This is a genomic window from Nocardia terrae (assembly GCF_009760405.1).
GTDB classification, from domain to species: domain Bacteria; phylum Actinomycetota; class Actinomycetes; order Mycobacteriales; family Mycobacteriaceae; genus Nocardia; species Nocardia terrae.
The window spans coordinates 286,538-401,574 of sequence record NZ_WRPP01000004.1; the positions used below are offsets into that span (position 1 = coordinate 286,538).

The following is a 115,037-nucleotide window of genomic DNA, read 5'->3' on the forward strand; positions in this document are numbered from 1 at the left end:
ATGTCATGCGCCTGGCCGCCGACGCGATCGCCAAGACCGAGCCGGTCGACGAGTACGGCCAGCGCGGCGTCATCATCAACACCGCGTCGGTCGCGGCGTTCGAGGGCCAGATCGGCCAGATCGCCTACTCCGCCTCCAAGGGCGGCGTCACGGGCATGACCGTTCCGGCCGCGCGCGACCTGGCGCAGTTCGGCATTCGCGTGAACACCATCGCCCCCGGCACCGTCGACACCCCGATGCTCGCCCACGTCACGGAGGAGTACCGCAAGAGCCTCGAAGCCGGAATCCCGTTCCCGTCGCGCCTGGGCCGCCCGGACGAGTACGCGCAGCTGGCCCAGTACATCACCGAGCACGACTACCTGAACGGCGAGACCATCCGCATGGACGGCGCTCTCCGCATGGCTCCGCGCTGACGCTGGGTCTTGGGGTTTCACCCCCCAAACCCCCACAAGGGAAGCCGGGGGCGTTGCCCCCGGACCCCCGATAGACGACGGGACCCGCACCTCAGGGGTCCCGGGACGCCTTCGGACCCCCAAAAGACAACAGGGCCCGCACCTTTCGGTGCGGGCCCTGTTACTTAGGCTTTGACGGCGCGAGAGCCGCTACAAGACCTCAGTGAGGACGGACGGCCGCGGCCTGCGGGCCCTTCTTGCCCTCGGTGATCTCGAAGGAGACCGACTGGCCCTCTTCGAGCTGCTTGTAGCCGTTGCCCTCGATCTCCGAGTAGTGGACGAAAACGTCGGGGCCGTCTTCGCGGGCGATGAAGCCGTAGCCCTTCTCCGCGTTGAACCACTTGACGGTGCCCTGAACCATTACCTTCTCCTGACGAGGTGTTTCTTTTGTTGCGTGGGCGTCACGGTCGCGACACCCGGGGTCGATCAGAAGGCGGCTTACAACTTGCTCAGCAAGGTGAAGCGACGCCCGCACAATGTTCCGCGCGAGCATGTTGAACACGAACACGAAAAACTTACGACCAAGACGTACAACGTACGCGTCCGCGAGGAGTTCCCGAAATCGCCGCGAGATGTGGATCGTCACATTTGCGACAAAACGCTATGACCGATTCCCGCTTGCTATAGGTCGGGCTCCTGCGGTTTTGCCGCAGGAGCCCGATCGGAGCCCGAATCTCAGAGCGTGCGGGTCAGGCGGTCGGCCAGGATTCGCGCGAAGTGCGCGGGATCCTTCAGCTCGCCGCCCTCGGCCAGAACGGCCGTGCCGTAGAGCAATTCGGCGGTCTCGGTCAGCGCCTCGGGCTTCTCGGCGTCGTCCTTGACCGCCGCGTACGCGTCGCGCAGACCGGTGACGAGCGCGTGCGTCGGGTTCAGTTCGAGGATGCGCTTGCTGTGCGGCAGCTCCTGACCGGAGGCGCGGTACATGCGCTCGAGCATCGGAGTGAAATCGAACACATCACCCACGATGCAAGCCGGGGAGGTGGTGAGCCGGTTGGTCAGGCGCACCTCCTTCACGTCCGCGTCGAGCACGCCCTGCAGCCAGCCCAGGACATCGGAGAAGTCCTTGGTCTGCTGCTCGCGCAGCGCCTCGGACTCCTTCTTCTCGTCCTCGGACTCCAGGTCCACCTCGCCCTTGGCGATGGAGACGATGGGCTTGCCCTCGAACTCGGTGACCGCGCCGACCCACATCTCGTCGACCGGGTCGGTCAGCACCAGCACCTCGAGGCCCTTGGCCTTGAACGCCTCGATGTGCGGGGAGTTCTCGATCTGCTGACGGGTCTCGCCGGTCATGTAGTAGATGGCCGACTGGGACTCCGGCATCCGCTCGACGTACTCGGCCAGCGAGGTCTGCTCGGTCTCCGAATGCGTGGACGCGAAAGCCGAGACGCCCAGGATGGTTTCGCGGTTGTCCGGGTCGGACAGCAGGCCCTCCTTGAGGACCCGGCCGAATTCCTTCCAGAACTCCCAGTACTTGGTCTTGTCCTCGGCGTTGCGCAGGTCCTTGACCGTGGACAGCACCTTGCGCACCAGGCGCTTGCGGATCATCTGGATCTGGCGGTCCTGCTGCAGGATCTCGCGAGAGACATTGAGCGACAGGTCCTGCGCGTCCACCACGCCCTTGACGAAGCGCAGATACTCGGGCATCAGCTCTTCGCAGTTGTCCATGATGAACACCCGGCGCACGTACAGCTGGACGCCGCGCTTGTGCTCACGGGTGAACAGGTCGAACGGCGCGTGCGACGGAATGAACAGCAGCGCCTGGTATTCGAAGGTGCCCTCGGCCTTCATGGGGATGATCTCGAGCGGATCGTCCCAGGCGTGCGAGACGTGCTTGTAGAACTCGGTGTACTCCTCGTCGGAGACCTCCGAGCGCGGGCGGGTCCACAGCGCCTTCTGCGAATTCAGCGTCTGGGTCTCGACCAGGGTCTTCTCGGTCTTGTCCTCGCCCTCGCCGTCCATGACGGTGCGCTCGACATCCATGCGGATGGGCCAGGCGATGAAATCCGAGTACTTCTTGACGATTTCGCGGAGCTTCCACTCCTGCGTGTAGTCGAAGAGGTGGTCCTCGTCGTCGGAAGGCTTGAGGTGCAGCGACACCGAGGTGCCCTGCGGGGCGTCGTCGAGTTCCTCGATCGAATAGGTGGGACTGCCCGCCTCGGATTCCCAGCGGGTGCCGGTGGGCTCGCCCGCCTTACGGGTGGTCAGGGTGACCTTGTCGGCCACCATGAACGTCGAGTAGAAGCCGATGCCGAACTGGCCGATCAGCTCCTCGGCCTGCTGGTCGTCCGGTTTGGCCTCCAGCAGCTGCTTGCGCAGCGCGGCGGTACCCGACTTGGCCAGCGTGCCGATCAGGTCCACGACCTCGGCCCGCGACATGCCGATGCCGTTGTCCCGCACGGTGAGCACGCGGTTGTCGCGGTCGACCTCGAGCTCGATGTGCAGATCGGAGGTGTCGGCTTGCAGGTCCTTGTCGCGGTAGGTCTCCAGACGCAGCTTGTCCAGCGCGTCGGAGGCATTGGAGACCAACTCCCGCAGGAAGGTGTCCTTGTTCGAATACACCGAGTGAATCATCAGCTCCAGCAGCTGATGGGTCTCGGCCTGAAACTCCAGGTGTTCGATGTGTTCGGTCACGACGCGATATTACGACGGGCGAAGTCGGCGATGCCCGGAACCTCGGCGTCGGCCCGATCGGTCATCCAGTCCCGCAAGACCTTCGTGGCCTGCACGTCGTCCTCGTTGTATTCCAGGATGCGGGTGCGCTGGGACAGGTCCGGCTCGCCGCCGTCGTAGGCGACGGCCAGGCGGTACCAGGCCATGGACGCCTCGCCGCCCGCTTCCGCGTCACGCCAATGGAATCCGGCGACCGGCGCGATCTTCTTGAGGCCCTTGCCGTTCGGGCAGATGAACTGCTCCGACACCGCCTGGAACATGTCCACCCACTGTGGGCCGTCCACGAACTGCTGCACCTGGCGCTCGGTGGGGATGCCGGGGCGGCCCGCGAAACGGCGGGCCGACTCGTAGAGCCACTTGTCCTCGGCGGTGCGGGAATAGCAATAGGCGGCAAAGGATTTGCCGTCGGCGGCGGCCTGGGCGCGGATCTCCATGAGCCAGGTCCAGAACTCGGCGAAGGAACGGCCCTCGTCCTCGGTGGGCAGCGGATCCCAGGTGACGAAGGGGCGGTAGACGCCGTCGAGCAGGGTGCCCCACAGGTAGGCGCCGTGCTCCTGGAAGCTCTCCAGGTCCACGTCCACCTCGACATCCGCGCGGGTGACGCGCACCCGGTCGACCCGGCGGACCAGGGGCGCGCCGGTGGCCCACGCGCGGGCGGTGACCACGGTCTCGGTGAAGGGCTCGTACTGCCAGTCGTCGGGTTCGTCGCCGCTCCAGGCGGCCAGATCGTCGATGGTCTCGACACCGTGGCGGCGCAAGGTCTCCGCGCGCGAACCCGGGGCCACCAGGCTCACGTCGCGATGCTCGGCCAGCCACTGCTCACAGCTGCGGCCGCCCTCCTCGGGCGCCCGGCTCCACCACGGGCACTGCCGGCACTCGGGGACTTTCGAAGGGACCGTGGGGAGTTCACCGCGCACCACCGCGATACGGTCGGCGTAGCGGACGTCGTAGTCGTCCAGGATCGGACCGAGATCGTGCACCAGGACGCGGTCGAAGTGGTAGCCGATCGCGCCGCCCACCAGCGCCGGGCCGGCCAGGCCGTGCCGCTGCAACATGCGGTAGAGATGCGCCAGGCGCTGCTGGTCGCGCGGCTGCGGGCGGGTCCGGACGTGCTTGTCCGGCTTCGGATTCCAGTCGAAGAGGTCGCTGGTCGTCGGGTGGTAGTCGGCCGGGTCGGGCTGGCGCGGATCGGTCACCTTGTGGTTCACCACGATGACCGGGATGTACCCGCCGCGATCGGTGTCGCGCCAAAGGATTTCGCACCCGCCGCGGCGGCCGGTGTCGGCCTCCTGCGGAAGCAGCCCGCCCCAGATGCGTTCGGCCCCGGCCTCCATGGCGGCCACGGTGGCCGCGGCCCGCTGGGTCGCGGGCTGTTTCGGATCGATGACCGTCCAGCGTTCGGGCGCGGCCCCAACCAGCGTGTCCCGCACATGCAATCGATGCGCCGCCGCGGCTTCCCGCCGCTGCTGCACGCCGGCGTCCTCGGCTACACCGGTCAACACGCCCGGATGGGTGGCGTCCAGATGAAGCCGGTGCCGACATCCGATCAGCGAACGCGCGTCGAGAAACGCAGCCCGCTCGCCATGGTCACCGATGCCCGAATACACGCCAGTCAGTATGGCCCGAACCTCTGACAGGGGCGTCGGCCCGCCCCGTCTCATCACTTGGGCGCGCCACGATGTGGCACCAAAACCGCCGGGCGCTCACTGCTCCGCGAGCCCACCCGTTAGGGTGATTCGCAAACTGTGTTTCATGGGCGGACAGGCAAACCCCCGGCCCTGTGCTGCCATGGCGAACCAGCATGACGGAGGCCATTTATGGGGTTGTTCGGCAAGCGCAAGAAGAAGGTGAGCCGCCGCGCCGAGGCGAAAGCCCTCAAGCACAAGGCCGGTATGGAGGCCAAGCTCGGCGCGCGCAACGAGCGCAAGAAGAACCGCGCCGAGGTGCGCACGCAGAAGCAGGTCGCCAAGGCCGAGATCGCCAAGCTGCAGGCCGAGGAGAAGGCGGCGAACAAGATCGCCGCCCGCGCCGAGCGGGATGTGTTCAGCACGGCCTCGGTCAAGAAGTACCTGGGCGTGGCGCGCATCCTGGTGCCGGTGCTGGCGCCGCTGGCCTACCGCGGCGCGACCTTCGTGCGCGGGCAGCTCGACACCCGCCGCGCGCAGCAACTGGGTGTCGGACTCGATCAGCTCGGCGAGTTCTCCGGTCCGGGCGCGAAGCTGCAGGCGCGCATCGCCAGCGCCGAGACCACGCTCTCGGAGATCGAGAAGAAGAACTCCGACGCCGAGACCGGGAAGTTCGTGGCCGCGAGCCGCGACCGCCTCGACAGCCTGTCCGCGGCCACCCGCACCGCGGCCCAGATGCCGGTGCAGCGCCGCCGCGCCGTGCACGCCTCCATCTCGAACGAGCTCTCCGGTCTCGAGGCCGACGTGCTCGCCCGTCTCGGCGTGAACTGAGTACCCCATGAGCTCGGTGCGCGGCGGACTGGCAGGTGTCGCCATGGCGACCCTGGCGGTCGGCGCGCACGGGTTCGCGGGCGGCGGCTATCCCGAGTCCTCGGGCGTGATGCTGCTGGTACTGGTGACGGCCGCGCTCGGCGCGCTGGCCGCCGCCCTCCGCCCGCGCGCCACGCTGCCCGCTCTCATGCTGCTGGGCCAGCCGCTGTGCCACATCGCGCTGAGCGGGCTGGTGCAGCACGGACATCCCGCGCACGCAATGGAATTCGCCGGTCACGGCCCGATGGCGATCGCGCACGCGGTGGCCGCCCTGGGCTGTGCCGGGCTGATCCTGATCGTCGAGCGGCTCTACGAACTGATCTCGCACGCGGTCCGGGTGGTGCTCACCCGACCGGCGGGACTTCCGGTCTGCGGCGCGCTCCCGCGCCGGCCGCGCTCGACCTCGACCCCGAAAACCCTTCTCGCACTGGGCGCGATCGGACCGCGCGCGCCACCGGTTACGGCGTAACCCCTGCCCCTAACTCCCCCGTAACCATTGTCAGAGAAGGCAATCCCCTTTCATGAACACCTCTCTTTCGCGTGCCCTCGTCACGTCCGCGGCCGCGTCCGGGCTGCTGCTGGTCGGCACCGGCGTCGCCTCCGCACACGTCGCCGTGGACGCCCCCGGCGCGAGCCAGGGCGGCTACACCGTCGCCACCTTCCGGGTGCCGGACGAGTCCGACGCCGCCTCGACCACCAAAGTCTCGGTGGCGCTGCCGAATCTGAAGAGCGCCCGCACCGAGGCGATGGCGGGCTGGACCTCCAGCGTCGAGAAGAACGCCCAGGGCGACATCGTCTCGGTCACCTGGACCGCCAACCCGGGTAACCCCGGTGTGGCCCCCGGCCAGTTCCAGCGCTTCGCGGTCTCGGTGGGCCCGCTGCCCAAGCAGGAGAAGGTCAGCTTCAACGCGACCCAGACCTACAGCGACGGCAAGGTCGTCGAATGGAACCAGCCGATGAACGCGGACGGCAGCGAACCCGAGCACCCCGCGCCCGAGCTCACCCTGGCCAAGAGCAACGGCGGCGATGACGACGCCCCCGCCGCCGCGGACGCCAAGAGCGACAAGGGCGGCACCGACAACACCGCCCGCTGGCTCGGCGGCGTCGGCCTGGCGCTGGGCGCACTCGGTGCGGCCCTGGGCCTGGGCAGTGTCCTCCGAGGACGTCGGTCGTGATCCGCAAACTGCTGACCGCCCTGGTGACCGGCCTGCTGGTCGCCGGATTCGCGCTGCTGAGCGGCGGTGTCGCCGACGCGCACTCCGCACCCATCGGTTCCAGCCCGGAGAACGGCTCGTCGATCGACGCCTCGCCGGCGTCGGTGAGCATCACCTTCAACGAGAACCTGCAGCCCGCCTACCCGTCCATGACGGTCACCGGGCCGGACGGCAACCTGTGGTCCAAGGGGCAGCCCAAGGTGGAGGGGCCGACGATCAGCGTCGAGGTCGGTGAGCTCGGCCCGGTCGGCGAGTACACCATCGCCTACCGCGTGACCTCCGCGGACGGGCACCCGGTCAGCGGCAAGCGCACCTTCACCCTGACCAAGGCGGGCAATGGAACTCCCGGCCCCAAGGCCGACGCCAATGCCAAGTCCGGCGGCTCCGACGGCGGCGGCGTGCCGCTGTGGGTGTTCGTCGTGGGCGCGATCGTCCTGTTCGGCGGCGGCCTGGCCTTCGCCCTGTTCGGTGGAAGAGGCAAGCAGCGCAAGTGAATCGGCCCGACCGCACCGATCGTCGCCGAGAGCGCGGGACGACCGGCGGTAGCAGCTCACCCAGATGGCTACTGCTGCTGGTCATCCCGGTCGCGCTCGACGGTGCGGCGCTGGCCTGGATATTGGCGGGCAATGATCCGGTGCAGGCCGAGGCGCCGATCCGGGTCATGGCCGACTGCGCGGGCGCGAGCGTGCTCGGGCTGGCCGCGCTGCCCCGGCTGTCGGACCGGCTGACACCGCGCTGGCGGCTGCTCACCCTGCTGGCCGCCGTCTGGGCGGCAATGGAATTCGGCATGCTGGTGCTGGAGGCCGCCGAGGTGCAAGGGGTCGCGGAGCAGCGGATGAGCGCCGCCCAGTTCGGCGACTTCCTCACCCAGGTGAGTGGCGGGCAGATCGGCATCGCGATCCTCATCGGGTGCGGTGCGGTCGCGATCTACAGCGCCTTCGGTTTTCGCAATCCGGATCGCGCCGCCGCCGACCTGGTGCTGGTGTTCACCGCGGTCACGCTGGCCCTGCGGCCGATCACCGGGCACATGTCGCAGCAGACGCTGGGCTCGGTGCTGGCGGCGGTGCACGCGCTGGCGGCCGCGGCCTGGTTCGGGCTGCTGCTGGCGCTGGCGCTGACCGTGCGCACCCGGGGCGAATGGGCGACGCTGCTGCCCCGGTACTCGAATTGGGCGCTGCCGCTGGTGGTTACGGTGCTGGTGACCGGGGTGATCAACGGGCTGGTCCGGATCGGTGGGGTGGCTCCGCTGGTCGAGACCGGCTACGGGCGCATCCTGCTGGCGAAGACGATCCTGCTCTGTGTCCTGGTCGCCTTGGGCTGGTGGTGGCGGCGCAGCTGGGTGCCCAAGGTCGCCGATCATCGCATGAACGCGGACGCCTCGCTGCGCCGTGCGATTGTGGAAGTGCTGGTGATGGCGCTAGTCTTCGGGCTGGCCGGAACGCTGGCCATCACCGCGTGAGTCGATCGGGTCGTCCCGAATCCGCGTGTGCCGCCTCATAGATGGCATGCATCACAAGATCTGCAGGCAAAACTAGAACCCGTTACAGTTGCGCGCATGACCGAAGTCAAGATCGTCGCGGACTGCGCCGCCTCGGCCGAATCGGCCTTCGCCTACGTCAACGACTACCAGCACCTGCCCAAGTTCATCAATGAGATCAGCGCCTTCACCCCGCTGACCGACCAGGTCGAGGGCGTGGGCGCCACCTTCGACGGCACCATCCAGCTGGGCCCGATCACCCTGCACTCCACCATCGAGATCGTCCGGCACGAGCCCGGCTACGCCATCGGCGTGAAGTCCATCAAGGGCTTCGAGATCGAATCCACCTTCCTGTTCCACGACAAGGGCGACGAGTCCTGCACCATCGACGCCATCGTGGACTACCGGGTCCCCGGCGGCCTCGCGGGCAAGATCCTCGGCAAGACCATCGAGCCGTTCGTGAAGCTCGCCGTGAAGAGCTCGACCCATCACCTGGTCACCCAGGTCTCGGCCTTCCACACCACCCGCACCAACGCGTAGCCCGACTCTCGGGGACTCACGCCTCCACCTCCCAGCGGCTGGGGCTTCGCCCCCGAACCCCCAGGAGCATTGGAAGGCTGATGCGTCCGGGGTCGTCAGTGCCGCCGACCCCCCGCGGTTGATCCGCACTCCCCCACCCGGGATCCTTGGGCACATGCCCGAACGCACCTCACCGACTCCGCTGCAGCGACTCGGCTATATCTGCGGCCGGACGCTCCCGGCGTCGATGTCGGACTGGGTGCTGAACGATCTGACCGGTCCCGGCGCGACCCGCCGCTATCTGCTGCGGATCCTGATCCCGATCATTCCGGTGCTGTGCCTGTTCCTGCTGATCCCGGGCCCGCTCTGGATGGGCGCGGCGATGATGGCGCTGTTGTACCTGCCGCTCATCTACTTCACCGCGGCACTCACCTACGTGTTCCGGCGCAACCGGCTCATCAAGCACGGCCTCGATCCCGCGCTCGCCGACGCCGACCGCCGCGCCCGCGAAGCCGCCGACCGCGCCGCCTACGAACAGCGCCACGGACGCGGCTGAGCTCTCCGGAAGGGCCCCGGCTATTTCGAGACCGCGCGCTCGAAAGCCCGCAGGTCCGCTTCGGTTTGGCGGAACAGCCAGTAGTCACCGAGGAATCCCAGCACGCCCAGCACGCAGAGTCCGTAGATGGGAACCAGGACGAGAGAGACCTCCTCGGCGTTCAGGAATACCAGGCTGGAGATGACGCCGACGAGCGGAATCGCCACGGCCACCGCGAGATAGCGGGTGCAGCGGCGGCTCAACGCTCGCAGCGCGTCGCGGTCGCGGGCCGTCTCACCGTGGGTGAGCAGGCGCGGATAGAAGCAGCGGACGACGAAGAAGGTCACCACGAAGAACGGGTAGGCGACCGAGATCGCACCCGAAACCAGCATCGTCGCTATCAGATTCACGATGTGGCCGGGCGGCAGACCGGTGTACACGACCAGCCCGATGGCCGAGATCGCGGCGGCGAACACCCACCACGCGAAGGCCAGCAGAGCCACCCGGTCGCCGTCGACGAGGGTGTCGCGGCGGGCCCGGGACAGGGTCACCGGATCGTAGGTCCGGCCGCGCCGCACTCCGCGCCACACGATGAAGGCACGGCGGCACAGGTAGTTGGTGACCGCGATGGCCGTCGGAGTCGTGATCAGCGCAAGCACATTCCCGAGCACGCGTAAGCGGAACAGCTCCCCCTCCGAGAACCACAGCGCCCACAGCCCGTGATTGTGCAGGTTGACGTAGGCCATGCCGAGCAGGTCGCCGAGCAGGCTCGCCATGGTGATCAAGGCCAGCAGCGACCACGGTCCGACCCTTGCGCGCCAGCTGTTCTCGGGCGGATCGACCAGATCGCGGGCGCGCTGATCCAGGCACAGCTCCAGCTGCTGCGCCAGCGCCGCACCCGTGGGCCAGCGGTCCTCGCGGTCGGGGGCAAGGCATTTCAGCAGTACCCGGCGCAAGGTGGGCGGGCAGTCGGGCGGCAGTTCCTCGAAGTAGCGCGGTTCGATCGCGTGGCTGCGCAAGCGCAGCATGCGCTCGAGCGAGGACTCCGAATCGCCCGCGCGGCTCTCGTCGTCGAAGGGCCGGGAGCCGGTGAGCAGCTCCCACAGCACCACCCCGAGCGCGTAGATGTCGCTGCGACCGTCGAGATTCTCGGCGGTTTCCGACATTTGGGGATGACAGGCCGCCAGCTGCTCGGGCGACATGTAGGCCAGCGACCCGCCGAAGTAGGCGAGCGGACTGGTGCCCGCGACGTGCAGGCTGAAAGAGATGTTGAAATCGGCCAGCTTCGGGCTGCCGTCGGCGGTGAGCAGCACATTGGCGGGCTTGATATCGCGGTGCAGCACCCCGTTGTCGGCCGCGTAGTCGAGCGCGCGGGCCAGCCGGCTGCCCAGCCAGGCAACGGTTTCGGGCCAGCTGCGCTCCGGCATGGCGGTGCGGGTGGCCGATTCGCCGGGAATCAGGCCGCCCTTGTCGCGCATGGCCGCGTCCACCGCCTCCAGCAGCAGCCCGCCGTCCCGCCGCTCCGGCGGCCGGGATCGCACCAGCGCCAGCACCTTCGACAGCGTGCCGCCCGGAAGGTACTGCATGTACAGCAGTTTCAGCTCCCGCTCGGCCAGCAGCCGCTGATCGAAGACGCGCACGATGTGCTCGTGGTCGAGCTGGGCCAGGGTCTCGGATTCGGTGCCGTGGTTCTGCGAGATCTTCACCGCCACCAGCCGCTGCATGGACCGCTGCCGGGCCAGGAACACCCGCGCGAACGCGCCGCTGCCCAGCTCGACCAGCAGGTCGAAATCGTCGACCCGGTCGCCGACCTCGATGCCCTCCAACGCGTGCTGGGCCTGCGGCCGGGCGATGAGGGTGCTGCGGTAGTCGCGCTCGGCCCATTCGGTGGCGGCGGCCTCGGTCGGATAGCAGCTCACGTCGAGGGCGAAGCCGGACCGGCGCAACGCGTGGAACTCCTCGTAGGCCAGGTCCGGAGGCAGTGGGCCGGACCGCAATTCGTCGAATTCGGCGCGATAGTCGGCCAGGCGCTTGGGGAAGTCGTAGCGGATCCAGCGGTATTCCAGGTCCACCTTGATCAGCTCGATGAGGGCCAGGCGCCGTACTTCGGCTGTGCGCGGCAGGAATTCGGCCAGGCGCGGCGGTGCGCCCGCGGCGTCCCAGGCGGCGGTGAAGCGTGCGATGGAGGAGGCCAGCACGGAGCGGGTCTCGTCGACCGCACCCGAGTCGATCGCCGGTTCCACACTCATGTCCCCTCCCGATCCGGACTCATCGGGTGTGGCCAGTATGCGCCCACGAATCCGACTACACAGTTGATTAGTTCCTGTGTATAGATCGCTGGGCAAGGCCCGAGCGCATCGCCGACCCCCACACGGCCGGTCGCGGCCACTACAGTCGCGGTATGAGTGAGCAGTTTCCGGAACGGATCTGGGGTTCCCGCACCAACTTCCTGTCGCGACTGGCGAGTCCGTTCGCCGCCACCAAGCTCGGCTCCCTGGTCATTCGCAAGCTGACCCCGCTCGATCGCAAGGTGCTCGAACGCACCGACGGCAAGTACACCGTGCTCGGCCCGATCGGCGCGCCCGTCATCCTGGTCACCACCGTCGGCCGCAAGTCCGGCCAGCCGCGCACCACCCCGCTGCTCTACGTCCACGACGGCGACACGCTCTACATCATCGGCTCCAACTTCGGCCAGGCCCACCACCCCGCGTGGACGGGGAACCTGCTCGCCAACCCGGCCGCCGAGGTCGCCATCGCCGGAGAGCGCATTCCGGTCACCGCCACCCTCGTCACCGACGAGGACCGCAAGCAGGCGATCTTCGAACGCTTCGAGGAGACCACCGAGGCGTACACCGCCTACCGCAACCGCACCGCCCGCGACTTGCGGATTTTCGCCCTGACAAGATAGATCGCGTGACCGAATCCACCAACGCCATCGCGACTGCCGACCTAGCCGACGAAATCGGTCCCGAGATCCGCAGCTGCGACACCCAGTTCATCCAGTTCGGCGGCCACGAGGTCTTCTCCGGCCGCATCGTGACCATCAAGACCTTCCAGGACAACCTGCTGGTCAAGCTGACCCTGGGCACGCCCGGCGAGGGCCGTGTGCTGGTCGTCGACGGCGGCGCGAGCGTGCACACCGCGCTGGTCGGCGACATCATCGCCGGCCGCGGCGTCGACAACGGCTGGGCCGGGGTCATCGTCAACGGCGCGGTCCGCGACTCGGCGATGCTGCGGACCATGCCCATCGGCATCAAGGCGCTGGGCACCAACCCGCGCAAGAGCACCCAGAAGGAAGGGAACGCCGAGAAGGACGTGGTCGTCGAATTCGGCGGCGTCACCTTCGTTCCCGGCGACATGCTCTACAGCGACCACGATGGCGTGGTCGTGCGCAGCGAGGACTGAGCCAACTCTCGGGAAGCTCTCAGGGGCTACCGGCCCCCGAACCCCGAGAATGGGGAGCCGGGGGCCGAGCCCCCGGACCCCGAAAGGTACGTGGGTCACTGCTCCGAAGACCTACGGAACCCGGGAGAACGGTGCCCGAGCAATGCCCTCAGCCGCTGGTGACGCGCGCCTTGTGGCCCGCCAGCGCGACAACGTCGCCTGTGTGTAGCTGCCGCCCGCGGCGCAGCTCCACCTCGTCGTTGACACGTACCAGGCCCTGGGCGATAACCGTCTTGGCTTCCGAACCGGAATCGATGAGGTTCGCCAGCTTCAGGAACTGGCCGAGTCGAATGACATCGTCCTCGATCGGGACATCGACTGGATCCGACATGGGGTACATCCTCACCCGCGGCCGCCGCGAGACCAAACCCCGCCCCCACATGCCGCGCCGACCGGGCGGCCACAACCATCGGGCGCACCGCGCCGACGAGACACGAACCGGGTTCTGAGTGCACATGGGCAATGGCAACATTCACACTGGTGCGGTGACTTCCACGCAGGACCGGCCGCGCCACGACTCCGACCAGAGACCGGAGCCGCGGTCGCCGGAGGTGCCGCATCGCGGGCACGGCCGGTTGCGCGAGGTCCCGCACATCGCGGGCACCGCGCTCGGGGTGTTCTCCGTCCTGTGCTTCGCCTGGAGCATCTCCCCCGGCCTACGGTTCCTGACCTCGCACCTACGCCACTTCGTCGACACCTACTACTTCGACGCCCCCGACACCTCGCTGGTGTGGGCGCTGGTCGTGGGTCTGCTCGCGGGCGCCACCGCCAGCCGCAAACGCATCGCCTGGTGGCTGCTGGTCGGCTACATGACCGCCTACGCCGTCGCCAATGCCCTGGAATTCGCGGACGCGGGCGATATCAACGCCCTGGTGGCGTTGATCATTCACATCGTGGTCATCGGCGTGCTCATCGCCGCGTGGTCCGAGTTCTACACCAACGTCCAGAGCGGCGCGGTCTGGCGGGCGTTCGGCGTGCTGGCGGGCGGGCTCGCGCTGGGCTGCCTGGTCGGCTGGGGACTGGTGGAACTGTTCCCGGGCAGCCTGCCCGACCACACCGAACGGGCGCTGTGGACGGTGTCGCGGGTGACCGGCGCCATCCTGGTGTCCAACGACGACTTCGACGGGCACGCGCCGCATCCGGTGAACCTGCTGCTCGGCCTGTTCGGCGCGATCGCGCTGCTGGCCGCGGTGATCACGCTGTTCCGGTCACAGCGCTCCTCCAACGCGCTCACCGGACTCGACGAGTCGGCCATTCGCGGGCTGCTCGAACGCTCCGACGTCGAGGACTCGCTCGGCTACTTCGCCACCCGCCGCGACAAGGCCGTCGTCTTCGCGCCCAACGGCAAGGCGGCGCTGACCTATCGCGTCGAGCTGGGCGTGTGCCTGGCCTCCGGAGATCCCATCGGGCAGAAGGAATCCTGGCCGCACGCCATCGACGCCTGGCTGCGGCTGGCCGACCAATACGGTTGGGCCCCGGCCGTCATGGGCGCGAGCGAGCTCGGCGCGACCGCCTACCGCCGGGCCGGACTGTCGGCGCTGCGCCTGGGTGACGAGGCCATCCTCGAGACCCGCAACTTCTCCCTCGCGGGCGCGGACATGAAGCAGGTCCGCCAGGCCGCCAACCGACTCTCCAAGCAGGGCATCACCGTTCGGGTGCGCCGGCACAAGGAAATCTCCCCCGAGGAGATGCAGGACGTCATGCGCCGCGCCAACGCCTGGCGCGACACCGAGACCGAACGCGGCTTCTCCATGGCCCTGGACCGGCTCGGCGACCCGCTCGACGGCGACTGCCTGCTGGTCGAGGCCGTGGACCCCGGCGGGCACGTGCTCGGCATGCTGTCGCTGGTGCCGTGGGGACGCACCGGCGTCTCGCTGGACCTGATGCGCCGCGACCGCACCGGCCCCAACGGGCTCATGGAACTCATGATCTCGCGGCTGGCCCTGAACTCCGAGCAGTACGGCATCACCCGAATCTCGTTGAACTTCGCGGTCTTCCGCGCGGTCTTCGAGGAGGGCGGCCGCATCGGCGCGGGCCCGGTGCTGCGGTTGTGGCGCGGCGTGCTCATGTTCTTCTCCCGCTGGTACCAGCTCGAGGCGCTCTACCGCTCGAACGTGAAATACCAGCCCGAATGGGTGCCGCGGTTCTCGCTGTTCGAGGAACGCCGGCACCTGCTGCGGGTGGCCACCGCCTCCGCGCTGGCCGAGGGCTTCCTGCCGCGCTTCGGCCGCGAGCACGACGCCTCCACCCACACCGGTCTGCGACCGTCGGTGCCGCCCACCATCTCCGGGCTGCACGCCGACGGCAGCCTGCCCGACCTGCCGCCCGAGGAACTCGCCGAAACCGGCCCGCGCCGCCCCGAACAGGTGCGGGTGCGCATGGACAAGCTCGACAAGCTCCAGGAATCCGGTGTCGAGGCCTACCCGGTCGCCTACCCGCCCACCCACACGGTGGCCGCCGCACGGCACTCCCCGCAGGGCACCACGGTGCGGGTCTGCGGACGGCTCCTGCGGATTCGCGACTACGGCGGCGTCATCTTCGCCGTGCTGCGCGACTGGTCCGGCGACATCCAGCTGCTCATCGACCGCGGCCGGGTCGGCGCCGAGCGCAGCGAGGAGTTCACCGAATACTTCGACCTCGGCGACCTCATCGAGGTGAGCGGCCAGATCGGCCGCAGCCGCCGCGGCGAGCTGTCGCTGCTGGCCCAGGACTGGCGGATGATCGGCAAATGCCTGCACCCGCTGCCGGACAAGTGGAAGGGCCTGTCCGACCCGGAAGCCCGTGTGCGGCAACGCTATGTCGACATGGCCATCAACACCGACATGCGCGAGGTGATGACCAAACGCAGCGCCGTGGTGCGGTCGCTGCGGGACACCTTGCACGGCTGGGGATTCCTCGAAGTGGAGACCCCCGTGCTGCAGCAGGTGCACGGCGGCGCCAACGCCACCCCGTTCACCACCCACATCAACGCCTACGACCTCGACCTGTACCTGCGCATCGCCCCCGAGCTGTACCTCAAGAAACTGTGCGTGGGCGGCATGGAGAAGGTCTTCGAACTCGGGCGCGTCTTCCGCAACGAGGGCGTCGACTACAGCCACAACCCCGAGTTCACCATTCTGGAAGCCTATGAGGCGCACAGCGATTACGAACGCATGATGCACGCCTGCCGCCAGCTCATCCAGGAGGCGGCGCTCGCGGCCAACGGCAAGATGGTGGCGCTGCGGCCCGGACCCGACGGCGCCCTCACCGAGGTCGACATCTCCGGCGACTGGCCGGTCAAGACCGTGCACGGGGCCGTCTCCGACGCCATCGGCGAGACCATCACCCCCGAGACCGATGCCGAACGGCTGCGGCTGCTGTGCGAGAAGGCGGGCGTGCCGTTCCAATTGGGCTGGGACGAAGGGCAACTCGTGCTCGAGATGTACGAGCACCTGGTGGAATCCGAAACCAAGGAACCCACCTTCTACATCGACTTCCCCACCTCCGTCTCCCCGCTCACCCGTGCCCACCGCTCCGTCGCGGGCGTCACCGAGCGCTGGGACCTGGTGGCCTGGGGCGTCGAATTGGCCACCGCCTACAGCGAATTGACCGATCCGGTGGAGCAGCGCCGCCGCCTCACCGAACAGTCCATGCTGGCCGCGGGCGGCGACCCGGAGGCCATGGAACTCGACGAGGACTTCCTGCAGGCCCTCGAACACGCCATGCCGCCCACCGGCGGTCTGGGCGTGGGAGTGGACCGGGTGGTCATGCTGCTGATCGGCCGCAGCATCCGCGAAACCCTGCCCTTCCCGCTGGTGAAACCCCGCAACGCGCCCGCCTGATTCACGGGTGAGACCCGGGGAAAACCCTGATTGCCCGGGCCGAATCGCCAGCTAGTCTGAGATTCGGCCCGGCTACGGGCACACCGGACCGATTGGGGTTTCCATGCACTACCTAGATCTCATGACCCAGGCCACCCTGCTGGACCACCACGTCTGGACTCATCCGGACACCTGGAACGCCGCCCTCGAGAACACCGCGGCCCGGCGCACCAGCAGCCGGCGCGGTATGGGCTTCTGGGGCTTCCTCGGGGTCTGCTGCATCGGCATCGTGGTGCTGGTGCTGGGCATCGTCTACCTGATGCGCCGCCGCAACAACTGACCCCCGGGGCGCGGCACGGGCGAGGTACGGCACAGTGGGGATGTGCAGTTGATCCTCGTCCGCCATGCCCAGCCCGAACGCCTGCTGGGATCCACCGGCCCGGCCGACCCGGATCTCACCGCCGTCGGCGCCGAACAGGCGGGCCGGGTCCCGGCCGCACTCGCCCACCACCGGATCGCGCGGGTGGTGAGCAGCCCCCAGCTGCGGGCGCGCGAGACCGCCCGGCCCACCGCGGAGAAGCTCGGGCTGGAGGTCGAAATCCTCGACGGGCTGGCCGAATACGATCGCGATCTGCCGATGTACATCCCCATCGAGGACGCCCAGCAGGAATTCCGCGAAACCTACGAGCGCATCAAGTCGGGGTACCTGCCCGAGCAGATCGACGGCGCGGCCTTCGTCCGGCGCGTGCACGACGCGATCGACGGCATTGTCGCGGCCGCCGATCACACCGACACCGTGGTCGTCTTCGCGCACGGCGGCGTGATCAACGTGCTGCTGCAGGACGTGCTGGGTCTGGCCCGGCCGCTCACCTTCCCGATCGACTACTGCTCGATCACCCGAATCCTGTACTCGCGCAGCGGCGGGCGCACCGCGGCCACCGTCAACGAGAACGCGCACGTCTGGGATCTGCTGCCGCGCATGCGACGCCCGCGCGCCTGAGTCGCGCAACCTCGGAAATCCGACGCTCAGCCGACTCCCAGCGCGATCCAACACCCCTCCAAGCCCCGGGCCTTTCGATGGGAACTCGTGAGCCGCTCCCCCTCGCGGCGCACGATCCGACAGAAAGGCACCACGATGTCCGCCATCACGAAGCCCCGTCGCCGCCTCGCTCTGCGCCTGGCCGCGGCAGGCGCCCTGGCCGCCATCCCGCTCGCCGTGGTCGCGCTCCCCGCGAACGCCGCGACCCCCGACGACTCCGGTTCCCCCGTCGTGGCCCAGCAGGTCGACGACCACGGTCCCTGGGACAACGACCGCGACCACCACGACCGTGATCGCCATCGCCACGACAACGACAACGACTGGAACGGAAACAACGGCTGGGACAACAACAATCCGCCCCCGGCCCCCGCACCGTGGCTGCCGCCGACCGGTTCGTTCGGCAGCTAGCCCGGACCCCGCCGCATCGGCTCGGACACGAAAAAGGCCGCTCCCCAAGGGGAGCGGCCTTTCACCGTTCGAGATCCCTACGCGTTGGTCGCGATCCAGTTGTGCATCCAGGTGATGGCGGTCTGGCCGCCGCCGACGCCGTAGCTGCCGTAGCTGGTGTGCGTGCCGCTGCGGTAGAACTGCTCGAGCTGCTTCGCGTACTCGGAGTCCGGGCCGTCGGCCAGCTGGGCCTGCAGCGTCGGCAGACCGCCCTGGGCCATCAGGTCGTTGATGATCGAGCCGAGCTGCAGCTGGGTCTGCCAGGGGTTGAAGTTGTTCGGGTTGCTCGCCTGCGCGAGGAAGCCCGCGAACCGGGTGACGAAGTCGGTCTGCTCGGTGGAGCAGTACAGGTCGCCGATGGCGCACACGGTGCGCACCTTGTCGCTGATCCAGCCGAAGCCGCCGACGCGCGGACCGCCCGCACCCGCACCGGGCGCGATCGGACCCACCTGAATGTCGCTGGGCGAGCGGCTCGGGTCGGAGATCAGTGCGACGGCCGCGATGCGATCCGGCGGCACCACACCGTGGCCCGTGCCGATCTCGGCGGCGAGATCGCCTGCCGCGTCGGCACCTTGGCTGTAGCCGGTGATGGCGATCTTGGTTCCCGGGCACCGCGCACCCATGGCCTGAACGAAGCCGCGGGCATTGTCGACGGCTTCCTTCTTGGACTGGGCGTAGACGTCGCCCTCCCAGGGAAAGGCGGTGGCCGCGTAGGTGACATAGTCGACCTCACCAGGCAAACCATTGGTTACCCCGGCTAGCATGCCGGGCTTGGGGTCCTTGTCATGACCGGTCTCCCAGGTGCCGGGAACGGCGACCGTGTAGAGAGTCGGGCATCCAGCTCCCGGGTCGGCTGTAACAGGGCCGCTGCCCAGCACGATTCCCGACATGAGCACGCTCGCCGCTGCCCCCGCAGCCGCGACAACATTCTTCAACCGCATACTGCTCCAGTTCACGCTTGTGCCGGGACTACTCGCATGTCCCGATTCCCGATCATGGTGCGATCGCCGGATGACCGCCCGGTGCACTCCCGGTTAACCCAGGTAACCACCCCGTATGACTTGTCCGAAACAGACCGCATGACGAGATCAGCGACACACCGCCGACAAGCATAAAGGGGGGTATTCAGCTATGCCAGGCGAGTCCGAAAACACGTCCGTTTTCCGACTCCGAAGATCAATCACCGGTTGCTTTCGGTCAGCTCAGCAATGCCGCCTCGAGCATCGGCCACGACCGGTGCAGCGCCTCCTGCCAATACCGCCACGAATGGGTTCCGGCGGGACGGAATTCGACCTGAGCAGGGATTCCCAGCTCACCGAGGCGATCCGCGAGCCGATGCGTGCATCCGTTGGTGGCTGCCTCGATCAGCCCGCCGAGCACGATCTGATTGGCCAGCACGAGCGGACGGCCGCCGATCGAGGGTGAGTCCAGCGTGTCCAGATCACCGGGCAGGCCGGTCGAGCTCGAGATGAACAGCGCCTTGCCGCGCAGCGCCTCGGCATTGAGCACCGCGTCGTGCTCCTGCCAGGCCGGGTCGTCGGGCGGACCCCACATATTGCTCATGTCGGCCGGGGCCCGGTCCAGGACCAGCTTGATGTACTGGCGGCCGGTCGAATCGGCGCTGGAAGCGCATCCGCTGTAGGACGCGACGGCTCGATACAGATCCGGGGCGTGAACGGCCAGATCCAGCGCGGAACTCGCGGACATCGAAACACCCGCGATGGCATTCACGCCGGAGGTGTGCAGCACCGAATCGATGATCGGGGGCAGTTCGGAGGTGAGGAAAGTCTGCCATTTATAGCGACCGAGTTTGGGGTCGTCCCGTTCCCAATCGGTGTAATAGGAGAATTTACCTCCTACCGGCAGTACCACATTCACGTTCTTGTCGGAAAAGAATTGCACGATATCGGTCTGGCGATACCAGGTGGCCGCATCCTCGCCGCCACCCGCGCCATTGAGCAGATAGAGCGTGGGGCGCGGCGCGCTGTTGTCGAGCGGGGTGATGACCTGAAGCGGAATCACCCGATCCATGGCCGCCGAATAGACCGAGATCGTCTCTTCCCGCTGCCCGGGCCGATCGATCGAAACCAGGTGTGCGCCCGCGGGATCCGCGGCGGCCGTACCGATGCTCCCGGGCGCACAGGACAGCGCCAGTGAGAGCGCGCAGGCCGGAATCGCCAGCAGCGCAGACAGTTTGCGGGTGCGCATCGGTACGGATGTTCCTATCGATCGAATCGGCCCGGAGGGGGATCAGCTGCCGAGGTACTGGTGCAGGGCGTCGGCGATGATCGTGCTGATCGATCCGGTCGAGCTGAGTTGGCCGTCGGCGGAACCGAGGCCGTTGTTGCCGAGGCTGCCCAGCAGGTCCTCACCCACGGTGTTGGCGCGAGCGGTGAAGCACGCGGTCAGGTTCGGGAGCTCGTTGCTGACGCCGACCGTGCCCGCAACCCCGATGCCACCGCTGGTGACCTGCTGGCCGGGCGAAAGGCTGGTGGGGACCGGGTAGGTGATGGTGTAGGTCAGCGGGTTGCCGGAGTTCACGAACCAGCCCGAGTTGGTGACCTTCCAGCCGCCGGCGTTCGGCTCCGGGGTGACGTCCTCGGTGCGCTCGCCGCCCACCGCGTGGAAGGCGGTGATGGTGGCCTTGGTCGGCGCGGCGAAACCCGACGGCGGGAAGTCGGTGATGGTGTTGACGTACGGGTTGCCGATGCCGGTGGTGCCGATGACGATCTTGTAGGTCACCGTGGTGCCGACGCCGATGGAGTCCAGATTGGCGGACTTGTCGTAGGTCATCGTGATGCCGAGGGTGCTGATGTCGTTCTTGGTCGCATGCGAGCTGATGGCACAAGTCGAATCCGCCGACGCCGCACCGGTTTCCAGAGTGGTGACGCTGAGACCCGCGCAAACCAACGCGGCCGACGAGATGATCGCGGCCGCACGGCGATTACGGAACATTATTTCTCCTCCAAGTGTCCCGGCAGGTTCGCGGGACCGTTCCAGACTTACCGAGCGCTGCGGACGACTCGGAGGTTCTGACTCCACACGGGGACTAAGTAAACAGGTGTAACTGGTCTCGTGTCCAGGGTTTCGGAAAATCGCCCACAGCAACTGACTAGCACACGTTTCAGACCCTACTGGCGGGTTTTCCAGAAAAAACAAAAGACGCCCCCGGACCGAAGTCCGGGAGCGTCCTGTCGTTTTCAGCTCAGCGCTGGGCGACCATGGTCGGGGTGATCGGGGACGGCAGCGCCGTCTCACCCTCCAGGTACTTGTCCACCGCGGCGGCCGCGGCGCGGCCCTCGGCGATGGCCCACACGATCAGCGACTGACCGCGACCCATGTCACCGGCGACGAAGACACCGGGAACCGTAGTGGCCCAGTCCTTGTCGCGCATGACATTGCCGCGCTGGTCGTAGCCCACGCCCAGGCCCTCGAGCAGACCGTTCTTCTGCGGTCCGACGAAGCCCATGGCCAGCAGCACCAGATCGGCCTCGAGGGTGAAGTCGGTGCCCTCGACCTTCTCGAAGCGGCCGTTGACCATCGTCACCTCGTGCGCCTGCAGGCCGGTGACCTTGCCGTCCGCACCGATGAAACGCTCGGTGTTGACAGAGAACACGCGCTCGCCGCCCTCCTCGTGAGCCGAGGAGACGCGGTACATGAGCGGGTAGGTCGGCCACGGGGTCGACGCGGCACGCTCCTCCGGCGGACGCGGCATGATCTCGAACTGGTGGACCGACTCCGCGCCCTGACGGTGCGAGGTGCCCAGGCAGTCCGCGCCGGTGTCACCGCCACCGATGATGACGACCTTCTTGCCGCGCGCGTTGATGCGCGGCAGGCCGTTCTCGTCGGCGATCGGGTCGCCCAACTGCACCCGGTTGGCCAGCGGCAGGAACTCCATGGCCTGGTGGATGCCGTCCAGGTCGCGACCCGGGATCGGCAGGTCACGGGCGATGGTGGCACCGCCCGCCAGCACGACCGCGTCGAACTGCTCGCGCAGCTGCGCGGCGGTGATGTCCACGCCCACGTTCACGCCGGTCTTGAAGATGGTGCCCTCGGCCTCCATCTGCGCCAGACGGCGGTCGATGACCCGCTTCTCCATCTTGAATTCCGGGATGCCGTAGCGCAGCAGGCCGCCGATGCGGTCGTCACGCTCGAACACGGTCACGGTGTGGCCCGCGCGGGTCAGCTGCTGGGCAGCGGCCAGGCCGGCGGGGCCGGAACCGACGACGGCAATGCGCTTGCCGGTCAGGCGGGTCGGGTAGACCGGGGTCACCCAGCCCTCGTCGAAACCGTTCTCGATGATCTCGACCTCGACCTGCTTGATGGTCACCGGATCCTGGTTGATGCCCAGGACGCAGGACGCCTCGCACGGAGCCGGGCACAGGCGGCCGGTGAACTCCGGGAAGTTGTTGGTCGCGTGCAGGCGGTCGAAGCCTTCCTTCCACGCGCCCTTGTAGACCTGGTCGTTCCACTCGGGAATCAGGTTCCCCAGCGGGCAGCCGTTGTGGCAGAACGGAATACCGCAGTCCATACAACGGCTGGCCTGGGTCTGGAGAGTCTCGTGGGAGAACTTCTCCTCGTAGACCTCTTTCCAGTCGAGCAGGCGAAGCGGAACCGGACGGCGCTTCGGCAGTTCCCGGCTGGTGTGCTTCAGGAAGCCTTGTGCGTCACCCATTTACGAACTCCTGACTAATGCGCTGCGCGCACGGAACATCAAAGGTGCCGCATTGCACCGAGTAGGTGAGGTCAGCCACGAGCCGCCTCCATGATCGCTTCATCCACGTTCCGACCGGCCTTCTCGGCCTCGGAGATGGCGAGCAGGACCTTCTTGTAGTCGCGCGGCATGACCTTCACGAACTTGGTCACCTGCTGCGCCCAGTCGCCCAGGATGCGTTCCGCCACAGCCGAACCGGTCTCGGCGCGGTGCTGCTCGACGATGTCCTTCAGCGTCTGCGCGTCCTCGGCCGACAGCTGCTCGAGATCGACCAGCTCGGTGTTGAGGTTGGCCTCGAAGGTGCCGTTCGGGTTGTAGACGTAGGCGATACCGCCCGACATACCGGCGCCGAAGTTGCGGCCGGTCTCGCCGAGCACGACCACACGACCACCGGTCATGTACTCGCAGGCGTGGTCGCCCACACCCTCGACGACCGCGGTGGCGCCCGAGTTGCGGACACCGAAGCGCTCGCCCGCGACACCGCGGATGAAGGCCTGGCCCGAGGTCGCGCCGAACAGGATCACGTTGCCCGCGATGATGTTCTGCTCCGCCACGTACGCCGCGGGCGCGTCGGCCGACGGGCGCACGATGATGCGACCGCCCGAAAGGCCCTTGCCCACATAGTCGTTGGCGTCGCCGGAGACCCGCAGGGTGATACCGGCCGGGACGAACGCACCGAACGAGTTACCGGCGGAACCGGTGAACGTGATGTCGATGGTGTTGTCCGGCAGGCCGACTCCGCCGTACAGCTTGGTGACCTCGTGGCCGAGCATGGTGCCGACCGTGCGGTTCACGTTGGTGATCTTGGTTTCGATCTTGACCGGCTTGCCCCGCTCCAGCGCGTCCGCGGCCTCGGCGATGAGCTTGTTGTCCAGCGCCTTGTCCAGGCCGTGGTCCTGGTCCTTGGTGCGACGGCGGTCCTGGAACATGAACGCGGTCTCGACGTCGTCCAGGATGGGCGACAGGTCGAGCTTGGCGGCCTTCCAGTGCGACTTGGCGGCGGTGGTGTCGAGCAGGTCGACGCGGCCGATGGCCTCGTCGAGCGTGCGCAGACCCAGCGACGCCAGCAGCTCGCGGACCTCCTCGGCGATGTAGAGCATGAAGTTCTCGACGAACTCCGGCTTACCCGTGAACCGCTCGCGCAGCACCGGGTTCTGCGTCGCGACGCCGACCGGACAGGTGTCGAGGTGGCACACGCGCATCATGATGCAGCCCGAGACCACCAGCGGAGCGGTCGCGAAACCGTACTCCTCGGCGCCCAGCAGCGCGGCGATCATGACGTCGCGGCCGGTCTTCATCTGGCCGTCGACCTGCACCACGATGCGGTCGCGCAGACCGTTGAGCAGCAGGGTCTGCTGGGTCTCGGCCAGGCCGAGCTCCCAGGGGCCACCCGCGTGCTTCAACGAGGTCAGCGGCGAAGCGCCGGTGCCACCGTCGTGACCGGAGATCAGCACCACGTCGGCGTGCGCCTTGGAGACGCCCGCGGCGACGGTGCCGACGCCCGGCTCCGCGACCAGTTTCACGTGAATCCGCGCCTGCGGGTTCGCGTTCTTCAGGTCGTGGATCAGCTGCGCCAGATCCTCGATCGAGTAGATGTCGTGGTGCGGCGGCGGGGAGATCAGGCCGACGCCGGGCGTCGAGTGCCGGACCTCGGCGACCCACGGGTACACCTTGTGCGCCGGAAGCTGGCCGCCCTCACCGGGCTTCGCGCCCTGCGCCATCTTGATCTGGATGTCGGTGCAGTTGGTCAGGTAGTGCGCGGTCACACCGAAGCGACCCGAGGCCACCTGCTTGATCGCGGACCGACGCCAGTCGCCGTTCTCCTCCGGTTCGAAGCGCGCCGGGTGCTCGCCGCCCTCACCGGAGTTCGAGCGACCGCCCAGGCGGTTCATCGCGATGGCCAGGGTCTCGTGCGCCTCGGCCGAGATCGAGCCGTAAGACATCGCGCCGGTGGAGAAGCGCTTCACGATCTCCGACGCGGGCTCGACCTCGTCGATCGGGATCGGGTTGCGGCCCTGCGACTTGAACTTGAACAGACCACGCAGCGAGGCCAAGCGCTCCGACTGGTCGTCGACCAGCTTGGTGTACTCCTTGAAGACCTTGTACTGGCCCGAGCGGGTGGCGTGCTGCAGCTTGAACACCGTGTCCGGGTTGAACAGGTGGTACTCGCCCTCACGCCGCCACTGGTACTCGCCGCCGATCTCGAGCTCGCGGTGCGCGCGCTCGTTGCGGTTCTCCAGGAACGCGATCCGGTGCCGCTGCGCGACCTCGTCGGCGATGTCGTCGAGGCCGATGCCGTCCAGCGGCGAGCGCAGACCGGTGAAGTACTCGTCGACGAGCTCCTGCGCCAGGCCGACGACCTGGAACAGCTGCGCGCCACGGTAGGAGGCGATGGTGGAGATGCCCATCTTGGACATCACCTTCAGCACGCCCTTGCCGGCCGCCTTGTTGTAGTTGTAGACGGCCTTCTTGAAGTCGGCCGCGTGATCGCCGGTGCTGCCCGGGATCTGCAGCGTGCCGCGCTCGAGCATGTCCTCGATGGACTCGAAGGCCATGTACGGGTTGATGGCCGCCGCGCCGAAGCCGACCAGCATGGCCATGTGGTGCACCTCGCGGGCGTCACCGGCCTCCACGACCAGGCCGACCTTGGTGCGGGTCCGCTCGCGCACCAGGTGGTGGTGCACCGCGGCGGTCAGCAGCAGCGACGGGATCGGGGCCAGCTTCTCGTTCGACTCGCGGTCGGACAGCACGATGATGCGCGCGCCGCCGTCGATGGCAGCGGAAACTTGCCGCTGAACCGCTTCAATGGCCTTGCGAAGTCCCTTGCCGCCCTTCTTGACCGGGTACAGGCCGTGGACGACCACCGAGCGCAAGTGCGGACGCGAACCGTCGTCGTTGATGTGGACCAGCTTGGACAGCTCGTCGTTGTCCAGGATCGGCTGGGTCAGGGTGATCTGACCGCAGGACTCCGGTCCCGGGTTCAGCAGGTCGGCCTCCGGGCCCACCATGCTGCGCAGCGAGGTGACGACCTCTTCGCGGATGGCGTCCAGCGGCGGGTTGGTGACCTGCGCGAACAGCTGCGAGAAGTAGTCGAACAGCAGGCGCGGACGGGACGACAGCACCGCGATCGGGGTGTCGGTGCCCATCGAGCCGAGCGCCTCGCCACCGGTCTGCGCCATCGGCGAGACCAGCAGGTTCAGCTCCTCGGTGGTGTATCCGAAGATCTGCTGGCGGATCAGCACGCGGTCGTGCGACATGTGCACGTGCGGGCGGTCGGGCAGGTCGCTCAGCTTGGTCGGGCCCTCGTCCAGCCACTGCTGGTACGGGAACTCGGTGGCCAGCGACTGCTTGACCTCGTCGTCGGAGATGATGCGGCCCTGCGAGGTGTCGACCAGGAACATGTGGCCGGGCTGCAGGCGCTTCTTGTAGACGACCTTGGCCGGGTCGATGTCGAGCACGCCGACCTCGGAGGCCAGCACGACCAGACCGTCGTCGGTGACCCAGATGCGGCCGGGGCGCAGACCGTTGCGGTCCAGCACCGCGCCGACGACCGTGCCGTCGGTGAAGCACACCGAGGCCGGGCCGTCCCAGGGCTCCATGAGGAAGGAGTGGTAGCGGTAGAACGCGCGCTGCTCCGGGGTCATGGACTCGTGGCGCTCCCACGCCTCCGGAATCATCATGAGCACGGCGTGCGGCAGGCTGCGGCCACCCAGGTGCAGCAGCTCGAGCACCTCGTCGAAGCGAGCGGTGTCGGACGCGCCGGGGGTGCAGACCGGGAAGATCTTCTCCAGGCGGTTGTTGCCCTCGTGGTCGGTGCCGAACACGTTGGAGTTCAGCAGCGCCTCGCGAGCGCGCATCCAGTTCTCGTTACCGGAGACCGTGTTGATCTCACCGTTGTGGGCGACGCGCCGGAAGGGGTGCGCCAGCGGCCACGACGGGAAGGTGTTGGTGGAGAAGCGCGAGTGCACGATGCCCAGCGCGGACTCGACCCGGTCGTCCTGCAGGTCCAGGTAGAACGCCCGCAACTGCGGGGTCGTGAACATGCCCTTGTAGACGAAGGTCTCGCCGGACAGCGACGGGAAGTAGACCGACTCCTTGCCGGTCGCGCCCTCACCGGCGCCCGCCTTGCCGAGTTCGTGCTCGATGCGCTTGCGGATGACGTAGGCGCGACGCTCCAGGTCCAGGCCGGAGAGCTGCTCGGCACCGTCCTTCGGGGAGGCGATGAAGATCTGCCGGAACGTCGGCATCGCGTCGCGCGACAGCGCGCCCAGCGACGACTCGTCGATCGGGACCTCGCGCCAGCCGAGGACCTCGAGGCCCTCCTCGCGCACGATCTTCTCCACGCCGTACCCCGCGCGGGCGGCCTCGCGGCGGGCCTGCGGGAGGAACGCGATACCGGTGGCGTACGAACCTTCGGCGGGGAGCTCGAAGTCGACCACGGCACGGAAGAACTTGTCCGGGAGCTGGATCAGGATGCCCGCGCCGTCACCCGAGTTGGGTTCGGCGCCGGCCGCACCACGGTGCTCCAGGTTCAGCAATGCCGTAATAGCCTTGTCGACGATGTCGCGGCTGCGGCGGCCGTGCATGTCGACGACGAATGCGACACCACAGGCGTCGTGTTCGTTCGCCGGGTCATAGAGCCCGATGGAACGGTGACCGTAGCCGGCACCGCCGGCGGGGGACCCGTGGCCAGGAAGTTGCGTCATGCCTCTGCCTTCACAAAAAACAGGCCTTCGAAGAAAAGGGCCTTCGTCGAACGCCTCCGGTAGGGACTGCGCCCGGACGTTTCGGAGACCAGCGGCGCTGATGGTCACTCCGTGCAGTCAACTTTGCAGTTGTCGACCCGCTTCGATTACCTAGTCGGGTGCTCGGTGGTAACGGAACTCTTACGCGTTCGCCACACACCGCGCCGTTCTCGCCCGCTAGGCTGAGCACCGATCGGGCCTCTGACCGTATGGGGAGTTGTGCCGAATTTGTGTAGTTCGGCGTAAGAGCAAACGATAAGTCAGGACTGGAGCCCAACCAACTTAGGTTGCACTAATTCCAGCTTCTAGCTGGGCTTCTACATTCGTCCTCCAACACACGCGCGTTCTCCAGTGTAAGGCAGGGATGCACGGGCGTTTCAGTTGAGTTCACCACTGCATTGCACGCGCGCGAGGGTTGGCGCCGGGCCGTCCAGCGCAGCTCCAGACCGCCCCTCACCTGCAATGAATCAGATTTCCCCACAATGGGATCCGGCAAACCGGGCGTTAGGCGGCTAACTTTCCGGACAAGTTCCGTCGCCGTGGTGGCCGCCCGGGCGACATGGCCAGGCAACCTGCCGACCGTACGGAATTTTTCCTGAATGTGGGATTCAGCACACACCCAGCAAACCGTAAATCTGCCTTCCATCACCCATTTCGGCCATATTCGAGCCGGTCCGAGCGTGATCAACACCACGTCACACGCCCGAAACACGCCATTGTGAGCCTGGCCACATCCCAGCCGCCGCGGTCGATGGAACAGCTGTACGCCTGTCACGCTGAGACAACGAATCAGTGACGGTTCAGCTCGACAACACGGCGCCAAGCCAGTTCACTTGGGACCTGCCGAATCACTTGGGACTTAAAGGGATGTGAGTTCCCATGACGGAGAAAGCCGCCGGCCTCGGCGCGCTGTCGGTCTGGCTGGGCGGGGCACAGCCGCGGCTCACCGATCAGCACGAACGCGGGGGATACACGATCACCGGAGCGGTGGTGGCGCTGTTCGCCGCCACCTCGGGGGTGGTCACGGCCGTGGCCACGGGCGCCGCGAAATGGCCCATCATCGCCGTGGTGGCGGTCGCACTCATCGCCACCCTGCTGGTGGGAGCCATCGGCCGGGCACTGGCCACCGCCGCCACTCCGGATCGGCGGGAAGATCGCCGCGCCGTAGCCGAATTCGGCGGGCGCATCGCGGTGGCCGCGCTGACCGGTGTGGTGATCGCCGAATTGGCTTGCACCGTACTGTTCTCCGGCACCGTGAACCGGTCGCTCGACGAAACCGCCCAGCGGGCCGTGGAATCCGCGCCCGCCGTGGTCATCGCGCGCACCGACTTCGATCGGGCCAAGGCCGACCGCACCGCCCTCGACCAGCAGATCACCAAGGCGCAGAACGACGTCACCACCGCGCTGAAAATCGCGCGCTGCGAATACAACCCGAGCCAGGACTGCGCCGGCATCCCGACCACGGGCGTGCCCGGGCGCGGACCCGAGGAGCGCACCGCCAATCAGATGCTCGACGACGCGCGGACCCAATTGGCCACCGCGCAGGGCAAGGTGGACGGCCTCGACGCCAAGGTCACCGAGAAGGACAAGGCCCTCGCCGCCGCCCGCAAGGACGCCTACACCGAGGGCGATCGCGGGCTCGGGGCGCGCTGGGTGGCCATGAACGACTACACCACCGCGCATTTCGGGCCGTTGACGCTGCGCCTCGCGGTCGCCGTGCTCATGATCGTGCTGGCCCTGCTGCCGCTGCTGCTGCGCTGGTGGCGGGGCGAGACGTCCTTCGACCGCACCGTCGCGGTCCGCACCACCACCGACCGCATCGACCAGGCCGCCACCACCGCCATCGCCGTCCAACAGGCCGAGGTGCGGGTGGAGACCGAAAAGCTGCGCGCCGAACAACAACTCACCGCCGCGCGGCTGGCCGCGCACGCCGACACCGCCATCGACCGGGAACGGCAGCGCACCCGCATCATCGCCGCCATCGGCAATTTCGAGATCGGCATCACCGAGCCCGCGCAACGGGCCGTCGCCGAGTTCGACCAAGCCACCAGACCTGAACTTCCGGAGGGGATAGTGACCCAGTCGCCCAATCTGCCCGCCCAGCTCACCTCCGGGGCGCTGGCCCCGTTGCCGTCCGGCGGCGCGCTGGCGCCCATCGCCCCGGACGCCGCTCCGGTCCCCGTGCCCGCCCCGGCCGACAAGGGTGGCGGCCTGGAGCTTCCGATCATCGGCACCGTGCCGTTCACCGATACCGCCGCGCGCTGGATCCGGCCGCTGGTCCCGTCCTTCGTGGCCAATGCCATCGACACCGCCACCCACCCGCTGCGCACCGTGCGCCAGGCGTTCGAGGAGGCGGAGGAGATCACCTTCACGCTGCGCCGCACGCGCAAGGTGACCGTGGACTCGCACGACTCCGCGCAGCAACCGCAGCACCAGGCGTTCGCGCAGCCGCAGTACGGCTATCAGCTGCCGCCGGGTTCACCGCAGCACGTGCACGCCCAGCGGGTCGCGCACACCGTGGTGGATCAGCCCTATGCGCAGTACCCGTACACCGCACTCCCGCACGGACAGGCGGTCGAGCCGGGCTACCCGTTGCCTCCGGCCGCGCAGCAGGACGCCCTTGCCGCACGTCGCGCCTACGAGCTCGACCATCGCGCTCAGCGGGAGCTGCCCCCGGGCTCGGGATCGGAATAGTCCGCCCCGAAATGCATTACGGCCCGGGATGTTCCGTCGAACACCCGGGCCGTCGTCATTCTTTATCGATAGTGATGTGAGCCGCCGCTTCCAGCCGCGGCCAGCAGGCCGAGGTCGAGGATCCAGAACAGCGCCCATCCGGCGACGGTGAGGTAGCCCAGGATCAGGCCCGCCACCGCCTGGCCGCCGCCGCCCTCACCGGTGCGCTGAATCTGGCCCCGCGCCACATGCCCCAGCGGAATCGCCACCAGCGCGGTGATCCCACAGGTGATGAAGCTCAGAATCCCCAGCACCATGGAGGCCGTCGCCATGCCGTTGGTGCGTGGCTGCTGCACCATGAACATCGGGCCGGGCATCGGCGAATAGCCTTGCGGCGGCGCCCCATACGGTGCCGGATTGAATTGCGGAGCCGGGTACATCGCGGGCTGGAACCCCTGGTCGTATCCCGGCTGCTGCGATGGGTCGCCGGGCCCGTACTGGCCGTACGGGCCGAATTGAGGCTGTCCCACTGAATCCCCCTCTGAAGTTCGCTGGTCGACGGTTACGAATCGTATAGCCAATCGATCTTCGAAGGTCCGGTCGAGCAGCAGCTCAACGGCTTTCGGGTGTTCCGTTGTTCCTTCTCCACGGCTGTGCCTTCGCCACGGCAGCCGGCCGACGGGCGGCCCGGTAGGCGATGACCGCGGTCAGCAGCAGAATGGCCGCCGTGGAGGTGGCCGCCAGGTGGATGCCGCTGACGAAGGCGGAGTGCGCCGAGTTCAGCAGCTCACCGGCCGCGGGTTGCGGTAGGGCACGGGCGGTTTCGATGGCGCCGCCCAGCGATTCCCGCGCCGCGTCCGCGTGGGCGGACGGAACGTGCGACAGGTCCAGGCCGCCGCGGAAGGCCGCCATGACGGCACTGCCCAGGATCGCCACACCCAGGGCGACGCCCATTTCCATGGCCGTCTCCGAGATGGCGGCGGCATTGCCCGCGCGGGCCTCGGGCGCGGTGCTCACGATCATGTCCGACGACACCGTCAACGCCACGCCCTCGCCCAGTCCGATCAGCAGGAAGCCGACGATGAACGGGGTCACCGAACCCTGCGGGTCGGTGGGCAGCAGCCAGTAGAGGGTCGCGCCGATCGCGACCGTCACCAGTGAGCCCGCCAATACCGTTGCCGGACGCCGGAATCGGACCAGCCAGGCCGCGGCCAGCGCGCCCAGCATGGAGCCGACGGTGCCCGGAATCAGCAGCAGACCGGCCTCCAGCGGCGACTTGCCCAGCACCAGCTGCAGGTACTGCGAGCCGAAGAACAGCACGCCGGCCAGCGCGAACACCGACAGCAGGTTGGTGAACACCGCGGCCCGGAAGGCGGGCAGCCGGAACAGGTCCAGATCGATCAGCGGGGACGCGAGTCCGCGCTGGCGACGCACGAAGACCACACCCGAGGTCACGCCGACCGCGGCGATGAACACCAGGTTCAGGCTCGCGCCGTGGGCCGCGAACTCCTTGACCGCGTACACGATCGGGATCAGGGCCAGCATCGACAGCCCGGCGCTGATCAGGTCGAAGCGACCCGGGTTCGGGTCCCGCGACTCGGGCACCAGCACCGGGGCCAGCACCAGCAGCAGCGCCATGACCGGCAGGTTCACCAGGAATACCGAGCCCCACCAGAAGTGCTCGAGCATCCAGCCGCCCAGCAGCGGGCCGAAGGCCGCGCCCGAGGCGGCCATGGCGCCCCAGACCGAGATGGCGAGGGTGCGCTGGCGGGCGTCGGCGAACATGGACCGGATCAGGCCCAGGGTCGCGGGCATCAGGGTCGCACCGGCGACGCCCTGCAGAACCCGTGCGGCGATGAGCATTTCGGGGTTGATCGCCCAGGCGGCCAGCGCCGAGGCGGCGGCGAATCCGGCCGCGCCGATGAGCAGCAGGCGGCGGCGGCCGATGCGGTCGCCGAGGGTGCCCATGGTGACCAGCAGGCCGGCGAGCACGAACGAGTAGACGTCGATGATCCACAGCAGCTGCGGCGTGGTCGGCGCGAGGTCCGCGGTGATGGAGGGGACCGCCAGGTCGAGCACGGTGGCGTCGACCGCGATCAGCAGCAGCGCCAGCGCCAGCACGCCGAGCCCGGCCCAGTCGCGGGGCCGGGCCTTGGGTGCGCGGGTCGCGGCGGGCCGGTCGGTGAACGAAGTTCCGGAACGTGCGGTCGGTTGGGTGGCCATGAGCTTTCTCTCTCGAAGTTTTGAACCGTCCAGACGGTACAGTAGTAGTCTGAACCGTCCAGACGGTACAGTCAAGCCTCGTGACTCCCCGTGACCCCGCCGGCACCCGCGACCGGATCCTCGACGCGCTCGAGGCCCTGCTGCTCGACAAGGGCCTGTCCCAGGTGACCCTGGAGAACGTGGCCGCCACCGCGGGCGTCTCCAAGGGCGGGCTGCTCTATCACTTCAAGAGCAAGGACGCGCTGCTGGCCGGACTGCTCCGGCGGGTCGGCGAGCGGGCCGACCAGCAGGTGAGAACCGCGGTCGAGCAGGGCCGCTCGGTGGCCGAGTGGTATCTGCAGGCCCCGCATCCCGAGGACGACACCGACGCCGTCGAACTCGCGCTCTACCGCTCCATGCTGGCCGCCATGCGGACCATCGACGCACCCCGGGACACGGCGCAGGCCGAGACCGACCGCGCCCTGTCGGAGGTGCTGGGAGCGTGGAAGGTGGCTCTCGACAACGAGATCGACGATCCCGTGCGGGCCGAGATCGTGCGGCTGGTCGGCGACGGCGTCTACCTGCGCGCACTGCTGGGCATGCCGCCGATCGACCCCGAGCTCTATCGCCGGGTCGTGGCCCGACTGCTGGAAACCGACACACCGCGCGAATGACACCCGCCGCCCGGGGTGCGAAGTTCTCCGGCCCGGCGCACATCGGGCGACCGAACACGCTGGTCCGGATAGACTCGGGCGCGTGTTGCCGACCGCCGCCGACTCTGTCGGTTCGCCGACCGGCTCGGTGGGGGGACCGACTTCTACCGAACCGGTGGTCGTTCCGATTCGCCCGATGCAGTTCCGGGAACTGCTGGATCTGCCGTTCGCGCTGATCCAGGCCCGGATCAAGACCCTGGCGATGCTGCTCGGCGCGGCGGCCGCGGTGGCGTGCGGGGTGGCCGTCGCCGGAACCGCGCTGGCGGAGCTGGCCACGAACGCGTCCGACAGCGGAACCTTCTGGGGCGCAGTGCTGGTGACGCTGTGCTGCGTCTGGGCACTGCGCCTGTTCATTCGCGGCGTGACCGTGCCGATCGGGTTGTCCGTCGTGTACCGGCAACCGCTGAGCGGGCGAGGCGCGCTGCGGCGGTTGCGGTCCCATGCCGGTCCGCTGCTGGCGTATCAGGCGATGTACACGCTCATCGGGGTCGGAATCCTGGCCCTGGGCGCTCCCCTGATCATCACCGTCCCGTTCGCGGTGATCTGGCTGGCGTGGCTGCGCGGGCGGCGAAGCACGCTGGTGCCCCTCGTGTTCGACCAGTCCGCCGGCTACGGCGCGGTGGCGCGACGCGCGAAACTGCTTGCGGGCGGCACGGAATGGCAGCTGGTCGGGCTGTGGCTCTACCTGCGCGGGCTGCTGCTGGTGCTGTTCGTGCCGGTGGTGGCGCTGCCCTGGTTCATCTCCGATTTCTCCGGCACCCACCGCTGGGCGGTGACGGTGCTGATCATCACCGCGGTCCTGCTCATGGTGACCCTCGGCGAGCTGGTGGAATCCGCCACCCAGGTCGTGGTCTACGTCGACCGGCGCTGCCGTCGCGAAGCCTGGGACATTCCGGTGCCGACCGGGGGCGGGCGATGACCGAGACCGGCCGGATGCCCGGACCCGGCAGCACCGGCGCGGTCCCGCCCGAGCCCGCGCTGGGCCCCGCGGCCGCCCACCTGGCGGCGGCCGAGGACGCCGCCCGGCGCGGCGATTTCGGTGCGGCGCTGCGCGAGCGGTATCGCGCGGTCACCCGCGGGCTGGAACAACGCGGCATCCTCGAGGAGGAGCGGGCCCGGACCGCGCGGGAAACCGCGCGGGCCGCCACCGACGCCGTACCCGACGCGGTCGAACTCCCCTCGGCGGCACACAGTTTCGACGAGGTCGTCTACGGCGGCCGGTACGGGACCGAGGCCGAGTACCGGCAGCTCGAACAGGCGGACCGCTATTCGATCGCGCCGCCGCCCAAGGCCGGGCCGGTCGAGATCACCGAGCGGCGCAAGAGCAAGACGCGCAAGAGCGGGAACGCCGAGCGGAAGACCAGCCGGGAGCGGCCGGAACTGCCGGAGCTACTGCGGGATTGGCGGTTCTGGGCCGCGGTCGCGGCCATCCTGGTGATCGGGCTGCTGGTCTACGCGCTGACCCAGCTCGGACCCGCACCGTCGGTCCCGCATTCGCCGGATCTGCCGCCGCCACCGTCACACGCCCCGAACCCACCGCGGGATCGCCCGAACTTCGGTGCGGGCAGCGATTCCATCTTCCAGCGGCTGCCGCACTGGCTGGCCTTCGGCGGCCTGCAGTTCCTGATCGCCTGGGTCGCGGTGCTGTGGTGGCGGGGCCGGCGGCGGGGCGCGATCGTGCGTGAGCCGTTGCCGGTGGAGGCGCCGGCGCACGAACTCCTGGCCGGACAGGCCGGGCTGTACCGGAAATCCCGCGACCACGGACACGTGGCGGCCAAGCTGCGCGCGGCGGCGCTGCGACGGCTGCGGCCCGCGCTCGGCGTCACCGCCGACACCCCGGCGGAGCTGGTGACCGCGGCCGTGAGCGCCCGGACCGGCTCGGATCCGGCTGTCATTCGCGCCGCCCTCTACGACCCGGTCACCGATCGGGGCACCTTGGAACTCGTGGCCGCACAACTCGAATGGATCGAAGCGGAGGTCTTGTGACCGATCTGACCCAGAAGACCGATCTGGCGAAGGGCGTGGAGGACGCGATCCCCGCGCCCACCGCGCAGGACGCGCAACAGGCGCTGCTGGCCCTGCGCGCCGAGATCGGCAAGGCGGTCGTCGGCAACGACCACGCCGTCATGTTCCTGGTGCTCGCCCTGCTCTGCCGCGGCCATGTGCTGCTGGAAGGCGTTCCGGGCGTGGCCAAGACGCTGCTGGTGCGGGCGCTGGCCACGGCCCTGGATCTGGAGCACGCCCGCATCCAGTTCACCCCCGACCTGATGCCCGGCGATGTCACCGGCTCCCAGATCTACGACCCGCACTCGGCCGAGTTCACCTTCCGGCGCGGTCCGGTGTTCACCAACCTGCTGCTGGCCGACGAGATCAACCGCACCCCGCCGAAGACGCAGTCGGCGCTGCTGGAATCCATGGAGGAGCGCCAGGTTTCGGTGGACGGCGTGCCGCAGCCGCTGCCGGATCCGTTCGTGGTGGTCGCCACCCAGAACCCGATCGAGCAGGAGGGCACCTATCCGCTGCCGGAGGCGCAGCTGGACCGGTTCCTGTTCAAGGTCGACGTCCAATTGCCCGGGCGCGATGACGAATTCCGCATTCTGCAGCGCCACGCCGCCGGTTTCGATCCGCGCGATCTGAACGCGGCCGGATTGCGGCCGGTGGCGAACGCCGCACACCTGGCCGCCGCCCGCGCGGCGGTCGCCCAGGTGACGATCAGCCCCGAGGTGCTGGCCTACACGGTGGACATCTGCCGGGCCACGCGCACCTCCCCCGCCGTCGCGCACGGCGCGTCCACCCGCGGCGCGACCGCGCTCATGGCCGCCGCCCGCGCCTTCGCCTGGCTGAACGGGCGCGCCTACGTCACCCCCGACGATGTGAAAGCCGTTGCGACGGCGGTCCTCCGGCACCGGCTGCACCTGCGGCCCGAGCACGAGGTGGAGGGCGTCACCGCCGAGGGCGTCATGGCCTCGCTGCTGATGTCCGTCCCGGTTCCGGTGTAGGCCGTGGTCGTCACCGGCCGGCTGGCCGCCGCGGCGGTGCTCGCGGCCCTGTTCGTCACGCTGGTGCTGCCGTCGTGGCTCGGCGTGCTGATCGCCACCCTGCTGCTGGCCGCCCTGATCGCCGCGGACCTGCTCGCACTGGGTTCGCCGGGCGCGCTGGAACTTTCGCGGGACCCGATCACCACCGTGCGCACCGGCCGCAGCATCGAGGTGGAGCTCGCGGTGCTCAATGCCGGTACCCGCCCCGTGCGTGGCACGCTGTGGGACGACTGGCCGCCGAGCGCGCACGCCCGCCATCGGACCCACGCGCTGAACCTGCCGCCCAACACCAGGATTCGCCTGCACACCGAGCTGACGCCGGAGTATCACGGCGACCGCGTCGCCGGTCCGGTGACGCTGCGGCTGCTCGGCCCGCTGGGCATGGCCGGACGCCAGGTGCGCCGCGAGGTCCCCGCCCGGCTGCGCGCGCTGCCACCGTTCCGCAGTGAGCGGCTGCTGCCCTCCAAGGTCAAGCAGTTGCAGCATCTGGAGGGCCGCAACACCACCACCACTCGCGGCCAGGGCACCGAATTCGATTCTTTCCGTGAGTATGTGGCGGGTGACGACGTACGCACCATCGACTGGCGCGCCACCGCCCGCGCGAATGACGTCCTGGTGCGCACCTGGCGGCCCGAACGCAACCGGCACGTGGTGATGCTGCTGGACACCGGCCGGGTGAGCGCGGGCCGGGTGGGTGAGGGCACCCGCCTGGACGCGACCATCGAAGCGGCCCTGCTGCTGGGCGGCCTGGCCGCCGCGGGCGGCGATTCGGTGGACCTGCTGGCCTATGACCGCCGCGTTCGCACCGAGGTGCGCGGCGTCGGCGGAAAACGCCTGCAGGTCAAGCTCATGCACGCGCTGGCCGGGCTCACCCCCGAACTGGTCGACACCGACTATCAGGGCGTATTGCGCGCCACCCTGCAGCGCGCCCGCCGCCGCAGCCTGGTCGTCTGGTTCACCCACCTCGACGCCGCCACCGTGCAGGAGGGCCTGCTCCCGGTGCTCCCGGTGCTGGCCGAACGGCACCGGGTACTGGTGGTCTCGGTGACCGATCCGGAGGTCGCGGCGGCCGCCACGCGCCGGTCCGGACTCGACGATCTCTATGCCGCGGCCGCCGCCGAGAATGTCATCGCCGAGCACACCGTGGCCCGGGAAACCCTGCGCCGCACCGGCGTCCGCGTCATCGCCGCGGCGCCCGGCCAACTGCCCGAGGCGCTGGCCGACGAATACCTGGAACTCAAGCGGACCGGAGCGCTGTAGCGGGCTGCGCCGCCGGGTACCGCACGATCGGCCGCATCGGCGGCGGCGGGATCTCCCGCCGCTGCCGCTCGGCCAGCACCGCGCCCAGAATGTGCAGCGGCGGATAGCCGTTCGGCGGCGCTGTGCGCAGCGCCGCGCACACCGTGATCACCAGCGCCCGCCCCAACTGATCCTGCACCTCGGGGGTCAAAGTCCGAAACCTCAACAGGTACTTGCGCATCGACAGCGCCAGCTCGTCGGGAAGGCCGGACAGATCGAGCTGCCGCGCCCAGCCCGCCAGCCACGGCGGCGGTGCGGCCAGCGCCGCGAAGGGCAACGGGCTGCGGTCGTACACGACCACCGTCCCCGCCAGTGCGTCCCCGATCCGCCTGCCCTGCGGCGAGCACATCGACACCACGATGGCGATCAGCCCGGTGCCCAGCATCCAGAAGTCCACGATGCCCGACAGGCCCCGCGTCACTGCGTGCCGGAAGTCGATGGGTCCGCCGTCGGCGCGCACCACGCGCAGCCCGAGGGCCATCTTCCCCACCGAGCGCCCGCGCGAAAACGTCTCGAACAGCACGGGATACCCGATCATGGCGCTCACCAGGGCCACCACACCGGCGGCGTCGGCCCACGCCTCGTCCGCGTCCGCCCACGCCAGCAGCGCCATGAACAGCACCCCGAGCAGAATCCCCAGGATGATCTGAAGAAGCAGATCGAGCATGAACGCCGCGGCCCGGGTCGGAATCCGGGCGATCGGAAGTTCGACGGCTACCGCCTCGCCTGTGGTGAACAGTGCCATGAGGGTCGTCTTCCTCCGCCGGGTGAGATCGCGATGGTTAGCATTCTGTCAGCGCTAGCGCAGGAGGGGTACTCATGGATCTGGACGCCTACACCTTCGTACACAAGCCCTCCTGGGATCGGCTGGATCAGCTGGCCTCCCGTGGCAAGCGGCTCAGCGGTGCCGAGGCCGACGAGTTGGTCCGGCGGTACCGCCTGGCGTCGCAGCAGTTGGCCCGGTTGCAGACCCGGGAGGCCGATCCCGAGCTCATCGCCGGTCTCTCGGCGGTGCTGACCCGGGCGCGGGGTCGCATACTGAGCGCCCGCATCGACACCCTGCGCGAGATCGGCTACTTCTTCAGCCACCGCTTCCCCGCCGCGGTGTACCGCGCTTGGCCCTGGTGGCTGTCGGTGGCGACGGTGTTCCTGCTCGGCTCGGCCGCACTGGCCGCGTGGGTGGCCAACTCGGCGGCGGCGCGCCGGCATCTCGGACTGGACACGGATACAGATGCCTTGACGCGCCCCGGTGGCGAATTCGAGACCTACTACTACGAGCACTCGCACGACGCCTTCGCCGCGAAGGTGTGGACCAACAACGCGTGGGTGTCGGCGATGGCGCTGTTCCTCGGGGTGCTCATGCTGCCGGTGGTGTACCTGCTGTTCATGAACGCGTTGAACCTGGGGGTCAGCGCCGGGCTGATGGCCGAGGCGGGCCGGTTGGGCCCGTTCTTCGGCTGGCTGCTGCCGCACGGAATGCTGGAGCTCACAGCCATTTTCGTGGCCGGCGGGGCCGGTCTGAAGCTGGGCTGGACGCTGATCGATCCGGGTCGGGAGAGCCGGCCCAAGGCGCTGGCGCGGCAGGGCCGGGCGACGGCGGTGATCGCGCTCGGGCTGGTGGGCGTGCTGCTGGTTTCCGGCTTCCTGGAGGGTTTCGTGACGCCCAGCGGACTGCCCACCGCCCTGCGGGTCGGGATCGGGGCGCTGGCCGAACTCGGCTTCCTGGCCTACGTCTTCGGCCGGGGCAGAGTGGCGGTGCGGGAGCTGGAGGCGGGGATCGGCCCGGAGCACATCACGGGCTATTCGATCGAGAAGGGTCCGGAAGCGGTTGTGGGAGTGGCGACTTCGTAGTCGCGGAAACCTCCGGATTGATTTCCACTGGCCGCAGCGAGTCCGGCTCAGCTGCGGCCAGCGTTGCCGATGACTCTACACAATCGTTATGGCTACGCAACCTCCGACTTGCGCGCCGGGCGTATAACGCGACCAGGCGAAATGCCGCTTCCCCGTGGGGAACCCGGCAAGATCGCTAATTCCGGGCATCCGCTTTGCGGACGGTCTGCGGAGGGTCCCGAAACTATCCCCGCGGTCGCGTTTCCGAACTCGTTTCAACCCCTCGCACGCGATGCGTTCGGATCCCGGCCGGAAGGTTTGCCAAAAACACGCAAGTTTTCCGCTAACCATCGGTTCAACCCACGTTAAGCTGGCGTTTCGCCCCAGCTCAGGCCGATTGCCCAGCCATCGCCGCCGGTCAAACAAACTCAAAGTTTGTTTACTCCGGCTTTCGCTAAATGATCATCAGGCAATGGCCGCTAGTAATCGGTCGCATACCCGAGACGGCATCTTCCGGCAAACGATTTTCACGCCTCCGAGGCCCCGAAATCGCCCTCCGGCAACGCCTTCCGCGACCCGCCCCCGACAGGGTGTGCGATCTTCATCACATCCGCGCCGACCCGGGAACTCCCGGCCCGACCGAGCGGAAGCGCCGCCCGGACCGACAGACACGCGCGAACCGGCGGACAAAAAGAAGAAGGCCCCCGATCCGTTTGGATCGGGGGCCTTCCCAGTGGGCGAGGGGGGACTTGAACCCCCACGTCCTTACGGACACTGGCACCTGAAGCCAGCGCGTCTGCCATTCCGCCACTCGCCCGAGCGACGGGAAGAAACGTATCACGAGGTTTGCGCCAAAACGAAATCGCCTGGTTATCGGGGGTCAGCGAGCGATGCCGTGATGTAGCGCGGCAGCGCGGGACTCGTCCGGGGACACGGGAACCTGGGCTTGCCGCCAAGAGTTACAGGTGTGGACGATCGTGGATATCATGCAATCACCGTGTCCATGCGGCGACACGCCATGTCCGCGTGTTGCTTTATAGGACGCACCGCGCGCACTACGGCAGGTCAACACACATGACACGACACACGCTCCCCCGCGGGAGTGTCTGGACCCGAGAAGGGAGGGGGCTATGGGGATCGTTTCCCGATTCGAACGCCGTCTCCAGGGGGCCGTGGGAGATGTCTTCGCCCGCGCCTTCGGCGGGAGTGTCGTGCCACAGGAGGTCGAGGCCGCGCTGCAGCGTGAGGCCGGCGACCACATCCAGGATCTCGGCGGGGGCCATCTCCTGGCTCCCAACAGCTATGTCATCACCATCAACGAGTCCGATCTGCGGCAACTCGTCCAGGGTGAGGGACAGCCGGATCGCGATCTCGCCGCGCAGGATTACGAGCTCACCAAGCGTGCATTCGCCAAACATCTACAGGACTACATCCGCGAGCAAGGGTGGCAGACCTACGGCGAAGTGCACGTGGAGTTCGAGGCATCCCCTACGCTGCACACCGGACAGTTCAGGACACGCGGCCGGGTCGATCCCGACGCGGGTGGGCGGGCAGGCCCGTCACCGGGTGCTGAACGCCCACAACGACCCAACCCGCAACCAGGAGCTGGCCCCATGACGCAGAACTCAGGCTACGACCCAAGCCGTGAGCCCGCGGAGTCCGATCCGCGGAACCGCGGGTACGCGCCCCCGCCTGCGGGCCGCCAAGGTCAGCAGGGTTACGGCGAATACGGCCGCGGCGGTCAGCAGGGCTACGAGCAGGGCGGCTACGGCCAGTCCGAGCAGGGCTACGGCGAGTACCAGAACGGCTACGACTACAACCAGCAGGGCGGCGGTTACGGCGGCCAGCAGGGCGGCTACGCCGAACAGGGCTACGGCCACGGCCAGCAGCAGGGCTACGGCCAGTCCGAGCAGGCGTACGGCCAGCAGGGCTATGCCGAGCAGGGCTACGGCCAGCAGCAGGGCTACGAGCAGGGCTACGGCCAGCAGGGCGGCGGCTACGCCGAACAGGGCTATGCCGAACAGGGTTACGGCCAGCAGCAGGGCTACGGCCAGCAGGGCTACGCCGAACAGGGCTACGGCCAGCAGGGGTACGCCGAACAGGGCTACGGCCAGCAGCAGGGCTACGGCCAGCAGGGCTACGACCAGTACGCGGATCAGGCCGGCTACGGCGACGACCAGGGGTACGGCCAGCAGCAGGGCTACGGCCAGCAGCCGGCGGGGTACGGCGCGGCGCCGGCGGCGCGCGGCGGCTCGAGCTACTCGGCCACGCTGCAGCTGGATGACGGCTCCGGCCGCACCTACCAGTTGCGCGAGGGCAGCAACATCATCGGCCGCGGCCAGGACGCGCACTTCCGTTTGCCGGATACCGGAGTTTCCCGGCGGCACATCGAAGTTCGCTGGGACGGCCAGACCGCGATGCTCTCGGACCTCGGTTCGACCAATGGCACGCTGGTCAACGGGTCACCCGTCCAGGATTGGCAGCTGGCCGACGGGGATGTGATCCGCGCCGGACATTCCGAGATCCTGATCCGGATCGTCTGATCCCGTAAGCTCGCGGTGCAGGTCACGATATGGCTGGGAATTCCTCGGTCGTATCGTGATCGCAACCGGTCGTCGGCCCTATGATGCTGCCAATACTCGCGGCGGACTCTGGCCGCGCTAACCAGCAACGCACCAACGCTGACCAGCAACACACCGGTTGGGGGTCACGGAGCCATACCTCCGTAACTTGCCCGTACCTACGACACGGTCGAACAGGAGGTGGAGCACCGTGCAGGGACTGATCCTGCAATTGACCCGTGCGGGGTTCCTGCTGCTGCTGTGGCTGTTCGTGTGGGCGGTGCTCCGGACCCTGCGCAGCGATATCTACGCGGCTTCCGGCCTTCGGGTCGCGCCTCGGGCCGCAGGCGGTTCCGCGGTGCTCCCATCTTTTCGCCGGGGCCAGAAGGGCGCCAAATATCTCGTGGTGACTCAGGGTTCTCTCGCCGGCACCCGTATCTCGCTCGGCACGCAGCCGGTGCTGATCGGGCGGGCCGACGACTCCACACTGGTTCTCACCGACGACTACGCCTCCACCCGCCACGCGCGCTTGTCTCCGCGCGGTGAGGATTGGTACGTCGAGGATCTCGGTTCCACCAACGGGACCTACCTCGACCGGTCGAAGGTCACCACTCCGGTCCGAGTTCCGCTCGGCACCCCTGTCCGTGTCGGTAAGACAGTGATCGAGCTGCGATCGTGACACTTGTTCTCCGCTACGCTGCACGTAGCGACCGTGGTCTCGTCCGAGCCAATAACGAGGACTCCGTTTACGCAGGTGCGCGACTGCTCGCGCTCGCGGACGGCATGGGCGGCCACGCCGCCGGTGAGGTCGCCTCGCAACTGATGATCGCCGCCCTGGCGCATCTGGACGACGACGAGCCCGGCGACGATCTGCTCGGCAAGCTCAATCGTGCTGTGCACGAAGGCAATGCCGCCATCGCCGACCAGGTCGAGGAGGAGCCGGAACTCGACGGCATGGGCACCACGCTCACCGCCATCCTGTTCGCCGGGCGCAAACTCGGCCTCGCGCACATCGGCGACTCCCGCGCCTACATGCTCCGAGGCGGTGAACTGGCCCAGATCACCCGCGACGACACCTTCGTGCAGTCGCTGGTGGACGAGGGACGGATCACCCCGGAGCAGGCCCACACTCATCCCCAGCGCTCGCTGATCATGCGGGCGCTCACCGGCAACGAGATCGACCCCACCCTGGTGGTGCGCGAGGCCCGGGCCGGAGACCGGTATCTGCTCTGCTCCGACGGCCTCTCGGACGTGGTGAGCGACGAGACCATCGCCAACACCCTGCGCGAGGGCACCACCGACGAGTCGGCGGACCGGCTCATCGAATTGGCCCTGCGCAGCGGCGGTCCCGACAACGTGACCGTGGTGGTCGCCGACGTGATCGATCTCGATTACGGGCAGAGCCATCCGATCGTGGCGGGCGCGGCCTCCGGCGAGGACGAGGACACTCCCGCTCCCAACACCGCCGCGGGCCGGGCCGCCGCCCTGCGCCCGCCGCGCGCGACCCCGCGCCGCGCGGTCGCGCAGCCCGAACCCGAACCGCCCAAGAAGAGCCACAAACTGCGCTGGCTGGCGCTGTCGCTGGCGCTGCTGGTGGCGGTGGGCGCGGGTCTCACCGTGGGCTACAACATGATTCGCAGCAACTACTACGTCGGCGTGGACGGCGAGAAGGTGGTCGTGCTGCGCGGCCTGCCCGGTTCGGTGCTGGGCTACTCGATCCGCGATGTGGATCAGGTCGGATGTGTCACGCGCACCGGTGAATTGACGCTGGCCGGCTCGAGCTCCGGCTTTCCCTCCGGCTGTGTGCAGCTGACCCGCAGCGATCTGCGTCCCAGCGGCCGCGACTCGGTCGACAAGGGCCTGCCGCCGGGGTCGCGCGACGACGCCGTCAAGCAGATCCGCAATCTCGTGCAGTCCGAACTGCTGCCGCCCTGTGAGAAGGCGCAGCCCACGCCGACTCCGAACCCCACTCCGCCGCCTTCGGACTCCAACCAGCCGAACGCGCCCGTCACCACGACTCCGGCCGCGCCGACCACCACCCCCGCCGCGCCCGGCGGGCTCACCGGCGGTGAGCGCACCGGCGACACCCACACGCTGGAACCGCACAAGTCCGACCAGCCGACCGCTCCTGTCACCACCACCACGGCACCGCAGACCCCGGGGCAGAACTGCAGGATGGCGGACTGATGTCCGCACCGGCACCGCCGTCCACTGGGGCCTTCCCCAGTCCACCCGGCGGATTCGCTCCTGCGCCGCCGCCCGCCACCCGGCGCAATGTCGAGTTGCTGTTGCTCGGGCTGGCGGCCGTCATCACCACGGTGTCGCTGGTGCTGGTGGAGGCCAGTCAGGAGCAGGCGATCACCTGGGAGATCGCCAAACTCGGTGCCGCGTACCTGGCTCTGTTCGGCGTCGCGCATCTGGCGGTACGCCGATTCGCGGCCTTCGCGGATCCGCTCCTACTACCGATCGCGGCGCTGCTGAACGGGTTGGGGCTGGTGATCATTCACCGCGTCGACCTAGCGCAGGCCCAGGATGCCGCCTTCGCCTCCCTGCCCATCCCCTCCCCCGACGCCAACCAGCAGGTGCTGTGGACGGGGCTGGGGATGGTGGTCTTCATGGGGTTGTTGATCGTGCTGCGCGACTACCGCAGCCTGGCCCGCTACGCCTACACCCTCGGCCTGATCGGTCTGATCGCGCTGGCGCTGCCCGCGCTGCTGCCGGACCGGTACTCCATGGTCAACGGCGCGAAGATCTGGATTCGCCTGCCCGGCTTCAGTGTTCAGCCGGGCGAGTTCGCCAAGATCGCGCTGATCGTGTTCTTCGCCGGTGTGCTGGTGTCCAAGCGCGACTTGTTCACGGGCGCGGGCAAGCACGTGTTCGGCATGGAACTGCCACGGCTGCGCGACATGGGACCGGTGCTGCTGGTGTGGGCGGTGTCGGTGGGCGTGCTGGTGGTGGAGAAGGATCTCGGCACCTCGCTGCTGATCTTCTGCACCGTGCTGTGCATGCTCTACATCGCCACCGAGCGAGTCGGCTGGGTGGCGGTCGGCGCGATGCTGCTGGCGATCGGATTCGTGTTCGCCTACAACGCCTTCGGGCACGTGCGGGTGCGCGTGGCGACCTGGCTGCATCCCTTCGCCGACTACTCCAACACCGGCTATCAGATCTCGCAGTCGCTGTTCGGGCTGGCCACCGGCGGCCTGGCCGGGACCGGGCTGGGCAGCGGACGGCCCTCGCAGGTGCCGTTCGCCAAGACCGACTTCATCATTTCCGCCATCGGTGAGGAGCTCGGCCTGATCGGGCTGACCGCCATCCTGATGTTGTTCTGCGTGTTCACCATTCGCGGCATCCGGACCGCGCTGGCCATCCGCGACAGCTTCGGCAAGCTGCTGGCCGCGGGCCTGGCCTTCACGATCGCCATCCAGGTGTTCGTGGTGGTCGGCGGCGTCACCAAGCTGATTCCGCTGACCGGTCTCACCACGCCGTTCATGTCCTACGGCGGTTCCTCGCTGCTGGCCAACTACATTCTGCTGGGGCTGCTGATCAAGATTTCCGACGCCGCCCGGCGACCGGCCCCGGCGCGCAAGCGGGCCGAGCCGATCGCGGACGCGTCGACACAACTGCTGCGCAAGGTGGATTCGGAGACAGCCCGCGTGAACACGCCGCGGCCCAAGGTGGAGGGGGGTGCCGCGTGAACACACCTCTGCGCCGGGTCGCACTCGCGGTCATGGTGATGATCGTCGCGCTGCTGGCCAATGCCACCTATGTGCAGGTGTTCAAGGCCGACAGCCTGCGCAACGATCCCCGCAATGTGCGAGTCCTGCTGGACGAGTACGCGCGTCAGCGCGGCCAGATCTCCGCCTCGGGCACCGTGCTGGCCAGTTCGGTGGCCACCGACGACCGCTACAAGTACCTGCGCACCTACCCGACCGATCCGCTGGCCTACGCGCCCGCCACCGGCTACTACTCGATGCAGTACGGCAGCAACGGGCTCGAGCACGCCGAGGACTCGGTGCTGAACGGTTCGGACAACAGCCTTTTCGGCCGCCGGCTCATCGACATGATCTCCGGCCGGGATCCGCGCGGCGGCAATGTGGTGACCACCCTCAACCCGGTCATGCAGAAGGTCGCCTACGACCAGCTGACCGCCAAGAACCTGACCGGCTCGGTGGTGGCCATCGAGCCCAGCACCGGCCGCATCCTGACCATGGTGTCCACGCCGTCCTACGACCCGAACCTGCTGGCCGGGCACGATGGCGCGGCCACCCAGAAGACCTGGGAGCAGCTGCAGCAGGATCCGCGTCAGCCCATGCTGAATCGCGCGGTCTCGCAGACGTATCCGCCGGGCTCCACCTTCAAGGTGATCGTGACCGCGGCCGCGCTGTCCAACGGCATCGCCAAGCCCGATGACCAGTTCACCGCCGCGCCGCGCATCACGTTGCCGGACACCGCCACCACGCTGGAGAATTACAACGGCAGCCACTGCGGGCCGGGCGATGCCCAAACCGCTTCTCTCACCGACGCTTTCAAGTACTCGTGTAACACGGCGTTCGCAGAGCTCGGTATGAAGGTGGGCGCCGCCAAACTCAAGGACGAGGCCAACGCGTTCGGCATCGGAACCCAGCATCCGAATATTCCGATCCCGTGGGCGGACAGCACCGTCGGCACCATTCCCGACAGTGCGGCCATGGCCCAGTCCAGCATCGGGCAGCGCGATGTCGCGCTCACCCCGCTGGACAACGCGGTCGTGGCGGCCACCATCGCCAATGGCGGCGTGCGGATGAAGCCGTACCTGGTGGATCAGTTGCAGGCGCCCGACCTGAGCACACTGGAGACCACCAAGCCGACCTCGGTCGGCCAGGCGGTCACCCCGCAGGTGGCCACCCAGGTCACCAATCTGATGCTGGAATCGGAGAAGAACACGCAGGGAGGGACGCAACCCCGCTCGTACCAGATCGCGTCCAAGACCGGCACCGCCGAGCACGGCAACGATCCGCGCAACACCCCGCCGCACGCCTGGTACATCGCCTTCGCGCCGGCGCAGAACCCGAAGATCGCGATCGCGGTGATCGTGGAGAACGGTGGCGATCGGGCGCTGGCCGCCACCGGTGGTTCGGTGGCCGCGCCGATCGCGCGGGCGGTGCTGGACGCCGGGCTGGGGGGCTGAACGACATGAAAGTGCAAGGTAGACAGGGTCTCGGATGCTGAACAACGGAGCGATGATCGCGGACCGGTACCGGCTGCAGCGGCTGATCGCCACCGGCGGCATGGGCCAGGTCTGGGAAGCACTGGACACCCGGCTGGACCGGCGGGTCGCGGTGAAGGTGCTCAAGGCGGAATTCTCGACGGATCCGACCTTCCGGCAGCGTTTCCGTACCGAGGCGCGGACCACCGCGCAGCTCAACCATCCCGGCATCGCGAGCATCTACGACTACGGCGAGACGCAGGATCCGTCCGGGGGTGAGATCGCCTACCTGGTGATGGAATTCGTGCAGGGCGAGCCGCTCAACGCGGTGCTGTCCCGGCTCAACCGGCTCTCGGTCGCGCAGGGTCTGGACATGCTCGAGCAGACCGGTCGCGCGCTGCAGGTCGCGCATCTCGCGGGCGTGGTGCACCGGGATGTGAAGCCCGGCAACATTCTCGTGACGCCGACCGGTCAGGTGAAGATCACCGACTTCGGTATCGCCAAGGCCGTGGACGCGTCCCCGGTCACCAAGACCGGCATGGTGATGGGCACCGCCCAGTACATCGCGCCCGAGCAGGCCACCGGCGAGGACGCCACCGCCGCCTCGGATGTGTACTCACTGGGAGTGGTCGGCTACGAGGCGCTCTCGGGCGCGCGGCCGTTCACCGGCGACGGCGCGCTGACCGTGGCCATGAAGCATGTGCGGGAGGCCCCGCCGCCACTGCCCGCCGATCTGCCGCCGAATGTGCGCGAGCTCATCGAGATCACCATGGCCAAGGATCCGGGCCAGCGCTACACCGACGGCGGCGAATTCGCCGACGCGGTGGCCGCGGTCCGCTCGGGCCGCAGACCCACACCGCCCGGCGGGATTCCGGTCACGCCGATGACCGGGGCCACCCGGGTGCTCCCGCCCGGACCGACCATGATCATTCCGGGGGCCCGGGCCGATCAGGCCACCACGCGCTACCCGGCCGCGCCGCAACCCATGCGACCGCAACCGGATCCGGCGGCCGCCTCGACCACCGTGATGTCCGGACCCCGCACGCCCGTGGGACCGATGACCTTCGCCGGCCCCGCCGACACCGGTACCGGGCGATTCACCGCCGGTCAGAAGGCTGCCGCCGGGTTGGCGGTGGGTGCGCTCATCCTCCTCGCGGGTGTCGGAATCGTGCTCGCGAGCAGCAACTCCCACGAGTCCCCCACGCCTCCTCCCCGTACCAGTGGCGTGGTCGCGCCGCCGGTGGTCCCGCCGACGACCACCCCCGAGCCGACCACGACCACCAGAGAGCGGCCGGTGGCACCGCCGCCGACCACCTACGAGCCGCCGCCGACGACCACCCCCGAGCCGACGACGACGCCTCCGCCGACCACCACGACACCCAAGCCCACGACCACGGTGCCGAAGACCACGACACAGCGGCCGACCACGACCACTCGCTGGCCGTGGCAGCAGCCGGGCGACTTACCATCAGTGCCAGTACAGCCCGGTGTGAGCCTCTACCCCAACGGCGGCGTGAGCCCCGGCAGCAATCGCAGTCCCGTGTACACGCAGGACCCGTATTCGTACGACTCCTATTCCGCCACAGTCCCGCAGCAAGGATTGCCATGACGACCCCGAAGAACCTCTCCTCTCGCTACGAGCTGGGCGAGATCATCGGGTTCGGTGGCATGTCCGAGGTCCACAAGGCCCGCGATCTCCGGCTCGGGCGCGACGTGGCCATCAAGGTGCTGCGCGCCGATCTGGCCCGCGACCCCACGTTCTATCTGCGCTTCAAGCGCGAGGCGCAGAACGCGGCCGCGCTCAACCATCCGGCCATCGTGGCCGTGTACGACACCGGTGAGGCCGAGGTCGACGGCGGGCCGCTGCCCTACATCGTCATGGAGTACGTCGACGGCGACACCCTGCGCGACCTGGTGCGCGGCAAGGGTCCGCTGCCGCCGCGGCGCGCCATGGAGGTCATCGCCGACGTGTGTGCGGCGCTGGACTTCTCGCACCGCAACGGCATCGTGCACCGGGACATGAAGCCCGCCAACATCATGATCAACCGGGCGGGCGCGGTGAAGGTGATGGACTTCGGCATCGCCCGCGCCATCGCCGACAGCTCCAACCCCATGACCCAGACGGCCGCCGTCATCGGCACCGCCCAGTACCTCTCACCCGAGCAGGCCCGCGGTGAGCAGGTGGACGCGCGCTCGGACGTGTACTCGGTGGGCTGCGTGCTCTACGAGATCCTCACCGGCGAACCGCCTTTCACCGGCGACTCGCCGGTCGCCGTGGCCTACCAGCATGTTCGCGAGGATCCGCGGCTGCCCTCGACGGTGTACCAGGGTGTGCCGCGCGAGCTCGACTCGGTCGTGCTCAAGGCCATGAGCAAGAATCCGGCCAACCGGTACCAGACCGCCGCCGAGATGCGCGCCGACCTGATCCGCGTGCTGGGCGGGCAGAAGCCCACCGCGCCCATGATCATGACCGACGAGGACCGCAGCTTCGACGACGAACTGCCGCCGCCGCGCAGCTACCGCACCGTCGAACGCCGCGACGACACCACCGAGCAGGAGCTCGTCGAGCCGAGTCCGCGCAAGCGCACCGCATTGATCGCGGTGCTGGCCGTGGCCGCGATCGCGGCGGTGGCCGGGCTGCTGTGGATGCTGGTCGGCCCCGGCTCGCATCCCGATCAGGTCGCGGTGCCCGACGTGGCCAACAAGAACTCCCAACTGGCGCAACGGGATCTGGAACAGGCCGGTTTCACGGTCGCCATCCAGCAGAAGAACGATCCCAAGGTGGCGCAGGGCAATGTCATCGCCACCCAGCCGCTGGGCGGATCGCGCGTCGACAAGGGCAGCACCGTCACCATGCAGGTGTCGTCGGGCCCGCAGCAGGTGCCGGTGCCGAAGCTGGCCGGACTCACCCAGCAACAGGCCGAGCAGCAGCTGAACTCGCAAGGGCTGCGGCTGAATCCGGATGTGAAGCGGGAGGCCTCGGCCGCCGAGGACAAGGACAAGGTCACCTCGCAGAACCCGGACGCCGGTCAGAAGATCGACTCCGACGGCCAGGTCACCATCACCCTGGGTTCCGGCCCGGACAAGGTGCGGGTGCCCGACGTGGTCGGTCAGTCCATCGATGTCGCGCAGTCGACGCTGTCGGACACCGCGGGCTTCAAGGTGACCGTCCAGGAGGTGCCGAGCAACCAGCCCAAGGGCACGGTCATCTCCACCAACCCCGCCGCGGGCACCCAGGCCGACAAGGGCTCCACCATCACCGTCCAGACCTCGAGCGGCGACCAGCTGACCATGCCCGACCTGCGCGGCATGACCCCGGCCCAGGCCATCGCGGCATTGCAGCAGAAGGGCTGGAGCGGGCAGATGGCCCAGAACACCATGAGCACGCTGAACGCGGGCGAGGTGGGACGCATCCTGGCCCAGCAGCCGACCGCGGGCTCCGCGCTGGGCAAGACTCAGACGGTGACCGTGACGACCGGCGTGCTGTCACTCGGCCCGCCGTGATCGGGATTCGTCTGTGAGCGAAAGAGGTCCGCGGCACCGGCCGCGGACCTCTTCTCTTTCAGCTACGAATCTTTCAGCTACGAATCCGTTGTTTCATGTGAAACCTTGTCGGTTGAAACCTGAAGGCGCAGATGCCGGTTCATCGACATGGCCTCGTCGGCCAGATCGGCCAGCTCGACGACCTCGACGCCGTGCTCGCGCAGCCTCTCCACGCCGACACAGTTCTCCACGAAGGTGGCCGGCTCCCGCCACGCGATGACCACCCGCCGAATCCCGGCCGCCAGAATGCGATCCGTGCAGGGCGCGCGGTCCTTGCTCGCGCGCTGCGAACACGGTTCCAGCGTGCTGTAGAGGGTGGCGTGCGGCAGCCGCGGATCGGCGGGATCCAGCTTGTTCAGCGCCGATTCCTCGGCGTGCACCTTGTCGTCGGTCTCGCGCGACCACCCGTGCTCGATCTCCACCCCGTCCGCGCCCACCAGGACCGCGCCCACCGCGAAGGCGGTATCGCTGTGCGGGCACAGCCGCGCCAGCCCGATGGCGTGCCGCATCCAACCCCGGTCCAGCCGCGCCTCATCCGACATCGGAATCCTCCTTGGGCAGGTAGCGCAACAGCGCGATATCGCCGACACGGCCGACATCGGCCAACTGCATGCGGTGCTGGGGACCGCCGGGGAACAGGGCCGGGCCGAGGAAGCGCGGTGCGGCCGGATCACCGACCACGACCGGCGCCACGGCCATCCAGATCTCGTCGGCCAGACCCGCGGACAGGAAGCCGGTGTGGATGGAACCGCCGCCCTCGACCATGAGGCGGGCCATGCCGCGTTGCCCCAGGTCGTCGAGCAGCGCCCCGAAATCGATTGCGGCGCCCAGTGACACGACCTTGGCCAGCCCGTCCAGCCGATCCCCGAGGCGGGCCGCCCCGGAATCGGTGGTGTAGACCAGCCGCTCGCCGCCGCAGTGCCACAGTCTCAGTTCGGGATCGAGATCGCCGCCGGCGGTGACTATCACGCGCACCGGATAGTCCGGTTTGCCCGCGGCCACCCGGTGCAGCCGCCGGTCCATGCTGTTGACCAGCAGACGCGGATTGTCGCGGCGCAGGGTTTCCGCGCCGATCAGAATCGCGTCGGAATCGGCGCGCAGGGCGTCGACCCGATCGAAATCGGCCGCGTTGGACAGCAACAGCCGATCCGGGCTCGCGTCATCGATGTACCCGTCGATGCTGACGGCCACCGACAGCATGACGTGCGGCCTCATGACGCGAGTGCCGCGACCTCCGCCTCCAAGGTCTGCACCAGTCCCTCCGCCGGCCGCTCGCCGCACACGCCCAGCCAGTTGGCGAGCATGCGGTGCCCGCCCTGGGTGAGCACGGATTCGGGGTGGAACTGCACACCGTGGATGGGCAGATCGCGATGCCGCAGGGCCATGACGATGCCGGATTCGGTGCGGCCCAGCACCTCCAGCTCCGGCGGCATGGTCTCCTCGAGAACGGTCAGGGAGTGGTAGCGGGTGGCGGTGAACGGGTCCGGGAGACCGGCCAGCACGCCCGCGCCGATGTGGAACACATCGCTGGTCTTGCCGTGCAGCAGTTCGGGGGCCCGGGTCACGGTCGCGCCGAACGCCTCGCCGATGGCCTGGTGCCCGAGGCAGACGCCGAGCAGCGGGGTGGCGTGCTTCGCGGCGGCGTGCACCAGCGGAATGCTGGCGCCCGCACGGTCCGGGCTGCCGGGCCCGGGGCTGATCAACACCCCGTCATAGTCCTGCACAACCTTGTCCACATCCGCGAGGCGATCGTCGTCGTTGCGCCAGACCTCGGCGTCCACACCCAACTGTCCGAGATACTGAACCAGGTTGAACACGAAGCTGTCGTAGTTGTCGACGACCAGTACACGCATGGATTCGAGAGTAGTTGGCGCGACGCCCGCCGTCGCACGCAATACCACCGAACCGTGTCGCCACAACCGCCCGAGGCCTCCCCAACGACACTTTCCCCAGGGCTGCCGGGATAATGTCTACGCAGACAGAACGCCGAAAACGAGGACGTCATGCCTAAGTCAAAGGTCCGTAAGAAGACCGACTACACGATCAACCCGTCCAGCCGCACTCCCGTGCGCGTGAAGTCGGCCGGCCCGTCGCCGATCTGGTACGTCGGCATCATGCTGGGCTTCATGCTCGCCGGACTGGCCTGGCTGCTCGTCTACTACCTGGCCAACGAGCACATCGGCTGGATGAGCGACCTGGGCGCGTGGAACTTCCTGATCGGTTTCGGCCTCATGGTCGTCGGCCTGATCATGACCATGCGCTGGCGATGAGCGGCTTACATCACTGTTATTCATGCACACCTGTGGATGAGCCTGTGGACAACTCGAGGAGGGAGTGGGGACAGTGACCGACACCTCCTCCCGCCTGGCCTGGTCCACACCCCCGGCCGCGCTCGCGGTCTGCGGCATCGGCGGCGTTGTGCTGGCCGTGGCCGCGTTTCTCTCGAACGATGGTCCCGGCCGCCTGCTCATCGGGCTGGCCGCGCTGGGACTGCTCTTCATGACCGTGGTGGGCCTGCGGCAGCGGCCGCGCCTGGCGGTCGAGCCCGGTGATCCCGTGCAGCTCGTGGTGCGCGGACTGGCCGGGGCACAGCGCTACACACCCCAGCAGATCCTCCGCGTCCGCGTGGTGAACTACCGGCGACTCGGCCGGCGCATGCCCATGCTGGAACTGGACGTGGATCACCAGGGCGACGAGAAGCTGCTGATCTTCGGCCGCTGGGATCTGGGCGCGCACCCCGAGGACGTCCTCGAGGTGCTGCGCATTCAGCTCGCGCGCTAGTAGAGCGCCGACACCGAGGGCGCGGCGAACACCGTCACCAGCACCGCGACCAGCGCCACCACCGCGACGGCGGCCCAGCCGACGTTCAGCGCCGTGCGGGTGTCCCGGATACCCAGCCAGCGCGGCAGATAGAGAATGCCGCCCGCGGCCACCGTGCCCGCCAGCAGCCCGCCCAGATGCGCCCAGATCGAGATGCCGGGCACCGAGAACGTGATGATCAGGTTGACCGCCAGCAGGACCGCGATCTGGGTGAGGTTCTGCTTGGTCCGCAGCATGATCACACCGACCGCGCCGAAGATGCCGAAGATCGCGCCCGACGCGCCCGCCGAGGCCGTGAGCGGATCCGACAGCGCCGTCACCGCCGCCGAACCGCCGAGCAGCGACGCCAGATAGACGGCCACGAAGCGACCGCGGCCCAGCGCCACCTCGCAATACGGCCCGAGCACGTAGAGCGCGAACATATTGGCCAGCAGGTGAATCGGACCGTAGTGCAGGAAGCCGGAACCGATGATCCGTATCCAGCCCCCGTCGGTGCCGACGAGGGCGGGGGCCAGCTGCCAGTCGGAGAACAGCCGAGAGCGATTGTTGTTGATCAGGCTGTGGGCCTGGAACGCCGTGGCCGCGAAGACGATCACGTTGATCGCGATCAGCGAGTAGGTGACGTATGGAACCGGGATCTGCCGGGACACGTCCGTCCCGGCGGCATTGCGCACCGGCCGAACGTCATCGCGGCCCTGCTGGACACATTCCACGCAGTGCTGCCCGACCGCGGCCGGGGTGAGGCACTCCGGGCAGGACGGACGCCCGCACCGGGTGCAGGCCAGACCGGTGGGCCGGTCGGGATGGCGGTAGCAGACGGGTGCGGGCGGCTGGGGATTCATGTGAGTTCTTTTCGGCTGGCCTGATTCAGGAGATGGTGATGCTCTCGATCACGACGTCGTCCTTGGGTCGGTCGTTGCGATCGGTCGAGGTGGTGGCGATGGCGTCGACCACCTTGCGCGAATCCGGGTCCACCACTTCCCCGAAGATGGTGTGCCGCCGGTTCAGGTGCGAGGCCGGGCCGACGGTGATGAAGAACTGGGAGCCGTTGGTGCCGGGGCCCGCATTCGCCATGGCGAGCAGGTAGCCGCGGTCGAAGCGCAGTTCCGGGTGGAATTCGTCCTTGAACTCGTAGCCGGGGCCGCCGCGGCCGGTGCCGGTCGGGTCGCCGCCCTGAATCATGAAGCCGTCGATCACGCGGTGGAAGATCGCGCCGTCGTAGAACGGCCCCGAATCGGTGCCCGACGCGTTCTTGGTGGTGTAGGGCGCGGACCCGTCGGCCAGGCCGACGAAGTTGGCCACCGTCTTGGGCGCGTGGTTACCGAAGAGCGAGATCTTGATGTCCCCGTGGTTGGTGTGCAGCGTGGCCACGGCGGTCTGATTCGGTGAGGTCACGCCGCAATGCTAGGCGGCGGCCCTGTGCACTCCCTGAATCGGCACACTTCACACCGAGAATCGCCTGTCATTGTGATTTCCTGCCCGATATCGGGCAGAAAAGTGGCGGAACCGGCCGCGGCATGGCAAGTTCGCTTGGGTGAATGACGGGGATCCGGTCGATCTGGTGCGCCACGTGGCGGCCTCCACCGGCCTGCCGCCCGCCGTCGCGGCCCGCGTGGTCGCCGACGTCGTCGCCTACTTCGACGAGACCGCCGAGCAGTTCGTGCGCCGCAGACATGCCGAACTACAGGGCCGCCAGGTCCGCAATGCCGAGATCTGGCAGCGCCTGGCGGACGAGCTCGCCCGGCGTCCGGTGGCCGCCCCCGACTTCACCGAACGACAACTGCGTCGCATCGTCTACGGGTGAGGAGTCCGTCGCGCAATGTGTGGAATCGTCGGTTATATCGGGCATCGTGAGGCCGTCCCGGTCCTGCTGGAGGGCTTGCACCGGCTCGAGTACCGGGGCTACGACTCGGCGGGCCTGGCCGTGCCGCATCGGGGCCGGCTGCGCGTCACCAAGACCCAGGGGCGGGTCCAGGACCTGCGCGACCGGGTCGACGCCGAGGGCGCCCGGCTCAAGGGCAATGTCGGCATCGCCCACACCCGCTGGGCCACCCACGGTGAGCCCTCCGATGTGAACGCGCACCCGCACACCGACGGCTCCGGCCGGATCGCGGTGGTGCACAACGGCATTGTCGAGAACGCCGAGGTGCTGCGCGCCGCCCTCACCGCCGAGGGCGTGGAATTCGTCTCCGACACCGACACCGAGGCGATCGCGCACCTGGTCGCCGCCGCCCTGGACGACGCCGACAGCCTCGAGGACGCCGTCCGCACCGCCATGCGCCGGGTGGAGGGCACCTACGGTCTGCTCGTGCTGGACGCCCGCCGCCCCGACGAGCTGGTGGTGGCCCGCAACGGCTCCCCCATCGTGCTCGGCGTCGGCGACGGCGAGATGTTCGTGGCCTCGGACGTGGCCGCGCTGGTGCACCACACCCAGCGCGTGGTCTTCCTCGACGACGGCGAGCTGGCCACCGTGCGGGCCGGCGAATTCCGCACCAGCACACTGGGTCTCGAGGCGCGCCGCACCGACAAGATTCCGACCACCATCGATATGGCGGCCGAGGACTACGCGCTGGGCGGGTATCCCGATTTCATGCGCAAAGAAATGGCCGAACAGCCCGACGCCGTGCGCCGGGCGCTCCGCGGCCGCCTGGACGAACGATTCGCCACCGCTCACCTGGGTGGCCTCAATATGGACGCGCGCGAGCTGCGCGGCATCAGCAAGGTGGTGTTCCTGGGCTGCGGCTCGGCCTATTACGCGGGCCAGCTCGGCGCGCAGCTGGTCGAGGAACTGGCCCGGATTCCCGCCACCGCCGAACCCGCCTCGGAGTTCCGCTACCGCAATCCCGTGGTGGATCCGGACGCGCTGTACGTCGCCATCAGCCAGTCCGGCGAGACCATCGATACCCTTGCGGCCGTTCAGGAATTGCAGCGCAAGGGCGGCCGGGTCATCGGCGCGGTGAATGTGGTCGGCAGCGCCATCGCGCGGGAATGCGGTGCGGGCGTGTTCCTGCACGCGGGTCCGGAAGTGTCGGTGGCCTCCACGAAGGCGCTCACCAATATGACCGTCTCCTTCGCCATGCTCGGGCTGTTGCTCGGCCGGGTGCGCGATCTGTCCGCGGCGAGCGGCGAACGCATCGTCAACGGGCTGCGCGCGCTGCCCGACGCCATCGACGCGGTGCTGGCCGCCGATGACGCGATCGCCGATATCGCGGCGCGATTCGCCAAGGCGCGCAGCATGTTCTTCATCGGCCGGGTGCGCGCCTGGCCGGTGGCGCGTGAAGGCGCGCAGAAGCTCAAGGAGATCTCCTACATTCACGCCGAGGCGTACCAGGGCTCCGAGCTCAAGCACGGACCATTGGCCTTGATCGATTCGGAGATGCCGAGCATCGTGCTCGTTCCGGGCGACGAACTGCTCGCCAAGAACATCACCACCATCGAGCAGATCAAGGCGCGCGGCGGCCCGGTCATCGCGGTCACCAATACGGATCTGCCGGATGGATTGGCGGATGCGGTAATTCGAGTTCCGGCCGTGTGCGCGGAACTCGACCCGATCATTCTGACGATTCCCTTGCAGTTGCTGGCCTATCACACCGCCATGGCGCTGGGCCGGGATGTGGACAAGCCCCGCAACCTCGCCAAGAGCGTTACCGTCGAGTAACCATTGAACGCACCCAGCTCGTGCACGAATTCCATTGCTGTGCCAGCATGGTCGGATGGAGCTGGGGAGCGTTCGTAACAAGGTCATCGTGGCCGCCCTTTTCGCGATTGCGGGCGGCGTCATCGCGTTCTTCGTGAGCAAGCGCCCGCAGCCGCAGGCGCCGGCCGCGGAGCCGCCGCGCCTGGGCTATTCGCGCAACGGCTCCGCGCCGAGTGTGGATCTGTCAGCGGCTCACTGAGTCTCTGTCAGCGGCTCACCGAGTCTCTGTCAACGACTCACTGAGCGCTTGTACTGGCGCACCGCCAGCGGCACGAAGACCACCAGGATCACCACCACCCAGATGAGGGTGGTGGCCACCGGATGCCGCATGGACCAGACATCCGGCGCCGGTAGCTGCGCGCTGGTGTTGCCGAACAGGTCTCGGGTGGCCTGGGTCAAGGCGGACACCGGATTCCAGTTCGCGAACAGCTTCAGCGGCGCGGGCAGCTTGTCCAGCGGGACGAAGGTGTTGGCCAGGAAGGTGAGCGGGAAGATCACCATGAAGACCGCGTTGTTGAACACCTCGGGCGCGCGCACGATCAGCCCGATCACGGCCATGATCCACGAGACGGCGTAGGCGAACAGCAACAGCAACACGTATCCCAGCACCGCGTCCAGGAACGAACCGCGGATCCGCCAGCCGACCAGCAGGCCGGTCAGCGACATCACCACCAGGCTCACCACATTGATCACCACGTCGGCACTGGTGCGCCCGATCAGCACCGCCGCGGGTTCCATTGGCAGCGAACGGAATCGGTCGATGATGCCCTTCTGCATGTCCTCGGCCAGGCTCAGCCCGGTGAAGGTGCCGCCGAACACCACCGTCTGGGCGAAGATGCCGGCGATCAGGAATTCCCGGTAGCCACCCGACATGCCCGGCACCTGGATCGCGGTGCCGAACACGTAGGCGAACAGCAGCACGAACATGATCGGCGACAGCGTCGTGAAGATCAGGACGTCGGGCACCCGCTTGATCTTGATGACATTGCGCTTGGTGATGGTCAGGCTGTCACTGAGCAGCATGACCAGTCGCTCTGTGAGCGAGGGCTTCTCGGCGACCGCGAGGGTGGCGCTCATCGGGCCGCACCCCCGACCTTCTCGCCGGAGTCGCGGTCGCCGTTGATCAGTTCCTCGGCCTCGTGCCCGGTCAGCGACAGGAAAACATCGTCGAGCGAGGGCCGCCGCAGACCGACATCGTGAATGGCCACCTCGTGTTTGGTGAGCCGCTCGATGGCATCCACCAGCGCCTGCGAACCGTCCTCGACCGGGACGACGATGCGCCGCAGGCTCGGCTCCAGCCGAATCTCCCCGCGCGCCAGCCCTTCCAGCGCCTGGCGTGCGACGGCGAGATTATCGGCGTGGTCCACGACCAGTTCGATGCGGTCACCGCCCACCAGTGCCTTCAACTCGTCGGAGGTGCCCTCCGCGATGACCTTGCCGTGATCGATGACCGCGATGGAATCGGCCAGCCGGTCGGCCTCGTCCATGTACTGGGTCGTCAGCAGCAGCGTGGTGCCGCCCGCCACCAGTTCCTCGATGACATCCCAAAGATCCAGGCGCGCACGCGGATCCAGGCCCGTGGTGGGCTCGTCGAGGAACAGCACCGGTGGATTCGCGACCAGCGCGCCCGCCAGGTCCAGGCGGCGTCGCATACCGCCGGAGTAGCCCTTGACCGGCCGATCGGCGGCGTCGGCGAGACGGAAGCGGTCCAGCAGCTCCCGAGCGCGCTCCTTACTGCGCTGCACGCCCATGTGATAGAGCCGCCCGACCATCTCGAGATTTTCGTAGCCGGTGAGGTATTCGTCGACGGCCGCGTACTGGCCGGAGGTGCCGATGCGGGAGCGCAACAGCTGGGGATCCTGCAATACGTCCACCCCGGCGACCGTCGCGCGGCCAGCGTCCGGGATCAACAAGGTGGTCAGGACCCGCACGGTGGTGGTCTTACCGGCGCCGTTGGGGCCGAGCAAGGCGGTCACTGTGCCTTCGGGAACGGACAGGTCCAGGCCGTCGAGTGCGACCAGGTGGCCGTACTTCTTGACCAGACCCTCGGCGACTATTGCGTCGGGCATGATCCTCCTGTTGTCTCGTGGATTGTTCGCCGCGATGGCTTTGAACTGCACAGATGACCGAACAAGACCGGACGCTCCCGGTCAGTATGGCCCGGATCGGGTGCCCGGGTCATCCCGTTTTCCAGATGTGAAACATCCACGCACAGAAGCGGTCGCATCCCGCTGGGGGTCCGGCGGTGCTCGGGGTTGCCGGTGCGGGATGCGACCGATTCGATGATTCGCCCGATCACCCCGATCGATCGCGAGTAGTGCGCTACTCGAATCGAATTCGGCGAAGGACGCAATTCGGTCACGATGCGATCGTCCCACTCGGGTACGACACTTTTTCCTCGAAAAAATCTTGGAACGCGATGCCCCGATAGCCACACAAAGCGAATTCGTCGCGTAGGATCGTTCCCGTCGGCCCCTCCCCCCCGGGCCGACCTTACGCGGGCCTCGGCTAACTCCCCCCCTTCGCCGAGGCCCGCCCCTATGTCCGGGCCAGGTCACAATGCCCGGGAAGGCTCAGACCAGAGGGCGAATCATATTGCGGCGCAGCACATGTCCGTGCAGCCGATTGATGCCCTTCACCCGTACCGTAGCCAGATGCCGCAACGTGAATTCCGGATAATCCTCGATCTCCGCGGCGGCCCCGTCATCGACCAGCACCGTGCCCGGACGCGCCACACCGGTGAGCCGCGCCGCGGTGTTCACCACCGAGCCGTACAGATCACCGAAGCGCTGCAGGACCTCCCCGTAGGCCAGGCCCACCCGCAATTCCTGGGTGACGCCGTGCGAGGCGATGGCGGCCTCCTGCACGGCCAGCGCGATACGCGCGCCGTCGGCGGCGGTATTGGCCGCGAACATGACTTCGTCACCGACGTTCTTGATCACCCAGCCGCCATGGCCGACGATCGCGTTGCTGGTTGCCGTCTCGAACGCCTCCAGCAACGCCGACAGCTCATCGGCCTCCAGGTGGCGGGTCAGGCGGGTGTAGCCGACCATGTCGGCGAAACCGACCGCGAGCTCCCGCAGGGTGTCCCCCGCCACCGCGCCCCCGTTCAGGGACCGGGCCAGCGCGGCGTCCAGGTGCCGGCGAAAGGCGTAGCGCTGCAAGGTCTCGAACTCGGTGACCACCTCGTCGGTCGCGAGCCGCGCGGCCTCCTTCGGATCGATGTCCGGCTGTTCGCGGGTGATGGTCGCGATCCGGTCCAGGATCTCCTCGGTCACCAGATCGACCTGCCATTCGGCCAGGCGCGCCATGGACCGGCCCATGGTGCGGGCCGCGGTGGTCTGGCGATGAATGTCCGCGCCGCCCAGCACGTGCAGCTTGGCGAAGGTCCTGGCGGCCTCGACATCGGAGTCGCTGTACTCCACGGCCTTGTCGTCCGGGTCGGCCGGGAAACCCAGCGCCACCCACAGCCTCCGGGTCACATTGTTGGGCAGCCCGGTCAGCTCCGCGACCTGTTCGCGGTCGTACTTGCGCGGCCCGCTGAGCAGGTACGGCTCGACCACGGACTGCACCAGGTCAGAGATCTCAGTGGACGCCATACCTCCGACCATACGGCTTCGACCGGGCGCTAAACCTCCGCTTGTTCCGTGTCACAGTCGGTCGCGAACTCGCCCGCCGGTTCCGCCGGTGCAACCCGGTGAAACCGCGGTGATACCGCCGTGAATCCGCGGGCCCGCACTCTTCTTCTCGACAGCGACCGCAGCGGTCGCGAAACCGAGGGAGACGCGATGACCCACCACCCCCGCCCACCGGCGATCACCGTCACCGGACTGCGCAAGTCCTACCGCGACCACCACGTCCTCGACGGCATCGACCTGCGCGTCGAGGCCGGGACCATCTTCGCGCTGCTGGGACCCAACGGCGCGGGCAAGACCACCACCGTCCAGATCCTGTCCACCCTCATCGGCGCGGACGCCGGCGAGATCCGGGTGACCGGGCACGACGTTCGCACCGAACCCGACGCGGTGCGCGCGGCCATCGGCTTGACCGGGCAGTTCGCGGCCGTGGACAACCTGCTCACCGGGGAGGAGAACCTCGCCATGATGGCCACCCTGCACCACCTCGGCCGCGCCGAACGCAAACGCCGAACCGTCGCTCTCATCGAACAATTCGACCTGGTGGACGCCGCCCGCAAGCCCGCCTCCACCTACTCCGGGGGCATGCGCCGGCGGCTCGACATCGCCATGGGCCTGATGAGCGACCCGAAAGTGCTGTTCCTCGACGAGCCGACCACCGGACTGGATCCGCGCAGTCGCCGCGCGGTGTGGCGGCTGGTGCGGGAACTGGTCGCGGGCGGCACCACCGTCTTCCTGACCACCCAATACCTCGAGGAGGCCGACCAGCTCGCGGACCGCGTCGCGCTGCTCGACGGCGGCCGGATCGTCGCCCAGGGCACCCCGGAGGAACTCAAGCGACTGGTGCCCGGCGGACACGTGAACCTGCGCTTCACCGACCCGCGTGACCTCGACGCCGCCGCCCGGCTGCTCGGGGCCTCCGCCCGCGACGACGACGAACTCACCCTGCAGGTGCCCGGCGACGGCGGCGTCGACTCGCTGCACACGCTGCTGGGCCGGCTCTCCGCCGCCGGACTGCGCGCGGCCGAATTGTCCATCCACACACCCGATCTCGACGATGTCTTCCTCGCCCTCACCGGCCAGCCCAAGGAGTCCGTGCGATGAGCACCACCACCGTGAAGAACGCACTCACCGATTCGTCGATGATGGTGCGGCGCAGTCTCAAACACATCATTCGCTATCCGTCGATGACGATCCCGCTGGTCATCGGGCCGATCATCTTCCTGCTGCTGTTCGTGTACGTCTTCGGCGGCACCCTGGGGGCCGGGATCGGAGGTTCCGGCGGGCGCGGCGCTTACGTCAACTACGTGACCCCGGGCATTCTGCTGCTGGCGGTGGCGGGCGCCTCGACGGCCACCGCGGTCGCGGTGTGCACCGATATGACCGAGGGCATCGTGGCCCGGTTCCGCACCATGTCGATCTTCCGGCCGTCACTGCTGGCCGGGCATGTGGTCGGCAGCATGGTGCAGACCTTCCTCAGCGTCACCATCGTGCTCGGGGTCGCCGCGCTGGTCGGATTCCGTCCGGAGGCGGGCGCGCTCGGCTGGCTCGGGGCGGCGGCCATGCTGGCCCTGCTGACCTTCGCCATCACCTGGATCGCGGTGCTCATGGGCCTGGTCAGCGAGAACCCGGAGATGGCCTCCAACCTGCCCATGCTGCTGATGATCCTGCCCTTCTTCGGAAGCGGTTTCGTCCCCACCGATTCCATGCCCGCCTGGCTCGGCTGGATCGCCCGCAACCAGCCCTTCACTCCGGTGATGGAGACGCTGCGCGGCCTGCTGCTGGGCACCCCGGTCGGGCATCAGGCCTGGATCGCCGTCGCCTGGTGCGTGGGGATCGCGGCCGCCGCCTGCTGGGGCGCGACCACCCTGCTCAATCGCGAACCGGGACGGTAACGCGCTCCCGCAGGACGGCCAGTGCGGCCGAACGCAATTCCGCCACACCCAGGGCGGCGTAGCTCGAGCGAGCCTCGAGATACGCCGCCCGATCGGCGTTTTCGGCGGCGGTGCGGGCACGGTGGCCCGCCATGGTCGGATGGATCTGATGCGGCGGATCGAACCGCTGCGCCAAGGCCGTCAGCCGGGCGCCCGAAACCCGCTGTCCCCCGGCCAGATCCGCGGCGGCCAGGGCCAGCAGCGCGGCCCCGGACGCCGTCAACTCGGCCAGGTGGCCGGACGGCTGATCCGAGGGGCGTTCCAGCAGCGCCGTCACCTGACCGGCCAGCCGGGTCACGAGTTCGGCCACCAGATCGGTCCGATCGTGCTGGGCGTGGGCCATCACCGCCGCCGAACACACCTCCAGCGCCCACACCTGCACCCCGCGCGGATCCGGCCGGTAGAAGGGATTGTCGTTGCCGGACACCAGTTTCGCGATCTCCCGCCAGCGCCAGAGTCCGTCCTCGACCTCGCCTCGCGCCAAACGCAGCTCGGCCTGCGCCACCTGGGCGTAGGGGTGCACGAACAGATCGGTGAGATCCGGAACCTGGGCCAGCCACGACTGCGCCGACTCGAGATCGTCGCGCTGCAGGGCGGCCATGGCGGAGGCGACGAGCAGGTCACCGCGATCCGGGCGCGGACCCAGGCCGGCGGTCTGGGCCAGGGCGGCGGTGATCTCCCGACCGGCCAGTTCGGCCCGTTCCGACAGCAGCGCGAGATGGCCGACACGGCAACGGGCTTGGAAGTTCAGCCAGGAATCGGGCGCCGCGGCCAGGGCCGCCAGCATGCGTTCGGCCGCGGCCAGCGCGGCGCCCCGGTCACCGAGCTGTTCGGCGCGCACGCTCACCATCAGGTGCCCGAGTGCGGCCGGGAGCGGAATGTCACTGTCGCACAGGCGATGCAGCGGCTCGGGATCCGGACCCAGCAGTTCCGGCGCGGCGAGCAGCACCGAGGCGATGGCGCGGACCGGGGTATCGGGCGGCGCGGCGGGCAGCCGCCGCAGCACCAGCAGTGAGCGCGCGTCGAAGGCTCCCCGCATGGCATGGTGGACCGCACCCACGACCGCGGCGGCCCGGGCGGCTTCCACGAATTCGGCCGAGGGCCGGAAATGCGAGAGCAGCCAGGCACATTCGCGCGCCATATCGCCGACCCGCGTGTACTGCGCGCCGACGAACCAGTACGAGCCCAGCACGGCGCGCAGCGCGGCCACCGTCGGCGCGTCCGCCAGTTCCAGCGCGCGACCGAGCGCGTACACCAGATTGTCCTGTTCCGCGCGCAGGACCACGGTCTCGGCCAACGCGGTGAACACGTACGGGACGCGAGCGCGGCCGAAATCCCGTGCCCAGGCCAGGAATTCCCGCTCGGCCGCCGGGTCCTCCCCCGCCGCGCCGCGCTCGGCCGCCGCGAACTCCCGCACGGTCTCGAGCATGCGGAACCGGGTGCCATCGGCGGCCTCGCTCACCTGGAGCAGCGATTGGTCGGCCAGATAAGTGAGGGTGTCGAGGGTTTCGAGGAGATCCTCGCCCAGGACCCGGCTCCCGGCCTCGGCGGTGAATCCGCCCGGGAAGATCGAGAGCAGGCGCAGGGCGCGGCGGCCCGATTCGTCGAGCAGGTTCCAGCTCCACTCCACCACCGCGCGCAAGGTCCGATGCCGTTGCGGCGCATCGCGGGAGCCGCCGCGCAGCAGGGCGAAACGGTCGGACAGCCGCCGTGACATCTCGGCCACCGACATCACCCGCACCCGCGCCGCCGCCAGCTCCACCGCCAGGGGCAAGCCGTCCAGGGCCGCGCACAGTTCCCGCACCGGCGTTTCCGGGAGCTCCGCATCCGGGCGGACCGCGCGGGCCCGCTGCGTGAACAGCTCGGCCGCGGTGCTCGCGTCGAGGGTCGGAAGCTGGTGTACCGCTTCCGAGCTCAGCCCGAGCGGCGCCCGGCTGGTGACCAGCACCCGGACATCGCGGGTCAGCGACACCAGCGCGCTCACCAGTTCGGCCGCGCCCCCGAGCACCTGCTCACAGTTGTCCAGGATCAGCAGCGATTCCGCGCCCAGCTTCCGGGCGATGCCCGCGACCGCCGCACCCGGGACCGCCTCCCCCGCACCGATCGCCGCGGCCACCGCGGTCGCGACCGCACCGTCCTCGGAGACGGCGGCGAGTTCGACCAGATACACCGAGCGCTGCTCGGCCGCCGCGCCCACCGCGTGCGCCATCCGGGTCTTGCCGAGCCCGCCGGGACCCACGATCGACACCACGCGGTGGCCGTGCAGCAGGCCGGTCACCGCGGCCAGCTCGCGCGCGCGGCCGACCAGCGGGTTCGGATCGTGCCGAATGCCTTGGCGCACCGGTGGTTCGCCCGCGCGCAGCAGTTGCCGATGCACGGATCGCACCGCGTCACCAGGATCGACTCCGAGCTCGTCGCGAAGCAGCCGGCGATAGCCGTCGTAGCGGGCCAGCGCGGCCGCCGGCCCGGAAGTCTCGGCCTCGGCGCGCAGCACCTCGACCAGGATCTCCTCGTTGCGGGGCTCCCGGTCGGCGATCTCGAGCAGCGGTCCGAGTGCCGCCGCGTAGCGGCCCGACCTCGCCAGGCTCAGCGCGTGCACGGTGGCCAATCGGCGCCGGGCGGGCAGGCGCGCCACCCGGAGTTCGGCGACCGGATCGGCCGAGTCGCGCAATTCGTCCACGACGCCGTCCCAGAGCGCCAGTCCGGCCTCGGCCTGGGCCAGGGCCGCCTCGATATCGCCGGCCCGGGCATGTCGTTCGGCCGCCGCCGCGCGGATCTCCAGGGCCGCGGCATCCACCTGTTCGGGTTCCAGGGCGAGCCGGTAGCCGGTCGGTGTGCTCGCGATGAGCTCCGCTCCCAGCTGCGCCCGGGTCCGGGAGACCAGCACCTGCAGGGCCTTGGCGGGATTGTCCGGCAGCGCGTCTCCCCACACCCCGTCGACCAGTCCGGCAGCACTGCTCCCGGCACGCAGATCGAGGGCCAGCACCGCCAGCAGCGCTCGCACCCGCGGCCCGGTGACCTCCTCGCCACGCAACGCGACGCTGGGAAGCAAGGTCAGCTGGATACTCACGAATTCACCGTAACGGGCAGTGCCCGGACGGGCCGAACAAAAAGCGACGGTGCGCGGATAGGTCCCCGAGGGACGAAATCAGCACACCGTCAGCGTTTTTCAGCGAGTGGTGACCTCATGCCAGAGATCGGCGTCATTGCGCTGACGCAGTTTGCTGATTCCGAAGGCCACGGCGGCGATCACGACGAGCGTGAGAACGAATTTCATGAATCCCACAGTACTGGAATGACAACCGCGCCCGAACGACGCAAGCCGCAGACCATACGGTCTGCGGCTTGATTGTGGAGCCTAGGGGAATCGAACCCCTAACCCCTGCCTTGCAAAGGCAGTGCTCTGCCAATTGAGCTAAGGCCCCTGGGAAGGCAGTTCGATCTTTACCTGTAAGTGGGCCTAGGAGGACTTGAACCTCCGACCTCTTCGTTATCAGCGAAGCGCTCTAACCGCCTGAGCTATAGGCCCTTAGTGGGTGTTCGGAGTGTGTAACTCGAACGAGGCAGAAGATTACCGTACCCAACCGTCGATAACCAAAACGGCCGGTCAGCGGGCTGCGGTGCGCAGCCCGGACCGGCCGTGAAGGCGGATCGAAACAGCGGTTCTAGTCGGGGTCGGCCAGGGTGACCTGGATGCCGCCGACCAGATCGGTGCACTGGTTGTAGACGAACACGCCCACGGTGGACAGCGCCGTCAGCAGCACCACATTGATCAGGCCGATGACCCCGGCGTAGCCGAAGACCGTGCCCGCGTCGATGAGCGCCGAGCTGGAGTTGTCGGAGAAGTCCAGGAACGTGGAGTTCAGGCGCTCCCACACACCCATGCCCTCCAGCACCAGGTACAGCAGGCCGACCGCCAGCATCCACACGAAGAACATCGCCACGCTGATCACCAGCGAGACCTTCAGCGTGGACCACGGGTCGATGTGGCGCAGCTGCACGGTCGCCCGCAGCGGCTCACCGGTGGCCGCGGCCTGCGCCACCGCCGCGGGGGCGGACGGCGAGACCGGACCGGCCGGGGCGATCGGCTCCGGCGGCGGCAGCGGGTGCCGCAGTTCGGACAGATCCGGCAGATCCTTGACCAGTTCCGGGCGGGCGATGCTGCGGGTCGGTCCGTCGATGCCGACGGACTTCACCATGGCGGCCTCCTTGCGCGCCGCCTTGGCCGCCAGGTCGGCGGTGGTGCGCGCGTTGGAGACGCCGCCGGACAGACCGCCACCGCTCCCCTTGAGGCTGCCGGTGCTGCCCGGCGTGGGCGCGGACTGGCCCGGACGGTACAGGTTGGACTGCGGCTCGCGCTGCGGCAGCTGCGACCAACCCTCCTGGAAGGGCGAACCGCCCTGTCCGTCCGCGGAATCCGCGGCGGCCTCTGCCGAATTGTTACCTTCCGGCCCGAATTCGCCGGACTGGTCCGACAATTCGGGATTTTGCGACGAAGCGCCGTCGCCCCCGCCGGTCCGCGGAATGGGCCGCGGCGGAATCGGGGACGGGGCGATTCTCTCGGTCACGCCATTGGCATGACCGCGCTGGTCATTCGGCTGATTCGTGGTCAATGGTGAATCCTTCGATCCGTGTGTGCCGCCGCTGCTGTGGTGAAACTACTGCTTCGCCGAACCGCTGGTGTCATCTTCGGCAACCTGGTCGGGCTCATCCGCGTTCCGAGCGATCGCGAGCAAAGTATCGCCCTCGCCCAGGTTCATCAACCGCACGCCCTTGGTCTGCCGCCCGGCCTTGCGAACCTGGTGCGCGAGCGTGCGAATGACACCGCCGCCCGAGGTGATCGCATACAGCTCATCCTCGTCGTTGACGATGAGCGCACCGACAAGACTGCCACGCTTCTCGTCGTACTGAATCGTCAGCACGCCCTTGCCGCCGCGACCCTGCGCCGTGTACTCGTCGATGGCCGTACGCTTCGAGTACCCACCCGCGGTCGCGACAAGCAGGTAGATGCCCTCTTCGTCGCGAACCACATTGAGCGACAACAGTTCGTCGTCGGCATTGAAGCGCATGCCCTGCACGCCGGAGGTGGCGCGGCCCATCGGGCGCAGCACCTCGTCGTTGGCGTTGAAGCGGATCGACTGACCGTGCGCCGACACCAGCAGCAGGTCATCTTCCTTCGAACACAGTGCCGCGCCGACCAATTCGTCCTCATCGCGCAGATTGACCGCCACGATGCCGCCGGTGCGGTTGGAGTCGAAGTCGGTCAGCTTCGACTTCTTGACCAGGCCCTTGCGGGTGGCCAGCACCAGGTAGGGCGCGTCCTCGTAGGACTTGATCTGGATGACCTGGGCGATCTTCTCGTCCGGCTGGAAGGCCAGCAGGTTGGCCACGTGCTGGCCGCGCGCGGTGCGGTTGGCCTCGGGCAGCTCGTACGCCTTGGCCCGGTACACCCGGCCCTTGTTGGTGAAGAAGAGCAGCCAGTCGTGGGTCGAGGTGATGAAGAAGTGCTTGACGATGTCGTCCTGCTTGAGACCCGCGCCCTGCACGCCCTTGCCGCCGCGCTTCTGCGAGCGGTACAGGTCGGTCTTGGTGCGCTTGGCGTAACCGGTCTCGGTGATGGTGACGACCACGTCCTCGCGGGCGATCAGGTCCTCGTCCTGGACGTCGCCGTCGGCCGCGATGATCTTGGTGCGGCGCTCGTCGCCGTACTTGTCGACGATCTCGGCCAATTCGTCACGGACGATGGCGCGCTGACGCTCCGGCTTGGCCAGAATGTCGTTCAAATCCGCGATCTCGGCCTCGATCTTGGCCAACTCGTCGAGGATCTTCTGACGCTCCAGGGCCGACAGGCGACGCAGCTGCATGTCGAGGATGGCGGTCGCCTGGATCTCGTCGATCTCCAGCAACTGCATCAGGCCGGTGCGCGCGGTCTCGGTGTCGGCCGAGCGGCGGATCAAGGCGATCACGGCATCCAGCTGGTCGAGCGCCTTCACCAAACCGCGCAGGATGTGGGCCCGCTCCTCGGCCTTGCGCAGCAGGTAGCGGGTGCGCCGGATGATGACTTCCAACTGGTGGTTCACGTACAGCCGGATCATCTGATCCAGGCGCAGCGTCCGCGGCACCTTGTCGACGATCGAGAGCATGTTGCAGCCGAAGGAGGTCTGCAGCTGGGTGTGCTTGTAGAGGTTGTTCAGCACCACCTTGGCGATGGCGTCACGCTTCACCGTGATGACGATGCGCAGACCGACACGGTCCGACGACTCGTCGTGGATGTCGGAGACACCCGCGATCTTGCCGTCCTTCACCTGCTCGGCGATCGCGTTGATGAAGTTGTCCGTGTTGACCTGGTACGGCAGCTCGGTGATGACGATCGTGGTGCGACCACGGTTGTCTTCCTCGATCTCCACCACACCGCGCATGCGGACCGAACCGCGACCGGTGGTGTAGGCGTCGATGATGCCCTGGGTGCCCACGATCAGGCCGGCGGTCGGGAAGTCCGGGCCCTTCACGCGCTCGATGCACGCGGCGAGGGTGGCCTCCTCGTCGGCATCGTGGTTGTCCAGCGCCCAGTAGATGGCTTCGGCCAGCTCGTTCAGGTTGTGCGGCGGGATGTTCGTCGCCATACCGACGGCAATACCGTTGGAGCCGTTCATGAGCAGGGCGGGCACCCGGCTCGGCAGAACGGTCGGCTCCTGGGTCTTACCGTCGTAGTTCGGAATGAAATCGACCGTCTCGTGGTCGATTTCGCGCAGCATCTCCATCGCCAGCGGCGTCAGACGGCACTCGGTGTAACGCATGGCGGCCGCGCCGTCGTTGCCGCGAGAACCGAAGTTGCCCTGACCGTCGACCAGCGGGTAGCGCAGCGCCCACGGCTGGGCCATACGCACCAAGGTGTCGTAGATCGCGGTGTCACCGTGCGGGTGGTAGTTACCCATGGTGTCGGCGACCGGGCGCGCGGACTTCACGTAACCGCGGTCGGGCCGATACCCGTTGTCGTACATCGCGTACAGGATGCGCCGGTGCACCGGCTTCAGGCCGTCGCGCACCTCGGGCAGCGCGCGGCCCACGATCACGCTCATGGCGTAGTCGATGTAGGAGTTCTGCATCTCCTGCTGGATGTCGACCGGCTCGATGCGGTCGCCACCCGAAGGCGGAAGCGAAGTCTCAGTCATAGATAGGTCTCCGTAGGAAGTCTGTGGTGGTCGGGATGCGGCGGCCGAAGCGGGGGTTCGGGGGCTTGCCCCCGAAAGGGGTTGGGGGCCTTGCCCCCTTCTCCCCTACCCCCGGCTCGGGGTGTCCCGATCACACATCGAGGAAGCGAACGTCCTTGGCGTTGCGGGTGATGAAGCTGCGCCGAGCCTCGACGTCCTCACCCATGAGGATGGAGAACAGCTCATCCGCGGCAGCCGCGTCATCGAGGGTGACGAGCCGCAGAACGCGCACGGTCGGATCCATGGTGGTCTCCCACAGCTCCTTCGGGTTCATCTCACCGAGACCCTTGTAGCGCTGGATGCCGTCGTCTTTGTTGATCTTCTTGCCGGCCGCCAGGCCGCGCTCGAGCAGCCCGTCGCGCTCCTTGTCGGAGTACGCGAATTCCGGCTCGGAGCGCTGCCACTTCAGCTTGTACAGCGGCGGCATGGCCAGATACACGTGACCGTGCTCGACCAGCGGGCGCATGAAGCGGAACAGCAGGGTCAGCAGCAGCGTCGAGATGTGCTGGCCGTCGACGTCGGCGTCGGCCATCAGCACGATCTTGTGATACCGCAGCTTGGCGATATCGAACTCGTCGTGGATGCCGGTGCCGAAAGCCGTGATGATGGACTGGACTTCGGTGTTCTTCAGCACGCGGTCGATGCGCGCCTTCTCCACATTGATGATCTTGCCGCGCAGCGGCAGGATCGCCTGGTACATGGAGTCGCGGCCGGACTTGGCCGAGCCACCGGCGGAGTCGCCCTCCACGATGTAGATCTCGGACTTGCTCGGATCCTTGGAGCGGCAGTCGGCCAGCTTGCCCGGCAGGCCACCCAGATCGGTCGCGGACTTGCGCCGCACCAGCTCTCGCGCCTTGCGCGCCGCGACACGGGCCTGCGCCGACGAAACCGCCTTCTGCACAATGGTCTTCGCATCGGCCGGATTGGCCTCGAACCAGTGCGAGATGTGCTCGTTGCAGGTGCGCTGGACGAAGGACTTCACCTCGGTGTTGCCGAGCTTGGTCTTGGTCTGGCCCTCGAACTGCGGGTCGGCGATCTTCACGCTCACGATGGCGGCCAGGCCCTCGCGGATGTCGTCACCGGTGAGGTTGCCGTCCTTCTCCTTGAGGAGCTTCTTGTCCTTCGCGTACTTGTTCACCACCGTGGTGAGCGCCGCGCGGAAGCCCTCCTCGTGGGTGCCGCCCTCGTGGGTGTTGATGGTGTTGGCGAAGGTGTGGACGGACTCGGAGTAGCCCGAGTTCCACTGCATCGCGACCTCGACCTCGTGGCCGGTGCCCTTGCCGGTGAACGACACGATCGAGTTGTGGATCGGCGTCTTGGTCCGGTTGATGTGCTTGACGTAGTCCTCGAGCCCACCCGGGTAGTGGTAGGTGCGGGTCTTGATCTTCGGCGTCGCGGCCGGGGCGTTCTCGTCGAGATGCTTGGGGGCCTCGGCGGTTTCGCTCACCACCTCGTCGGTGACGTCACCCTCGGCCACCCGCTGATCGGTCAGCGTGATGGTGAGGCCCTTGTTCAGGAACGCCATCTCCTGCAGACGCCGCGCCACCGTCTCGAAGCTGAAGGTGGTGGTCTCGAAGATCTCCGGGTCCGGCCAGAACCGGATGGTGGTGCCGGTGCGCTTGGTCGGCCCGCCCTGCACCAGCTTGCCCGGCTTGGAGTCCTTGTACTCCTGGGTCCAGTGGTACCCGTCGGTGTCCACGTCGGCCTCGAGGCGGGTGGACAGCGCGTTCACCACCGAGATGCCGACACCGTGCAGACCGCCCGACACCGCATACGATTCGCCGTCGAACTTGCCGCCGGCGTGCAGCTGCGTCATGACCACCTCGATGGTGGGCACACCCTGCGCGTGCATGGCGACCGGGATACCGCGGCCGTCGTCGACGACCTCCACGCCGCCGTCGGCCAGCAGCGTGACATCGACCCGCGAGGCGTACCCGGCCATGGCCTCGTCGACGGAGTTGTCGACGACCTCCCAGATCAGGTGGTGCAGACCGCGCTCACCGGTGGAACCGATGTACATGCCGGGACGCTTACGGACGGCCTCGAGGCCCTCGAGGACGGTGATGGACTCAGCACCGTAATTCGACGGCTTGCCGTTCTTGGGCGGGGTCGAGCCTTCTGCGTTGGAGTCGTTGGCAGCCACTGGTGGGTAGCTCTCCTTACTTGCTGATCCTCCCGGCACTGCGCGTGGCACGCGTGGAGCCCTCAGACACTGGTCTGCTCGAGTGCCAGACGGTGTCTGCTCGAGAATTACGGGGGCTCACGCGCGGGCGCTGCGGAACGCGCCGGGAGGTATCGCCGCTAGTTACTCCTACATCCTACTGGTACGACCGACAGAGAACCCACCTATGACACCCCTGAGTGAGCCGTACGGTCATGAAATCGACTCGCGATATGACCCGTTATGGGTGCGGGGGGTTCCAGGACCGTCAGCGGGCGATGCGAGGGCAGCGGGAAGGCCGTTTGCGCGAGGGTTCGCGACGATCTCCGAAACGTTCCACGTGAAACAAGATCTATCCGTAGGTATCGCGCGGGCCCCGGCCTTTGACGTGCCGATCTCCGTGCCGCCAGCTCGGGGCGGTCGGGCCGTTGATCTTGAGTTGCTTGACCACGCCGTTGCCGACCGCGGCCGCGATCTTGGCCAGAATCTGCGACTGGAACATGCGCAGCTGAGTCGCCCAGGCCGTGGACTCGGCCTGAATGCTCAGGATGCCGTTCTCGAGCGAGATCGGTGTGGCATGCGAGGCGATGTCCTCCCCCACCACGGTGGCCCAGCGACCGAAGACCGTGCCCTCGGCGACCTTGCCGGACCAGCCGCGCCCCTTCGCCAACTGCATGGCCAGGGCCGAAAGGGTCTGTGGATCACGCTCGTCCGGATGCGCACCCGACCAGCCGGAGCGACGGCGCAGCGCCCGGACACCGCCCTTGCGCGGGGAGGCCCGGCCCTGACCCACCGACTTTCCGGCCGCACGGGCCGCGGCGCGCGCCTCCTCGAGGGCGCGCCGGGCGAGATCGACGCCGCGCAGCTCGGGTTCGGGACCAGCGGTCGCGGGATTGCTCTGAGGAGGCGTGCTGTCGTCGGCTTCCGGTGGCACAGCCATCCACAACTCCTTCCACATCTGGTGATCACCCTCGGTTCGTCACGTGATTCTGCCGCATCCCACCGACGGACTCGCCGAACACGATGGTGATGTCACATGGACGCCGACTCGGCTATCCGCGACGCGCGGCGGTCGGCCTCGCCCGTGGTCTCCACACGCATCGGCACGGCCTCGAGTTCGGCGGGAACGTCCTCGGGCACGGCGGCCGTGATCAACACCTGCTCGGCCCCGGCGGCCACGGAGGCCAGCGCGGTCCGGCGGCGGCGATCCAGTTCGGCGAACACGTCGTCGAGGATCAGCACCGGATCGGTGCCGGCCGAACGCAGCAGCTCGAACGCGCCGAGTCGCAGCGCCAGCGCGAAGGACCAGGATTCGCCGTGGCTCGCGAAACCCTTCGCGGGAGCCGAACCCAGCATCAACTCCAGATCGTCACGATGCGGACCGACCAGGCAAACGCCGCGTTCCAGCTCCTTGGGACGGGCGGCGGCCAACTCCCGCAACAGGATTGCCTCCAGTTCCCGTTCGTCCTCAGGCTGTGGAGAACGCGCGGGATCGAGGTACTCCGGCGGCAAACTCGCACTTCGGTAAGCGATTGTGGCGGGCCGGGATTCGGGAGCGATACCTGAATAAGCCTGTGCAAGATGTGGATAAAGCTCGTGCACCAGCCGCAGGCGCTGTGCGAGCAACACCGCGCCGTGGACCGCCAGATGCCCGTCCCACACGTCGAGGGTGCCCATCTCCGCACCCCGGTTGCCCGAACGCGCATTGCGCCCAGCGGTTTTCAACAGTGCCGAGCGCTGCCGCAGCACCTTGTCGTAATCCGCGCGCACGCCGGCCAGCCGCGGCAGCCGGGCGGTGGCCAGCTCGTCCAGGAATCGCCGCCGCTCCCCCGGATCCCCGCGCACCAGCGACAGATCCTCCGGGGCGAACAGGACGGTCTGCAGAATCCCCAGGATCTCCCGTGGCCGCCGCACCGGGGAGCGATTGATCTGGGCGCGATTGGCCGTGCCCTGATTCAGCTCCATATCCACCCGGAGCTCGCGACCGGCATTGACGACCGTCGCACCGACCCGGGCCTTCTGCGCACCGATCCGGATGAGCGGGGCATCGGCCGCCACCCGGTGTGAACCGAGTGTGGACAAGTAGCCGAGGGCCTCGATCAGGTTGGTCTTGCCGTTCCCGTTGGAACCCAGGAAAACCGTTCTACCGGCTGAAAGTTCGAGCTCGGCGGCCTCCCAGGAGCGGAAATCGCGCAGCGACAGCGCTCGCACGTGCATCCGACTAGGCCCTATCTATTCGGCATGATCGGGGGCCCTGCGTGGTTACGCAGGCTGCCTCCTCCGGGCCCTGACCGATCACGCCGGGCATGCCCGGGAGCGGATCGAATAACGGCCCCGCCTGGGGATACTCGAACGCGCGCAGCGAATCCGCTACGCGCGCCGAATTTTTCACAGGTTTGTCAACACTGTGCACAGGTGTGTCGTCCGATGCTCGATCAGCCCGGCAGCCGCACCGGCATCAGCAGGTAGATGTAGCTGCCCGACAGCGCCGAGAAGGCGCCCGACTCCAGCTGGGCGGGCTCTTCCTCGGGAGCGGGCAGGAAGACCGCCGGGCGGCTGGGGGTGGTGAAGCCGAAGGTCACCCGGTCCGAATGCGCGGCGGACAGGCCGTCGAGCAGGTAGCCGGGGTTGAAGGCGATGGTCAGCGGCTCACCGCGGAACTCGGCCTCGAGCCATTCCTCGGCGCGACCGGCATCGTCACCGCCGGCGGAGAGCAGCAGGCCCTCCTCGGAGAACTCCAGCCGCACCTGGGCGCCGCGCTCGGCCACCAGGGCCACACGCTTGATGGCCTCGGTCAGCGCGCTCACCGTGATGGTCGCGAGGGAGGTGTGCTCCTTGGGGAGCAACTGGCGGAACTTGGGGAATTCCGCGTCGAGCAGGCGGGTGGTGGTGCGGCGGCCGCCGTTCACGATGCCGAGCAGGCCGTCGGTGCCGGTGCCGAAGGCCAGTTGCACCGGCTGATCGGACGCACCGAGGGTTTTCGCGGCCTCGGACAGGGTGCGGGCCGGGACGAGCACCGCGGTCTCCACATCGGCGCGTCCGGGCTGCCATTCGAGCTCGCGCACCGCCAGCCGGAAGCGGTCGGTCGCGGCCAGGACCACCTTGGGGCCCTCGATCTCGACGCGGATACCGGTGAGCATGGGGAGCGTGTCATCGCGACCCGCGGCCACGGCCACCTGAGAGACGGCCTCGGAGAACAGATCCACGGCGAGCTCACCGGTCTGGGGAGGAAGCTCGGGAAGTTGGGGGTAATCCTCGACCGGCATGGTCGGCAGGGAGAACTTGGCGCTGCCACAGGCGATCAGTACGCGGGTGCCGTCCACGGACACGTCCACCGGCTTGTTGGACAGCGCCTTGGTGATATCGGCCAGCAGGCGGCCCGACACCAGCACCTGGCCCGGACCGGCGACCTCGGCGGCCACGCGCATCTGCGCGGAGACCTCGTAGTCGAAGCCGGAGACCGTCAGGCCATCCTCGTCAGCCACGAGAAGCACGCCACCGAGCACGGGAACCGGCGGCCGCGACGGCAGGCTGCGGGCCACCCAGGCTACGGATTCGGCGAAGTCCTCGCGGGCGACCCGAAACTTCATGCTTGCAAGCTCCATCGCCCGGTCTGTCCTCTCCCAGTGGATTGGTGAACTCTGCTGATCTGAATCAGCCGCCTACGCAGTCAAGCACAGGGGACTGACAGTGAACCGTACCCGCGAGCGCCCCGACGACCAACGTCGACCCTCCGGGCGATCCGATGAGTCCGGATCCGGATCCCTCCTTCTCCTTGCCTCCCGATCGGGTGGGGAGGGACTGCCCATCGGACCGTGCTCCCCCAACCCGAGTTTCCACACACCCTGTTTTAGAAGAGCCTTCTCTAGATGAATAACTGAAGTAGTAGTAGGTCCTGTTAGTTCTGTGGACTTCGCCCGTTTACCCAGGTCCGGGCGTGCGGTGTCGTGTGGATGTCGTTTGGGTGGCTCGAGGATGAACGGCGAGTGGCTGTGGAGTCGATCCACTCCTCCACATTGATCCTCGAGCCATCCTCGAGTTGCTCCCCCATTCCAGGCCCGGTAGCCAACATCAGGATGAAACCGGGGACTACCTCGAGGATTCCTCGAGGAGCTGACAGGGATTCCTCGAGGAATCCACAAGGGCTCGAGCGCATCCGGGCTGGTCAGCGCTCGAGGATGAATTCACCTGTGGGAACTGTGCACTACCACCTGTGCACCAGTGTGAGTGGCGACCTGGGGGCAAACCCGTGGACAACAGTGGGAATCCTCGAGGAATCCCCAACCCATCCTCGAGGACTCCTCGAGGAATCCACACCCGCCGAAACAAAAGACCCCCACGTCAGAGGACATGGGGGCCTGTGGACTGTGGATCAGCGTGAACGCTGTTTGATTCGGGCTGTGAGTTCCTGAACCTGGTCGTACACCCGACGGCGCTCGGTCATCTCCTTGCGCACCTTCTTGTCGGCGTACATGACCGTCGTGTGGTCGCGGCCGAAGGCCTGACCGATCTTCGGCAGCGACAGGTCGGTCAGTTCGCGGCATAGGTACATGGCGATCTGCCGGGCCTGCGCCAGCGGCCGGGCCTTGCCCGGACCGGTCAGCTCCTCGAGCGTGGTGTTGAAGTACTCAGCGGTCACGGCCATGATCGTGGACGCCGTGATCTCCATGGTGGTGGAATCGGGCATCAGATCCCGCAGCACCACCTCGGCCAGCGACAGATCCAATGCCTGACCGTTCAGCGAGGCGAAGGCCGTCACCCGGATCAGCGCGCCCTCGAGCTCGCGGATATTGCGTTCGACCCGGCTGGCGATGAGTTCGAGCACATCGTGCGGCACGTCCAGGCGGTCCATGCGCGCCTTCTTGCGCAGGATCGCGATGCGCGTCTCGAGCTCCGGCGGCTGCACATCGGTGATGAGGCCCCACTCGAAGCGGGTGCGCAGCCGCTCCTCCAGGGTCGCCAACTGCTTGGGCGGACGGTCGGAGGAGACCACGATCTGCTTGTTGGCGTTGTGCAGGGTGTTGAAGGTGTGGAAGAACTCCTCCTGGATGCCTTCCTTGCCTTCGATGAACTGGATGTCGTCGACCAGCAGGATGTCGGTCTCGCGGTAGCGGCGCTTGAACGCCACCTTCCGGTCGTCACGCAGCGAGTTGATGAAGTCGTTGGTGAATTCCTCGGTCGAGACGTACTTCACCCGCATGCCGGGGAACAGCCGCTGGGCGTAGTGCCCGGCCGCGTGCAGCAGGTGCGTCTTGCCCAAACCCGAAGCGCCCCAGACGAACAGCGGGTTGTAGGCGCGAGCGGGGGCCTCCGCGATGGCCACCGCCGCGGCGTGCGCGAAGCGGTTGGACGCGCCGATGACGAAGGTGTCGAAGGTGTACTTGGCGTTCAGGCTGGCCGAGGAGGACGCGGCGGGCGCGGGTTCGCGCTCGGGCGTCCTGTTGAAATAGGTCGGCCACGAGTTGCGGACATTGACGACCGGCTCGTCGTCGTGGGCTTCGTCGACCGGCCGGCGCGCGGCCGGCTCCTCCGAATACCGCTGTTCCTCCGAATACCGCTGCGGCGCGGGCTCATCCGCGTAGCGCTGCGGCTCGTCCGAGTACCGGGGCGCGGGTTCGTCGGCGTAGCGCTGGGGAGCGGGCCGCGCGGGTTCGTCGTCGGGTTCCGGGGAGAACAGCGATTCCTGTCCGGGCGGCTTGGGCGCGCTGCGGTGGTTCTCGCGGCGGCGGGGCGGCGCGGGCGGCTCGCCGCCGGGCATAGGACGTTCGGGCGCGGACATCGGCAACTCTTCGGCCATCTGTGGCTGGCCGAATTCCACCGGTGGATAAGCATCCCGGTCGTCGTACTCGGCCGGGTAATCCTGGGGAGGAAGGTAGCGGGGGGCCGCGTACTCCTGGGGAGCCTGATACATCTGCTGTGGACGCTCGGCCACCGGCGGTTCGGGCTGATACGACGGCGGTGCGGGCTCTGGTTCGCGGGGGCGTTCGGGGCGCGAGGTCATGCGCGCGTGCCGCGGCGTATTGCCCGAGCGACCGGCCGGCGGATTCTGTTGCGCGCGGATGCGCACGCCCAGGCCCTCGACCTGCAGACCGCGGCGGGCCAGGGATCGCAGAATGAGCTCCCGCAGATCGCGTTCGACCGTGACCTGCGCCATCGTGCCCGGCACCGAGAGCAGCGCGAATCCCTGCGCGAAGGTGATCGGTTCGATAGTGTTCAGCCACGCCTTGTGAGCCTTGCTGACCGGCTGGATCTCCCCGTCCGTGGAGCCGCTCGCCAACTCGGCGATCACCTCCGGCCAGACAGCCGTCAGCACATTCTGCTCGTCGTCCACGAACGCAGTCCTCCCCGGATGTAGGTCGATTGGAGCAGACGGGATGCGCTGCTCGGATCCCCCCAGTCACCGGGCGTCGGCGCGGAACCGTCGGCCCTACGAATATGCCACTCCAGGGGTCTTTCCACACAATTATCCACAGATGTGGAAAACCTGGGGATACACGCCACCGCGTGTCTGATTCGTCGATTTGGGCGCTTACCTGCGGGTTCTCAGCTATCAGCTGGCAAAGTCAACCGCGGCGCCTCGGCAGTACGTCGAATGCCTGGAAAGGACCGTACACGAAGCGGCCCCCGCGACACGAACCCCCAGCAAGCGGCGCGCGGAACGATCGATCCAATCCCGCCGTGCTCAGCCAAAACCGGTGCCCTACCCCCGAGTTTGACCCTCGTCCAGGGGGTAAGTACCCTTCTACAGTCACCCTATGGTGCGGTGGCGGCTGTCTGCTGCCCGTGCCGACAAGGGTATTGCGCCGAGGGACTCCCGTCCGTCGAGAGCACCGTTTCACCGAACAAACTTCGGGCGTCACCGGACGTCCACCACCTAGAGGAGTGTTGACCGTGGCCAAGGGCAAGCGGACGTTCCAGCCGAACAACCGTCGTCGGGCGCGCGTCCACGGCTTCCGTCTCCGGATGCGCACCCGTGCGGGTCGCGCCATCGTGTCGGCGCGCCGTGGCAAGGGCCGCGCCAAGCTGACCGCCTGATTCGGTAACCCCGGATGCGGCGTCGTATGAACGACTCGCCGTCCGGTCTCCGGTCCCCCATCCGCCCGCATTCCGCTGGACGCTCAGGTGCTGCCTGAGCCCTACCGGCTGCACCGGCGCTCCGACTTTTCCCGGACGGTGCGCCAGGGCCGGCGGATCGGGAGACGGGACCTCGTTGTGCACGTACTGCTACACGACGAACAAGCCAGCGGACCGACCCCGGTGATCCGGGTGGGCGGTCCGCGTTTCGGCTTGATCGTCAGCAAGGCGGTGGGTCCGGCGGTGGTACGCCACCGGGTGGCCCGCCGCCTGCGTCATATCTGCGCGAGCCTGACGGATGAATTGCCCGGGAGCGCGGACATTGTCATTCGCGCCCTCCCGGGTGCCGCCGACGCGCCCTCCGACGAGCTGCTGCGGCAGTTGCGGAGCGGCCTGCGCAAGCTCGGCACCCTTCCCGTCGGCGCGAATCATGAAGTGTGAGAACAACTCATGAACCCATTGCGCGCGGCTGCCCGGTTCCCGGCCAAAGCTCTGATATTCCTCATCGAGCTGTATCGGACCTATATCTCCCCCACCCGCATGCCTACGTGCCGCTTCACTCCTACCTGTAGTGAGTACGCGGTGACGGCGTTGCGCACCCGCGGACTGTTCGTCGGACTCGGATTGGCGACCGTCCGATTGGCGAAATGTGCGCCCTGGCACCCTGGTGGGTGGGACCCCGTGCCGGAGCGCAAGCACCGGCACGCGGCATCAGCTTGTGAAGGGTCATCGCCCGCGGTGACCGGCGATACGAACGACGGGAGTGCATAGAGCCGTGCTCGACTTCATCTATTACCCGGTGTCGGCCATTCTGTGGTTCTGGCACCAGGCATTCGGGTATGTGCTGGGCAAGAACAGTGGATTCGCCTGGGCACTGGCCGTGGTGTTCCTCGTGTTCACTTTGCGGCTCGTGCTCTACAAGCCGTTCGTGAAGCAGGTCCGCACCACCCGGCAGATGCAGGAGCTGCAGCCGCAGATCAAGGAACTGCAGAAGAAGTACAAGAACGACCGTCAGGAAATGACGGTCCAGATGCAGAAGCTGCAGAAGGAACACGGCTTCAACCCGCTCATGGGCTGCCTGCCCGTGCTGCTGCAGGTGCCGGTGTTCATCGGTCTGTTCCACGTGCTGCGGTCGTTCAACCGTGTCGGCGGCAGCAGCGGCCTCGCCGGTTTCGGCGCCACCCACGGCATGACCGCGGAGCAGAACGCGAATACCGCGAACTACATCTTCAGCCCCGCGGAGGTTCAGTCCTTCCTCTCCGCACGGCTTTTCGGCGCTCCCCTGTCGTCGTTCATCACCCAGCCCATGACGCAGCTGGAGTCGTACGCCCACTGGGGCGGCATGCCGAGCAAGGTCGCCATCGCCGCGGTGTCGATTCCGCTCATGGTGATCGCCGGCATCGCGACCCACATGAACGCGCGTGCGTCGGTGGCCCGGCAGTCGCCGGAGGCCGCGGCTCAGCCGCAGGCCGCCATGATGAACAAGCTGGCGCTGTACGTGTTCCCGCTCGGCGTCATGGTCGGTGGTCCGTTCCTGCCCGTCGCCATCCTGATCTACTGGGTGTCCAACAACATCTGGACCTACGGACAGCAGCACCTCGTCTTCGGCAAGATCGAGAAGGAAGACGAGGAGAAGAAGCGGATCGCGCTGGAGCGCCGCGCGCAGAACGCCCCGAAGCCGGGCGCGAAGCCGGTCGACGTTCGCAAGAAGCAGACGGGCAAGGTCGAGGACGCGCCCGTCGACGGTGTCGAGGACGCGAAGACCGATGCGCCGCAGGCCTCCACCAACGGTGCCAAGCCCGCCCCGGGTGCCAAGCCCGCGGGTTCCAAGAAGCGGTCCGGGAACCGGGGCCGCGCCAACCAGAAGCGCCGTCGCTGAGACTTACAACTCCAGATGAAGGAAACAACCATGACTGTTGAAACCGACGGAGGGGATCCCACTGTGACGGCTGCGACGGCGGCACCGGACGCGACCGACGCCGAGGAAGCGCTCATCGAAGAGGGTGAGATCGCCGGCGACTACCTCGAGCAGTTGCTCGATGTGCTCGACTTCGACGGCGATATCGACCTCGATGTCGAGGGCGACCGCGCCGTCGTGAGCATCGACGGTGGCAAGGATCTGTCGAAGCTGGTCGGTCGTCGCGGCGAGGTCCTGGACGCGCTCCAGGAACTGACCCGGCTGGCCGTGCAGCAGGCGACCGGTGTCCGCAGCCGGCTCATGCTGGACGTGGCGGGCTGGCGTGCAAACCGTCGCTCGGAGCTGAGCACGCTCGGCACCGAGGCCGCCAAGCGCGTGCTGGAAACCGGTGAGCGCGAAGCCCTCTCCCCCATGACCCCGTTCGAGCGCAAGATCGTCCACGATGCCGTGGCCGCGCTCGACGGTGTGGTGAGCGAGAGCGAAGGTGTGGAGCCGAACCGCCGCGTGGTGGTGCTCCCCGCCTGACACGCGGAACACATGAGGCAGGGCCCCCGGATCGAGATGACCGGGGGCCCTACTCTTATCCGAAGACGGGTAGTTCGGGGGAAGTGAAGTTCAGTCGGGGGCAAGGCGTTCGGAAGGGATGTTTCACGTGGAACAAGAGACCGAGATGACCGCACCCGGTCCGGTCGAACCTCCGGCTGCGGCCGCGGTGGTGTTCGGGGATCGGTTGGACAAGGCTCGGCTCTACTACACCGCGCTCGCCACGGCGGGCGTCGAGCGCGGATTGATCGGTCCGCGTGAGGTCCCCCGTCTGTGGGATCGGCACATCCTCAACTGCGCGGTGATCGGTGACCTCATCCCCCACGGCGTGCGCGTGGTCGATATCGGCAGCGGGGCCGGGCTTCCCGGCATCCCCCTCGCCATCGCGCGGCCCGATCTCCGGATCACCTTGGTGGAGCCGTTGCTACGCCGGACGGTCTTCCTGGCCGAGTTCGTCGCGGAGGCCGGACTCGACAATGTGCTCATCGTGCGCGGGCGCGCCGAGCAGGCGGGCGTGAAGAAGGAGGCGGGCGGCGCGGACATCGTCACCTCCCGCGCGGTCGCTCCCCTGGCGAAGCTGGCGGGTTGGTCCATGCCGCTGGTTCACGAACACGGACGGATGCTGGCCCTCAAGGGAATCAGCGCGGCCGAGGAACTCGAGCGCGATCGCGACGACCTGACCAAGGCGGGGGCGGGCCACGCGGAGGTTCTCGAATGCGGTGCGGGAGTGCTGGAGACGCCCACCTTCGTCATCAGCGCCGAGCGTCTGGCACGGGCCGAGCGCCGCGCGGAGCGGAAAGCCGGAGGACGCGGCACCAGCGGCTCGAAGCGTCACTGACGAAGCTCCCGGCGGCGAGGGGCCGGGCAACCGCCGATGTTTCATGTGAAACATCGCGCGAATGTGTTGTGAAGACGCCGATTCCGCGTGTCGTGGCGCGAAGCTTCCGTTTCAACTTCCGTATTGTGTTCGGTACTGGCAAGCTAGTGAACGTCGAGCGTGAGCGCAGACTTGCGATGCCCGACACCGGCTCGAATCGGCTGACTGTCAGCGGAACGGCTTCGGAATGGGTATCGATCTCGCACCTCGCATCTCCTCGGTGACAATGCAGCGTCGCGGCTGCTGCTGCCAGGTGCGCGAAATTCTGCTCGGCCACGTGTCTTTGAGTTCTCGGGGTTAGGAGCCTGTATGTCCAGCGGTAAGGCGAATGTTTCACGGGAAACAACGTCCCGAGTCCCCGGCATGCTCGATAGCGGTCCATTCGACACCGACGAGTTCAGCCGCACCCCGTTCGGGAACATCTCCCCCACCGAGACTCCGATCGCCGCCGAGGCGCAGCGCGCGAGCCAGGTGCTGTCCGGCACCAACGCTCACATTCCGCGGCCCAAGGAACAGCGCATCATCACCATCGCCAATCAGAAGGGCGGCGTCGGTAAAACCACCACCGCCGTGAATCTGGCTGCCGCGCTCGCCATTCAGGGCATGCGGGTGCTCGTCATCGACCTCGACCCCCAGGGCAATGCCAGCACCGCGCTCGGCATCGAGCATCACTCGGGCATTGCCTCCAGCTACGAACTACTCATCGGCGAGTGCTCGGTCAGCGACGCCATCCAGCAGAGCCCGCACAATGAGCGGCTGCTGTGCATTCCGGCCACCATCGATCTGGCCGGCGCCGAGATCGAACTCGTCTCCATGGTCGCGCGCGAGGGTCGCCTCAAGGCCGCCATCCAGGAGGCCAACCTCGCCGGGTACGACATCGACTACGTGATGATCGACTGCCCGCCGTCGCTGGGTCTGCTCACCGTCAATGCGATGGTCGCCGCCAAGGAGGTGCTGATCCCGATCCAGTGCGAGTACTACGCGCTGGAGGGTGTGGGTCAGCTGCTCCGCAATATCGGTCTGGTGCAGGCGCACCTGAATCCCGAATTGCATGTCTCCACCGTCGTTCTCACCATGTACGACGGCCGCACCAAGCTCGCCGACCAGGTGGCCGAGGAGGTGCGCTCGCACTTCGGTGAGGCGGTACTGCGCTCCGTGATCCCCCGCAGCGTCAAGGTGTCGGAGGCTCCCGGTTACGGGATGACCGTCCTCGATTACGATCCGGGCTCGCGGGGTGCGATGAGCTACCTCGACGCTGGACGAGAGATCGCGTCGCGGACGGCGCGCCAGACCGCGGTTGCGCCGGCTTCGGACGCACAATCCGGTGTGTAAGTGATTTTTTCGGTGGCGGTGAACAACGGAAGGGGTCGGTAGGCCGATGAGTCAGGCGAAGAAGGGTGGACTGGGGCGCGGTCTCGCGGCACTGATCCCGACGGGCCCAGCGACCACACCCGGCGGGCTCGGCAGTGCCGCCGCCAACGTCGTCATCGGTCTCGACCCGGTCGGGCCGCAACCCGCCTCGGCGTATCTGCATCGGGTCCCCGATCCGGTCGAGGGCGTCGAGGGCACCGAGGCAGGCGCGGTGTACCGGGAGATCCCGCCGCTGCAGATCGAGCCCAACCCGAAGCAGCCGCGCTCGGTCTTCGAGGAAGAGGCGCTGGCCGAACTGGTCCACTCCATCAAGGAATTCGGTCTGATGCAGCCCATCGTGGTGCGTCAGATCGCGACCCTGCCGGAGCCGAAATATCAGCTCATCATGGGCGAGCGGCGGTGGCGGGCCAGCCAGGAGGCGGGGCTGGAGGCCATCCCGGCGATCGTGCGCGAGACCGCGGACGACTCCATGCTGCGGGATGCGTTGCTGGAGAACATCCATCGCGTGCAGCTGAATCCCCTCGAAGAGGCGGCCGCCTATCAGCAGCTGCTCGAGGAGTTCGGCGTCACCCACGAGGAACTGGCCTCACGCATCGGGCGTTCGCGTCCGGTCGTGACGAATATGATTCGGCTCCTGAAGCTTCCGATTCCGGTGCAGCGCCGGGTCGCGGCGGGCGTGCTCTCGGCCGGCCATGCCCGCGCCGTGCTGGCGCTGGAGGCGGGAGCCGATGCGCAGGAGGCGCTCGCGGCGCGCATTGTCGCGGAGGGCATGTCGGTCCGGGCGACCGAGGAGGCCGTCACCCTGGCCAACCGGAACCCGGAGGTTGCCACTCCCCCGGCGCCCAAGCGCAAGCCGATTCAGATGCCCGGTCTGCAGGATGTGGCCGAGCGGTTGTCGGCGTCGTTCGACACCCGCGTGACGGTCGCGCTCGGCAAGCGGAAGGGCAAGATCACTGTCGAGTTCGGCTCCATCGATGATCTGGAGCGAATCGTCAGTCTCATGGAGCAGTCGAAGCCCTAGAGTGGGTCCACCCCGAGGGTCACGGTGGAAACGTCACTGTGACGTTCGGGTTTATGGCCCTGGAGAGGCGTACAGCGTTGATCGCTTATTCTTGCTGGCGAGCACATCTTGATGCGGCGTGAGTGTGGATGAATCGGACAGCTGGAGGCTGAGCAGAGCGGTGTCGACCAGCGTGACCGCACTTACCCTCGGCGGACTCGACAAACTTCCGGTACATGCACGGCGGTGCGTGTTCTGGGAGATCGATCCGGCGGTGGCGGCGGATTCCCATGACTTCAGCGACCCGACCTTCGAGAAGGAGGCCTGGCTCTCCACCGTGATGCTGCAGTGGGGTTCCTGTGGACAGGTCGCGATGGTGGACGACAAGTCGGCCGGGTGCGCGCTCTACGCGCCGCCCAGCGCGGTACCGCGCGCCGGCCTCTTCCCCACCTCCCCCGTGAGCCCGGACGCGGTGCTGCTGACCACGCTGAGCTCCGAAATCCCGTATCAGGGCTCCGATATAGGCAATCAGCTGATTCAGGCCGTGGTGGCCGATCTGGTGCGCCGCGGTGTCCGGGCCATCGAGGCGTTCGGTATTCGCAAGGATCCGCCGACCAGCCCGATGCCCGCGATCGGTTCCATGACGCTGCGTGAGCGGATCGGTACGCCGCGGCGCTCCCCCGCCCCGGCGCCGTCGGGCTGCTCGCCGGAGAACTGCATGATCGAGGCCGACTTCCTCGAGGATGTCGGTTTCAAGGTGGTGGCCTCGCATCACCGGTTCCCGCGTCTGCGACTGGAATTGGATCATGAGCACCTGTGGAAGGAAGACGTCGAGCGCGCGCTCGATCAGCTCCTGGCGGCAGCGGAGCTGACCATGCCGACCCGCATCGCCACGCGGTAGATCCACTCCCCCGCCTCGAACGAGAAACCCCTCCAGCCCGAATGGGTTGGAGGGGTTTGTTTCATGTGAAACATACGAGCCGATCGACGCTCAGAGGCGGTCGGCGGCGGCCAGTTCCTCGGCGAGCAGTTCGGCGAATGTGTAAGTCCCCGTGGGCTGGTCGTCCTGGCCCAGCAGGTACAGGCGCTTGACCGAGATCAGGATCGCCTCGGCGATCACGTCGCGCATGCGCGGATTGGTCAGCACGGCGGAGTCGTAATCGTTGGACAGGTAGCCGATGTCGACCTGAACCGTCGGCATCTTGGTCAGGCGCAACAGATCCCAAGTCCGGGCGTGGGTCCGGCAGTCCTGCAACGAGGTTCGCGCGACGATCTCACGCTGGATGAACCCGGCCAGCACCTGTCCGATCATGGACGTGGAGCCGTGCGAATTGCCGAAGTGGAAGCTGGCCACGCCGCTGGCGGAACCGCTGTCGTTGCTGGCGCAGCGCAGCGAGATCATCAGGTCGGCGTCGAAGGTGTTGGAGGTCTCCGCCCGCTCGGCGTCGGAGGGGTTGGAGCCCCACGGCCGCGACAGGAAGGTCTCCATACCGGTTGCGGCCATGCGGCCTTCGAGGCGGCTGGCCAGATCCCAGAGGATCTCCGATTCGTAGACCTCACCGAATTCGGTCGGCACGCCCGAACCCTTGTCCGGCCCGCCCAGGCCCGGGTCGATGACGATGCGCTTGCCGGTGAGCTGCGGCCCGGCCCGGTGCACCACCTCTTCCTCGGCGATGCGATGCGGGTTGCCGCCGGTCACGCGGGCGCCCAGCAGGTCCAGCGAGCGCAGCGTATCCGGACCGCAGATGCCGTCGGAGGACAGGCCGATCTCGCGCTGGAACGAGGTGAGCGCGTCGTGCGTGTGCGGCCCGAAATAGCCGTCCACCCGATGCACGTAGAAGCCCAGATCCTGCAGTCGCCGCTGCAGAGTGGCGACATCGTCGCCGTACAGCGGTGCGGACAGCTGGTAGATGAGGGTTCGCGCGCCCAGCCGGTAGGAGGCTTCCTTCAGCGCGCGGTAGGTGGCCGGACCGACCACGCCGTCGACCAGGAGTCCGCGATGCTGCTGAAAGGCGCGGACCGCGGAGTCCAGATCATGGTCGAAGGTGGCGTCGGAATCCTTCCAGAACTCCCCGATCGGACCCGAGGGGTCGCTGTTGGGGTGGGAATGCAGGAACCCGAGGCTTGCCAGGGTGCTCCGAACCTCTGCTACGGCTGGTCCTGTATCGCCGTGACGAAGTCGGTGCATGCGTGAGAGCCCTTTCCTTCCGCCAACCCGGGTACCCACTCATGCGTCGGTTCACACCTTCGCACGACCGGAGCGTCGAATGATTGTTTCAGACCCGGACCGAATTTCGGCAACTGTCGAGTGCAGGCATCCTAACCCTGGCGCCCGCGTCAGGGGCCGAAGGCGGGAACCCGCGCGGATCACGCGGCCCCCCTTCGGCGCCGAAATTCTATCCAGCCTCGTTAAAGAACTTCTTGCAGTTCGCGCAAGAGGGCCGCTTTGCCCTTTGCGCCGACAATCCGCTTGGTCTCCTTGCCGCCCTGGAACAGGACCATGGTGGGCAGCGAGAGGATGCCGTAGTGGGAGGCCGTCTCCGGGTTGTTGTCGGCGTCCAGCTTCGCGATGGTGATCTTGTCGGTGTTGGCCGCGGCGATCTCCTCGAGCACCGGGGCGACCATCTTGCACGGGCCGCACCAGGCCGCCCAGAAGTCCACGAGCACAGGCTTTTCGCTGAGCAGCACCTCGTCGGCGAAGGTGGCGTCGGTCACCGTCTTGGTGGCTGAGGTCTTGGCGTCGGACATTGCCCTGCTCCTTAGTTGTTCACTTCCACCGGCGCACCGGCGTGATCGAGGGTGTTGGTGGTGATGTCACCCTGTTCGGCGAGCCAGCGCTCGGCGTCGATGGCCGCGCGGCAGCCGGTGCCGGCGGCGGTGATGGCCTGCCGGTAGGTGTGGTCGACCAGGTCGCCGGCGGCGAAGACGCCGGGCAGCGAGGTGTAGGTGCTCTGGCCCTTGACCTCCACGTAGCCCTCGCCGTCCAGATCGACCTGGCCGCGCACCAGTTCGCTGCGCGGGTCGTGGCCGATGGCGACGAACAGGCCGGTGGCGGCCAGCTCGGAGGTCTCACCGGTGCGGGTGTCCCGGACGGTGAGGTGGGTGACGGCCGTATCTCCGTGCACCGCAACGACTTCCGAGTTCAACTGGAAGCGGATCTTGTCGTTGTTCTTGGCGCGCTCGAGCATGATGCGGGAGGCGCGGAACTCCTCGCGGCGGTGGATGATGGTCACCGAGTTGGCGAACTTGGTGAGGAAGGTCGCCTCCTCCATGGCCGAGTCGCCGCCGCCGACCACCACGATGTCCTGGCCCTTGAAGAAGAAGCCGTCACAGGTGGCGCAGGCGCTGACGCCGCGGCCGAGCAGTTCCTGCTCGCCGGGGACGCCGAGGTAGCGGGCCGCGGAGCCCATGGCGAGGATGACGGCGTACGCCTCGAACACCTCGCCGCCGACGGTCACCTTCTTGATGCGACCGGTCAGGTCGAGCTCGTCGACGTCCTCGGTGCGGATGTCGGTGCCGAAGCGCTTGGCCTGCTCCCGCATCTCCTCCATCAGGTCGGGGCCCATGATGCCCTCGCGGAAGCCGGGGAAGTTCTCGACCTCGGTGGTGGTCATGAGCGCGCCGCCGAACTGGGTGCCCTCGAAGAGCAGGGGTTCGAGTTCCGCGCGGGCGGCGTACACCGCTGCGGTGTAGCCGGCCGGACCGGAACCGACGATGATCAGGTCGCGAACAGGCGTGCTCAAGGGGCCCTCCGAAGCTGGTGTGCAGACTGGCTCGATTTATTCGAGCGTGAGCGTGTCGGTCAACAACAGCCTAAACGGTTCTGTTCCCGCGCCTGTTCGACCACGGGCGTCAGCCGATATCGGCGCGTCCGAGCACCTGGGGATTGCCTGGGCCGCAGGCGGTTCCGAGGACGGCCGCGGTGATCTGCGGTGGTTTCGGTCCCTGGAGCAGAACCAGTACGCCCGGTGTGCCGGAGAACACAACGCTGCGCTCGCCGAGTATCTGGCGGTCCAGTCCGGCCGCCTGTAGGCACGTGGCGAGTGCGTTTCCGGTTGCCAGGGGTCCGGTGATGTCGTGGCGGCCCATGGCGGTGAGCAGCGCCGTGGGCGGCATAGCCGGGTCCAGGTTGGCGTCGGCGGCCGCCACGGCGGTCGGGGCCACCGTGTGGGTGCTCAGGGCGTCCACGGCCACCACAGCGCCCGCGACGACCGCCGCTGCGGCCGCGGCGGCGGTGACCCAGCGCAGGCGGCGGGAGGGCCGCTCGTCGAGCCGGATCGGTTCGGCGAGATCGAGGTCCTCCTCCGGCCCGGGATCGAGCTCGGGTTCCTCGAGTTCGCGGGGATCGAGCCGGCCGGTGTCGAAGATGGACCCGTTGAGGACCGGGATGGGCGCGGTGGCCGCCGGGGCCGGGTGAGTCGAGCGGGTGACCGGTGGCGGGGCGACGGGCAGCCGGGTGACGCTGGCGAGTCGTTCCGGAGTGTCGCCGTTGGCGAGGTCGGTGATCATGCGCTCGAGGCGGTCGGCCACCTCGGCGGGCATGGGGTGGGCGATGGTCTCGTCGCGACCGAGCTCGCGCAGCCGGGCGTCGACGCGGTCGAGTGAGTTCAGATAGCGCATGGCGTCGGGGTCGCGGCGGACCGCGGGCCAGAGCCGCTCGGATTCGTCGGGTGGCAGGCTGCCGCCGTGCAGATCGGCGAGCAGCTCGGTGGAGAAGGGCGGCGTGGGCACGGTGGTACCCGCCATTGCTCCTCCTGTTTCCTCCATTGCCCCTCCAGGGCTTCGAGTGGGAATCGCAGACCTGTCTTTGTATCTGACGCAGCGGAACCGGACAAGGTTCCACCAATGGCGCGTTGTTCTACCGGAGTTCAGGTGTCGCGAAAGTGCTCTTGCAGTCGGCGGCGTCCCCGCGAACAGCGGCTCTTGACCGTGCCCTCCGGAATGCCCAGCAGCGCAGCGGCATCCGCGATGGAGTAGCCCTCGAGCTCCACCGCGACCAGGGCGGTGCGCTGGTCGGCGGGCAGCAGGAACAGCGCCGCGTCGACCAGCAGGCTGGCCTCCAGGGCCGCGTAATCGTCGCGGGGGCAGCGGAGTTCGTCCTCTTTGTCCTCGGGCAGCGGATCGGTGCGGCGCAGTTTGTTGCGGCGGATGCGGTCCAGGCAGGCGTTCATGACGATCCGGTGCAGCCAGCTGCGAACCTCGGCGTCGCCGCGGAACGATGCCGCGCCGCGATGTGCGGACAGAAAGGCTTCCTGGACGCAGTCGGCGGCGTCCTCGCGACCGTAGGAGGCGCGTAGCGCGGTCTGCCAGAGGTGGTCGTAGTGGCGGCGGAACAGTTCGGCGAAGGCGTAGGGCGCCCCGCCGACGTGGGCGGCCAACAGGTCGCGATCGCTGACCTGCACTTCCACCATCTCGTTTGCTGACGACACCGCATCCCCTCAGATCGGCGGGCACGGCCTGAACACGGACCGGGCGTCACCGAGTGTTTTGGCTGTCATCCGGGACCGCCGAAGCCGGTTCCCAGGTGCTCCCCTTGCCGAGAGTACGCAAGATCATATCGAAGATAACGATTCGGTAGCAATGGATCGCGCGAAAAAAGCCCTGGTAGGCGGGCTGTTCGGGCGAATCGGGCGGACGATGACCGCCCAGAATGTGTCGACCGGGCATCGTCACCGGCCGGGTGGAACCCCCGGAACTACGGCGTTGCTTCGAAGCGGATTTCGGCGAGCGAGGACTGGAACTGACCCCCGTTGTTGGCCAGCTGGGTGATCCAGACGAGGACGTACCGGGCGGGCTGGTCGGCCCGCACCGGAATCTCCGTGGTGCCGTCGCCGAGCACCGCCGACCCGATCAGCTGGGTCTGATCGAGGGTCGGCGAGGCGGTCGGCGAGGTGCGGATCTCGACCTGCGTTCCGGGCGAGGGCGATTCGATGGCCACCTTGGTCAGCTTGCTGGGGCTGCCCAGGGTGGCCAGCACGCCCACGCCCTTCTTCAGGGCCGGGAACTGCTGGAAATAGGCGTCGGTGCGCCACGTGGTGGCCGGGTTGTTGTCCAGCACCGCCCCGACGCTGCCGACATTGTCGGGGGTGCCCTCCGGGGAGAACACCGTCGCTCCGGTGACCGGCACCGGCACGCCGCCGGTGGCCGGAGCGCCGGCGGGGGTCTGGGACGCACCGGGACTCGGCGGCGGGGTCGCCGAGGTGGTGAGCCCGATATTGCGCTGTTCGTTGAGCGGGGCGTTGGAGGAGCCGGGCGCGAAGACGCTCAGCAGCCACCAGATGATGACGCCGACCACCAGCGCGGCCAGCACGCCCAGACCGACCAGGATCCACATCATCCGCTGCGAGCGTTCCTTCTCGGCCGCCAGCAGTTCCGGATCGGCGAGGGTCTCGTCGGGTGCGCTCGGCGGCTTCTGGCCGAGTCTGAGCACCGGGATGAAATCGGTCTTCTGGTCCACCACCGACGCCTGCTCCAGCACGTGCTGGACGGTGGCGGCGGTGCGCACGCCCTTGTTGGATTCCAGCGAGCGCACCGCGACCGCGGAGATCTCGAAGGGCACCTCGGGCCGAATCGTCCTGGGCTCCACCGGGGTTCCGTCCGGCCCGAAGTCGGCCAGCGGCAGTCCGCCGACGGTGGCCGCGGTGCCGGAGATCCCGGCGACGCGAATCGGCCAGTGCGCGGTGATGAGTGCGTAGAGCATGGCCCCGAGGCCGCGCACGTCGGACTGCGCGTCCGAATCGGACAGCGTGCCGGGGAAGGCCAGCACGGCGTCGCCCGACGCGCTGATGCGCACCCGATCCGGGTGGTCGATGGACAGCGAACCACCGCCGCGGTGCGCCATTTCGGCCGCCGCCGCCAGCGCCCGCACGGCACGGGCCGCGCCGATGGGCGAGGGCACGGTCTCGGCCATCTCCTTGAGCGAGCGGCCGGGCGTCCATTCGGCCACCACGATGCCGCCGGAGGAACCGCGCACCACGTCCAGCACGCGAGCCAGGCCGGGCGAGTTGATCCGGCCCAGGCGCAGCGTGCGCGACAGAATGGCCTGCGGGCCATCGTGTCCGGAGTTGTCGGTGGCCTGCTGATCCGCGTCGACGAAGGTGAGCGCGACCTCGCGGTCGAGCTTCACGTCGAGGGCCTGCCAGAACTTGAGGCCGCGCGCGCCGCCGTGGCTGGCCAGCAGCCGGTAGCGGCCACCCGCCACCGAGGCGCCGGGGGTCAGCTTGGGACCGCGCTGGATCCGCTTGCTCGGCGATTCCACCCGCATGGGCGGCATCAGCGGCGAGACGGCCTCGTACACACCGGTTTCGGGACCGGGGTGGTCGTCCTCCGTGCCCTCGGAGCCCTCCGGTAGGTTCTCGGGTTCCGCCTGGTCGCCGCCGCCGGAGCGGGCCGCCGATTTGGCTGGGCCACCGGACTTTCCGCCGGACTCGCCGGGGGGAGGGGTGTCCGTGGACAGCCCGCCGCCCGCGGCCGTTGCGGATTCGGCGGCCGGGACACCGCCCGCCGCGTCGTCGCTCACCCTCGCGCCTCCTTCTCCGTGGTGTGTCGAAGACCGTTGTGTCGGACCCGGAACCGGCGCGCCAGGTCGGCCGGTTGCGTTTGCCTGCGGAACAGGGTACGGGAACTCGGTCTTCTCGGTGCTGTCAACCGCGTCGGGCCGGATGACGGGCAGCACCATGGTCTGCGCGTCGAGGTAGGGATCGAAGCGGTAGTAGTAGGGCGCTGCCCGCAGGTCCGGCTTGGGCAGCAGGGTGGTCTCGTGGATGTCCTCGAGCGGCGTGCCGTCGAGGTCGAGATCCGGTGCCGGCGGGGTGATGCCGAGGCGGCGCGAGATGGCGACGGTGATGGCCACGATCTCGGGGATGCCGAGCAGGCGCATCAGGCCGAAGGCCACGCCGAACATGACGATGGCGGTCAGGCCGACCCGTACCAGCGAGCCGATGCCGTGGAAGGAGTCCGAAAGCCGGTGCAGCCCCAGCACTTTGTCCACGATCAGCATGACCGCGCCGCCGGCCAGCGAGGCCAGCCCGACCCGGGTGATGGTGCGCCCGACATTGGTCATGCGGAGGTCGCCGAGGCTGCGGTGCAGCAGCCACGCGCCGATGATCGCGCCCGATACGAAGCCCAGCCCGTTGGCCACGCCGAGGGCGATGACCACGTGCTTGTCGGAGAAGAAGACCGGGGCCAGCGCCGAGAGCGCGATCTTGACGCTGGTGATGCCGAGGATGATCCAGGTCGGTGTCCAGGCTTGTTCACGCGCGTAGAAGACCCGCAGGTGGATCAGCACCAGCGCGTACGGGATCAGCGTGAACGCCGACCACGACACCGCCTCGCCGAGCCGTCCGGCCGACCCGCCGAAACGTCCGTAGCCGTAGAGCGCCTCGCCGATCTGCGGTCCGGCGAAGGTCAGGAAGGTGACGATGGGGACCAGCGCGATCATGGTCAATCGGGTCGCCGCGCCGAGATCGTCCACCACTGCGGGCGTGTCGTCGGCGGCGGCATTGCGGCTCAGCCGCGGCATGATCGCGGTCAGCAGGGTGACGCCGATGACGCCGTACGGCAATTGCAGTAGCGCCCAGGCGTTCTGGTAGATCGCGGGACCCGCGACGTCCACGTGCGAGGAGACCCGGGTGGCGAAGATCCAGCCGAGCTGGCTGATCAGCACGTACAGGATGATGGCCGCGCCCATGCCCGCGAACTGCTTGAGCCGCGCGTCGATGCCCCACAGTGGCCGCAGGTCGATGCCTTCGCGGCGGATGGCCGGCAGCAGGCTCACCATCTGAACGATGACGCCGATCGTCACGCCGACGCCGAGCACCAGCAGTTTGGTGTCGCCCATCCGCACCGGATCGAGGCTGATCTCACCCGGGGTGAGGGCGTAGATCGCCAGCACGACCAGCACCACCAGGTTGTTCAGAACCGGCGCCCAGGCACCGGGTTTGAAGTTCTGGTGGGTATTGAGAATGGCCATGAGCAGCGCCGACATCCCGTAGAAGAGGATTGCGGGCAGCAGCAGGAACGCCAGCGCGGTGGTGAGCGCGGTGTTCACCTTGCCGTCGTTGGACAGGAAGATGTGGGTGGTCATCACCGGTGCGGCGGCGATGGCCAGCATGGTGCCGATGGCGAGCACCGTGCCCGCCGCGGTGACGAGTCGCCGCACGAAGGCCGCGCCGCCGTCGGGATCCTCCTTCTCCGCGCGCACCAGGGTGGGCACCACGATGGCGGTGAGCACCGCGCCGAGCAGCAGCTCGGAGATCATGGTCGGAATGGTGCTGGCGACGGTGAAGGCCGAGGCGATGGCGGGACCCAGGACGGTCAGCAACATCAGCTGTTTGCCGAAGCCGGTGATGCGGCTGACCAAGGTCGCGATGGCGATGGACCCGGAGTCGCGGACCAGCCGGGCGTTGGCGCTCTCGGCCTTCTCCTCGACCCGCTGTGCGGCGGTGGGCGGCATGGTGCGCGGAATCGGCTGGCGCGCGGGTCCGGGACGCGGGTTCGACATCGGGGGCGTCGGGTAACGCTGCTCGTTGGGAGGTATGGAGCGTGCGCCGGTGGCCGGTGCGCGATTGCCTTCGTTGCCCGGATGTCCCCAGTGGTAGCGCTCTTCGGGTGCGGCGCGTCCAGCGGCGGCGGGATCCGGTCGGCCCTGCGGTGGGCGGGGCCGGTGCATGATCGGCCCGGATTCGGGGCCGGGCGGCATCTGTCTCTGGGGACCGGTCGGTTGACCCGGATACGGCCGACCCGGATTCCCTTGCGGATTGCCGGGAACCGCGCGCTGCTGACCGGAGGGCGGCGGTCCGTACGGACCGGGTACGCGGGGCTGCTGGCCCGAGGCGGGACCCTGCGGTCCGCGCGGCGCGGGTCGTGGCGGCACGCCGCGTTCCCACGGGGCCGAGGGCGCGCGCCGCGGCGGCGGCCCGTCGGGTCCCTCGGGTCGGCCGGATGAGCGCGGCCCGCCGTACTCGCTCACCGTGCCTCCTGTCGTTTCTGCTCCCGCTTGCGTGCGCGCCGGCTCTGCCGTGTCCCCGGGTCGAACCCTTCGTCTGCCGGGTCGGACTGGCCGCGGAAGCGGTGCCACAGTCGGCGACCGACCAGCAGGAGCAGCAGTGCGCACGCGCACGCGGTAATTATTGCCAACACCTGACCGTAAGCGTTGGATCGCACGGATACCGATACCGCATTGCCGAGCGCCACGCCGTCGGGTGTGGTAAGTGCGATGGGAATGACCAGGTTTCGGCTGTCGGAAACCTCGGTCGGGATCTGGAAGGATCGATTTCCCTTGGCGGGCAGTTGCTGTTCGCCGATATCAGTGATGTTCGTCTCGGCCGGTGCGTCGATCTTGAAGCGCACCCGGATGGCCACCGGCAGGTCGTTGCGGGCGACCAGCAGCAGCGGGCTCTGCTCGGAGGCGAGGGTGTAGACGCCGCCCGGCGGCAGCACGGTCACCGAACCGTAGAGGTTGTCCATGGTTTTGGTGGTCTGGTCCAGCCGGCGCTGGGCATTGGTGTCCGCGGCCGCGGTCCCGGCCCAGCGGTCCGACAGCGACAGCACCCGGATCAGGTCGTCGCGCAGCGGGGTGAGGAAGGCGCGCGGGCTGAGCTCCTGCTGCGGCACGTCCACCAGCGCGCTCATCAGTTCGGTGATGCGCTGCGCCTGCTGGTGGACCGGTTCGGCGAAGTGCGAGGGCACCGCCTCGTCGGCGGCGGCGCCGAGGTAGTCGAGCTCGTAGGGCTGCGGATCGGGCTGCTGGGCAAGCAGATCGGTGAACGTCCGCGCGGTGGCCAGGCCGTTGCGCAGCAGCAGATCCAGCTGTCCCAGCACCTGGGTGGCCTCGTCGCGATTGGCGCCCCACTGCTGCGGCGGCATCAGCAGCGCCGAGCGCGACCGCCCGGGCTGCGGGTTGAGCGAGGTCCAGGCGATGGCGCCCAGCGCGTCCTGCAGGCGCGCGGCGCGGGAGTCGTTGGTGACGTCGTAGCGCACTTTGTCCGGGGTGAAAGGCGGTGTCGGCGGATTGGATCCGATGGCGGCCAGCGCGGTCGCGGCCCAGATGTCGAAGGTGGCCGCGTGCAGCGTGGCGGATGCGGGCGGCGGGGTCGCGCCCGCGGCGGGCGGCACGGTGACGTCGGCGAGGTTCACCATGTCGGGGGTGCCGGGGTCCGGCGTGCCGCCCGGGGCGGCGGGGCTCTTGGTCGAGGTCAGGTTGGCCGGGCCGTCGGGCCCGGCGACGGCGTTGTCGGCGAGCACGGTGGTGGTGAAGCCATGGTGCGCGAACAGGGTGGCCCCGTCGCTGTCGACCGTGCCGGCGTCCGGAATGGCCACGCCGCGCACCGATTTCACCGACAGCAGGTTGTCGATCAGGTCGGCGGGCGCGTTGAGCGCGCGGTCGGCCAGCGTGACGTCACCGGTGGCGGCGAGCGCAGCGGGATCGACCTGCGCGAACGGCAGTGCCACCGTGCACATTCCGGGCGCCAGCGCACGCAGCCGGTCGAGCCACGCCTTGGCGGCGTGGGTGCCGGTTCCGGCTCGGGTGGGCCCCTCCGGGTCCGACGGGCTGGCCAGCACCAGATAGTCCTTGGTCATATCCGACACGGTCAGCAGCAGATCCGGGTCGACGGCCAGGCAGATCGCGTTGACCAGGGTGCGATCGCGGCCGCTGTCCGGTTTGAGCACACTCTCCAGCGCCGACAGCAGCTGGTCGAGCCGGCCGCCCTGGGCCAGCGAGGCGGCCAGGTCGTCATCGGTGAGCTCGGCCTCGCCGTCCGGCGAGCCGGGCCGTCCCGCCACCAGCCGCGGGCGATCGGCGAGCGGCCACAGCATGGTGGTGGCCACCGGCGGGGCGTCGACGGCGGGCGTGCCGGGTTGGGCGGCAGGGTGCTTGGGATCGGCGCCGCCGGGGACGCCGAGGACGGGCAGCAGGAAGCGGGCGTCGTCGAGCCGGGCCTGGCCGCCGTAGGCGGGCTTGCCGTTCACATTGAGCAGCAGCGGGTACACGCCGGGCGAGGTGATGTCGATCGACGAGATCCCGCTGGGCAGATCCGTTCCCGAGTGCAGCGCGACGGTGAGGCTGAACTGCTTGCGCTGTCCCGGCGTCAATCCGTCTGTGACGTCCTGGAATTCGCCGTTGACGTCGTAGTTGATCTGATCCAGCCGCAGGGTCGAGCGCAGCCCGCTGGGGCTGGTGACCGCCGCGCCGCGCTGGACGCGGACGCTGATGTCGTCCACCGGCCGGTCGCCGATATTGGTGACCGTCCCCGACACCACGAAATAGGGGTCGCTGGTGGCGGTGATGGCGGTGGGCGTGACCGAATCCAGCGACAGCTTCAGGAATTCCGGTCTGCTGGGTTGTCCACTGCCGGTCCCGGTGGGTTCGGCGGCGGCAATGCGCGTGCCGGGACCGGGTCCGATTCCCAGTGCCGTGAGCACCGCCAGCATTACCGCGACGAGTGAAAGCAGCGTGCGCTGCGATCCCGCACGCGTCATTGTCTGCCGTTCTCCATCCGGTCGATCAGCCGGTTGGCGACCTCGGCCAGCCTCCGCTCGTCCGCGTAGGCGAGCCGGGAGTCTAGTTCGCTCAAGGGAACCCAGGCCACCTTGGTGACCTCGACGTCGGCGTCGGAGAGCTCACCGCCGAGGCAGCGCATCAGATAGTGGTGCACGGTCTTGTGCACGCGCCGGCCCTCGGTGACGAACCAATAGTCGATGCTGCCGAGTTCGGCGACCACGGTGCCGTGGATGCCGGTCTCCTCCTGGACCTCGCGAATCGCGGTCTGCTCGGCCGTTTCGCCCTCTTCGATATGCCCCTTGGGCAGTGACCAGAGCAGCCGGCCGCGCCGGTCGGTGCGGCCGATGAGGGCGGCGCAGCGTTTTTCGCGCGGACCGTCGAGCCCATCCACGACCAGTCCGCCCGCGGAGGTCTCGCGGACGGTGCGCATGCGCGGTTTCCGTTCCGCCTCGCCGCGCTTCGCACCGGTGGATTTCGCCGCCGCCGCATTACCGGCCGAACTACGCCGCCGGGGCTGGCGGCGTCGACTGTTCGCGCGATCGGCCGGGGACACTGCGCCAGTCTATAGGGGACGGCGCTCCAGCCCGCCCCAGCTCGGTGGCTCCTATATATACGGAGGTCTCGCAGCAGGTAGATGCCGGTCGTCGCGCGGCACGCCGGGTCGTGGCGGGCAGCGGCCGGAGGCTTTTCGGAGATCGCACCCCCTAGCGACTAAGCTGCGTTTTCGTGGTTTCGCCGAAGTCTGAGGAAGCAGCCGTGGAGGATCGTCGTACGCGCCTGCTGGCGGCGGCCGCGATAACCCTCGGCCGGTTGTCCGATGTGCTGACTCCGCTCGGTGAACTGTTCGCACAGCACGGTCATCGGCTGTACCTGGTCGGCGGCAGCGTGCGCGACGCGGTGCTGGGCCGTCTGGGCACCGATCTGGATTTCACCACCGATGCCCGCCCCGAGGTCGTGCAGGAGTTGATGCGCGGCTGGGCCGACAATCTCTGGGACACCGGCGGCTTGGCCTTCGGCACCGTCAGCGCGTCCAAGGACGGGCAGCAGCTGGAGATCACCACCTTCCGCAGCGACTCCTACGACCGGGTCTCGCGCAATCCGGAGGTGACCTTCGGCGACACCCTCGAGGGTGATCTGGTGCGTCGCGACTTCCGCGTGAACGCCATGGCGGTTCGCATCGGCGAGCTCGGCGAGCTGGAATTCGTGGACCCGCTGGGCGGTATCGAGGACCTGCTGGCCGGCGTGCTGGATACGCCTGCGCTGCCGCAGGATTCGTTCCAGGACGATCCGCTGCGCATGCTGCGCGCCGCGCGCTTCGTCTCGCAGCTGGGTTTCGAGCTGGCCCCGCGGGTGCGCTCGGCGATCGTCGAGATGGCCCCGGAGATCGATCGCATCACCGCCGAGCGGGTGCGCACCGAGCTGGACAAGCTGATCGGCGGCGAATACCCGACCGACGGCATCGACATCATGGTCGAGACCGGTCTGGCCGCTCGGGTGCTGCCGGAGGTCCCGGCCATGCAGCTGGAGATCGACGAGCACCACCAGCACAAGGACGTCTACCAGCATTCGCTGACCGTGCTGCGCCAGGCCATCGACCAGGAGCAGGGCGATCCGGATCTGGTGCTGCGCTGGGCCGCGCTGCTGCACGACATCGGCAAGCCGCCCACCAAGCGCAATGAGCCCGGCGGCGGCGTCAGCTTCCACCACCACGAGGTGGTGGGCGCGAAGATGGTGCGAAAGCGCATGAAGGCCTTGAAGTATCCGAAGCAGTTCACCGAGGACGTGGCGCGGCTGGTGTACCTGCACCTGCGCTTCCACGGTTACGGCAAGGGCCAGTGGACCGATTCGGCGGTGCGCCGCTACGTGACCGACGGCGGCGAGCTGCTCCCCCGCCTGCACAAGCTGGTCCGCGCCGACTGCACGACCCGCAACAAGCGCCGCGCCGCCCTGCTGCGCTCCACCTACGACGATCTGGAAGTCCGGATCGAAAAGCTCGCGGAGCAGGAGGATCTGGCGCGGGTGCGCCCGGATCTGGACGGCAACGCCATCATGGAACTCCTCGGTCTGCAGCCGGGTCCGGACGTCGGCAAGGCGTGGCGGTTCCTGAAGGAACAGCGCCTGGACCGCGGACCGATGACGCGCGACGAGGCCGAGGCGGCACTGCTCGAATGGTGGCCGACCCAGCAGGTCTGAGGTTCGCGCCTAGAAGACGATGAGCGTCGTCCCGGCGACGATGGCCGAGCGGATCTGCGCCAGATCGAACGAACCGGTGACCCCGGGCAGGTCGGCGCTGAAAAGCACGTGGTCCCCGACTCTTTCGGCCCGGCTGATGCGCGCCTGACTGGGTAGGCCGGTCAGGGGAATCGGGTTCAGCGTCGTGAATCGCTTGGGCGCGCGCAGCTTTCGCCAGTGTGCGCGATGCACGGTGATGGACAGGACATTGTCGGTGATCTCGGCCTCGGCCAGCGCCTTGATTCGTCGTCGGCGGTGTCTGGCGAGGACGAGCCCGTCGTCGGCGGGTTCCAGCTCCCAGTCCGGCTGCCAGCTGTTGATCCACTCCAGCAGTCCCGCAAGCGATATCACGCCGTTGAGGTCGAGCTGGGAGGCGCGCACCTTGGTGGGCACGCCGGGGATGAGCCGCACACCGTGTGCGATGACGGTCAGTTCCTCGATGGGATGCCGGTTCCAGTGCAGTCCGGTGAGCACGGTCTTGGTCTGGAAATGGGCTCCGCGCCTGCGCACCTTGAGCGTGTGCAGGGTGGCCCGCAGGTCGTGGCCCAGCAGGGTGGCGCTGACTTCCTGACCGCCGAACTGGCTGAGGATGCCCTCCGACAGCAGCGTCATGAGCACGTCGGGCATCAGCGCGGTGACCGTCCCGGCGCCGAAGTCCGCGGCAGGTTCGAGCCAGGCAGTGGTGAAGCTCGTCCACTGATCCAGCCAGCCGGGCTCGAACAGGCGTCTTCCGAGGTCCATACCCAGGTCTACCGCGCGCAGAGGTGACCAGGCCTTCGGATCGAAATACGTGGCCATGATTGCTTCGAGCGTACTGGTCGCCGGTGGCGACGCCAGCCCGCGAAAAGTGAACAGGAACACTATTTCCTGTCATGTGATCCGTATCTACGGATATATACGATTATTACTTCCGCATCTGCGGGCCTATCCTTGCCCTTATGCCCGAAATTCGGATTCGCGACGCCGCCCAGCTCCTGGGCGTCAGCGACGACACCGTGCGCCGATGGATCGACGGCGGCACGCTGTCGGCCCGCAAGGACGAATCCGGTCGCCTGGTGGTGGACGGCGAACAGCTCGCGGCCCTGGCCGTCGAACAGGCCCGCACTCCGCAGACCCGGATGGGTAGTGCCAGTTCGGCACGCAATCGGTTTCCCGGACTGGTCACCAAGGTGGTGACCGATACCGTGATGGCACAGGTGGAGATGCAATGCGGACCGTTCACAGTCGTGTCGTTGATGAGCAGCGAGTCGGTGCGCGAGCTGGGCTTGCAGCCGGGGAGCGTGGCGTGGGCCAGCGTGAAGGCGACCACGGTGGTCGTGGAGACCGCGGCGGAAAGCGCCGGCGCGGCCTAGGTTTCCGGTCCGGCGCGGTCCTGGCGGCGAGCGCGGCGCTGGGCGCGGGCCTGCTGGCCGGCTGCGGCTCGTCCTCCTCGACCGGCACCGATACCAAGACCATCACCGTTTTCGCGGCCGCCTCGCTCGAGCAATCCTTCACCGCGCTGGGCAGCCAGTTCGAGAGCGCGCACCCCGGCACCAAGGTGACCTTCTCGTTCGCGGGTTCCTCGGATCTGGCGGCGCAGTTGAACAATGGCGCGCCCGCCGACGTCTTCGCCTCCGCCGACCAGGCCAATATGGACAAGGCGGTGAAGGGCGGCCGGATCACCGACAAGCCGCAGACCTTCGCCACCAATGTGCTGACCATCGTGACGCCGCCGGGCAATCCGGCGCACATCAATTCGCTGGCGGACCTGTCGCAGTCCGGGCTGCGGCTGGTGGTGTGCGCGCCGCAGGTGCCGTGCGGCTCGGCCACCAAGAAGGTGACTTCCGATGCCGGAGTGTCGATCTCGCCGGTGAGCGAGGAGTCCTCGGTGACCGACGTACTGGCCAAGGTCACCTCGGGTCAGGCCGACGCCGGCCTGGTCTACGTGACCGACGCGGCGGGCGCGGGCGCCAAGGTGCAGACCGTGAACTTCCCGGAGTCGGCGAAGGCCGTCAACACCTATCCGATCGCCACCGTGGCCGATTCGAGGAACGCGGCCACGGCAAAGGACTTCGTCGCCCTCGTCACCGGTCCCGACGGCCAGAAGGTGCTGCAGCAGTCCGGTTTCGGTAAGCCCTGATGAAGCCCCCGGTCTGGCTGCTGCTCCCGGCGGCCATCGGCTTCGTGCTGGTGGCCGGTCCGCTGGTTGCGCTGACCGGGGCGGTCGACTGGTCACATTTCTTCGGCCTGATCACCTCGGAGTCCTCGCGGGTGGCGCTGGAGTTGAGCCTGCGCACCTCGCTCGCCGCGGCCGTGCTGTGCGTCCTGCTGGGCGTGCCCATGGCGGCGGTGCTGGCCCGTTCGCGCTGGCGGGCGATGCCGGTGCTGCGCGCACTGGTGTTGCTGCCCTTGGTATTACCGCCGGTGGTGGGCGGTCTGGCGCTGCTGTACCTGTTCGGCCGGCACGGTCTGGTGGGCCGGGAACTGGAGTCGATGGGCATTCGCATCGCCTTCAGCACGACGGCGGTGGTGCTGGCGCAAACCTTTGTGGCGCTGCCCTTCCTGGTGATCACGCTGGAGGGCGCCATGCGGACGGCGGGCGATCGCTACGAGCGCATCGCCGCCACGCTGGGGGCGCGGCCGTCGATCGTGTGGTGGCGGGTGACGCTGCCGCTGCTGCGCCCGGCGCTGGTCTCGGGCACCATCCTGGCCTTCGCCCGGGCGCTGGGCGAGTTCGGCGCGACGCTCACCTTCGCGGGCAGTCTGCAGGGGAAGACGCGCACCCTGCCGCTGGAGATCTACCTGCAGCGCGAGTCCGATCCCGATGCCGCGGTGGCGCTTTCCTTGCTGCTGGTCCTGGTGGCCGCGGTGATCGTGCTGGTGGCCTACCGCCGGCCCGGAATCGCCGGGGATCGGGTGGTCGGTGGTGCGAGCTAGCGTGGCTGACATGTCGATTTTCGTGCCCCGCGCGCAGCGCATCGTGGATGCGCTGCTGACCGCCGATCCGCACCTGGCCGCCGAGGTCGGTGATCACCGGTTCGACGATCGATTGCCCGACTGGTCGCGGGCGGCGGTGCGGGGGCGGATCGCCATGCTGCGGGAGGCCTCGCACGCGCTGGCCGAGGTCGACGACGAGGACCTGGCCCCGGCCGATCGGGTCGATCTCGCCCTGCTGCACCAGCGGGTCGACGGCACGCTGTTCGCGCTCGCCGATACCCGCGAGCACGAGTGGAATCCCCTGCTGCACAACCCCGGACCGCTGCTGTACCACCTGCTGGCGCGCCCGTTCGCGCCCGCCGAGACACGGCTGGAGGCGCTGCGCTCCCGGCTGGAGGCACTGCCCGACGCGCTGGCCACGGCGCGCGCGGTGCTCGGCGCCGCGCCCCGAGTGCATGTCGAGACCGCGATCGGCCAGTTCGCCGGGGTGGCGGCACTGGTCCGCGAACAGGTCCCGGCGCTGGCGGCCGAGGTTCCGGGTTTCGATATCGAACCCGCTGCCGCCGAGGCGATCTCGGCGCTCACCGAGTTCACCGCCTGGCTCACCGATCGCCTGGACGGCTCGGACCGGGATCCGCGGCTGGGCCGTCGGCTGTGGGAGGCCAAGCTCTGGCACACCCTCGATACCAATCTGAGCTCCCGGGAGATCCAGGAGCAGGCGCACGCGCATCTCGAGCGGTTGACCGCGGAAATCCGCGCCGCCGCGGGCGAACTGCTGGGGGTGGCGACGCCGGACGACGACACCGTGCGCAAGGCGTTCGAGCAATTGTCGGCCGCGCGTCCCTCGAACGACACCGTGGTGGCGGTGGCGACGGACGCGCTCGCCGAGGCCACCGCGTTCGTCCGCGACCACGATCTGCTGACCCTGGTCGACGATCCGCTGGTCATCCAGGAGATGCCGGAGTTCGCGCGCGGTGTCGCCGTGGCCTATTGCGATTCGGTCGGCCCTCTCGAAACCGTGGATCTGCCAACCTTCTTCGCCATCGCGCCCACCCCGGCGGACTGGCCGGCGGAGCGGGTCACCTCGTTCTACCGCGAATACAACAACCACATGATGCGCAATCTGACCGTGCACGAGGCCGTGCCCGGTCACTATCTCCAGCTCGCCCGCTCCCGCCGCTACCGCGGCTCCACCCCGATCCGCGCCCTGTGCGGCAGCGGCACCTTCATCGAGGGCTGGGCCGTCTACACCGAGAAACTCATGGCCGACACCGGTTTCGGCGGCCTGCCGGTCCGCCTGCAGCAGCTGAAATCCCACCTGCGCATGACCATCAACGCCATCCTCGACCAGTCGGTGCACTGCGAGGGCATGACCCGGGCCGAGGCCCTGCGCCTCATGATGGACCACGGCTTCCAGGAGGAGGGCGAGGCCGCCGGCAAGTGGCGCCGCACCCTCCTCAGCTCCACCCAGCTCTCCACCTATTTCGTCGGCTACACCGAGGTCGCCGCCCTGGCCGCCGACCGCCCCGCCACCACCTCCGCCCGCGACTGGCACGACGCCATGCTCTCCCACGGCTCCCCCGCCCCCCGCCACCTGCGCACCCTCCTCGGTGTGGAGGAGCTGTGACGGTATGACCGACCAACTGTCCTGCGGCGTAGCGGCTTCCGGAATTCTTCGGCGCGGCCACCCTGCCGAGCGCCATGATGGCGGCTTCCCCCGTCGTCGCGTCGGAACAACGCGGACCTGCGCCCGAGCAGCGGGCCCCCGGGGTGGATCGTCAGCGCGCCGCCGGGGTGGATCGCTGAACACCGAGGTGTGTGCGTGAAGGGCCTGGCGGTGTCGGCGCGGCTGGCGGATCGGGATTTCCAGGTCGAGCTGGAGATTCCGGCGGGCGAGGTGCTGGCCGTCCTGGGCCCCAACGGTGCGGGCAAGTCCACCCTGCTGGATGTGATCGCCGGGTTGGTGGTGCCGGACGAAGGCCGGGTCAGGCTCGATGATCGGGTGTTGACCGATGTCGCGAAAGGCATTGCGGTGCCGCCGCACCGCCGCTCGGTGTCACTGCTGGCGCAGGACGCATTGCTGTTCCCGCATCTGTCGGTGGCATCGAATGTGGCGTTCGGTCCGCGCAGCCGTGGGATGCGGGGCCGTGCGGCGATGGAGCTGGCCCGGGAGTGGCTACGGGCCGTCGACGCCGAGGAATTCGCGAACCGATCGCCGGGGTCGTTGTCCGGCGGTCAGGCTCAGCGGGTTGCCCTGGCCCGGGCGCTGGCGGTCCATCCGCGGGTCCTGCTGCTCGACGAGCCCATGGCCGCGCTGGACGTGACCGCGGCTCCCGCCATGCGGGCGCTGCTGCGCCGGGTGCTCCGTGAGCCGGCGGGCGGCGCGGAACAGAGCGCGGCGCTGCCCGATTCACGGCCGACCGGCGCCATCCTGATCACGCACGACATCATCGACGCCGTGACCCTGGCCGATCGGGTAGCCGTGATCGAGGCCGGGCGACTCATCGAATCCGGTCCGGTGGCAACGGTTCTGGCCCGTCCGCGCAGCAGGTTCGCCGCGCGGATCGCGGGGGTGAACCTGATTCTCGGGACCGCGGTGAGCGGTGGCAGCGCCGGTCTGGGCGCGGTAACCGATGGTCCGGTGGAGGTTTTCGGCCGCGCCGAGGACGAGTGGCCGCTCGCTGGGCGGGCGGCGGCGGTCTTCTCGCCGATGGCCGTGGCCGTGCACGTGGAACATCCGGAGGGCAGCCCCCGCAATGTGTTCCGGGTGCGGATCGCCGAGCTCGAGGATCGCGGTGGGCTGGTGCGGGTGCGCGCGGTGGACGGTCCCGGGGCGGTCGCGGGCCTGGCCGCGGATCTGACCCCGGCCGCGGTGGCTCAGCTCGGTGTGTCCCCCGGCATGGAGGTGTATTTCGCGGTGAAAGCGACCGAGGTCGACGTCTACCCCTATTGATCGGCCGGGGCACGCAGCCCGTGGGACAGGTGAGGCCCCTGAAAATGACACCACACACGTGTGACGCATGCCACAGTTTTGGGCGTGAGATTCTTGTCGGCGGATGCGGGTGCGCCCACAATCGGATCACGACGACAGCTGGAGGACGCATATGACGCTGGATCTGAACAGCGACCTCGGCGAGGGCTTCGGTGACTATGTGATGGCGGATGACGCCGCCATGCTGGACGTGGTCACCAGCGCCAATATCGCCTGCGGCTTCCACGCCGGGGATCCGGCCATCATGCGCCGGATCTGCGGGCTGGCCGTCGAGAAGGGGGTACGCATCGGCGCGCATGTCGGCCACCGGGATCTAACCGGATTCGGTCGCCGCGCGATCGCCATCACCCCGGAGGATCTGCGCGACGAGACGCTGTATCAGATCGGCGCGCTGGACGGCTTCGCGCGCGCCGCCGGTGACCGGGTGCGCTACGTGAAACCCCATGGCGCGCTGTATCACCAGGCCGCCGCCGACCGTGCGCTGGCGGACGCCATTGTCGCGGCCGTGCGCGAGTTCGCGGCCGATCTGCCGCTGCTCGGGCCCGCGGCCACCGCATTGGAGCAGGCTGCCCGCGCCGCCGGAACCCCCTTCGTGGGTGAGGGTTTCGCCGATCGCGCGTATACGCCCGAGGGCCTGCTGGCCCCGCGCGGGCTGCCGGGTTCGGTGCTCGGTGCGGATGCTGCGGTGGCACAGGCATTGTCGATCGCCCGCGAGGGCAAGGCCACGGGCGTGGACGGCGGCACGGTGGCCGTCTCGGCCGTGAGCATCTGTGTGCACGGCGATACCCCGGCGGCGGTCGAGATGGCCCGCCGGATCCGCGCCGCGCTCGACGAATCCGGCACGCCTGTCCGGGCTTTCGCCTGAGGCCGGTGAGCGGTCATGACCGATCCCGAGCAGTTCGATTCCGTCGGCGAGGTGCGGGCGGCGGGTGATCGCGCGCTGCTGGTGATTCCGCCACTGCAGGCCATGGTCGCCGAGCTGGTGTTGGCCCTGCGCGCCCGCCCCGACGGCGTGTTGGATGTGCTGCCCGCCGCCGAAACCGTGCTGGTCACCCTGACGTCACCCGCCGCGGCGGAGCGGGTGCGAAAGCAGTTGCGGGCCTTGCTGGCTCGCCTCGACGCGCGGGAGCGGGTCGGTGCCGGCGATCGTGGCCGGCTGGGCGTGCGGCCCGATCGCGCACCGGATGGGCCGCCCGGCGCTGACCGTTCGGGCGAACCGCTGGTGGTCCCGGTGCGCTACGACGGGGCGGATCTCGCGGAGGTCGCGCGGGTGCTCGGCCTGACCGAGGCCGAGGTGATCGCCCAGCACACCGACACCGTATGGCGTTGCGCCTTCGTGGGATTCGCACCCGGTTTCGGCTACCTGGAATCCCCGGACGGCCGCTTGAGCGTGCCCCGCCGCACTCAGTCCCGCACCGCGATCCCCCCGGGCGCGGTGGCTCTCGCGGGCGGCTACTCGGCCGTCTATCCCCGGAGCAGTCCGGGCGGCTGGCAATTGATCGGCACCACCGATCTCTCGATGTGGCAGGTGGATCGGGACCCGCCCGCCCTGGTCCGCGCGGGCGGCCGGATTCGATTCGTGAATGTGGGGACGAGCTCATGAGCGAGCGACCGGAAAGCACGGCCGGATTGCGGGTCGATCGGGTAGGCCCGCTGGCCACCATTCAGGATCTGGGCCGGCCCGGCTGGTTCGACTCCGGGGTCGGCGCCGCCGGCGCGGCGGACCGGGCCTCGCTGCGGCTGGCCAATCGGCTGGTCGGCAATCCGGAGGGCGCGGCCGGGATCGAGGTGCTGCTGGGCGGGCTGGAACTGCTGGCGCAGCGGCACGTCACGGTAGCGGTGACCGGCGCGTCGGCGCCCGTCACCGTGGACGGGCGTCCCATGGGTCCGGCCAGCGTGCTGGAAATAGAGGAGGGACAACGGCTTCGGCTCGGCTTCGCGAACACCGGACTGCGCACCTACGTGGCGGTGCGCGGCGGCATCGAGGTCGCGCCCGTACTCGGCTCCCGCAGCCGCGACACCCTGTCCGGTATCGGTCCGGACCCCTTGCGTGCGGGAGATCTCCTGCCGGTGGGCAAGCCGCCGCGCACCTGGCCGATCGTGGATGTCGCGCCGGTGCCGGCGCTGGGTGACGACCTGCTCGAGGTGCGGGCGGTGCCGGGTCCGCGTTCGGACTGGTTCGCCGATGCCGCAGCGCTTTTCGCGGGCGAGTGGACGGTCTCGGCGGATACCGATCGGATCGGCGCGCGCCTGGACCGCCGCAGCGGGCCCGCGCTGCGGCGCAGCGGCTCGAGTGAACTGCCCACGGAGGGCATGGCATTGGGTTCGGTCCAGGTGCCGCCGAGTGGGCAGCCGGTGGTGTTCCTGGCCGATCATCCGATCACGGGCGGCTATCCGGTGATCGCGGTGGTGGTGGACGCCGATGTGGACGCCGTCGCGCAGGCGCGCCCGGGCCGGCCGCTGCGCTTCCGAAGGATCGAGTGACACCGCCCGAGGATCGAACGACGGTGTGTCACTTCAGCGTCGCGTGCATGAGATACACGTTGTAGCTGTTCCAGGCCGACATGGTGAAGTACAGATCCTTGCCGGTCGACCAGGGATGGATGTACCCGCCGTAAGTGGATGGATAGTCGTCGGTGTCGACCAGCGGGACCGGATCGGTCCAGGTGCCCTGCGGTTCCGCCGCGGTGCGCAGCACGATGGCATGGCGGTCCAGATCCAGATAGATCATCTGCCACTGCCCGGTCGAGGCGTCGTAGCGCACCGACAGTTCCCCGGCCGTCCCGGAAACCACCGGGGTGGCCAGTAGTTCGTCGGGCCCGAGGGCGGGCACCCAGGTGTTGTCGATCCAGTACTGGTAGGCCGACTTGTTGAGCACCTGGTCGCTCGCCACCCGCGCCAGCCCGATGGTCCCGAAGCGGCCGTTGGGCGTGCCGAACATGTAGACGTACCCGTCGTGCGGCGCCATGCCCATGACCTGGAACCGTCCGAGCCCGAAGAGGTTGTCCCAGCGCGCCCACTCGGATTTGGTCCAGGTGTTGCCGCCGTCGTCGGACCAGGCCAGCCCGCCCAGGTTGGTCCACCACATGCCCGGCTTGTGGCGGCTCCAGCGTGCCACCGACATATAGGTGAGGTACTGCCGCCCGCCGAGCGCGAAGCCCGAGGTGGGGATGGTGGTGATCTCGAAGTTGTCGATCTTGCGGCTGCTCAGGATCTCGGCCGCGTGGCAGCGGCTGTTCTGGGCGAAGGTGTCGAGTTTCAGACCCTGCGTCAGATCGCGATTGCTGCTGAAGGCAATGGAATTGCTGCGCCAGTCCTGGTCCCCGGTGCCCGCCGCGGGCGGTTCCCAGCCTTTGCCGAAGGTGTCGCCGAATGCGACCGCGACCTGGCCGGGCTTGGACTCCCACATGATTCCGAGGTCGGTGCCGTCGACCGACCAGCGCATATCGGTCCGGTTGGTGGACCCGTGCCCGGTCACCTGGTTCACCAATTCCAGCGAGTCGAGCTCGCCCGGGGGGACCGGCGCCGCGACCGGTGCGGGGGCCGGGGGCTGCACGGCCGGTGCGGGCTGGGGTTGCGGCTGCGGCGGATCGCCGCCGGGCACCGGAATCGGGACGGTCTCGGGAATCTGATCGAACTGCACTTTGGGCAGTTGCGGCAGCGGCAGCCCGCCCGAACCGCTGTCCGCCTGCGGTGCCGGTGTGGCTTCGGGGGCGGGTGTGTCCTCGGTCGCGGGGGGTGCGGCACCGGTGCCCGGGTCGCCGGAGGAATCGGGTGCGGGTCCCGGCGGGTCGGCCGGATCGCCCTCCGGTGCAGCGATTTCCGGTTTGGGACTCTGGTCGTTGCGCAGGTCCGGGCACGGATTGGCGCACGGGTCCGCGGGCAGCGGCGTGGGATCGATCCGGGTGTTGTCCTGCCGCGGGCCCGGCACGGGGACCTGCGTGATCTGGGGAACCGGGACCTGAATGTGAACGGTGTTATCCGGCGCGGGCGGCGGCGGGGGCGGTGGTTGATTCGGATCGGGCTCGCGGGCCAGCGGATCGAATCTCGTTTCACCGCAGTCGTTCATGGACGGCGGCACCCACGGGGCGAGCGGACCGGCGGTCGCCGGTGCGGCGGGTAGCAGCATGACGGCAAGCACGGCCGCACCCGAGAGTGCCAGGGCGGCAGTCGGTCTGGAGCGTGCCGTACGCATCCCTGCCACCGTAACGGTCCCGGCAGCATCCGGGTAGCGATCTTGGCGTGTCGCCGGAGCGGTGTGATCGAGCCGATACCTCGCGCGGCGGTCAGCGACGCCGCGAGTTGCCCGCGATGGCGAGGATGCCGCACGCGTAGACGGCGGCCGCGGCCATCACCACCGCCGGTGACCGCCCGTCGGCGGGAATGAGCAGGGCCGTGCCCGCCAGCGCCAGCACGAAGGTGATGTTGAAGACGGTGTCCTGCAGGGCGAACACCTGACCGCGATGGGCGTCGTCGATGGTGATCTGCATGGCCGCGTCGCCGGTCAGCTTGATCACCTGGCCCGCCAGTCCGAGCAGGAAGGCGGCTGCCAGCAGCAGCGCTTCGGCCCAGCGCTCGGCGTCCCCGGTGGCCAGGGTGATGGGCGTGACCAGCGTCAGCTGCACCGCGATGGCGGCCGCCAGGCAGGTCACCACCGTGCGCGGCCGGCCCAGCCGGGGTATCAGGATCGGGGCGATCACGGCCGCCGACAGCATGCCCGCCCCGGTCGCGGTGATGGCCGCGCTGAATTTGGCGATGTGCGTCCCGACCGCGGCCTCGCTGCCCCGGCGCAGCACCAGCACCATGAGCAGCGTGTCTGCCCCGAAGACGATGCGGTGCGCGCCGATTCCGAGAAAGGTCGTGGTCACCTCCCGCGAGCGCCAGGCCGCCGTGGCTCCCTCGCGCAAACCTGCCGCGATGGCCCGCACGGTGTTCCGCTCGCCGCCCGCGCCCGGGTCCGGTCCCAGTGCGCGGGGCCGGAATCCGGCCGCCGCCAGCGCGCCCGCCACCGAGCCGACGGCGCTGACCCCCGCGGCGACCGCCGAGGCGAAGTCGCCCGCGCCGATCAGGCCGATGATCGCGAAGGCCAGGCCCGCGCCGACGATCGCGCACCCGGAGGCCACCGTGGCGAGCACCGAGTTCATCGGCACGAGCCAGCGGCTGGACAGCACCCGTGGCAGTGACGCGGCCACCCCCGCCCCCACGAAGCGGCTCACCCCGACCACCGCCAGCGCGCCCACCAGCAGCGGGGTGGCGCGGATTCCGGCCAGCAGACCCACCGCGGTCGCGAGAATGAACACCGCCCGCAGCACCGTGGCGACCAGCAGCACCAGGCGACGATCCCAGCGGTCGAGCAGCGCGCCCGCATAGGGGCCGATGATCGAATACGGCAGCAGCAGCGCCGCGAAGCCGCCCGCGATGGCCAGCGGATCGGTCTCGCGTTCGGGGTTGAACAGGATCGCCCCCGACATGGCGGCCTGGAACATGCCGTCGCCGAACTGCCCGGTCAGCCGGACCGCGGACAGGCGAATGGTGCCGGGGTTCTCGCGCAGTCCGGTCCGGGCCGCCGCGAGCCGGTCGCGTAGTCGGGCCGGGGCGGGCGTGCTCACCTGGCGGGGTGCGTGGTCACCAGCGCGAAGACGGCTGCGCGCATATCGTCGGCCATGGGCAGGTTGTCGACGGTGTCGGAGTCGATCCACTGGTAGCGGTCGTGTTCGGCCGGATCCAGCACGATCTCGCCGCCCTCCGCCTCGACCACGAAGCTGTACTTGCGCACCCGCGACTTGGTGCGGGTGGCGTAGTCGAACCCGCCCAGCACGTCGGTGATCCGCACGACCCGCAGCGCGGTCTCCTCGAACAGTTCGCGGACCACGCAGTCGGCGAAGGACTCACCCGGTTCCACGCCGCCGCCCGGCAGCTCCCACATCCCCTCGTGTGACCCCTCGACACGCCGCACTACCAGCAGCTTTCCGGCCCGGAAGACGGCCACGCCCACCACGAAGTGGACGATCCCCTCGCTCTGGGCCTGCTGACGGAGCTCGCGCTCGATGCCCGCGAGTACTTCGGGTCGCATCCCCCTGCTCCTCCCGTTCCGCTTGCGGCACATCATGATACGGTCGCCGACCGAAACCCGCCGGGGCTGTGGACGCGGCGCCGACCACGGCGGCTCGCGTCGCTGGGCAGTTGCCCGGGCCCGCTGCCCGGGGTGAATGACCTGGTCGGCGGCGGGCGGGACGACCGTGCTCCCACGCTAGACTATTTACCTGGAGTTCAGCGCGAGGCATAGATTGTGCCCCTACCCTGGAACCCGATCGGTGCTCGCCGGTGAGAGGAGTACGGCGGTGTCCACCCTCACGACACCACACATCGATATCCATCGTGGCGGCGACCGCATGAAAACCCGTGTGGCGTGGCTGGATTCGAAGCATTCGTTCTCCTTCGGGGAACACTACGACCCCGACAACACCCATCACGGCCTGCTGCTGGTGAACAATGAGGACATCGTCCTGCCGGGCGAGGGTTTCGAAACCCACCCGCATCGGGACATGGAAATCGTCACCTGGGTCCTGAGCGGCAGCCTGGTCCACCAGGATTCGCTGGGACACAGCGGCGTCATCTATCCCGGCCTGGCTCAGCGGATGAGCGCGGGTACCGGCATTCTGCATTCGGAGAAGAACGATTCCTGGCGCATCAGCGCCGCGCCCGAACATCAGGAGCCGGTGCATTTCGTCCAGATGTGGGTGGTGCCCGACGATTCCGGGCTGACCCCCGGCTACCAGCAGTTGGAGATCGACGACGAGCTGGCCGGCGGCGGCCTGGTCACGGTGGCCTCGGGCCTGCCCCGCTATCGTGATCGCACCGCCATCGCGATCGCCAGCAGCCACTCGGCGCTGCACGTGTCGCGGATGCCCGGCGAGGGCGCGGAAATCCGTCTGCCGGAAGCTCCCTACCTGCATGTCTTCATCGCCCGCGGCGAGGTCGAGATGGAAGGTGCGGGCACCCTGTACGAGGGTGACGCGGTGCGGCTGGCCCGCAGCGGCGGCCAGCGGGTCACCGCGAACATGCCGTCGGAGATTCTGGTGTGGGAGATGCATGCCCGACTCGGCGGGCAATAGCATCGCCTCATGAACCAGTACCCGCCTCCGGGTCAGTACGGACAACCTGACCCCGGTCAGTACCCGTCGGCTCCACCCGGCAATTACCCGCCACCCGGCGGTCAGCAGTACTGGACGGAGTCGCCCAAGGGCAAGGGCATGGCGATCACCGCCATGGTCTTCGGCATCATCGGCCTGATCACCTGCTGGACCGTCTTCGTCGGCATTCTCGCCGGCCTGGTCGGTCTGATCCTGGGTGTCATCGCCATGGTTCGGGCACGCCGCGGCTCGTCGGGTGGCTTCGGCCTGGCGCTCACGGGTGCGATCACGGGTGCGCTCGGCCTGATCATCGCCATTGTGATCGGCGTTTTCGCGTGGGTCGTCTTCAAGGACACCGGCGGCACCGACCTGATCGACTGCGTCCGCAAGGCGGGTAATGATCAGACCAAGGTCCAGCAGTGTCAGGACGAGTACAACAAGCGCGTCGAGGACAAGTTCAGCGTCACGTTGACGCCGCGGCCGACGCGTTGACGCGGGAGGCCCTCACTGCTGGACGGTGCGGCACTCGCGGGTAGCGGAGACCACTTCGGCCAGTTCGGGGCGAAAGTCCCCTTCTGGCGGGCGAATCCACGCGCGGTAGCCGCTGTGCTCGTCGGAGGGCGACGGCAGGACTATCTGGCTACCCGGCAGTGCCACCGCGGCGCAATCCCTGAAAAGGTCCGAGAACAGGGCCGAGTCGAGGTAGGAGTCATCGCAGGGACCGGTCAGGAAGGTCCATCGCCCCGAGCGCGGGTGGGCGATGATCGGTCCGCAGCGACGCTGGGCGTCGAGGTGGTCGCGGACGCGGCGGCCCAGGTCGGAGGGCATGGTCACGGCTCCGACGGCCCCGACCTCCAACATGATTCGGCCCAGCGCCGAGTCCACCACGCCATAGAGGCCGTGTTCCTTGCGGTAGCGTCGGCACCGGGCCAGTGCTTCCTGGGTGTCGGTGTATGAGGACGGGTCCAGCGCGCTCATGGCGAACCTCCTGCTAACGACCCTATGCCGAGGCAATCGGTATGACAATAGTCACACGCCAGCGAGTTCTCCGGGCGTAGCATCCTGGTCATGGCACCCGTCTCGCCCACTGTCGCCCGGTGGGAGCTGGTCCTGCGGCTGCGCGAATTGCGCGAGCAGCGCGGCTTCGACTCGGCGACCTTCGCCAAGCGCGTCGGCTTCACCCCGGCCAACTGGTCGCATGTGGAGAAGGGCCGGCGCGTGCTCACCGCCACCACCATCGGCCCGGTGCTGGAGCTGCTCGAGGTGGAGGGCGAGGAGCGCGAGGAGCTGCTGGAACTGCTCGCGCTGAGCAAGGAGCGCGGCTGGTGGGCCAAGTCCTCGGCGCTCATCGGGCCTGAGCTGCAACGGTATTACGGCATGGAGCTGGGTGCGGAGAGTATCCGCAGCTACGACTCGCTGGTGGTGCCCGGCCTGTTGCAGACCGAGGAATACGCCCGGGCGCTGATCAGCGCCGACGTCATGATCCGGCCGGTGCAGGTGGAACAGCTTGTGGCGGTGCGGTTGCGGCGGCAGCAGCGGCTGCGCGGCGACGACCGGGTGGAACTCACCGCGGTGATCGGCGAAGCGACTCTCCTGCAACAGATCGGCGGCCCGAAAGTATTGCGCGGGCAACTCGAGCATCTGGCAGATCTGCTGGATGAACTGGATTCCATTTCGGTGCGGGTGATTCCGTTCACCGCGACCCGCGGCGCCCTGCTGGGCGGATCGAGTTTCCATCTGCTGGATTTCGCTTCCGAAAATCTGCCCACGTTCACCTGGGTGGAGAGCGCGGTTTTCGGTGGGGCGGTGGAAGATCCGGAGCAGATTCGCGATCTGCGGTTCGCATTTGTGCGCGCGCTCGACCAATCTCTTGGTCGCGCAGAATCTTTGGAGCTCATCCGAAATTATTCGCAAGGGTAGGAGACGCATGCGTAACGGTAAAATGCTGGCCATGCTTACCACCGCGAAGTACCAGCCGGAATCCACCGGCTGGTTCACGTCGTCTCGTACCAATAACGGAAATCAGTGCGTGGAGGTTCGATTCGACGGTGATGCGGTGCTCATCCGCGACAGCAAGTACCGGCGCAATCCGGAACATCGCCTTGACGACGAGCCCATCATCACCGTCACCGCGCCCGAATGGATGACATTCCTGGCCGGGCTGGGCCGCCATATCCACCGCACCGCGCTCATCGCGGAGACCGGTGCGGACGGCCACACCACACTCCGGCACGGAGAGATCACCCTGGTCTACACCCCTGGCGAATGGGACGCCTTCCTCGCCGGGGTCCGGGACGGGGAGTTCGACCGGATTCCCGTGCCCGCCTGACCGCCTTCGTTGCGAACGCAACAACTGGTTTCGGGCCGACCGGGGTAACTCGTCGGGTACGCCCAAAATCGGTTCGGCACACGACCGCCGGCCCGCA

The 115,037-nt window shown here is 68.4% G+C and carries 100 protein-coding genes and 3 tRNA genes (1 of these 103 cut by a window edge); 57 read left to right on the plus strand and 46 right to left on the minus strand.

Annotated elements, in window-relative coordinates; genetic code table 11:
• Window positions 1-413 carry the 3' portion of an SDR family NAD(P)-dependent oxidoreductase gene (locus tag GPX89_RS21465; protein WP_328602135.1) on the plus strand. It extends 355 nt beyond the left edge of the window, so only the last 413 of its 768 coding nucleotides appear in the window; the start codon falls outside the window, past its left edge; it ends in the stop codon at window positions 411-413.
• 199 nt (window positions 414-612) lie between these two features.
• On the opposite strand, the gene GPX89_RS21470 is transcribed toward GPX89_RS21465, so the two are convergent.
• From GPX89_RS21470 to GPX89_RS21480, 3 genes are all read right to left on the minus strand, one after another.
• Window positions 613-813 carry a cold-shock protein gene (locus GPX89_RS21470; RefSeq protein WP_157389420.1) on the minus strand — a complete coding sequence of 67 codons (201 nt, stop codon included), beginning with the start codon at window positions 811-813 and terminating at the stop codon, window positions 613-615.
• Window positions 814-1,127: 314 nt separating this feature from the next.
• Complete coding sequence (gene htpG, locus GPX89_RS21475; protein WP_328602136.1) at window positions 1,128-3,083, minus strand: molecular chaperone HtpG; 1,956 nt, start codon at window positions 3,081-3,083, stop codon at window positions 1,128-1,130.
• Window positions 3,080-4,783, minus strand: a complete 1,704-nt coding sequence (locus GPX89_RS21480; RefSeq protein WP_157389421.1) for a TM0106 family RecB-like putative nuclease — start codon at window positions 4,781-4,783, stop codon at window positions 3,080-3,082. The genes htpG and GPX89_RS21480 overlap by 4 nt, the downstream gene beginning before the upstream one ends.
• A gap of 156 nt (window positions 4,784-4,939) precedes the next feature.
• Between GPX89_RS21480 and GPX89_RS21485 the strand changes: the two genes are divergently transcribed.
• The 7 genes from GPX89_RS21485 (at window position 4,940) to GPX89_RS21515 (ending at window position 9,383) form a co-directional block, all read left to right on the plus strand.
• On the plus strand, window positions 4,940-5,578 hold the full coding sequence (locus tag GPX89_RS21485) for a DUF6474 family protein (RefSeq protein WP_157389422.1): 639 nt from the start codon (window positions 4,940-4,942) through the stop codon (window positions 5,576-5,578).
• Between the two features lie 7 nt (window positions 5,579-5,585).
• Entirely contained in the window at window positions 5,586-6,086 is a 501-nt protein-coding gene (locus tag GPX89_RS21490) for a hypothetical protein (RefSeq protein ID WP_157389423.1), read from the plus strand.
• Between the two features lie 52 nt (window positions 6,087-6,138).
• On the plus strand, window positions 6,139-6,792 hold the full coding sequence (locus GPX89_RS21495) for a YcnI family copper-binding membrane protein (RefSeq protein WP_157389424.1): 654 nt from the start codon (window positions 6,139-6,141) through the stop codon (window positions 6,790-6,792).
• A complete protein-coding gene (locus GPX89_RS21500) occupies window positions 6,789-7,325 on the plus strand; it encodes a copper resistance CopC family protein (RefSeq protein ID WP_328602138.1) in 537 nt (178 codons plus the stop codon). Before GPX89_RS21495 ends, GPX89_RS21500 begins: the two co-directional genes overlap by 4 nt.
• A complete protein-coding gene (locus tag GPX89_RS21505) occupies window positions 7,322-8,290 on the plus strand; it encodes a copper resistance D family protein (RefSeq protein WP_328602139.1) in 969 nt (322 codons plus the stop codon). Before GPX89_RS21500 ends, GPX89_RS21505 begins: the two co-directional genes overlap by 4 nt.
• 96 nt (window positions 8,291-8,386) lie before the next feature.
• Window positions 8,387-8,848 carry an SRPBCC family protein gene (locus GPX89_RS21510; protein ID WP_157389425.1) on the plus strand — a complete coding sequence of 154 codons (462 nt, stop codon included), beginning with the start codon at window positions 8,387-8,389 and terminating at the stop codon, window positions 8,846-8,848.
• A 154-nt stretch (window positions 8,849-9,002) separates the two neighbouring features.
• Window positions 9,003-9,383, plus strand: coding sequence for a DUF5313 family protein (locus tag GPX89_RS21515; RefSeq protein ID WP_157389426.1), 381 nt, complete (start codon window positions 9,003-9,005; stop codon window positions 9,381-9,383).
• A gap of 20 nt (window positions 9,384-9,403) precedes the next feature.
• Here the strand turns inward: GPX89_RS21515 and GPX89_RS21520 are convergent, their stop codons facing one another.
• Window positions 9,404-11,611 (minus strand): serine/threonine-protein kinase, encoded by a 2,208-nt coding sequence (locus tag GPX89_RS21520; RefSeq protein ID WP_157389427.1) that lies wholly within the window; start codon window positions 11,609-11,611, stop codon window positions 9,404-9,406.
• A 152-nt stretch (window positions 11,612-11,763) separates the two neighbouring features.
• Between GPX89_RS21520 and GPX89_RS21525 the strand changes: the two genes are divergently transcribed.
• Together GPX89_RS21525 and rraA are read left to right on the plus strand one after the other, a co-directional pair.
• A complete protein-coding gene (locus tag GPX89_RS21525) occupies window positions 11,764-12,270 on the plus strand; it encodes a nitroreductase family deazaflavin-dependent oxidoreductase (RefSeq protein WP_157389428.1) in 507 nt (168 codons plus the stop codon).
• A gap of 5 nt (window positions 12,271-12,275) precedes the next feature.
• Window positions 12,276-12,767, plus strand: a complete 492-nt coding sequence (gene rraA, locus GPX89_RS21530) for a ribonuclease E activity regulator RraA (protein WP_328602140.1) — start codon at window positions 12,276-12,278, stop codon at window positions 12,765-12,767.
• 148 nt (window positions 12,768-12,915) lie between these two features.
• On the opposite strand, the gene GPX89_RS21535 is transcribed toward rraA, so the two are convergent.
• The gene (locus GPX89_RS21535) at window positions 12,916-13,137 is read right to left on the minus strand and encodes an RNA-binding S4 domain-containing protein (RefSeq protein ID WP_154786496.1); all 222 of its coding nucleotides are present in this window, start codon (window positions 13,135-13,137) and stop codon (window positions 12,916-12,918) included.
• Window positions 13,138-13,261: 124 nt separating this feature from the next.
• Here GPX89_RS21535 and lysX point away from each other — a divergent pair, with 124 nt between their 5' ends.
• The 4 genes from lysX to GPX89_RS21555 all read left to right on the plus strand — a co-directional run bounded on the left by lysX (window position 13,262) and on the right by GPX89_RS21555 (window position 18,053).
• Complete coding sequence (gene lysX, locus GPX89_RS21540) at window positions 13,262-16,627, plus strand: bifunctional lysylphosphatidylglycerol synthetase/lysine--tRNA ligase LysX (RefSeq protein WP_157389429.1); 3,366 nt, start codon at window positions 13,262-13,264, stop codon at window positions 16,625-16,627.
• Between the two features lie 103 nt (window positions 16,628-16,730).
• Complete coding sequence (locus GPX89_RS21545) at window positions 16,731-16,946, plus strand: hypothetical protein (protein ID WP_207710598.1); 216 nt, start codon at window positions 16,731-16,733, stop codon at window positions 16,944-16,946.
• Window positions 16,947-16,988: 42 nt separating this feature from the next.
• Window positions 16,989-17,606: a histidine phosphatase family protein gene (locus GPX89_RS21550; RefSeq protein WP_328602141.1), complete on the plus strand. Its 618-nt coding sequence runs from the start codon at window positions 16,989-16,991 to the stop codon at window positions 17,604-17,606.
• 135 nt (window positions 17,607-17,741) lie between these two features.
• Window positions 17,742-18,053 (plus strand): hypothetical protein, encoded by a 312-nt coding sequence (locus tag GPX89_RS21555; RefSeq protein ID WP_157389431.1) that lies wholly within the window; start codon window positions 17,742-17,744, stop codon window positions 18,051-18,053.
• A 77-nt stretch (window positions 18,054-18,130) separates the two neighbouring features.
• Here the strand turns inward: GPX89_RS21555 and GPX89_RS21560 are convergent, their stop codons facing one another.
• The 5 genes from GPX89_RS21560 to gltB form a co-directional block, all read right to left on the minus strand.
• A complete protein-coding gene (locus GPX89_RS21560) occupies window positions 18,131-19,033 on the minus strand; it encodes a cutinase family protein (RefSeq protein ID WP_157389432.1) in 903 nt (300 codons plus the stop codon).
• A 256-nt stretch (window positions 19,034-19,289) separates the two neighbouring features.
• A complete protein-coding gene (locus GPX89_RS21565; RefSeq protein ID WP_157389433.1) occupies window positions 19,290-20,300 on the minus strand; it encodes an alpha/beta hydrolase in 1,011 nt (336 codons plus the stop codon).
• Window positions 20,301-20,342: 42 nt separating this feature from the next.
• Window positions 20,343-21,047 (minus strand): hypothetical protein, encoded by a 705-nt coding sequence (locus GPX89_RS21570; RefSeq protein ID WP_157389434.1) that lies wholly within the window; start codon window positions 21,045-21,047, stop codon window positions 20,343-20,345.
• Window positions 21,048-21,297: 250 nt separating this feature from the next.
• Window positions 21,298-22,767, minus strand: coding sequence for a glutamate synthase subunit beta (locus GPX89_RS21575; RefSeq protein WP_157389435.1), 1,470 nt, complete (start codon window positions 22,765-22,767; stop codon window positions 21,298-21,300).
• 71 nt (window positions 22,768-22,838) lie between these two features.
• Window positions 22,839-27,512 (minus strand): glutamate synthase large subunit, encoded by a 4,674-nt coding sequence (gene gltB / locus GPX89_RS21580; protein ID WP_157389436.1) that lies wholly within the window; start codon window positions 27,510-27,512, stop codon window positions 22,839-22,841.
• A gap of 918 nt (window positions 27,513-28,430) precedes the next feature.
• On the opposite strand from gltB, the gene GPX89_RS21585 reads away from it, so the two are divergent.
• Window positions 28,431-30,245: a DUF4407 domain-containing protein gene (locus tag GPX89_RS21585; protein ID WP_157389437.1), complete on the plus strand. Its 1,815-nt coding sequence runs from the start codon at window positions 28,431-28,433 to the stop codon at window positions 30,243-30,245.
• 62 nt (window positions 30,246-30,307) lie between these two features.
• Here the strand turns inward: GPX89_RS21585 and GPX89_RS45940 are convergent, their stop codons facing one another.
• Both GPX89_RS45940 and GPX89_RS21595 read right to left on the minus strand, forming a co-directional pair.
• The gene (locus GPX89_RS45940; RefSeq protein ID WP_198347532.1) at window positions 30,308-30,754 is read right to left on the minus strand and encodes a DUF4190 domain-containing protein; all 447 of its coding nucleotides are present in this window, start codon (window positions 30,752-30,754) and stop codon (window positions 30,308-30,310) included.
• Window positions 30,755-30,836: 82 nt separating this feature from the next.
• The gene (locus GPX89_RS21595; RefSeq protein WP_157389438.1) at window positions 30,837-32,447 is read right to left on the minus strand and encodes an MFS transporter; all 1,611 of its coding nucleotides are present in this window, start codon (window positions 32,445-32,447) and stop codon (window positions 30,837-30,839) included.
• 80 nt (window positions 32,448-32,527) lie between these two features.
• On the opposite strand from GPX89_RS21595, the gene GPX89_RS21600 reads away from it, so the two are divergent.
• The 5 genes from GPX89_RS21600 to GPX89_RS21620 all read left to right on the plus strand — a co-directional run bounded on the left by GPX89_RS21600 (window position 32,528) and on the right by GPX89_RS21620 (window position 37,437).
• Window positions 32,528-33,100 (plus strand): TetR/AcrR family transcriptional regulator, encoded by a 573-nt coding sequence (locus tag GPX89_RS21600; protein WP_328602142.1) that lies wholly within the window; start codon window positions 32,528-32,530, stop codon window positions 33,098-33,100.
• A gap of 175 nt (window positions 33,101-33,275) precedes the next feature.
• Complete coding sequence (locus GPX89_RS21605) at window positions 33,276-34,058, plus strand: hypothetical protein (protein ID WP_157389439.1); 783 nt, start codon at window positions 33,276-33,278, stop codon at window positions 34,056-34,058.
• A complete protein-coding gene (locus GPX89_RS21610; protein WP_235947740.1) occupies window positions 34,055-35,125 on the plus strand; it encodes a DUF4129 domain-containing protein in 1,071 nt (356 codons plus the stop codon). Before GPX89_RS21605 ends, GPX89_RS21610 begins: the two co-directional genes overlap by 4 nt.
• Before the next feature lie 5 nt (window positions 35,126-35,130).
• The gene (locus GPX89_RS21615; protein WP_268893349.1) at window positions 35,131-36,138 is read left to right on the plus strand and encodes an AAA family ATPase; all 1,008 of its coding nucleotides are present in this window, start codon (window positions 35,131-35,133) and stop codon (window positions 36,136-36,138) included.
• Window positions 36,139-36,141: 3 nt separating this feature from the next.
• On the plus strand, window positions 36,142-37,437 hold the full coding sequence (locus GPX89_RS21620) for a DUF58 domain-containing protein (protein ID WP_328602143.1): 1,296 nt from the start codon (window positions 36,142-36,144) through the stop codon (window positions 37,435-37,437).
• On the opposite strand, the gene GPX89_RS21625 is transcribed toward GPX89_RS21620, so the two are convergent.
• A complete protein-coding gene (locus tag GPX89_RS21625) occupies window positions 37,415-38,221 on the minus strand; it encodes an RDD family protein (protein WP_157389441.1) in 807 nt (268 codons plus the stop codon). The two genes, GPX89_RS21620 and GPX89_RS21625, sit on opposite strands and share 23 nt — an antisense overlap.
• 74 nt (window positions 38,222-38,295) lie before the next feature.
• Between GPX89_RS21625 and GPX89_RS21630 the strand changes: the two genes are divergently transcribed.
• Window positions 38,296-39,327, plus strand: coding sequence for a stage II sporulation protein M (locus GPX89_RS21630; RefSeq protein ID WP_157389442.1), 1,032 nt, complete (start codon window positions 38,296-38,298; stop codon window positions 39,325-39,327).
• A 713-nt stretch (window positions 39,328-40,040) separates the two neighbouring features.
• On the opposite strand, the gene GPX89_RS21635 is transcribed toward GPX89_RS21630, so the two are convergent.
• Window positions 40,041-40,123, minus strand: a tRNA-Leu gene (locus GPX89_RS21635).
• A 313-nt stretch (window positions 40,124-40,436) separates the two neighbouring features.
• Here GPX89_RS21635 and GPX89_RS21640 point away from each other — a divergent pair.
• From GPX89_RS21640 to pknB, 7 genes are all read left to right on the plus strand, one after another.
• Window positions 40,437-41,849, plus strand: coding sequence for a DUF3662 and FHA domain-containing protein (locus tag GPX89_RS21640; protein ID WP_157389443.1), 1,413 nt, complete (start codon window positions 40,437-40,439; stop codon window positions 41,847-41,849).
• Between the two features lie 229 nt (window positions 41,850-42,078).
• The gene (locus GPX89_RS21645) at window positions 42,079-42,546 is read left to right on the plus strand and encodes an FHA domain-containing protein FhaB/FipA (RefSeq protein ID WP_040862589.1); all 468 of its coding nucleotides are present in this window, start codon (window positions 42,079-42,081) and stop codon (window positions 42,544-42,546) included.
• The gene (locus tag GPX89_RS21650; RefSeq protein ID WP_328602144.1) at window positions 42,543-44,054 is read left to right on the plus strand and encodes a protein phosphatase 2C domain-containing protein; all 1,512 of its coding nucleotides are present in this window, start codon (window positions 42,543-42,545) and stop codon (window positions 44,052-44,054) included. The genes GPX89_RS21645 and GPX89_RS21650 overlap by 4 nt, the downstream gene beginning before the upstream one ends.
• Window positions 44,054-45,562: an FtsW/RodA/SpoVE family cell cycle protein gene (locus tag GPX89_RS21655; RefSeq protein WP_157389445.1), complete on the plus strand. Its 1,509-nt coding sequence runs from the start codon at window positions 44,054-44,056 to the stop codon at window positions 45,560-45,562. The genes GPX89_RS21650 and GPX89_RS21655 overlap by 1 nt, the downstream gene beginning before the upstream one ends.
• The gene (locus GPX89_RS21660) at window positions 45,559-47,034 is read left to right on the plus strand and encodes a peptidoglycan D,D-transpeptidase FtsI family protein (protein ID WP_328602145.1); all 1,476 of its coding nucleotides are present in this window, start codon (window positions 45,559-45,561) and stop codon (window positions 47,032-47,034) included. The genes GPX89_RS21655 and GPX89_RS21660 overlap by 4 nt, the downstream gene beginning before the upstream one ends.
• Window positions 47,035-47,068: 34 nt before the next feature.
• Entirely contained in the window at window positions 47,069-48,661 is a 1,593-nt protein-coding gene (locus GPX89_RS21665; RefSeq protein WP_157389446.1) for a serine/threonine-protein kinase, read from the plus strand.
• Window positions 48,658-50,556: a Stk1 family PASTA domain-containing Ser/Thr kinase gene (pknB, locus tag GPX89_RS21670; protein ID WP_157389447.1), complete on the plus strand. Its 1,899-nt coding sequence runs from the start codon at window positions 48,658-48,660 to the stop codon at window positions 50,554-50,556. Before GPX89_RS21665 ends, pknB begins: the two co-directional genes overlap by 4 nt.
• A gap of 77 nt (window positions 50,557-50,633) precedes the next feature.
• Here the strand turns inward: pknB and GPX89_RS21675 are convergent, their stop codons facing one another.
• The 3 genes from GPX89_RS21675 to GPX89_RS21685 are packed head-to-tail and all read right to left on the minus strand — an operon-like array spanning window position 50,634 to window position 52,448.
• Window positions 50,634-51,137: a cytidine/deoxycytidylate deaminase family protein gene (locus GPX89_RS21675; RefSeq protein ID WP_157389448.1), complete on the minus strand. Its 504-nt coding sequence runs from the start codon at window positions 51,135-51,137 to the stop codon at window positions 50,634-50,636.
• Window positions 51,127-51,810 (minus strand): RibD family protein, encoded by a 684-nt coding sequence (locus GPX89_RS21680; RefSeq protein ID WP_157389449.1) that lies wholly within the window; start codon window positions 51,808-51,810, stop codon window positions 51,127-51,129. Before GPX89_RS21680 ends, GPX89_RS21675 begins: the two co-directional genes overlap by 11 nt.
• Window positions 51,807-52,448 carry an aminodeoxychorismate/anthranilate synthase component II gene (locus GPX89_RS21685; protein ID WP_157389450.1) on the minus strand — a complete coding sequence of 214 codons (642 nt, stop codon included), beginning with the start codon at window positions 52,446-52,448 and terminating at the stop codon, window positions 51,807-51,809. The genes GPX89_RS21680 and GPX89_RS21685 overlap by 4 nt, the downstream gene beginning before the upstream one ends.
• A 150-nt stretch (window positions 52,449-52,598) precedes the next feature.
• On the opposite strand from GPX89_RS21685, the gene crgA reads away from it, so the two are divergent.
• Together crgA and GPX89_RS21695 are read left to right on the plus strand one after the other, a co-directional pair.
• Entirely contained in the window at window positions 52,599-52,865 is a 267-nt protein-coding gene (gene crgA, locus GPX89_RS21690; protein ID WP_157389451.1) for a cell division protein CrgA, read from the plus strand.
• Between the two features lie 73 nt (window positions 52,866-52,938).
• A complete protein-coding gene (locus GPX89_RS21695; RefSeq protein ID WP_328602146.1) occupies window positions 52,939-53,376 on the plus strand; it encodes a PH domain-containing protein in 438 nt (145 codons plus the stop codon).
• Here the strand turns inward: GPX89_RS21695 and GPX89_RS21700 are convergent.
• Together GPX89_RS21700 and GPX89_RS21705 are read right to left on the minus strand one after the other, a co-directional pair.
• On the minus strand, window positions 53,373-54,257 hold the full coding sequence (locus tag GPX89_RS21700) for a rhomboid family intramembrane serine protease (RefSeq protein ID WP_157389452.1): 885 nt from the start codon (window positions 54,255-54,257) through the stop codon (window positions 53,373-53,375). The two genes, GPX89_RS21695 and GPX89_RS21700, sit on opposite strands and share 4 nt — an antisense overlap.
• Before the next feature lie 25 nt (window positions 54,258-54,282).
• Window positions 54,283-54,810 carry a peptidylprolyl isomerase gene (locus GPX89_RS21705; RefSeq protein WP_328602147.1) on the minus strand — a complete coding sequence of 176 codons (528 nt, stop codon included), beginning with the start codon at window positions 54,808-54,810 and terminating at the stop codon, window positions 54,283-54,285.
• A gap of 139 nt (window positions 54,811-54,949) precedes the next feature.
• Here GPX89_RS21705 and GPX89_RS21710 point away from each other — a divergent pair, with 139 nt between their 5' ends.
• Genes GPX89_RS21710 through GPX89_RS21720 form a run of 3 tightly spaced genes read left to right on the plus strand, consistent with a single transcriptional unit; the run spans window position 54,950 to window position 57,311 of the window.
• Window positions 54,950-55,219 (plus strand): hypothetical protein, encoded by a 270-nt coding sequence (locus tag GPX89_RS21710; RefSeq protein WP_328602148.1) that lies wholly within the window; start codon window positions 54,950-54,952, stop codon window positions 55,217-55,219.
• Between the two features lie 15 nt (window positions 55,220-55,234).
• Window positions 55,235-57,073, plus strand: coding sequence for a glutamine--fructose-6-phosphate transaminase (isomerizing) (gene glmS / locus GPX89_RS21715; RefSeq protein WP_157389453.1), 1,839 nt, complete (start codon window positions 55,235-55,237; stop codon window positions 57,071-57,073).
• A 55-nt stretch (window positions 57,074-57,128) separates the two neighbouring features.
• Complete coding sequence (locus GPX89_RS21720) at window positions 57,129-57,311, plus strand: hypothetical protein (RefSeq protein WP_157389454.1); 183 nt, start codon at window positions 57,129-57,131, stop codon at window positions 57,309-57,311.
• A gap of 29 nt (window positions 57,312-57,340) precedes the next feature.
• Here GPX89_RS21720 and GPX89_RS21725 read toward each other — a convergent pair whose 3' ends face one another.
• From GPX89_RS21725 to GPX89_RS21735, 3 genes are all read right to left on the minus strand, one after another.
• Window positions 57,341-58,189 carry an ABC transporter permease gene (locus GPX89_RS21725; protein ID WP_198347533.1) on the minus strand — a complete coding sequence of 283 codons (849 nt, stop codon included), beginning with the start codon at window positions 58,187-58,189 and terminating at the stop codon, window positions 57,341-57,343.
• Window positions 58,186-59,181 (minus strand): ATP-binding cassette domain-containing protein, encoded by a 996-nt coding sequence (locus tag GPX89_RS21730; RefSeq protein WP_157389455.1) that lies wholly within the window; start codon window positions 59,179-59,181, stop codon window positions 58,186-58,188. Before GPX89_RS21730 ends, GPX89_RS21725 begins: the two co-directional genes overlap by 4 nt.
• Before the next feature lie 504 nt (window positions 59,182-59,685).
• Window positions 59,686-60,711: an adenylate/guanylate cyclase domain-containing protein gene (locus GPX89_RS21735; protein WP_157389456.1), complete on the minus strand. Its 1,026-nt coding sequence runs from the start codon at window positions 60,709-60,711 to the stop codon at window positions 59,686-59,688.
• A gap of 189 nt (window positions 60,712-60,900) precedes the next feature.
• Between GPX89_RS21735 and GPX89_RS21740 the strand changes: the two genes are divergently transcribed.
• The gene (locus tag GPX89_RS21740; protein ID WP_157389457.1) at window positions 60,901-61,851 is read left to right on the plus strand and encodes an ATP-binding cassette domain-containing protein; all 951 of its coding nucleotides are present in this window, start codon (window positions 60,901-60,903) and stop codon (window positions 61,849-61,851) included.
• A complete protein-coding gene (locus tag GPX89_RS21745) occupies window positions 61,848-62,642 on the plus strand; it encodes an ABC transporter permease (RefSeq protein WP_157389458.1) in 795 nt (264 codons plus the stop codon). Before GPX89_RS21740 ends, GPX89_RS21745 begins: the two co-directional genes overlap by 4 nt.
• Here the strand turns inward: GPX89_RS21745 and GPX89_RS21750 are convergent.
• The 11 genes from GPX89_RS21750 to dnaA form a co-directional block, all read right to left on the minus strand.
• On the minus strand, window positions 62,620-65,751 hold the full coding sequence (locus GPX89_RS21750; RefSeq protein WP_198347534.1) for an ATP-binding protein: 3,132 nt from the start codon (window positions 65,749-65,751) through the stop codon (window positions 62,620-62,622). The two genes, GPX89_RS21745 and GPX89_RS21750, sit on opposite strands and share 23 nt — an antisense overlap.
• 99 nt (window positions 65,752-65,850) lie before the next feature.
• Window positions 65,851-65,958, minus strand: a complete 108-nt coding sequence (locus GPX89_RS44720) for a DLW-39 family protein (RefSeq protein ID WP_222932817.1) — start codon at window positions 65,956-65,958, stop codon at window positions 65,851-65,853.
• A gap of 75 nt (window positions 65,959-66,033) precedes the next feature.
• A tRNA-Ala gene (locus GPX89_RS21755) sits at window positions 66,034-66,106 on the minus strand.
• A gap of 30 nt (window positions 66,107-66,136) precedes the next feature.
• Window positions 66,137-66,210, minus strand: a tRNA-Ile gene (locus tag GPX89_RS21760).
• A 136-nt stretch (window positions 66,211-66,346) separates the two neighbouring features.
• Complete coding sequence (locus GPX89_RS21765; protein WP_407939478.1) at window positions 66,347-67,249, minus strand: DUF3566 domain-containing protein; 903 nt, start codon at window positions 67,247-67,249, stop codon at window positions 66,347-66,349.
• Window positions 67,250-67,339: 90 nt separating this feature from the next.
• A complete protein-coding gene (gene gyrA / locus GPX89_RS21770) occupies window positions 67,340-69,853 on the minus strand; it encodes a DNA gyrase subunit A (RefSeq protein WP_157389460.1) in 2,514 nt (837 codons plus the stop codon).
• A 130-nt stretch (window positions 69,854-69,983) separates the two neighbouring features.
• Window positions 69,984-72,035 carry a DNA topoisomerase (ATP-hydrolyzing) subunit B gene (gene gyrB, locus GPX89_RS21775; protein ID WP_328602149.1) on the minus strand — a complete coding sequence of 684 codons (2,052 nt, stop codon included), beginning with the start codon at window positions 72,033-72,035 and terminating at the stop codon, window positions 69,984-69,986.
• A gap of 370 nt (window positions 72,036-72,405) precedes the next feature.
• Entirely contained in the window at window positions 72,406-72,993 is a 588-nt protein-coding gene (locus tag GPX89_RS21780) for a DUF721 family protein (RefSeq protein WP_157389461.1), read from the minus strand.
• A 92-nt stretch (window positions 72,994-73,085) separates the two neighbouring features.
• On the minus strand, window positions 73,086-74,270 hold the full coding sequence (gene recF, locus GPX89_RS21785) for a DNA replication/repair protein RecF (RefSeq protein ID WP_157389462.1): 1,185 nt from the start codon (window positions 74,268-74,270) through the stop codon (window positions 73,086-73,088).
• A gap of 218 nt (window positions 74,271-74,488) precedes the next feature.
• A complete protein-coding gene (dnaN, locus tag GPX89_RS21790; RefSeq protein ID WP_157389463.1) occupies window positions 74,489-75,658 on the minus strand; it encodes a DNA polymerase III subunit beta in 1,170 nt (389 codons plus the stop codon).
• Between the two features lie 767 nt (window positions 75,659-76,425).
• Entirely contained in the window at window positions 76,426-78,384 is a 1,959-nt protein-coding gene (gene dnaA / locus GPX89_RS21795; RefSeq protein ID WP_328602150.1) for a chromosomal replication initiator protein DnaA, read from the minus strand.
• Window positions 78,385-78,944: 560 nt separating this feature from the next.
• On the opposite strand from dnaA, the gene rpmH reads away from it, so the two are divergent.
• The 9 genes from rpmH to GPX89_RS21840 all read left to right on the plus strand — a co-directional run bounded on the left by rpmH (window position 78,945) and on the right by GPX89_RS21840 (window position 85,737).
• Window positions 78,945-79,088, plus strand: a complete 144-nt coding sequence (rpmH, locus tag GPX89_RS21800; protein ID WP_033085250.1) for a 50S ribosomal protein L34 — start codon at window positions 78,945-78,947, stop codon at window positions 79,086-79,088.
• Window positions 79,089-79,175: 87 nt separating this feature from the next.
• Entirely contained in the window at window positions 79,176-79,568 is a 393-nt protein-coding gene (rnpA, locus tag GPX89_RS21805; protein ID WP_328602151.1) for a ribonuclease P protein component, read from the plus strand.
• A gap of 9 nt (window positions 79,569-79,577) precedes the next feature.
• Window positions 79,578-79,898, plus strand: a complete 321-nt coding sequence (gene yidD, locus GPX89_RS21810; RefSeq protein ID WP_157389464.1) for a membrane protein insertion efficiency factor YidD — start codon at window positions 79,578-79,580, stop codon at window positions 79,896-79,898.
• A gap of 4 nt (window positions 79,899-79,902) precedes the next feature.
• Window positions 79,903-81,006 carry a membrane protein insertase YidC gene (yidC, locus tag GPX89_RS21815; protein WP_328602237.1) on the plus strand — a complete coding sequence of 368 codons (1,104 nt, stop codon included), beginning with the start codon at window positions 79,903-79,905 and terminating at the stop codon, window positions 81,004-81,006.
• Window positions 81,007-81,036: 30 nt separating this feature from the next.
• Window positions 81,037-81,570 (plus strand): Jag family protein, encoded by a 534-nt coding sequence (locus GPX89_RS21820; RefSeq protein ID WP_157389465.1) that lies wholly within the window; start codon window positions 81,037-81,039, stop codon window positions 81,568-81,570.
• Window positions 81,571-81,688: 118 nt separating this feature from the next.
• Window positions 81,689-82,426 carry a 16S rRNA (guanine(527)-N(7))-methyltransferase RsmG gene (rsmG, locus tag GPX89_RS21825; protein WP_407939451.1) on the plus strand — a complete coding sequence of 246 codons (738 nt, stop codon included), beginning with the start codon at window positions 81,689-81,691 and terminating at the stop codon, window positions 82,424-82,426.
• A gap of 402 nt (window positions 82,427-82,828) precedes the next feature.
• A complete protein-coding gene (locus GPX89_RS21830) occupies window positions 82,829-83,797 on the plus strand; it encodes a ParA family protein (protein ID WP_198347535.1) in 969 nt (322 codons plus the stop codon).
• Window positions 83,798-83,843: 46 nt separating this feature from the next.
• On the plus strand, window positions 83,844-84,857 hold the full coding sequence (locus GPX89_RS21835; RefSeq protein WP_157389467.1) for a ParB/RepB/Spo0J family partition protein: 1,014 nt from the start codon (window positions 83,844-83,846) through the stop codon (window positions 84,855-84,857).
• Window positions 84,858-85,017: 160 nt separating this feature from the next.
• Window positions 85,018-85,737, plus strand: a complete 720-nt coding sequence (locus tag GPX89_RS21840; protein WP_328602152.1) for a GNAT family N-acetyltransferase — start codon at window positions 85,018-85,020, stop codon at window positions 85,735-85,737.
• Between the two features lie 90 nt (window positions 85,738-85,827).
• Here GPX89_RS21840 and GPX89_RS21845 read toward each other — a convergent pair whose 3' ends face one another.
• From GPX89_RS21845 to GPX89_RS21880, 8 genes are all read right to left on the minus strand, one after another.
• The gene (locus GPX89_RS21845) at window positions 85,828-87,024 is read right to left on the minus strand and encodes an N-acetylmuramoyl-L-alanine amidase (RefSeq protein WP_157389468.1); all 1,197 of its coding nucleotides are present in this window, start codon (window positions 87,022-87,024) and stop codon (window positions 85,828-85,830) included.
• Between the two features lie 221 nt (window positions 87,025-87,245).
• Window positions 87,246-87,584, minus strand: a complete 339-nt coding sequence (trxA, locus tag GPX89_RS21850) for a thioredoxin (RefSeq protein ID WP_157389469.1) — start codon at window positions 87,582-87,584, stop codon at window positions 87,246-87,248.
• Between the two features lie 11 nt (window positions 87,585-87,595).
• Complete coding sequence (gene trxB / locus GPX89_RS21855; protein ID WP_157389470.1) at window positions 87,596-88,579, minus strand: thioredoxin-disulfide reductase; 984 nt, start codon at window positions 88,577-88,579, stop codon at window positions 87,596-87,598.
• Between the two features lie 109 nt (window positions 88,580-88,688).
• Complete coding sequence (locus tag GPX89_RS21860; RefSeq protein ID WP_157389471.1) at window positions 88,689-89,582, minus strand: hypothetical protein; 894 nt, start codon at window positions 89,580-89,582, stop codon at window positions 88,689-88,691.
• Window positions 89,583-89,704: 122 nt separating this feature from the next.
• Window positions 89,705-90,247 carry an RNA polymerase sigma factor SigM gene (sigM, locus tag GPX89_RS21865; protein WP_157389871.1) on the minus strand — a complete coding sequence of 181 codons (543 nt, stop codon included), beginning with the start codon at window positions 90,245-90,247 and terminating at the stop codon, window positions 89,705-89,707.
• A gap of 284 nt (window positions 90,248-90,531) precedes the next feature.
• On the minus strand, window positions 90,532-94,338 hold the full coding sequence (locus GPX89_RS21870) for a lipid II flippase MurJ (RefSeq protein ID WP_407939479.1): 3,807 nt from the start codon (window positions 94,336-94,338) through the stop codon (window positions 90,532-90,534).
• Window positions 94,339-94,802: 464 nt separating this feature from the next.
• Window positions 94,803-97,316, minus strand: coding sequence for a DUF6049 family protein (locus tag GPX89_RS21875; RefSeq protein ID WP_157389472.1), 2,514 nt, complete (start codon window positions 97,314-97,316; stop codon window positions 94,803-94,805).
• Window positions 97,313-97,891: an NUDIX hydrolase gene (locus GPX89_RS21880; RefSeq protein ID WP_328602153.1), complete on the minus strand. Its 579-nt coding sequence runs from the start codon at window positions 97,889-97,891 to the stop codon at window positions 97,313-97,315. The genes GPX89_RS21875 and GPX89_RS21880 overlap by 4 nt, the downstream gene beginning before the upstream one ends.
• 203 nt (window positions 97,892-98,094) lie before the next feature.
• Here GPX89_RS21880 and GPX89_RS21885 point away from each other — a divergent pair, with 203 nt between their 5' ends.
• Window positions 98,095-99,531, plus strand: a complete 1,437-nt coding sequence (locus GPX89_RS21885) for a CCA tRNA nucleotidyltransferase (protein WP_328602154.1) — start codon at window positions 98,095-98,097, stop codon at window positions 99,529-99,531.
• Between the two features lie 9 nt (window positions 99,532-99,540).
• Here GPX89_RS21885 and GPX89_RS21890 read toward each other — a convergent pair whose 3' ends face one another.
• A complete protein-coding gene (locus GPX89_RS21890) occupies window positions 99,541-100,368 on the minus strand; it encodes a hypothetical protein (RefSeq protein WP_157389473.1) in 828 nt (275 codons plus the stop codon).
• A gap of 140 nt (window positions 100,369-100,508) precedes the next feature.
• Between GPX89_RS21890 and GPX89_RS21895 the strand changes: the two genes are divergently transcribed.
• The 8 genes from GPX89_RS21895 to GPX89_RS21930 all read left to right on the plus strand — a co-directional run bounded on the left by GPX89_RS21895 (window position 100,509) and on the right by GPX89_RS21930 (window position 107,962).
• Entirely contained in the window at window positions 100,509-100,922 is a 414-nt protein-coding gene (locus tag GPX89_RS21895) for a TOBE domain-containing protein (RefSeq protein ID WP_157389474.1), read from the plus strand.
• 20 nt (window positions 100,923-100,942) lie between these two features.
• Window positions 100,943-101,689 (plus strand): molybdate ABC transporter substrate-binding protein, encoded by a 747-nt coding sequence (modA, locus tag GPX89_RS21900; protein ID WP_157389875.1) that lies wholly within the window; start codon window positions 100,943-100,945, stop codon window positions 101,687-101,689.
• The gene (locus GPX89_RS21905; RefSeq protein WP_157389475.1) at window positions 101,689-102,486 is read left to right on the plus strand and encodes an ABC transporter permease; all 798 of its coding nucleotides are present in this window, start codon (window positions 101,689-101,691) and stop codon (window positions 102,484-102,486) included. The genes modA and GPX89_RS21905 overlap by 1 nt, the downstream gene beginning before the upstream one ends.
• Window positions 102,487-102,496: 10 nt before the next feature.
• The gene (locus tag GPX89_RS21910) at window positions 102,497-104,113 is read left to right on the plus strand and encodes a DUF885 domain-containing protein (RefSeq protein WP_157389476.1); all 1,617 of its coding nucleotides are present in this window, start codon (window positions 102,497-102,499) and stop codon (window positions 104,111-104,113) included.
• 195 nt (window positions 104,114-104,308) lie between these two features.
• Window positions 104,309-105,439 carry a sulfate/molybdate ABC transporter ATP-binding protein gene (locus GPX89_RS21915; RefSeq protein ID WP_328602155.1) on the plus strand — a complete coding sequence of 377 codons (1,131 nt, stop codon included), beginning with the start codon at window positions 104,309-104,311 and terminating at the stop codon, window positions 105,437-105,439.
• 151 nt (window positions 105,440-105,590) lie between these two features.
• On the plus strand, window positions 105,591-106,343 hold the full coding sequence (locus GPX89_RS21920; RefSeq protein ID WP_157389477.1) for a LamB/YcsF family protein: 753 nt from the start codon (window positions 105,591-105,593) through the stop codon (window positions 106,341-106,343).
• 15 nt (window positions 106,344-106,358) lie between these two features.
• On the plus strand, window positions 106,359-107,081 hold the full coding sequence (locus GPX89_RS21925) for a 5-oxoprolinase subunit B family protein (RefSeq protein ID WP_157389478.1): 723 nt from the start codon (window positions 106,359-106,361) through the stop codon (window positions 107,079-107,081).
• Window positions 107,078-107,962 carry a 5-oxoprolinase subunit C family protein gene (locus GPX89_RS21930; RefSeq protein WP_157389479.1) on the plus strand — a complete coding sequence of 295 codons (885 nt, stop codon included), beginning with the start codon at window positions 107,078-107,080 and terminating at the stop codon, window positions 107,960-107,962. The genes GPX89_RS21925 and GPX89_RS21930 overlap by 4 nt, the downstream gene beginning before the upstream one ends.
• 28 nt (window positions 107,963-107,990) lie before the next feature.
• On the opposite strand, the gene GPX89_RS21935 is transcribed toward GPX89_RS21930, so the two are convergent.
• The 3 genes from GPX89_RS21935 to GPX89_RS21945 form a co-directional block, all read right to left on the minus strand.
• Window positions 107,991-109,673, minus strand: coding sequence for a DUF4185 domain-containing protein (locus tag GPX89_RS21935; RefSeq protein ID WP_157389480.1), 1,683 nt, complete (start codon window positions 109,671-109,673; stop codon window positions 107,991-107,993).
• A gap of 91 nt (window positions 109,674-109,764) precedes the next feature.
• Window positions 109,765-111,087, minus strand: coding sequence for an MFS transporter (locus GPX89_RS21940; RefSeq protein ID WP_328602156.1), 1,323 nt, complete (start codon window positions 111,085-111,087; stop codon window positions 109,765-109,767).
• On the minus strand, window positions 111,084-111,551 hold the full coding sequence (locus tag GPX89_RS21945; RefSeq protein ID WP_157389481.1) for an NUDIX hydrolase: 468 nt from the start codon (window positions 111,549-111,551) through the stop codon (window positions 111,084-111,086). The genes GPX89_RS21940 and GPX89_RS21945 overlap by 4 nt, the downstream gene beginning before the upstream one ends.
• A 268-nt stretch (window positions 111,552-111,819) precedes the next feature.
• Between GPX89_RS21945 and GPX89_RS21950 the strand changes: the two genes are divergently transcribed.
• Window positions 111,820-112,593 (plus strand): pirin family protein, encoded by a 774-nt coding sequence (locus GPX89_RS21950; protein ID WP_328602157.1) that lies wholly within the window; start codon window positions 111,820-111,822, stop codon window positions 112,591-112,593.
• 9 nt (window positions 112,594-112,602) lie between these two features.
• Window positions 112,603-113,103, plus strand: coding sequence for a DUF4190 domain-containing protein (locus GPX89_RS21955; protein ID WP_157389482.1), 501 nt, complete (start codon window positions 112,603-112,605; stop codon window positions 113,101-113,103).
• 12 nt (window positions 113,104-113,115) lie between these two features.
• Here GPX89_RS21955 and GPX89_RS21960 read toward each other — a convergent pair whose 3' ends face one another.
• The gene (locus GPX89_RS21960) at window positions 113,116-113,589 is read right to left on the minus strand and encodes a hypothetical protein (protein ID WP_157389483.1); all 474 of its coding nucleotides are present in this window, start codon (window positions 113,587-113,589) and stop codon (window positions 113,116-113,118) included.
• Window positions 113,590-113,679: 90 nt separating this feature from the next.
• Between GPX89_RS21960 and GPX89_RS21965 the strand changes: the two genes are divergently transcribed.
• On the plus strand, window positions 113,680-114,531 hold the full coding sequence (locus GPX89_RS21965) for a Scr1 family TA system antitoxin-like transcriptional regulator (protein ID WP_157389484.1): 852 nt from the start codon (window positions 113,680-113,682) through the stop codon (window positions 114,529-114,531).
• Between the two features lie 31 nt (window positions 114,532-114,562).
• Window positions 114,563-114,940, plus strand: a complete 378-nt coding sequence (locus GPX89_RS21970) for a DUF397 domain-containing protein (RefSeq protein ID WP_157389485.1) — start codon at window positions 114,563-114,565, stop codon at window positions 114,938-114,940.
• The last annotated feature ends 97 nt before the right edge of the window (window positions 114,941-115,037 follow it).

What these genes read in the sequence shown, in the direction of transcription:
- GPX89_RS21470 (WP_157389420.1), bottom strand. Translation starts at nt 813, where the DNA reads ATGGTTCAGGGCACCGTCAAGTGGTTCAACGCGGAGAAGGGCTACGGC.
- GPX89_RS21480 (WP_157389421.1), bottom strand. Translation starts at nt 4,783, where the DNA reads ATGAGACGGGGCGGGCCGACGCCCCTGTCAGAGGTTCGGGCCATACTG.
- GPX89_RS21485 (WP_157389422.1), top strand. Translation starts at nt 4,940, where the DNA reads ATGGGGTTGTTCGGCAAGCGCAAGAAGAAGGTGAGCCGCCGCGCCGAG.
- GPX89_RS21490 (WP_157389423.1), top strand. Translation starts at nt 5,586, where the DNA reads ATGAGCTCGGTGCGCGGCGGACTGGCAGGTGTCGCCATGGCGACCCTG.
- GPX89_RS21495 (WP_157389424.1), top strand. Translation starts at nt 6,139, where the DNA reads ATGAACACCTCTCTTTCGCGTGCCCTCGTCACGTCCGCGGCCGCGTCC.
- GPX89_RS21510 (WP_157389425.1), top strand. Translation starts at nt 8,387, where the DNA reads ATGACCGAAGTCAAGATCGTCGCGGACTGCGCCGCCTCGGCCGAATCG.
- GPX89_RS21515 (WP_157389426.1), top strand. Translation starts at nt 9,003, where the DNA reads ATGCCCGAACGCACCTCACCGACTCCGCTGCAGCGACTCGGCTATATC.
- GPX89_RS21520 (WP_157389427.1), bottom strand. Translation starts at nt 11,611, where the DNA reads ATGAGTGTGGAACCGGCGATCGACTCGGGTGCGGTCGACGAGACCCGC.
- GPX89_RS21525 (WP_157389428.1), top strand. Translation starts at nt 11,764, where the DNA reads ATGAGTGAGCAGTTTCCGGAACGGATCTGGGGTTCCCGCACCAACTTC.
- GPX89_RS21535 (WP_154786496.1), bottom strand. Translation starts at nt 13,137, where the DNA reads ATGTCGGATCCAGTCGATGTCCCGATCGAGGACGATGTCATTCGACTC.
- lysX (WP_157389429.1), top strand. Translation starts at nt 13,262, where the DNA reads ATGGGCAATGGCAACATTCACACTGGTGCGGTGACTTCCACGCAGGAC.
- GPX89_RS21545 (WP_207710598.1), top strand. Translation starts at nt 16,731, where the DNA reads ATGCACTACCTAGATCTCATGACCCAGGCCACCCTGCTGGACCACCAC.
- GPX89_RS21555 (WP_157389431.1), top strand. Translation starts at nt 17,742, where the DNA reads ATGTCCGCCATCACGAAGCCCCGTCGCCGCCTCGCTCTGCGCCTGGCC.
- GPX89_RS21560 (WP_157389432.1), bottom strand. Translation starts at nt 19,033, where the DNA reads ATGCGGTTGAAGAATGTTGTCGCGGCTGCGGGGGCAGCGGCGAGCGTG.
- GPX89_RS21565 (WP_157389433.1), bottom strand. Translation starts at nt 20,300, where the DNA reads ATGCGCACCCGCAAACTGTCTGCGCTGCTGGCGATTCCGGCCTGCGCG.
- GPX89_RS21570 (WP_157389434.1), bottom strand. Translation starts at nt 21,047, where the DNA reads ATGTTCCGTAATCGCCGTGCGGCCGCGATCATCTCGTCGGCCGCGTTG.
- GPX89_RS21575 (WP_157389435.1), bottom strand. Translation starts at nt 22,767, where the DNA reads ATGGGTGACGCACAAGGCTTCCTGAAGCACACCAGCCGGGAACTGCCG.
- gltB (WP_157389436.1), bottom strand. Translation starts at nt 27,512, where the DNA reads ATGACGCAACTTCCTGGCCACGGGTCCCCCGCCGGCGGTGCCGGCTAC.
- GPX89_RS21585 (WP_157389437.1), top strand. Translation starts at nt 28,431, where the DNA reads ATGACGGAGAAAGCCGCCGGCCTCGGCGCGCTGTCGGTCTGGCTGGGC.
- GPX89_RS21595 (WP_157389438.1), bottom strand. Translation starts at nt 32,447, where the DNA reads ATGGCCACCCAACCGACCGCACGTTCCGGAACTTCGTTCACCGACCGG.
- GPX89_RS21605 (WP_157389439.1), top strand. Translation starts at nt 33,276, where the DNA reads ATGCAGTTCCGGGAACTGCTGGATCTGCCGTTCGCGCTGATCCAGGCC.
- GPX89_RS21610 (WP_235947740.1), top strand. Translation starts at nt 34,055, where the DNA reads ATGACCGAGACCGGCCGGATGCCCGGACCCGGCAGCACCGGCGCGGTC.
- GPX89_RS21625 (WP_157389441.1), bottom strand. Translation starts at nt 38,221, where the DNA reads ATGGCACTGTTCACCACAGGCGAGGCGGTAGCCGTCGAACTTCCGATC.
- GPX89_RS21630 (WP_157389442.1), top strand. Translation starts at nt 38,296, where the DNA reads ATGGATCTGGACGCCTACACCTTCGTACACAAGCCCTCCTGGGATCGG.
- GPX89_RS21640 (WP_157389443.1), top strand. Translation starts at nt 40,437, where the DNA reads ATGGGGATCGTTTCCCGATTCGAACGCCGTCTCCAGGGGGCCGTGGGA.
- GPX89_RS21655 (WP_157389445.1), top strand. Translation starts at nt 44,054, where the DNA reads ATGTCCGCACCGGCACCGCCGTCCACTGGGGCCTTCCCCAGTCCACCC.
- GPX89_RS21665 (WP_157389446.1), top strand. Translation starts at nt 47,069, where the DNA reads ATGCTGAACAACGGAGCGATGATCGCGGACCGGTACCGGCTGCAGCGG.
- pknB (WP_157389447.1), top strand. Translation starts at nt 48,658, where the DNA reads ATGACGACCCCGAAGAACCTCTCCTCTCGCTACGAGCTGGGCGAGATC.
- GPX89_RS21675 (WP_157389448.1), bottom strand. Translation starts at nt 51,137, where the DNA reads ATGTCGGATGAGGCGCGGCTGGACCGGGGTTGGATGCGGCACGCCATC.
- GPX89_RS21680 (WP_157389449.1), bottom strand. Translation starts at nt 51,810, where the DNA reads ATGAGGCCGCACGTCATGCTGTCGGTGGCCGTCAGCATCGACGGGTAC.
- GPX89_RS21685 (WP_157389450.1), bottom strand. Translation starts at nt 52,448, where the DNA reads ATGCGTGTACTGGTCGTCGACAACTACGACAGCTTCGTGTTCAACCTG.
- crgA (WP_157389451.1), top strand. Translation starts at nt 52,599, where the DNA reads ATGCCTAAGTCAAAGGTCCGTAAGAAGACCGACTACACGATCAACCCG.
- GPX89_RS21700 (WP_157389452.1), bottom strand. Translation starts at nt 54,257, where the DNA reads ATGAATCCCCAGCCGCCCGCACCCGTCTGCTACCGCCATCCCGACCGG.
- glmS (WP_157389453.1), top strand. Translation starts at nt 55,235, where the DNA reads ATGTGTGGAATCGTCGGTTATATCGGGCATCGTGAGGCCGTCCCGGTC.
- GPX89_RS21720 (WP_157389454.1), top strand. Translation starts at nt 57,129, where the DNA reads ATGGAGCTGGGGAGCGTTCGTAACAAGGTCATCGTGGCCGCCCTTTTC.
- GPX89_RS21725 (WP_198347533.1), bottom strand. Translation starts at nt 58,189, where the DNA reads ATGAGCGCCACCCTCGCGGTCGCCGAGAAGCCCTCGCTCACAGAGCGA.
- GPX89_RS21730 (WP_157389455.1), bottom strand. Translation starts at nt 59,181, where the DNA reads ATGCCCGACGCAATAGTCGCCGAGGGTCTGGTCAAGAAGTACGGCCAC.
- GPX89_RS21735 (WP_157389456.1), bottom strand. Translation starts at nt 60,711, where the DNA reads ATGGCGTCCACTGAGATCTCTGACCTGGTGCAGTCCGTGGTCGAGCCG.
- GPX89_RS21740 (WP_157389457.1), top strand. Translation starts at nt 60,901, where the DNA reads ATGACCCACCACCCCCGCCCACCGGCGATCACCGTCACCGGACTGCGC.
- GPX89_RS21745 (WP_157389458.1), top strand. Translation starts at nt 61,848, where the DNA reads ATGAGCACCACCACCGTGAAGAACGCACTCACCGATTCGTCGATGATG.
- GPX89_RS44720 (WP_222932817.1), bottom strand. Translation starts at nt 65,958, where the DNA reads ATGAAATTCGTTCTCACGCTCGTCGTGATCGCCGCCGTGGCCTTCGGA.
- gyrA (WP_157389460.1), bottom strand. Translation starts at nt 69,853, where the DNA reads ATGACTGAGACTTCGCTTCCGCCTTCGGGTGGCGACCGCATCGAGCCG.
- GPX89_RS21780 (WP_157389461.1), bottom strand. Translation starts at nt 72,993, where the DNA reads ATGGCTGTGCCACCGGAAGCCGACGACAGCACGCCTCCTCAGAGCAAT.
- recF (WP_157389462.1), bottom strand. Translation starts at nt 74,270, where the DNA reads ATGCACGTGCGAGCGCTGTCGCTGCGCGATTTCCGCTCCTGGGAGGCC.
- dnaN (WP_157389463.1), bottom strand. Translation starts at nt 75,658, where the DNA reads ATGGAGCTTGCAAGCATGAAGTTTCGGGTCGCCCGCGAGGACTTCGCC.
- yidD (WP_157389464.1), top strand. Translation starts at nt 79,578, where the DNA reads ATGAACCCATTGCGCGCGGCTGCCCGGTTCCCGGCCAAAGCTCTGATA.
- GPX89_RS21820 (WP_157389465.1), top strand. Translation starts at nt 81,037, where the DNA reads ATGACTGTTGAAACCGACGGAGGGGATCCCACTGTGACGGCTGCGACG.
- rsmG (WP_407939451.1), top strand. Translation starts at nt 81,689, where the DNA reads ATGTTTCACGTGGAACAAGAGACCGAGATGACCGCACCCGGTCCGGTC.
- GPX89_RS21830 (WP_198347535.1), top strand. Translation starts at nt 82,829, where the DNA reads ATGCTCGATAGCGGTCCATTCGACACCGACGAGTTCAGCCGCACCCCG.
- GPX89_RS21835 (WP_157389467.1), top strand. Translation starts at nt 83,844, where the DNA reads ATGAGTCAGGCGAAGAAGGGTGGACTGGGGCGCGGTCTCGCGGCACTG.
- GPX89_RS21845 (WP_157389468.1), bottom strand. Translation starts at nt 87,024, where the DNA reads ATGCACCGACTTCGTCACGGCGATACAGGACCAGCCGTAGCAGAGGTT.
- trxA (WP_157389469.1), bottom strand. Translation starts at nt 87,584, where the DNA reads ATGTCCGACGCCAAGACCTCAGCCACCAAGACGGTGACCGACGCCACC.
- GPX89_RS21860 (WP_157389471.1), bottom strand. Translation starts at nt 89,582, where the DNA reads ATGGCGGGTACCACCGTGCCCACGCCGCCCTTCTCCACCGAGCTGCTC.
- sigM (WP_157389871.1), bottom strand. Translation starts at nt 90,247, where the DNA reads ATGGTGGAAGTGCAGGTCAGCGATCGCGACCTGTTGGCCGCCCACGTC.
- GPX89_RS21870 (WP_407939479.1), bottom strand. Translation starts at nt 94,338, where the DNA reads ATGTCGAACCCGCGTCCCGGACCCGCGCGCCAGCCGATTCCGCGCACC.
- GPX89_RS21875 (WP_157389472.1), bottom strand. Translation starts at nt 97,316, where the DNA reads ATGACGCGTGCGGGATCGCAGCGCACGCTGCTTTCACTCGTCGCGGTA.
- GPX89_RS21890 (WP_157389473.1), bottom strand. Translation starts at nt 100,368, where the DNA reads ATGGCCACGTATTTCGATCCGAAGGCCTGGTCACCTCTGCGCGCGGTA.
- GPX89_RS21895 (WP_157389474.1), top strand. Translation starts at nt 100,509, where the DNA reads ATGCCCGAAATTCGGATTCGCGACGCCGCCCAGCTCCTGGGCGTCAGC.
- GPX89_RS21905 (WP_157389475.1), top strand. Translation starts at nt 101,689, where the DNA reads ATGAAGCCCCCGGTCTGGCTGCTGCTCCCGGCGGCCATCGGCTTCGTG.
- GPX89_RS21910 (WP_157389476.1), top strand. Translation starts at nt 102,497, where the DNA reads ATGTCGATTTTCGTGCCCCGCGCGCAGCGCATCGTGGATGCGCTGCTG.
- GPX89_RS21920 (WP_157389477.1), top strand. Translation starts at nt 105,591, where the DNA reads ATGACGCTGGATCTGAACAGCGACCTCGGCGAGGGCTTCGGTGACTAT.
- GPX89_RS21925 (WP_157389478.1), top strand. Translation starts at nt 106,359, where the DNA reads ATGACCGATCCCGAGCAGTTCGATTCCGTCGGCGAGGTGCGGGCGGCG.
- GPX89_RS21930 (WP_157389479.1), top strand. Translation starts at nt 107,078, where the DNA reads ATGAGCGAGCGACCGGAAAGCACGGCCGGATTGCGGGTCGATCGGGTA.
- GPX89_RS21935 (WP_157389480.1), bottom strand. Translation starts at nt 109,673, where the DNA reads ATGCGTACGGCACGCTCCAGACCGACTGCCGCCCTGGCACTCTCGGGT.
- GPX89_RS21945 (WP_157389481.1), bottom strand. Translation starts at nt 111,551, where the DNA reads ATGCGACCCGAAGTACTCGCGGGCATCGAGCGCGAGCTCCGTCAGCAG.
- GPX89_RS21955 (WP_157389482.1), top strand. Translation starts at nt 112,603, where the DNA reads ATGAACCAGTACCCGCCTCCGGGTCAGTACGGACAACCTGACCCCGGT.
- GPX89_RS21960 (WP_157389483.1), bottom strand. Translation starts at nt 113,589, where the DNA reads ATGAGCGCGCTGGACCCGTCCTCATACACCGACACCCAGGAAGCACTG.
- GPX89_RS21965 (WP_157389484.1), top strand. Translation starts at nt 113,680, where the DNA reads ATGGCACCCGTCTCGCCCACTGTCGCCCGGTGGGAGCTGGTCCTGCGG.
- GPX89_RS21970 (WP_157389485.1), top strand. Translation starts at nt 114,563, where the DNA reads ATGCTTACCACCGCGAAGTACCAGCCGGAATCCACCGGCTGGTTCACG.